This window comes from Nonomuraea rosea (assembly GCF_039539705.1).
GTDB classification, from domain to species: domain Bacteria; phylum Actinomycetota; class Actinomycetes; order Streptosporangiales; family Streptosporangiaceae; genus Nonomuraea; species Nonomuraea rosea.
In genome coordinates, this window is the sequence record NZ_BAABDQ010000002.1 from 284568 (window position 1) to 398614 (window position 114047).

A 114047-nucleotide genomic window follows, 5' to 3' on the forward strand; every position below is an offset into this window, starting at 1 on the left:
GGAGTTCACGTCCAGCGCCTTGTCGTTGATGTTCTTGATCGTGTCGCACACGCTGTGGTAGCAGGGGTCGAGCGGGACGCCGGCCGTGCCGCCGAAGATCGCCGCCTCCTCAGCGGTCTTGAGCTCCTCGGCCCCGGTGAACAGCCCGCCCGCCGGGATCCCGGCCGCGATGAACGCCCCGTAGTCCGAGCGCCCGGTGAACGCCGTCGCCGTGAACGGCAGCCCGCGCCCGGCGAAGAACTTCTCGAAGTCCTCCTCGATCACGTCCGACCCGGGAGGCCCGGCGGTGCCGAACGCGTCGCCGTCGCCGTCATAGATCCCGAACGTGTAGTTGGGCGAGGCGATCATGTCGAAGTTCAGGTAGAGGGTGATCTTGGCGCGCTCCTCCTCCGTCAGCGCGGCGACGTAGTGCTCGGAGCCGAGCAGCCCGAACTCCTCGGCGCCCCAGAACGCGAAGCGCACCTGGTTCTTCGGCCTGGTCTTGGCGAATTGCAGCGCCACTTCCAGAATGCCGGCGCTGCCCGAGCCGTTGTCGTTGATGCCGGGCCCCTCCTGGACGCTGTCCAGGTGCGCGCCCATCATGACGACGTTGGCGGGGTCGCCCTTCCTGCTCTGGGCGATCACGTTGTAGGTGGTCCTGGTCTCGACGATCGGGTCCCAGTTCATGGTGACCGTGGTGCCCGCGGCGGCGGCCAGCTCCTGCCCGACCGCGAAGCGGGCGAAGAACGACGGGATCGTCACGCCGGGGCCGCCGAGCACCGGGTTCAGGTCCACCTCGGTGCGGCCTGCCTGCCCCTCGTTGAACACGATGGCCGCCGACGCGCCCGCCGCCATGGCGTTGTCCACCTTGACGCGGAAGTTGCAGGTGCCGCGCTGCATGAGCGCGACGTTCCCGGCCACGAACCCGGCGAAGTCGCTCGCCTCGCAGCCCGAGTTCGAGGTGTTGGCCGCGGGACCGGGCGGCAGCACGAGGTCCACGGGCTGGATCGTGCCGGTGACCGTACCGGCGGGGGAGTCGCCCATGGCGACGTAGTCGCTGAAGAACCCGTACGTGTACGTCTTCGCCACCGGGCTGTTCTGCTTGAGCACGGGCGGCGTGACGTAGCCGTCGAAGGTGAACTCGAACGGCTGGATGGTCACGTCATAGCCGGCGGAGCGCAGCTTGCGCGCCACGTAGTCGCGGGAGGCGTCGAACCCGGGAGTGCCGGACACGCGGGTCCCGCCGTTCGCCTTGGCGATGGCCTGCAACGCCTGGAGGTGCTTCTTGACGTTCTTGCCCGAGACGTCTTTCACGAGCTTGCGGACGGCGTCGCCGCCGGGGTGATGACCGGAGTGGCCGCCGGGATGGGCCGCCGCGGGGACGGTGAAGGCCAGCGGTGACAGGGTCACGGCCACGGCGGTGATGGTGCCGAGCACGCCTTGACGTAAGCGGGACCGCATAGTGCTCCTCGTAACGTGGAGGGTGAACCGGGTCAAATGCACACGTGACCCGAAACGTATTCACCAGTGGGGTGATAGGGAAGATTGACCACGTATCCGTTGCATTACGGACTTGGAACGTCGCATTCGAGATAAGGAACCGCATGTCCATATCGCTCCCGTCCACCGGCACGCTCGCCATCGGCGGGAAGACCGTGCACCGTCTCGGCTTCGGGGCCATGAGCCTCACGGGGCCGGGCGTCTGGGGGCCGCCCCGTGACCACGACGGGGCACTCCGGGTCCTGCGCAGGGTCGTCGAGCTGGGCGTGAACCTCATCGACACCGCCGACTCCTACGGTCCCTACGTCAGCGAGGAGCTCATCCGCGAGGCCCTGCACCCGTACCCGGAGGGGTTGCTGATCGCGACCAAGGCCGGGTTCGTCCGTACGGGACCGAGCCAGTGGCACGCCGTGGGCCGGCCCGAATACCTGCGGCAGGAGGTCGAGATGAGCCTGCGCCGGCTCGGGCTGGACCGGATCGACCTGCTCCAGCTGCACCGCATCGACCCGCAGGTGCCGCTGGAGGACCAGCTCGGCGAGCTCAAGGCGCTCCAGGACGAAGGCAAGATCGCCGCCGTGGGCCTGTCGGAGGTGAGCGTCGAGGAGCTGGAACGGTCGCGGCGCATCGTCGAGATCGTCAGCGTCCAGAACCGGTACAACCTCAGCAACCGCTTCTCCGAGGACGTGCTGGAGCACTGCACGGAGCAGGGGATCGCGTTCATCCCCTACAGCCCCATCGCCAAGGGCGCGCTGGCCGCGCCCGGCAGCCCCGTGGAGCACGTCGCCAAGGCCGTCGGGGCCACGCCTGCGCAGGTCAGCCTGGCCTGGCTGCTGGCCCGCTCCCCGGTGGTGGCCCCGATCCCGGGCACCTCGTCGATCGCCCACCTGGAGGAGAACCTGGCCGCCTCGACCGTGTCGCTGACGGCCGGGCAACTGGCCGAGCTGGGCTGATCCCGATCTTCGTTGACAACCGATGATCGTGACCGCGATGCTCTGGCCCCATGGGGCATGCGGTGCGGCGGTGGGCCGCGATCCTGGGCACGCAGGCCGTGCTGGCGGCCTGCGTGCCCACCACGCCGGCGAGCGGCGGGCAGACCGGGCTGACGCTGAACGCGGAAGGCCGGTTGACGATGGCGGTGGCCTGGTGCGATCAGGCACCCGACGGGGTGATCGTGTACCGCCGCTCCGGTGGTGAGCTGCTCGACCAGGCCGAGCTCAAGGGTCCCGCCCTTTCTGGCAAGATCGCCTTCGTCGACCTGGAGGAGCTTCCCGAGGGGTGGTCGCTGACAGAGGGCGATCTGAACCTGCGGGCGGAGGAGTCCTACGAGATCGCCGCGTTCAAGAGCGGCCGGCAGTTGGTCTACTTCTCGGTCAATCTCAAGGAGGGCCACAAGAGCCGTCTCGACCGGGACCACATCGTGGTTCAGCGGCACGACACCACGGAGGAAGGTGGCCACGACGTCGAGCTGTCCGAGGCCGCCTTCATGGCGCAGGCCGTGAAGTCCTGCTGAGCGGCCGGACCGCCGCGTGGCGTCAGGGCTCGTCCGGCGCGGGGGTCTTGGCGGCGCGGCCGCGGCGGCTGGGGAAGCGCATGGTGAGCAGCCGCGCGCGCGGCGCCACTCGTTCGGCCAGGCCGAACAGCGCCTGGGTCCGGGTGCGGTCGGCGTCGAGGTGGGTGAAGAGGTTGACCCCGAGGTAGAAGGTGATCGCCGCGTAGGCGAGGTCGCGTGGCGGCAGGAGCCTGGCCAGCGGTGATCCGCCGATGACCCGTTCGAGGGCCTCTTCGACGAAGTCGATCCAGGGCTCGGCCCGCGCCGTGATCTCCTTGCGCAGCTCCGGCCGGGCGATGCTCGCGCCGACCACCTCGGCGAAGAACGTGATGTGCCCGCCTTCGAGGTCGGCGTTGTAGATCTTGTTCGCGGTCTCGACGAGCTCTTCCAAGGTCCGGCATTCGTCCACCGCCTGCCGGTAGGCCGCCATGCGCTGCTGTGAGGACCGGTCCAGCGCGGCGAGGAGCAGCGGGTCGACGCCGCCGAAGTGGTAGAAGACCAGCGCCGAGTTGACCCCCGCGGCCGTGGCGATGGCCCGCGCGCTGGTGCCCGCGTATCCGTGACTGCGCACCGTCTCCGCAGCGGCCTCGATCAGGCGGTCGCGGGTCTCCGCCCCCGGCTGCTGCTTTCCGGCCATGCACACCCCTCTTGACAGATGTCGACGTCTGCATCATACAGTTTAATCACTCGATTAAACCGATCGCTCAAGGAGCGCCATGGAGCCCGAACGGCAACCGCAGCAGCGGGCGAGATGGATACTGGCCGGCGTCCTGGCGGCCTTGTTCGCGGCGATGCTGCTCTACCGGGTCCTGCACGCCGGTCACCTGGAGCAGACGGCGCTGTTCTACGTCGGCATACCGGCCGTGATCGCCGTCACCGTCGCCCTGACCGTGCGGCCCCGCAGCACCGTCGGCATGGTCATGGCCTCCATGACCGTCGCCCTGGCCCTCGCCGGACCGCTGCTCGGTGAGGGGGTCGTCTGCCTGGTGATGGCCGCGCCGCTGTTCTACCTGGTCGGCGGGATCGTCGCGCTGCTCATCGACGAAAGACGCCGCCGCCCGGGCGACGGGCGGCTGAGCCTGCTGGTCGTGCCGCTCATCCTGGCCGCCGCGCTGGAGGGCACCGCGGTCTCGATGCCGCGGGCCGGCGAGGCCGCCGTCACCGTGGCCGCGACCGGCGCGGACGTCGAACGGGCGCTGGCCGCCGAGCCGCGGTTCGGGCCCGTCGAGTCGCCCTTCCTGCGCCTCGGCTTCCCCCGCCCGCTCCGGTCGGAAGGCACCGGTCTGGCCGTCGGCGACACCCGTACGATCACTTTCACCCCCCGCCGCTCACTGGGCATCGGCGCCTCGCCGGAACCCCGGTCCATGACCCTGCGGGTGAGCGAGCGCGCCCCGGGACACGTCGTGTTCGCCGTGGTCGCGGACACCACCGTCGCCCGCTGGATGGACCTGCGGCAGGCGACGTTCGACTGGACTGCGGACCGCCTGACGGTCACCATCGCCTATCGCCGCACCTTCGACCCCGGCTGGTACTTCGGCCCGCTGCAGCGATACGCGGTCTCCGAGGCAGCCGGTTACCTGGCCGGGACCTTCACCTCATGAACGACCCGGCGCTGATCCGGAACGTCGCGCTCTTCGTGCCGATGGCCGCCGTCTGGATCGCGGCCGCGCTACGGCGGCCCGGCCAGCGGGACATCGCCGCGATGATCGTCGCCACGGTGTGGAATCTGCTCGCCCTCGCGGTGGTGAACGTCGTCGCCGTAGGTGCGGGATGGTGGACGTTCGGCGCGAAGGGCGCCCTCGTGGCCGGCGTCCCCGCCGACCTCCTGCTGGGCTGGGCGCTGCTCTGGGGGGCGCTGCCCGCCTGCGCCGCGCGGGCCCAGCCGATCACGCTGGTCGTCGCCGTGCTCGCCGGGCTCGACCTGACGGTGATGCCGCTGGCCGAGCCGGTGGTGGTGCTCGGGAAGGAATGGCTGTACGGCGAGGCCGCCGCGATCGGGCTCGGCCTGCTGCCCGGCCTGCTCCTCGCCCGGTGGACCGCCGCGGACCGCCGTCTGCCGTGGCGGGTGTCGATGCAGGTGGTGCTCGCGGGCGGGCTCATGCTCGGCGTCCCGATCGCGCTCACCGGCGTGTGGCGGCAGCCCGCCTGGGCGCTCGGGCTGCTGGCACAGCTGCTCGCCGTGCCGCTGGTGTCCGGGCTCGCCGCCGTCCGGGAGTTCGCCGTCTCGGGGCGGGGCACACCGGTGCCCTACGATCCGCCGAAACGCCTCGTCACCAGCGGGCCGTACGCCTATGTGCGCAACCCCATGCAGTCCGCCATGGCCGGGGCCTACCTGGTGCTCACGGTGGCCGACCTCCGGTTCGCCGCCGCCGCGCTCGTCTGCGTCGCCTACGGCGCCGGGCTGGCCTCCTGGCACGAGGGGGCCCAGCTGCTCGCCCGGTACGGCGCCGGCTGGACGGCCTACCGCGCGCACGTACGCGCCTGGCTGCCGCATGTCCGCCCGTACGCCGGACTGCCGCACGCCGACGTCTACGTGGCCGCGACCTGTGATCGGTGTGCCGGTGTCGGCCTGTGGATCGGCCGCCGCCGCCCGGTGGCGCTGCGGATCCGGTCCGCCGAGAGCCATCCCGCCGGTCTGCGCCGGATGACCTATGAGCGGGCCGACGGGCTGCGGGCCCAGGGAGTGGCGGCCTTCGCCCATGTGGCCCAGCATCTGCACCTGGGCTGGGCGGTACTCGGCTGGTTCCTCCTGCTGCCGGGAGTGGGCTGGTTCGCCCAGCTGTGCGCCGACGCCTTCGGCGCCGGCCCGGCCCGGCCGGGTGTGGCCGGCGAAAGGGCGTGGTGATCGCCGGCGTACCGGGATCGGCAAAAGGCGTGGTGATCGCCGGCGTACAAGGACCGGCGAGAGGGCGTGGTGATCGCCGGCGCGCAGGGGCCGCCGGGTGATCGCCGACGTACAGGAGCCGGCCCTCCCGCGGGAGGGCCGGCCCTGGAACGTCAGCCCAGGCCGCTCTTCATGGCCGTGAGCAGCTCGGCGTTCGTCGTGTCGCCGCTGAGCTCCCAGAAGAACGCGCCGCCGAGGCCCTGGTTCTTCGAGTAGCTCATCTTGCCGCCGATCGTGGCCGGCGTGTCATAGCTCCACCACTGGCCGCCGCAGAAGCCGTACGCGGTGCCCGCGACCGTCCCGGTGGCCGGGCAGCGCGTCTTGAGTACCTTGTAGTCCTCGATGCCCTGCTCATACGTCCCCGGCGCCGCCCCGGAGGCCGTGCCGCCCGGCGCGGCCTGGGTGACCCCGGTCCAGCCGCGGCCGTAGAAGCCGATGCCGAGCAGCAGCTTGCTCGATGGCACGCCCTTGCTCTTGAGCTTCTGGATCGCGTTGTCGGAGTGGAAGCCCGCGATCGGGATGCCGCTGTAGTCGTTGAGCGGAGAGTGCGGGGCCGTCGGGCCCTGCGCCGCCCAGGCGCCGAAGAAGTCGTAGGTCATGACGTTGTACCAGTCGACGTACTGCGCCGCGCCGCCGTAGTCGGCCGCGTCGATCTTGCCGCCGCTGGTGCCGTCGGCGGTGATGGCCGCGGTGACCAGGTTGCCGGTGCCGAAGCGCGAGCGCAGCGCCGACATGACGTTCTTGAACGCCGCCGCGCCGCTGGCGTCGCAGGTCAGGCCGCAGGCGTTCGGGTACTCCCAGTCGATGTCGATGCCGTCGAACACGTCCGCCCAGCGCGGGTCCTCGACCAGGTTGTAGCAGGAGTTGGCGAAGGCCGTCGGGTTCTGGGCGGCCTGGGTGAAGCCGCCGGACCAGGTCCAGCCGCCGAAGGAGAAGAGCACCTTCAGGTTCGGGTACTTCTTCTTGAGCTTGCGGAGCTGGTTGAAGCTGCCGCGCAGCGCGCCGGCGTCCCAGGTGTCGGCGACGCCGTCCACGCTCTCGCCCGCCTGGTAGAAACGGTCGTAGTCGGCGTAGCTGTCGCCGATCGTGCACTGGCCGTTCTGCACGTTGCCGAAGGCGTAGTTGATGTGCGTCAGCTTGGCCGCGGAGCCGCTGGTGTCGATGTTCTTGACGTGGTATCCGCGCTGGTAGACGCCCCACTGGACGAAGTAGCCGAGGACCTTGTTGCCCCCGCCTCCGCCGCCGCCCGTGGTGGTGGCGGTGACGGTGTTGCTGGTGGCCGAGCGGTTGCCGGCGGCGTCGCGGGCGCGGACGGTGTAGGCGTACGCGGTGCTGGCGCTCAGGCCGGTGTCGGTGTGGGTGGTTCCGGTGACGGTGGTGACAAGGGTGCCGCCGCGGTAGATCTCGTATCCGGTGACGCCGACGTTGTCGGTGGCGGCGTCCCAGGCGAGGGCGACGCTGTTGTTGGTGACGCCGGTCGAGCGCAGGTTGCCCGGCACGGTCGGCGCGGTGGTGTCGGTGCCGCCGCCGCCCGTGGTGGTGGCGGTGACGGTGTTGCTGGTGGCCGAGCGGTTGCCGGCGGCGTCGCGGGCGCGGACGGTGTAGGCGTACGCGGTGCTCGCGGTCAGGCCGGTGTCGGTGTGGGTGGTGCCGGTGACGGTGGTGACAAGGGTGCCGCCGCGGTAGATCTCGTATCCGGTGACGCCGACGTTGTCGGTGGCGGCGTCCCAGGCGAGGGCGACGCTGGTGTTCGTGACGCCCGTCGAGCGCAGGTTACCGGGGACCGACGGCGCGGTGGTGTCGGTGCCGCCGCCGCTCGCGACCTTCCACAGCGCGGGGACGTTCGGCGGCTCCCAGCCGGGCTGCGAGGTGTGGCCCTGGACGCATTCGTACTCGACGCCGTTGTACGTGACGCGAGCTCCCGTCGCGTACGCCGTCCACGCGGCCCAGGCGTCGGCGAGAACCGCGGATGACTGGGTGGCGCCGTACGCGCCGGCCGGGGCGGCGATCACGGCGGTGAGGGGCAGCAGTAAGGCCGCCAGCCCGGCGAGGACCTTGCTCAGGATGGTGTGTCTCATTGATACTCCGACATCCGATTGGGGGGTGTGTGGGGGGTGGGATGCCTAGGAAACTAATAGGAAAGTTTCCTTTTAATTATGAGACGACGGTAACCTCTGCCTGCGGAGGCGTCAATACGTTTCGGTCAGGTCGTGAAATCGCGGTGTCAACCGGGGGCCATGGGGGTCGCGGGCGCGCTCGCCGCGCACGCGGGACGAGCGCGGCCAGCCTGCTGGCCGGGTGCCAAGAACTCGCGGCGCGGCTGATCGGGTAAAGCTCACATTCCAGGCTCGTTCTCCAATGCGCGGCATATCTTCTCAAGGGGCCTAAAAGGGTTATTCATCACATTTGTTTTAGTGGCCTTATATTTAAAGGTGTCATGCCATAATTGTCCTGTGACTTTACGTCGATGGTGTGCTGCGGGCGGTGCGGCGACAGCCATTCTGGGGCTGTTGGGGCTGGTCGTCGGAGGGGGCATGGGGCTGGAGCGCGCGAGCTGGGTCGCGACCATTACCGGTCTTGTAGTCTCCGTGCTCGCTCTCGTCGCGGCCTGGCCGGGGGCACGCAATTTTGGCGGCGGCTCTGGCGGCGGCGAATCGAATTCGTCCGGAAAGTATCGCATTTCCATGACAAATGCGAAAAACGTGCAGATCGGCGATCGCAATGCGATGAATGTCAAGGAGACGCCCGATGGCTGGTGACGACGAGATCGAAGCAGCACTCGACCGGATCGCCGCGGGCATCTACACGGGCCACGACGTGGCACTCGTGCGGTCGGTGACCAGGAGGGGCGCCGACCGCAGGACGATCCAGGTCGGCGGCTACCGCGTCCGCCTCGAGAACGGCAGGAACATCCACATCGGCGACCGTGTTTACGCCGGTCCCGACGCCCGGGCCATCCGCGACGTCCTGGAGGACATCCAAGGCTCCGGCGACGATGTGCCGCAGGGGTCGCTGCGCAGCGTCGGGGGGTTCATCGTCGGCGTGGGCATGCTCACGGCCATCGTCGGCATGGGCATCTTCGCGGCCAACTTCATCCCCGGGTGGGCCGATGCCTGGTCCTCTCACCGTGTCCCGAGCCGGAGCGTTGGGGAGGACATCGGGCTCGGGTTCGGCATCGCGTTCGCCGGAGCTCTGATCAGCGCGTTCGGAAACGTGGTCCGTGGCTTCGAGCAGCGCAGGAGGCGCTGACTCCGCCAGATGGGCTCACTCCGGCGGGATCGGTGGTGTCCCGTGCGAGTGGAAGGACGGGATGGTCTTCAGCCCCCACGCCTGGCCCTTGGCGCGCTCGGCCTCCGTCCACGTGATGGTGCGCCAGTCGGGGGCCAGGATGAGCCTGGTGAGCGGGTTGCACAGCTCGACGCGGTTGCCGCCGGGCTCGTAGACGTACAGGAAGAAGGTCTGCTGGATGGCGTGCTTGTGCGGGCCGGTCTCGATGAAGACGTCGTTGTCCAGGCAGAGGTCGGCGGCCCTGAGGATGTCCTCGCGCGTGTTGGTGGCGAACGCGATGTGGTGCAGCCGGCCCGACGCGCCCGACCAGTCGTCGGTGTAGACGAGGTCGTAGGACTTGTTCGCGAAGTGCAGCCACTGGGCCGAGATCCGGCCGGTGTCCAGCATGATCTGCTCGGTGATGCGGGCCCCAAGCACGTCACGCACGAAGGCGCCGTTGGCGGCGGCCTCGGCGGCCAGGAAGTTGACGTGGTCGAGGCGGCGCACGCCGACCCCGTGGCCGGGGATCGCCTGCGGCTGGTTCTTCAGCGCGGGACGCAGCTCCTGCGGCGCCTCGTACCACTGCGACTCCCAGTAGATCCGCAGCTCGTGGCCGTCGGGGTCGTGGAAGGCGTATGTCGGCCCGCGTCCCGGCTCCCCGTCGCGCCAGCCGAGGCCGAGCCCGGCGTCCTTGACGGCGAGCACCCTGCGCTCCAGCGCCTCCTGGCTGCTCGCCCGCAGCGACGTCGCGCGGATGCCCGAGGTGCGGTGGGCCGTCAGCGTCAGGCTGTGGTGCTCGTAGTCGTCATAGGCGCGCAGGTGCACCGAGTCGCCGTCCGTGCCGCAGGCCGTCAGGCCGAGGATCTCGGTGAAGAACCACAGGCTGCGCTCCGGCTCGGGCGTGAGCAGCTCGACGTGTCCGATGTGGGCGATGTCGTGCAGCAGGGCGGTCACGTGTCCCATCCTCCGTCGGCCCGGGGACGGGGGTAGACCGTCCCGTCGAAGAGCTTGCGCGCGGTGCGCACGTTCGCGGCCCGCACCGCGGTGGGCGGGCTGGTGGACAGGTCCAGCTCGACCTCGACCTCGAGCTGTCCGGTCGGATGCTCGACGGCCACCCGGCTGCCGGTCCTGGGCAGCCGCGCGTACCGTCCTGCGACGCCGTTCTCCAGCAGCGCGGCGGTGACCACGCTGACGGCGCCCAGCACCCCGATCGCGGTGTGCGGGCGTACCGGGATGAACGTCCGCGTGCACAGCGCGCCGCCCTCCCTGGGCGGCGCGACCAGTGTGGTCTTCGGTACGGACTCCGCGGCGACGTCGCCGAGCCCCATCAGCTTGCCCGCCTGCATGCGCAGCGACTGCACGCGCCGGAGCAGCCCGGCGTCCGACGCGAGCGCCTCGTAGGACTCGTAGCCGGTGATGCCCAGGTCCTCGGCCGCGGCCACGACGACCGGCATGCCGTTGTCGACGCAGGTCACCCGGATCCCGTCGATCACGTCCACCTCGTTGCCGGTGGGCAGCAGCCGGCCGGTGCTGGAGCCGGCGGTGTCCTCGAACCCGAGCACGACGGCGGCGGCCGTGCCGGGCACGCCGGAGATGGCCGTGCCGCCCGCGTAGTCGACCTTGCCGCCGGGGGTCGCGAAGCGGGCGGTGGCGATGCCGCCGGTGTTCACCAGGCGGATGCGGACGTCGGTGTGGCCGTCGCCGGCGCGGACGAGTCCGCGTTCGACGGCGAAGGGGCCCACGCCGGCCAGCAGGTTCCCGCAGTTCTGGCGGGCGGAGACCGCGGCCTCGTCCACGTCCACCTGCAGGAAGAGGTATTCGAGGTCGGCGGATCCGCTGCCCGGCGACACCACGGCGACCTTGCTGGTCAGCGAGTGGGCGCCGCCGATGCCGTCGATCTGGCGCGGGTCGGGGCTGCCCATGACGCGAAGGAGCAGGTCGTCGCGCTCCTCCGGGTCGGCAGGCAGGTCGCCGGCCAGGAAGTACGCACCCTTGGAGGTGCCGCCGCGCATCAGCATGCAGCGCACGCCGTCATCGAACCGTGCCATTCCCATCCCTGTCCCCCGGGCTCCCTGTCATCGTCACTGTCACTCGAGCACGCCTGTCACCTGCGGATACAGCCGCATGTACGCCTCGCCCATGGTGTCGTGCGGCAGGCCCAGGTTCGGTCCCGCGTTGCGGCGCAACTGGACACCGCGGCGCTTGGCCAGATCGGTGTAGTAGTCCCACATGTGCTGCTGGGCCGGCAGGCACTCCATCGCCTTGCGCTTCCTGTCGAAGACGGCGGTGATGTCGAGCAGGACGTCCGGCTTGAAGTCGCACTGCTCGGGCTGGTGCGGCTCGAAGAAGAACACCGGCGGCGCGCCGAGCGGCTCGCCGGGGGCGTCGTAGCCGGCCGCCTGCGCGAGCACGCGCGCCTGGAGCGCCATGCGGGCCGCCGCCGGATGGTCGCCGTTGTACGGGTCCGCCAGCGGATGCGTCAGCACCACGTCGGGCGCGGCCTCCCGGTAGACGCCCACCAGGCGGTCCACCAGCTCCGTGGTCTCCACCAGGGGATAGTCGCCGGCGTCGAAGAACTCGATCTCGGCGCCCAGCGTCGCGGCGGCGTTCTCGGCCTCTTCGCGGCGGATCGCCTTGATCTCGTCGAGCGTGCGGCCCGCGCGCCAGGCCCCGGCGGACTCGCCGCGCTCGCCGAAGCTGAGGCAGACCACCTTGGCCCGCTCGCCACGGGCGGCGGCCAGGGCTATCGCGCCGCCCGCGCGCCAGACGAAATCGCCGGCGTGAGCGCTGATCACCAAGAGGGTGCGCGGAGTGGTCTTTGCCGAGGTCACCCGCCGACGCTAAGAGTGGGAGCGCCAGATTGTCAACACTTTCATCAGCAATCCGCGAGAAGTGGCAGTTTTCGGGCTAGCGGATCTTCCAGGCCGACAATATTGTCAACGATACGGATGGACCGGAGGGACCGCATGGACGAACCCCCAGCCGCGCCACGCGGCCACGCCGAAACCGGCCGAGCCGACGCCCACACCCCTGGCCGCACGGCGGCGGGCCGGGCGGAAAGGCAACGGCGTCGGTCGGCGCCGGCGGCGGGTCAGTCGGGGGTGGCCTCCAGGGCCTTGGCGACGCTGCGCAGGTGCTGCTGCATGGCCGTCTGCGCGGCCTCGGGATCCCGGGCGACGATGGCCGCCACGATCAGCTCGTGCTGCGGCAGCGACACAGCCGCCCGCCCCGGCTGCCGGGCGAGCCGGAACTTGTGCCGCACCACCTGCGCCCCGAGCCGTTCGATGATCGACGCCGACGTGCGGTGGTCGGCGATCTCGCGGACCTTGGCGTGCAGGACCGCGTTCAGCTCCGAATACCGGTCGAGGTTGTTGCCCTCCACGGCGGCGCGCATCGCGGCGACGGTCTCCCGCAGCTCCGCGGCCTGCCCGGCGGTGACCCGCTCGGCGGCCTTGGCGGCGGACAGGCCCTCCAGCACCATCCGCACCTCCGTGATCTCGACGGCCTCCGCCTTGGAGATCGCCCGGACCCGGGCCCCCTTGTTGCGCAGGATCTCGACCAGGCCCTCCCCGGCCAGCTCCTTGAACGCCGCGCGCACCGCCGCCCGCGTCGCCCCGAACTGCTCGCACACGTCCGCCTCGACCAGCCGCTGGTTGGGCACGAAGTCCCCGCCGAGTATGACCGTCCTGATCCGGTCGGTCAGCGGCTCCTCCAGCCGGGACTCTGAGGTCACGGAACTCTCCTGCCCTTGCGTTGACGCACCCTGGTTGACAATATTATCGACAATTTCCCCCGAGGGCGTCGCCCGGTGAACGGGCTGCGGTCCGGGACCGGGGTCGTGCTGCGGCAGGACTTCACCGGGGTCCTCATCGCGACCGTCGTGCTCATCCTGGTGGTGGGGGCGCGGGACGGCACGTTCCTGGAGTTCGGGCAGCTCTCCCAGGTGCTCAACCAGGCGGCCGTGGTCGGGATGCTGGCCTGCGCGATGGCCTATCTGCTCGCGATGCGGGAGCTGGACCTCTCCGTCGGGTCGGTGCTCGGACTGTCGGCTCTGTGCGGGGCGCTGCTCATCCGCGCGGGCCTGAACCCCTGGCTCGCCGTGGTGCTGTGCGTGGCCGCGGGCGGGCTGCTCGGGCTGGTGAACGGCATCCTCGTGGACCTGCTCAGACTACCCTCGATCGTCGCCACGCTGGCCACCCTGTCCACCTACCGCGGGCTCACGCACCGGCTGAGCGAGGGCAAGCAGGTGCTGGGGGCGCCGCTGAGCGACCCGTTCTCCAAGTTCTTCGGCTGGAAGCTGCTCGGGCTCGGCGTGAACTTCTGGACCATGGCCATCGTCGCGGCCGTCCTGGTCGTGACCCTGCGCAACACCCCGTTCGGTTACCGGATCCGGTCGATCGGCAGCAATCCGGAGGCCGCCAGGTTCAGCGGGATCCCGATCAGGGCGGTGCGGCTGCAGGTGTTCGTGCTCGCGGGGGTCATGGGCGGGATCGCGGGCGCGCTCACCCTCGGCTACTTCGGGGTCGCCGACCCCAACGCGGGCTCGGGCTACGAGCTGCAGGCGATAGCCGCCGCGGTGATCGGCGGCACCCCGCTGCACGGCGGCCGGGCCAGCGTCACGGGGGCGGCGCTCGGGGCCGTGCTGCTGGAGGTCGTCAGGACCGCACTCGCCTACTTCCGCATCGACATCAACTGGAACGACTTCACCACGGGCGCCGTCATCCTGCTCGCCGTCGGGTTCGCGAGCCTGCTCAGAAGGCGTTCGGACGCGCGTACCCACACCTGATCCCCCCAGCCCCACACGGAGCAATCATGAGCACTCGCCCCCGGCGGACCGCCGCCGCTCTCGCTCTCGTCACGCTCACCGGCCTCGCCGTCGCCTGCAGCACCGGGGAAGGAGCGCCCGCGGCCGGGCCCGCCGCGAGCGGGCGCGCGGCCAAGGACGTCCACGTGGCCTTCGTGGCCGCCGCGGCCAACCTCAACTTCTCGCAGGAGATGATGGAGGGCGCCAAGTACGCCGGGCAGGAGCTGGGCGCCGACGTCCAGGCGGTCGCGCCGCCCGGGCCCGACGGGCAGGCCGAGGTCGGGCTGTTCCAGCAGGTGATCGCCACCGCCAAGGACGGCGTCGGCGTCATGACGCTCAACCCCGAGCTCTTCACCCGGCCCGCCGCCGACGCCATCGCCAAGGGCGTGCCGGTCGTCGCGGCCGACGTGCCGCTGTCCGGCGTCACCACGCTGGTCAGCAACGACAACCCGGCCGCCGGGGCGCTGCTCGCCGACGCCGTGCTCGCGGGGCTCCCCGCGGACGCGAAGGGCACGGTCGTGCTCGGCGTGCCCACGCCCGGCATCCCCGTGCTGGACCTGCGCGCCAAGGGCATGAAAGATCGGCTCACGGCCGCGAACCCGAACCTGACCGTGCTCGGCCCGTTCGACTCCAAGCAGCCGCCGGACGAGAACTACAAGGCGTGGAGCGGCCTGGTCAGGGCGCATTCCGGCGCCCTCGCGTTCATGGACGCCGGCGACCCCGCCGCCTTCAACCTGCCCAAGATCAAGCAGGAGATGGACGCCGACTGGCTCTGCGGCGCCTTCGACCTCAACGACGCCGGGCTCGCCGCGATCAAGAGCGGCCAGTCCGTCGGCGTGGTCGACCCGCAGCACTGGCTCAAGGGCTACGTCACCACCCGCCTGCTGATCGAACGCGCCCTCGGCAAGCGCGAGATCCCCAAGGGCTTCTGGGACAGCGGCGCGGCGATGGTGAACAAGGACAACGTGGACGAGATCATCGCCCGCCAGAAGGGGGCCGAGGCCAAGGCGGCCTGGTACAAGAAGCTGATCGGCGAGCAGTTCGCGGACGTCGCGGGCCGGATGAAGCCCCTGTCCTGATCGGAGCATGCGGACGTGTCAGTGGTGCTCGCCGGCCGTGACCTGGCGAAGTCGTACGGCGGCGTGCGGGCGCTGGCCGGGGTGGACGTCGCCTTCCGCGCGGGCGCCGTGCACGCCCTGCTGGGCGAGAACGGCGCGGGCAAGTCGACGCTGGTGAAGATCCTGGCCGGCGCGGTGCCGCCCGACCGCGGCGAGCTGCTTCTCGGCGGGAGCGCCGTCCGGTTCGGCAGTACGGCGGAGGCGGCCAGGCAGCGGGTCGCGATCGTCTCCCAGGAGCTGAACCTGTTCCCCGACCAGGACGTGCTGGCCAACGTGTTCGCGCACCGGCTGCCCCGCAAGGGGCCGCTGGTCGACCGGGCGGCCATGCGCGCGCTGGCCGCGCCGGTGCTGGCGGAGCTGGGGCTGCGGGCGCCGCCCGACACGCTCCTGGAGTCGCTGTCGCTCGGGGACCGGCAGCTCGTGGAGATCGCGCGGGCGCTGGTGGAGCAGCCGCGCGTGCTCATCCTGGACGAGCCGACCTCGGCGCTGCAGCCGGGAGAGGTGGCGCGGCTGCACGAGATCATCGGCCGGCTGCGGGACCGGGGGACCGCCGTCGTGTACGTCTCGCACGTGCTGGAGGACGTGCTGGCGATCTGCGACGAGGTGACCGTGCTGCGCGACGGCGCGGTGGTGCTGAGCGGGGCCGACGCGGCGGAGCTCGACCTGCCCGCGCTGGTCACGGCCATGCTGGGCGAACGCGCCCCGGCGTCCCTGCGCGCCGCCGGGGCGACTGCGGCCGCCGGTCCCTTCACCGGCGACAGCGCAGGCGGGTTGCGGCTGGTCTCGGTGAGCGTGCCCGGGCGGTTGCGCGACGTCAGCCTGGAGGCCGCGCCCGGCGAGATCCTGGGCGTCGCCGGGCTCGTCGGCTCCGGCCACACCGACGTGCTGCGGGTGATCGCCGGCGCGCTCACCCCCCAGTCGGGGCGGGTCGAGCTGCCCGGCGACGGGAAGCGCGCGGCGAACCGGACGGGGATGCGCGCCGCCGTCCGCGCCGGGGTGGGGCTCATCTCCGGCGACCGGCGCGGCGTCGGCATCACCGCGGACAAGCCGGTCTGGGAGAACATCGTCCAGGTCAGCGCCGTCAGCCTGGGCCGGCTCGGCCGGTGGCTGACGCAGCGGGCGCTGCGGGAGGCGGCGGAGGTGCTGGCCCGGCGGGTCGGCGTACGCACGCACTCGATGGATCAGGCGGTGGACCAGCTCTCCGGCGGCAACCAGCAGAAGGTCGTGTTCGCCAAGTGGCTGGCCGCCCGCCCGTCCGTGCTGCTCATGGACGATCCGACCAGAGGCATCGACATCGGCGCCAAGGCCGAGATCTACGCGCTCATGGGCGAGCTGGCGGCGGCGGGGACCGTACAGCTGCTGGCCTCCAGCGACCCCAAAGAGCTGGCCGGGATCTGCCACCGCGTCATAGTGATCAGGAAGGGCCAGGTCACCGCCGTGCTGGAGGGTGCGGAGCTGTCCGCGCACGCCGTGCTCGAAGCGGTGAACGGCGATCGCGGCGCCCCCGCGCTTTGATCGTTTAGACCCGTTCTGTCGGTGGATTCGGGTAAGTTCCCGGATCATTGATCAGCCGTTCGCGAAAGGCGCGGGCACGTCCGCCTGCGCTCGCGAGCCGCCGGGGCGGGAGGTTCTGAGGTCGTGGACGCGGACAAAACCGCGTGGGAGCAGCGCAGCGTGGTGCGGGTGGTGCCGCCGGTCGAGCCGCGCAAGCTGGCGAAGGTCCCCTTCGTCGAGCTGGCCGACGGGCGGCTGCAGGGGGTCGTGTCGAGCGGATCCGACATCGAACGGGTCTACGTCTCGTCGATCGCCGCCGGCACCCATGCCCTGAGCTGCAGCACCAACAACAACCGGCCGTGCGGCGCGCTGCACGGCTACGCCTGCAAACACATCCACCAGCTCGCCGACGAGGCGGTCGTCCAGTACGGGCTCCAGCGGGTGGCCCGCTACCTGCGGGTCGAGGTGCCGGACGACGGGCGCCTGATGTACTGCCTGAACGGGAAGCCGGAGCGCACCCCCGCGGCCGTGGTGTTCAGCCGCTTCCTGCGCCACCTGGCCTACCTGGAGGTGCCCGACAGCACCGAGCCCCTGACCGAGCTCCACTGGTTCCCCGCGACGAGGACGGTGCGCTGATGCTCGACGTACAGCTCAGTGAATTGCTCGGCGACGCTCCCGAGGGGGCGGGCGAGGCGCTCGACCTGGTCTCGGGGTTCGACGGCGCGCTCACGCACGGGTTCGCCCGGCTCGGCGAGGAGCCGGCCGAGGCGCTGGCGGCCCTCGCGGGAGCCGTCGCGGCCACCCCGATCGGCGAGCGCACGGCCGAGGCCGTCGAGAAGGTGACGGCCGGGTCGATCAGCGACGATCACCTGGCGGCGCTGGCCGGTGCGCGTGCCGCCCTGTTCGGCGCGGTGCACGACGCCCTGCTCGGCCGCCTCGACGCGGCGCTGGGCCGGACGCGGCTGGGCTGGGAGCAGCCCGCCGCCGGGCCCGACGTGGCCGCCAATCTGCTCGCCGGCTGCCGCGGCTGGCTGCGCGAGCTGGCCATCGCCGGCTGGCGCGGCGTCGACGACGACCTCGTCACCTCCTCCGACCAGACGATCGAGGCGCTGCTCGCCGTGCCGGCGCTCCGCGGCCTCGCCGTGCTGCTCGACGGCCTGGCGGCGGAGCTGCGGGCCTCGTCCCCGGTCGGCACGCTGGAGCGGCTGCCCGCCCGCAGGTGGGCCGACCTGTGGACGCGCGCCCTGCTGCTGTCGCAGAAGGGCCCCTGGAACGGCGGCGCCGAGCAGGTGTCCGGCCGCCTGCTGATCCTCGGGGCGGACGTGCACGAGCACGCCACCGTGGTGCGCGTGCAGGTCCACGCCATCCTGGAGCCCGCGGGCGGCGCGCCCGCCCGGCTCGTACGCACCAGCGTGGCCGCGGCGAAGGTCGACACGATCGCGGGCCCGGCCGTCTGGCGGCTCCTGGGCGGCCACCCCGTCCTGCTGAGCGCTTTGGCCGAGCACCGCAGCGTGGACGTCACGGACATGCCCCTGCTGGCGGGGGGCGACCTCGTGTGGCACGACGACCGGGCCCGGGCGGGGGAGGAGGCCGACCCGTTCGCGACCGCGCGGGTGGGGCTCGCCGCCGCGGCCGCGCCGCCGGTGGCCCCGCTCGACCGCCATCCCGTACGCATCGCGGAGCCCGTGCTCGTCGAGGGCTACAAGATCGACGGTGCGACGCTCACCCTGGGCGGCAGCTCGCTCGCTCTCGACCTCGACCGGCTGCCGGCCTGCGGGCCGCTCACGCCCGAGCTGGTCGCGGCCTCCTCGGCCTGCGTCGGGCTGCTGCGCTGGGACGGCGGCCGGTGGCTCCTGCAGCCGCTGGCGGTGCAGGCCACGGTCAAGAAGAAGCCCGTCGCCGCGCACAACGGCGACTGGGCGCTCGGCCCCACCGACCCCAAGGTGGTCAAGGCCGAGGCCAAGGCCGGTGACGTCGTCGCCGTGCTGCGGGAGCGGGCAGGGCGGCTGCTGCGGAAATGAGCGACTCCCAGACCCCTCCCAGCGCCCCTGACACGGACCAGAACCGGCGCGAGGTCCTCTACTGGCGCCTGCTGTCCCGGCTGTTCAGCCCCGACGAGCAGCCCGCGCTGGAGACCGCCAGCGTGGCCATCGTCGACGACCTCGGCCTGCCGCCCGCGCTGCTCGACCCCGGGGTGTCGGTCGACAACCTGGTGCAGCGCTTCCCCGGCCTGAACGCCGAGCTGCGCGACCTGATGGCCGACAAGGAGCACGAGGAAGGCGACGAGGTCCGCCGCGCGGCCCTCGTCTCCAAGCTGCTGCTCAACGTGTTCTCGACCGGCACGGGCAACGTCACCGCCGGGCAGCTCGAAAGCTGGAAGCAGGACGCCGCCTGGTTCGAGCGCGGCATGGGCTGCGAGCCCGGTGAGCTGCGGCACCGCCCCGGCGACGAGGAGGTGGCCGGGGTGCTCGCGGGCATCGAAGGCGACCTCGTCAAGCGCATGCACCTGCGCGAAGTGCTCGCCGACCCCAACCTCGCCAGGCAGCTCACGCCCAGCATGTCGCTCATCGAGCAGCTGCTGCGCGACAAGTCCAACCTGTCGGGCGTCGCCCTGGCCAACGCCAAGGCGCTGATCCGCAGGTTCGTGGACGAGGTCGCCCAGGTGCTGCGTACCCAGGTCGAGAAGACCAGCGTGGGCGTCATCGACCGGTCGGTGCCGCCGAAGCGGGTCTTCCGCAACCTCGACATCGACCGCACCATCTGGAAGAACCTGACGAACTGGAGCCCCGAGGAGCAGCGGCTCTACGTGGACCGGCTCTTCTACAAGCAGACCGCCCGCCGCACCACGCCCGCGCGCCTGATCGTGGTCGTCGACCAGTCGGGCTCGATGGTGGACGCGATGGTCAACTGCACCATCCTGGCCTCGATCTTCGCCGGGCTGCCCAAGGTCGACGTGCACCTGATCGCCTACGACACCCGGGCGCTCGACCTGACCCCGTGGGTGCACGACCCGTTCGAGGTGCTGCTGCGCACCACGCTCGGCGGCGGCACCGACGGCACGGCCGCGATGGCGCTGGCCAGACCCAAGATCTCCGATCCGCGCAACACCGTGATGGTGTGGATCTCCGACTTCTACGACAACCGATCGCTGATCACCGACTTCGAGGCGGTGCACCGTTCCGGGGTGAAGTACATCCCGGTCGGCTCGGTCAACAGCTCCGGCCACCAGAGCGTCGATCCGTGGTACCGCCAGAAGCTCAAGGACCTGGGCACGCCGGTGATCTCAGGCCACATCCGCAAGCTCGTGTTCGAGCTCAAGAACTTCCTCACCTAGGAGACCCGCGAATGAGTGACGATATGCTGCGCGCCCCCGCAGAGGTGAAGTACGCAGAGGAGCTCGACTGGCTGGAGTCGATCGACGACGGCCCCAAGCCGTTCTCGTGGCGGCTCAGCCCGCGCATGATCCGGCTGTTCATCCTCGGTTCTGAGCGCTCCGACGGCCTCGACCGCGAGGTCGCGCAGAAGTGGTTCGGCGACCGCAGTTTCGTCGAGCGCAGCATCGTGACCCTGGCCTCCGACCGGGGCCTGCTGCTGATCGGCGACCCGGGCACCGGCAAGAGCTGGCTGGCCGAGCTGCTGTCCGCGGCCATCTGCCGCAACTCCACCCTCGTGGTCCAGGGCACCGCCGGCACCACGGAAGACCACATCAAATACTCCTGGAACGTCTCCATGGTCATCGCCAAGGGCCAGTCCCGCCAGTCGATGATCCCCTCGCCGATCATGACGGCGATGGAGGGCGGCGTGATCGGCCGCTTCGAGGAGCTGACCCGCTCGACCAGCGACGTCCAGGACGCGCTCATCTCGATCCTGTCCGAGAAGTACGTCTCCATCCCCGAGCTCGACGAGGACAACATCGTCTTCGCCCAGCCCGGCTTCTCCATCATCGCCACCGCCAACAGCCGCGACCGGGGCGTCAACGACCTGTCGTCGGCGCTGAAGCGGCGCTTCAACTTCGTCAAGATCCCCGTCGTGACGAACAAGAAGAGCGAGGCGGAGATCGTCCGCTTCCGTACGGAGGAGCTGCTGCGCAGGCACCAGATCGAGCTGGACCTGCCGCCCACGCTGCTCGACATCCTGCTGCAGAGCTTCGCCGACCTGCGCAACGCCGCCGCCTCGGCCACCAGCGACGACGAGAAGCTGGAGTCGGCGCTGTCCACGGCCGAGCAGATCGGCGTGCTGGAGGACGCGATCCTGCACAGCAACTTCTTCGGCGACCGCACGCTGCGCGCGCAGACGCTGGCCGGCTCGCTGGTCGGCTCGCTGGTCCGGCGCAGCCCCGAGGACCTGGCGATCCTGAACAAGTACTGGCACGGCGTCGTCGAGCCCCGCAGCAAGAAGGACGGCGGGGAGTGGCCGGAGTTCCTCGAGGGCGGCCGCGAGGCCATCGACACCCTCTCATGACGAGCCGCACCCCCGAGACGACCGGGCGGGCTCGTGCGGGCGGGCCGCCGAGCCCGTTCGGCTCGCTTCGCGAGCAGCTGCTCGACGCCGCAGCGGCGTTCGCCGACGCGCCCGCCGACCTGTCCGGCATCCTGGCGGGCCTGGTGGACGACGTCGACCGGGCGCTGCGCGAGGAGCTGGAGATCTTCCCGGTCTGCCACCACTCGCCGGCCTCCGCGCTGGCCATGGTGCGCCGCCTGCGCGAGAAGCAGCCGAAGGTCATCTACCTGGAGCTGTGCGAGGACCTGCGGCCACTGCTGACCGAGCTGCGCAACTGCCGGCTGCCGGTGGCGGTGCAGGCGTTCGCGACCGACATCGAAGGTTTCCCGAAGACGTGGGCGCCGCTCAGCGTGGTGGCGCCCATCACGGAGGCGTCGGCCGAATACCAGGCCATCTCCTACGCGCTCGAAACCCCCGGCGTCGAGCTGATCCTGGTCGACCGCTCCACCGACCACGTCTTCCAGTGGAAGTCCGAGGAGGAACCCCAGGAGGACGACGGCGCCCAGGAGCCCAAGGAGGAGGCGGGCCTGCACGGCGACGCCGTGGGCGTCGAGATCGGCGACCTGCGCCCCCGCTTCGCCGAGCTGGAGGAGCACCTGCTGCACCACGGCAAGGTGCGCCACTGGTCGGAGTGGTGGGACCAGTACGTCGAGCAGCCGCTGTCCGGCGCGGACTACGACACCTACCGCCAGGTCATGGTGCTGATCGGCAGCCTGTTCCGGAGCCTGAGCCGCGACGCGGACCGGCTGGCCATGGACGAGGACCGCGAGCGTTACATGTGGACCAGGATGCGCGAGCACCTGGCCGCATCGGGCGCCGACCCCGCCGACTGCCTGTACGTCTGCGGCGCCTTCCACGCCGCCAGCCGGGTCGAGCAGTTCGGCGTGCGGTCCACGGCCACCTACGAGATCAGCCCGCGCACGGACACGAAATGGCTGTACGGCCTCATCCCGTCCAGCCACTCGGCGATCGAGGTCCAGTTCGGGCTGGCTTCCGGCTCGGTCTCGATCGCGGCGGCGACCTGGGCCAAGTCGCTGACGCGCAGCAAGCTGACCCCGTTCCAGCTCGCGGGGCAGAAGGGCGCGCGCAAGCGCCCGGCCAAGCTGCCCGCGCCCGTGCCGCAGGAGGAGGTGGCCGACCGGCTGACCGGGTTCCTGTCGCGGCCACCCGTGCTCGACGAGCTGGACCAGGCCGAGCTGCTGGGGTGGAGCGTCGACATCGTCCGGCTGGCGCGTCGCAACGGCTACCTGGCCAGCACCGCCGACGCCATCGCGGTGTTCGAGACGTCGATCCTGCTCGCGGGCATGCGCAACAGGGCCAGGCCGACCCCGTACGACTTCCAGGACGCGGCCGTCACCTGCATCGAGAAGGACGTCGTGCCGGGACGGCGCGACGTGCGCCGGCTGTGCGAGATCCTGCTCGGCGGCGACCGCGTCGGCGAGGTCGGCTACGACGCGCTGCCGCCGCTGGCCAGGAACGTCTACGACCGGCTCGCGCCGCTCGGGCTCGACCTGGAGAAACGGACGATCCAGCGGGCGCTGCTCGACCTCAACGCCAGCCCCGAGCTGGTGCCCTGCTCCGACCTGCTGTGGATGCTGCGCTACCTGCTGCCGTCCGAGGCCGTACGCCCCATCATGGGCGAGCGCCGGCTGGGGGAGCGGTCGATCCAGGAGAGCTGGGACCTGTCGTTCGGGAAATACCAGCGCTCGATCATCGAGCTCGGCTACGAGGGCGTCACCATCGAGCAGGTGCTGGAGCAGCGGCTGCGGCGCTCGGTGTGGGACGAGAAGGCCACCGCGGCCGTCGCACTGGCGGCGGTCGAGGACGCGGTGCTGTTCCTGAGCAGCCGGCGCTTCGCCGACGAGCTCGGGGCACGGGCCGTGGAGCTGCTCAAGTCCGAGCGCAGCGTGGACGACGCGCCCGAGGTGCTGCGCAGGATCCGGCGGCTGATGGCCTACTACCGGGCCAACGAACCCGAACTGCCGGCCTGGTGCGAGGAGTTCGCGACCTCCGGCTACGCCCACTACTGCACGCTGCTGCCGACGGCGTTCGTGGCCGACGACACGGGGGTGCGGCAGGTCGCGGCCATGCTCGGGTTCCTGTTCTCGATGGAGAGCCTGGCGCTGGCGCTGGGCTGCGACCGGGCTCAGCTGGAGCTGGCCGTGAAGCAGTCGCATCCGGAGGCGCCGGCCAAGGTGGCGCTGCTGTGGGCGGCCCGGCACCAGCTCGGGCTGCTGCCGGTGGCCGAGCTGCGTTCCCGCGTCGACGAGCTGCTGGCCAACCCGCTGGTCGTCCCGTCGTTCCCGCACTACATCATGGGCTTCGTCCAGGCCATGGAGCCGGCTCCCGCGCTGACCGGGTTCGTGGTGGAGGTGATCACCAAGGCGTTCGGCCGGCTGCCCGACAACGTGCTGCTGCCGTGGCTGCCCAAGCTGATCACGACGCTGCGGGATCAGGCGGCGGAGCTGATGCCGGTGCTCGTCCGCGAGGCCGGGCGCACGTTCCCCGGCTCGCTGGCGGCGGTGGACGCCTGGGTGCCGCCGTGGACCGCGCGACCGGCGCGCGCCTCGCTCGCCGGGCCCGGGCCGGTGGCGTCGGGGCCGGTGACGGCGCTGCTCATCGGCCACCCTGTGGTCACCGACGCGGTGGCGGGGCTGCTCGGGTGCGAGGGGGAGTGGCGGGCGCCCTCGGCCGGCGTGAGCGCCGGATCCCCGGAGGTGAACGCCCTGCTGGCCCAGCACCCGCAGTCGGCTCTGGCGGTGGCGGGTCTCCTGACCTGATCCGGCTCGATGTCCGCGTTTCCGGCGGCCCGCTCTTGCTGAGCGGGCCGCCGCCTTTTTGGCGAATGACGTCGTCACCGCCTCGGCCGACGGCACCGGCCGCGTGTGGGCCCTGCGGACGGGCAAGCCGTCCGGCGCCCCGCTCACCGGCCACCGGGGCACGGTGCGGGCGGTGGCCGTGGGCCAGGTGGGCGGCACGTCCATCGCGGTGGGCCCCGGAAACTGACCCGCCGCACCTGCGCTGGGGTCAGTCTCCCGGGCTCGGGTCGGCTTTGGGCTCGGGTCAGCCGATCACGCGGGCGACCGCTGGGATCCGCCGCAGCACCAGCCAGTCCAGCAACAGCACGGCCACCATCGAGACGCCCGCCAGCGGGAACAGCAGGCCGAGCACCGCCATGATCACCATCACCCCGTACGAGGTCCGCTTGCTGGTGGTGCGGGCGGGCGCGCCGGCCCGTCCCCTGGGGCGGCGCTTCCACCACATCCACACACCGGTGACGACGAGCGTGATCAGGGTCAGGCACGCGCCGAGCATCAGAATCAGGTTCGCGGTGCCGTACCTGCGGCCTTCGTGCAGCGCGATGCCCTGCTCGACGACCTTGGCCATGATCCCGTACTCGGCCCAGCCGTACGAGATCAGCACCCGGCCGCTGTACTGGTCGACGTGCAGCGTCTGCGCGGCCGAGGGGTCGCGGCGCGGGTCGGTCACGATCGTGTACACGCCCTTGGGGCCGTCCGGGAGCAGGACCTTGACGTCGCACTCCGAGGGCGGGCACGCCCTGATCGCGGGCCGGGCGGCGGCCAGGGCGCTCTCGACGGGCAGGGCGCCGGGCTGCAGCACGCCGTGCCCGCCGCCGTGGCCCGCGTGCCCGTCCTGGGAGGCGGGTACGGGCAGCCGCTCCGCCGCCCATGGCACCTTGGAGTCCGGGTTGGCGGACAGGTCCCCGGACAGCGGCGGGGTGGAGGTGCTCGGGAAGTCGTCCGCGCTCGGGGTGGTCGAGCCGGTACGGTCCTGGATCCGCTGCAGCCCGTCACCCCACACGCCCGACCACGGCAGTCCGGACAGCACGAGGAACACGACCACCGCGCCCCCGCCGACCCCGGTCCACACGTGCAGCCGGCGCAGCCGCCCGCGCGGCGACCGGCGAGCCCTCTTGCGGGCACCGCGGCCGGTCCACCACAGGTAGGTGCCGGTGGCGATCAGGATCAGCGCCCAGCAGGCGGCGATCTCCACGACCCGGTCGCCGATCGTGCCGGACATCAGCTCGCCGTGGATGGTACGCACCACGCGCATGAAGGTGGCGCCGTCGTCGATCTGGCCCAGGACGGCGGCGGTGGCGGGGTTGACGTACACGGAGATGCCCTGTGCCCAGGGGCCGGCGTCGGCGCCCTGGAGGATGACGCGGGTGGAGCGGTCGGGGGACGTGGGCGGAATGACCGACATGACGGGCGCGTTGGGGCGTACCCGCTGGGCGGCGGCGATCTGCTCGGACAGGGGCCGCGCGGCCGCCGCCACCGGCTCGGCGAGGGTGCGCACGTCCTGGTAGCGCCACTCCTCGAACGGCTCCTTGAAGAGGTAGATGGCGCCGGTGGTGGCGAGGACCAGCAGGATGGGGGCCACGAACAGACCCGCGTAGAAATGCCAGCGCCAGACGGCGCGGTAGCGCTGGGAGGAGGCGGGGGTGGCGGCGGGGACTACTTCCGGCCGCGTTTCGACTGAGGTCATGAGGTCTCCGTTCCGGAGGGGGTCACACGGGGGGTGTGCGTCTCAAGCAGGGGGCCGCCGCAGACGCCAGGCCGGCCGCCGCCCCGCCCCGCTCGTTACGGCCCGCGCTTGTACGGGTCGCAAGGCATGGGCGAAGCCGGCCGCGCGACCTGCGTTGCACGGGTCGGGCGGCACTGGTCGCACGGCCTGGGTTGCGTGGCACTGGTCGCGCAGTCTGCGTTGCCCAGGCGTCACCAGCTGCACAGCCTGCGTTGCGCCGGAGTAACCGCTGCATGGCCGCATGCGCCGCATCGGCGACGCGGGCGAACCAAGTCGCGCACGCCGTCGCCATGCCCTCCCGGCTCCGGCGCACCGATGCGAGCCGCGTCGCTCCTGCCTGGGCCGCTGGAGCGCGGTCCGTTTGGGGAGCCGCAGTCACCTGCGTGCGGGTGGCACGCGAGGCGACCGCACGGGCGCCATGACGCCAGGGCCGGCAGCGAACCAGCAGCGGGCCATTAGTGCGGCCAGCAGCGGGTCAGCACGCAGGCGGTGATGCCGTGTGCGCACGGCGGTCGTTCAGTACGCGCGGAGCGGTCGTGCGGGCACACGGTCAGGCGTGCGGGCACATCCTCAGGCGTGCGGGCAGTTGGTCAGGCGTCCTGGCACGTGGTCAGGCGTGCAGGCACGTGATCGGGCACGCAGGCACGTGGTCAGGCGTGCGGGCGCGGTGATGCCGGCATCGGTGGTCGCGAAGGTCGCGAAGGTCGCGAAGGTCGCGCGATCGCGCTGCCGGGCTCAGGCCCGAGTGGGCGGCCCTCGGCGGCACAAGACCCAGGCCAGGACCTGTGCGGCAGGGGCTCCAGGCGGGACCGCCGTGACGAGGCGGCGGCGCTCAGGAGCCCAGGGCGGTGCCAGGCGGCCGGTGAGCCGGGTCCACAGGTCGCGTACCGAGCAGGCCAGCAACACCAGCATCGTGACCAGAGCACTTTCACCGCGCTCCAGCCACCACGCCGACAGCGTCGCGACGACCATGTGGGCCAGCAGCATGCCGGCCCCGGTGGAGAGCCGGCCCTCGTGGTGGCCGGCGAAGGCGGTGGTCTCCCAGCCGAAGAGCTGATGCATCCCGTACTGGGCGGCGAAGGAGGCGGCCAGCAGCGTCCCCATGGACCGGCGCCTGCGGGCGAGGACGAATGCCCCGGCCCAGGTCATCACGGTCGCGGCGGCGACGGTCGCCAGGCGGGCGCCGGAGCCCCCGGCCAGCGTGTGCATCCCCAGAGCGGCGTACACGCAGACGACGGCGAACACCGCGGCACGCAGCCCGCGCAGGCCGGTCCGGCCGGCCTGCGCGGCGTCCCTGCTGCCGGTGGCGCCGTTTCCCTTCTGCCGGAAGTTCACGCGCGATCACCGCTCACACGGACAGATACGCGGGCATCTCCGGAAAAGTTCAGACATGCACGATTCGTCGGTCTGACCGGGCACGCTCGGCCCCAGGGGCGCGTGCGTGGCCGGTCCCAGGGCTGTGCGTTCAGAGCGTGCCGGGATGGGCGCCGCTGAAGACGAGTCGCGGCGGATGCCCGCCGAACATCTGGCTGACGGTGACGAACACGTAGCCGCGCGCCGACAGGCTCTTCAGCACCTTCGGGAGGGCCCGCACCGTCGTGGGATGGATGTCGTGGAAGAGGATGATGCTCCCCGCATGCGCGGACTTGATCGCCCTGCGGGCCACCTTGGCGCTGCTGCGATACCGCCAGTCCTCGGTGTCCACGCTCCACAGCACCATCGGCCGCGCCGTCTGCGCGCGTACGGTGGCGTTGAGCGCCCCGTACGGCGGGCGGACGAGCCTGGGCACGATCCCCGTAGCGGCCTTGATCGCCTGGTCCGTACGGGCGAGCTGGAGCCGCACCCCGGCAGCGGACAGTTTCGTCAGGTCCGGGTGCGAGTAGGTGTGGCTGGCGATCTCATGCCCCGCCCCGGCGATCTCGCGCGCGATGCCGGGGTAGGCGGCGACGTTCTGTCCCACGACGAAGAACGTGGCGTGGGCACGGTGAGCCTGAAGATGGCGCAGCAGCGTTCTCGTGTAGCGTCCAGGGCCGTCGTCGAACGTGAGGGCCACGCACTTGACGCGGTGGCAGTCGACCTTCCGCCCGCTCCAGGCAGCGGATAACGGCCGGTCGGCGAACGCTGAGCTGGGCACTGAGCTGGGCACTGAGCTGGGCACTGAGCTGGGCACTGAGCTGGGCACTGAGCTGGACACTGAGCTGGATGCCGCGCTGGATAAAGCCACTGGTGTGCCGCTCGCGGCCCGTGCCGGTCCCGCCGGCCCGAAGCCGCACACCGCCATGGCCAGCACCGCCGTGGCGATCATCCTCGCCGTCCCCCGGTTCGCGGCAGCCCGAACGGGCCGGCGCGATCGCGCACCGATGTTCATCGATCCCCCTTGCGCACCGCCCCCGGTGCGTCTCCCCTGAGTGCCGGTCCGGCAGGACCGTTCCACTGAGTTCGACAACCGACGTACGCACCTGGTTCGCGGGAGACCGCTTTCCGGATGAAAGGATCACCCGAGGAACGGCGCCACCACCTCGCCGGTCTCCTGGCCGGGGACCACCGGAACGATCTCGAAGGTCACGCCGCACCCGCGCCACCCCAGCACCCACCGCTGCAGCAGGCGCAGGTCGTCGCATTCCATGAGCTGGAAGCAGCGGCCGAAGCCGGGCTCGACCCAGCTGCCCGCGTACGTCAGCCCGTCGGGAAGCATGCGGCCGCTGTCGCGCAGGCGTTCGTAGACGGGGATCATGTCGTCGTCGCGGAATCGTTCGATCACCATGAACAGCACGCGCTGAACCTCCTCCGGAGAGACCCTAGGTGTGGCCGACCTCGCGCAGCCCCGCCAGGGCGGCGGCGGCGAACGCGGCGACGACCTCGCCGCCCTGCACCGGCAGCCACACCGCCGAGGTGGACCAGGTCAGCCGGGGCTCGTCGATCGGCCGCCAGACCAGCCCGGCGGGCAGCTCGTCGTACGGCTCCTCGTTCAGGTGCGCGCCCAGCCCCGACATGACCAGGCCGTGCACGAAGTGCGGATTGCGGGCGTGCCTGATCGCGCTCGGCAGGAACCCGTTGTCCCGGCACGCCTCCAGGATGTGATCGTAGAGCTGGGGCGCCATCTCCCGGGGGAAGATCACCAGGGCCGAGCCGTCGAGCGTGCGCAGGCGTACCTCCTCCTGCTGGGCCGCCCGGTGCCCCTCGGGCAGCACCACGCCCAGCCTGCGGTGCACGACCTGGCTGGACTCCAGCCCGACCGTGTCGCACGGATGCCTGACCAGCCCGGCGTCGAGCTCCTCCGCGCGCAGCTTGGCGAGCTGGCTGGCGGTGGTCAGCTCGTGCAGCTCCAGGAGCACGTCGGGGATGCGCGCGGTGAAGCTCGCGACCAGCGTCCTGAGCGCCATCGGCGTCGTGTCCGGCGGCACGCCCGCCCTGAGCACGCCCGACGCGCCGGGACGGATGCGGCGCATCGCCTCGCGGGCCGCGTCCGCCCGGTCCAGCACGCCACGGGCGTGCTCCAGCAGCAGGGCGCCGGCCTCGGTGAGCGAGACGCGGTGCGGGTTGCGGTCGAACAGCCGGACGCCCAGCTCGCGCTCCAGATCGCGGATGCGCTGGGACAGCGGCGGCTGCGCCATGTGCAGCCGCTCGGCGGCCCGGCCGAAGTGCAGCTCCTCGGCGACCATGACGAAATAGCGCAGGTGGCGTAGCTCCATCGGATCGACCATATCGCTCTGATATCGCCGAGAGTCCACATTGATGTTGGCCAGCGGGCCCGAGGAGCTGGTTGTATCCCGGCAAGCCCCGTTGACCTGCGAAGGGACGCTTGTGACTGTGCTGATGGACCGCGAAGGACCCGTCGCGGTGATCACGTTGAACCGGCCGGAGAAGCTCAACGCCTGGACCGCCGGGATGCGCGAAAGGCTCATGGAGCTGCTGCGCGAGGCCGGGTCCGATCCCGAGGTGGGCGCGGTCGTGCTCACAGGAGCCGGGCGCGCCTTCTGCGCGGGCCAGGACCTCGGTGAGACGGCCACGATCGACCCCGACGACCACGCGGCCTCCGACGCCTGGATCGACGGGTTCGACCGGCTCTATCGGGCGGTGCTCGACCTGGACAAGCCCACCGTCGCCGCGGTGAACGGGGTGGCGGCCGGGTCGGGGTTCCAGTTCGCGCTGCTGGCCGACCTGCGCATCGGCCACGCGGGGGCCAGGATGGGCCAGCCCGAGGTGCTGTCCGGCATCCCGAGCATCACCGGCATCTGGGCCATGTGGAACGTGCTCGGCCGCGCCAGGACCACCGAGTTCGCGCTCACCGGCCGGCTGGTCGACGGCGCGGAGGCGGCGGAGCTGGGGCTGCTGACCAGGCTCGTGCCGCAGGACGAGGTGCTGGCGGCGGCGGTCGCGCAGGCCAAGGAGCTGGCCGCGCTGCCCTCCGGCGCGGTGGCGCTGACGAAGGGCCGGCTCAGGGAGCTGGAGCGGGAGGCGCTGACCGACGCCGTGGCCGCCGCCAAGAAGGTGCACGCCACCGCGTACGCCACCGGCGAGCCGCAGCGCGAGATGGCCCGCTTCCTGAAGGAGCGCGCGAAGTGACGAGCGGTGCGGGCGAATGGAACGTCCCCGAGCGCTACAACATGGCCGTGGACGTGGCGGACCGCCACCCGCGCGAGAACCTGGCGCTGATCTTCGAGGACCACACGGGACTGCGCGAGGAGATCCGCTGGGGCGCGATCCAGGACAGATCCCGCCAGATCGCCACCTACCTGCACGGCCTCGGCGTACGCCCGGGTGACCGCGTCGCGGTCATGCTGCCGCAGCGGACCGACACCCCCGCGACCTACCTCGGCGTCCTGCGTACCGGGGCCGTGCTCGTGACCATGTCCCTGCTCTGGGCCGACGACCAGATCGCCTACCGGCTCGCCGACTCCGGCGCGTCCGTGCTGGTCACAGAGGCGGGCGCGGTACAAAGAGCCAGTGGGTACGCCGGGATCGTGGTCGACGTGGACGACCCGGCGATCGGCCTGCTGAGGCCGGAGTTCGAGGACGCCGGCACGGCCGCCGATGACCCGGCGCTGATCTTCTACACCTCCGGCACGACCGGCCCGGCCAAGGGGATCGTGCACGCGCACCGGACGCTGCTCGGCCACAACGAGTTCGAGCACTGCCACGACCTGCGCCCGGGCGACGTCTTCTACGGCGCGGGGGAGTGGGCCTGGTCGATGGCCAAGCTCATGGGGCCGCTGCGGGCGGGGGCCACGCACCTGGTGTACCGGCCGGCCGCCGGGTTCGACCCCGCGGGGCTGCTGGCCAGCATGGCGCGCAACGGGGTGACGACCGGGCTGGTGAACCCCACGTTCCTGCGCAAGATGCGCGAGCAGGTGCCGGACGCGGGACAGCGTTTCCCGCAGCGCCTGCGCACGGTGTGCTGCGCCAACGAGCCGCTCACCGCCGACCTGATCCGCTGGTTCCGTGACCAGTTCGGGGTCACGCTGCTCGACTACTACGGCTCGACGGAGTCGTACCCGCTGATCGGGAACTTCCCCGGCGTACCGGTCAAGGAAGGCTCCATGGGGCGCCCGCTGCCCGGCTGGGACGTGGCGCTCCTGGACGAGTCCGAGCAGCCCGTACCGGCGGGCGAGGTCGGCGAGATCTGCCTGCGGGCGCGCAGCAACCCGCAGTTCCCGCTCGGCTACTGGAACCGCCCCGAGGCCTCCGCGGAGGTGTTCGGCGGCGAGTGGTTCCACACCAAGGACCACGCGCGGGTGGACGAGGACGGCTACTACTGGTTCCTCGGCCGCGTCGACGACGTGATCAAGACCTCCGGCTACCGCGTCGGCCCCGACGAGATCGAGGACGCGCTGCGCGCGCACCCCGCCGTCGCCGACGTGGGCGTGGCCGGGGTGCCCGACCCCGTGCGCGGCCAGGCGGTCAAGGCCTGGGTACGCCTCGCGCCCGGCTACCGGCCGGACGACGGCCTGGCCCGCGAGATCCGCGAGTTCGCGAAGACCACGCATTCGCGCTTCGCCTACCCGCGCGAGATCGCGTTCGTGGACGACCTGCCGCGATCGGCGACCGGGAAGATCCAGCGCGCGCAGCTCCGCCTGCGCGACTCCAAGTAAAGGGAGCGAGCATGACCCCCCACGACCAGGCGGCCGTCCGCCGCAAAGTGACCCTGGCCTCGGCCATCGGCAACTTCGTCGAATGGTTCGACTCGGCCGCCTACGCGGTGATGTCCGCGACGATCGCCGGCCTGTTCTTCCCTGACTACGACAAGTCGGCCGCCCTGCTCGCCACCTGGGCGATCTTCGCCGGCGGGTTCATCGCCCGCCCGCTCGGCGCCGCCTTCTTCGGCAGGTACGGCGACCGTCTCGGCCGCAACCGGATGCTGGCCCTGACGATCCTCACCATGAGCGGGGCCACGTTCCTCATCGGCATCCTGCCCACCTACGCGTCGTGGGGCATGCTCGCGCCGATCCTGCTGTTCCTGCTGCGCTGCGCCCAGGGCTTCTCGACCGGCGGCGAGTACACGGGCGCGTCGGCGTTCATCGTCGAGTACGCGCCGGAGGGCCGCCGGGCCCGCTTCGCCGCCGCCGTGCCCGTGACCGTGGGCCTGGCCAGCGTGGCGGGTTCGGGCGTCGGCTTCCTGATCACCTCGACCGTCACGACGGAGGCGCTGCAGAGCTGGGGCTGGCGCATCCCGTTCCTGCTCGCGGCCCCGCTCGGGCTGATCGGGCTCTACCTGCGCTCCAAGGTCGAGGACACGCCGGTGTTCCGGTCGCTGGAGCAGCACGACTCGGTGGCGCAGGAGCCGCTGCGCGAGGCCGTGCGCCGCTGCGGACGCCAGATCGCCACGCTGTTCGGCTACAGCATCACCAACGCCGTCGGGTACTACCTGATGAGCAGCTACATGATCGCGTACATGTCGGAAGAGCTCGGCTACTCCAAGAGCCAGGCCCAGATCACGAACGTCGTGTCGATGCTCGCCTACAGCGTCGCCTGCCTGTTCGCCGCCTCGGCCAGCGACCGGTTCGGCCGGCGGCCGATGCTGATAATCGCGTGCGCGGGCTTCGTGATCTGCCCGCTGCCGGCGTTCTGGCTGATGGGGTCGAGCCTGGCGGGGGCGATGGTGGGCACGTCGCTGCTGGCCATGCTGGTCGCCGTGATCGGCACCTCGAACGTGCCGGCGCTGGTGGAGATGTTCCCCGCCAAGGTGCGGGCGAGCGGCTCGGCCATCGGCTACACGGCCGCGTACGTGCTGTTCGGCGGCACGGCGCCGTTCGTGGCCACGGGACTGGTGTCGATCTCGGGCAGCGCGATCGCGCCCGCCCTGTACATGGTGGCCGTCGCGGCGGTGTCGGTGGTCGTGGTCCTGCGCTCGTTCAAGGAGACGCGCGGCCTGGCGCTCGACCGCGGCGTGGAAACGGTCACCGAACACGCCTGACGCCCCGGGCTCACGGGGGATCAGCGCACACCTACCGGATATCGGGACAAGAGGATCCGGGCTGCTCAGCGGACGTTCGCCGCACCGGCGGATGAGCTTGCACCGGCCGTCCGCCGCCGAGGATCATGGCCCGCATGGACTACTACCTGATCTCCGCCGCGGCGGGGGACCGTACCCCGGTGGGGATTCTGGTGGAGGAGTTCGTCCTCTACGAGGACTACACCGCCGCGGGCATCGACAGCGTCGAGTGGAGCCCGCGGACGGGCGGCTGGTCGGGATCGCCCGGCCGCAGCCGCGCCCTGCGGTCCAATCCCGCGCTGCGGGCCCTGGCCACCGCCGTGAGCAGGGAGACGGCGGCGCGGGAGCTGGCCCGGCTCGGCGGGGGCGCGCTGCCGGAGGAGTTCGAGCTGCACACGATGTTCGAGCACCGCCAGGCTCTGCCCACCGCCGGTCCGCTCAACCTGGGCACGGCGCGGAGCGCGCGCCGCTACCGCATCCTGTTCGCGGGCGAGCTCGGCTCTGAAGGGCTGGCGAAGGCGAGCACGGCCCTGCGGCTGGAGCCGACCGACGACCCGCGGGTGGTCGGCACGGCGCAGGCGAGCGCGGGGGGCCACGGCTTCACCTGGGAGCTGCGCCGCATCGGGGCGGGCATCGCCTGGTGCGTGGACGTGACCGTGCGCCTGGGCACCGGCCCGGCGATCGCGCTCGGGGCGCTGCTGCACCACCATCGGCAGGCGATCCGCGAGCAGGGCCTGATCCCCGTGACGATCGAGCGCTTCGCCTGACCCACCCGGCGAGGCACAAATTCATGGCCCGGTGAGTGTCACACCCGGCCCGCCCAGCACGTCTTGGTTGTAACCAATCAACCGAGTCTGAGGCGGGGTGGCGATGAAGGGCAGCTCACTGGCCAGGGCGCTCGACGATCGCGTCGGTGGGGCCACGTTCATGAAGAAGGCGATGCGGAAGGTGTTCCCTGATCATTGGACCTTCCTGCTGGGCGAGATCGCCCTGTACGCCTTCGTGGTGGTCCTGCTCACGGGTGTTTTCCTGACGTTCTTCTTCAAACCGACGATGCAGGAGGTGATCTACGACGGCACCTACGCGCCGCTGCGCGGCGTCGAGATGAGCCAGGCGTACGCCTCCACGCTGGAGATCTCCTTCGAGGTGCGCGGCGGCCTGCTGATGCGGCAGATGCACCACTGGGCGACGCTGATCTTCCTGGCGGCCATCGTGGCGCACCTGCTGCGCAACTTCTTCACCGGCGCCTTCCGCCGGCCGCGCGACCTGAACTGGCTGATCGGCGTGGCCCTGTTCGGGCTGGTGCTGCTCAACGGGCTGTTCGGCTACTCGCTGCCCGATGACCTGCTGTCGGGCGCCGGGCTGCGCATCTTGCATGGCGTGACGCTGTCGGTGCCGCTGGTGGGCACGTACGTGGCGGCGTTCCTGTTCGGCGGCGAGTTCCCGGGCGAGGACATCATCTCCCGGCTCTTCAGCATCCACGTGCTGCTGATCCCCGCCCTGCTGCTCCTGCTCATCCCGCTGCACGCGGTGGTGCTGACCTGGCGGCAGACGCACACGCAGTTCAGGGCCAAGGGGCTGAGTGACGGGGTGGTGCGCGGGGCGCCGTTCTTCCCCTCGTTCCTGGCCAAGACGACGGTGTTCTTCCTGTGGGTGACCGGGGTGATCACGTTGCTCGCCACGCTCTTCCAGGTCAACCCGATCTGGCTGTACGGGCCGTACCTCCCCAGCACGGTCAGCGCCGGCTCCCAGCCCGACTGGTACATGGGCTTCCTCGAAGGCGCACTGCGGATCATGCCGCCGTGGGAGCTCACCGTCTTCGGATTCACGGTGACCATGAGCGTGCTGATCCCCGCGCTGGGCGCGCCCGGGCTGCTGTTCACCGGGCTGGCGCTCTACCCGTTCCTGGAACGCTGGATCACCCGCGACACCGCCGTGCACCACCTCCTGGACCGGCCCAGGGACGTGCCGGCCCGCGCCGGGCTCGGGTTCGCGGGGATCGTGTACTACGGCGTGCTCTGGCTGGCCGGCGGCAACGACCTGATCGCCTCGAACTTCAACATCTCGCTGAACGCGACGACCTGGATCTTCCGCGTCGCGATCATCGCCGGACCGGTGCTCGGCTACGTGGTCGCCCGGCGGATCGCCCAGGGCCTGCTGGCCCGCGACCGGCACACCGTCGCGCACGGCGTGGAGACCGGAGTGATCGTCCGAGACCCCGGCGGCGGCTTCGCCGAGGTCGAGCGGCCGGTCACGGACGAGGAGAGCGCGGTGCTGGTGCCGCCCGCCCCAGCGCGGGCCCTGCCGCCCGTGGCCGACGGCGACGTCCCGCCGCCGGTCAAGCACCGGGTCCGCGACGCGGCAGCGCGCTCGTGGAGCCGATGAGGTCAGGGGACGGGCACGGCCGGCACCTCGACCGGGCCGGGCAGCGGGTTCAGCACGTCGGCCTGGGACTGCCCGGCCGGTACGAGCACGTCCAGCGCCTTCGGCACCGTGCCGGGATCCACCGAGCACAGCGGCTGCGCGCCGCCGGGCTCGCACACGCCGAACTGGTACGGCTGCGGCGTCGCCGCGAACCCTCTGGCCTGGTCGGCGCTGAAGCCGTCCTGACCGGCGAGCACGACGGCGAACCGCCACCCGGGCCCCGGCGTGCCGAACGTGGCCTTCGGCAGCGCGATCGTGATCGTGCGCGTGCTCCCGGACGCGCGCACGGCGGCCCCGGCCTGCGCCGCGCCCGCAGCTGTCACCCACACCGGGGCCGCGAACCCCTGCGCCTCCACCCGCTGCGACCACGCGTCCTGCGCGGCGATGCGGTAGTTGCGCTGCGGGAAGGCCGCCTCGGCGGAACGCGTGGCCACGGCCGGGTCCTGGACGTAGACGTCGAGTAGCTGGGCGCCGATCTGGTTGCCGAACGTGGGGGTGAGATCGCGGAGCTCGGTCCGCAGGTAGACGGTGGTCGCATCCGTGATCACCTGGAACCTGCGCAGGTCGAACGCCCCGGCGTGGAAGTCGGCGGCCGTCGGGTAGGCGTAGGTGCCCGGCCCGTCGTCGTCGCCCTCGGGGTCGGCGACGTCGAGCACGGTCGTCGCGCCGACGATGTCCCCGATCACCGTCCGCCTGGCGTACGCGGTGCGGCCGCCGGGAGCCGTGGCCGTCACCGTGAGCACGACCTCGCCGAACGACACCGGAGCCGCGGCCGTGAAACGCCCGTCCGCACCGGCACGTACCGAGACGACCTGCGCGGGCGCGCCGGTGTCGATGGGCGCGGCCGCCACGTCCACCCGCGCGCCCGGCGCGGTGACGCCCTCGACGGCGACCGACGTGCCGCTGACCGCGGTGCCGTCCGCGGGCGCGGTCACCGTGAGCGGCGCGGCCTGCGGCAGGCCGCGGTCGGCGTAGCGGCGGCGGACGATGTCCGGCTGCTCGGCGGGCCGGGACGAGCCGAGCGACAGCGCCAGCCGCACCACCTGCGCCTGGGCCCAGGTCAGCGGCGACGCCGAGCCGGCGGCACCGCCGTCGCGCAGGCCGATCGAGGCGGTGGCCGGGTCGGTCCCGTACGGCGAGGCGGCCAGGTCCGGGTTCTCCCACGCCTGCTCGGGGATGAGCCCGGTGCCCGACGCCTGGGCGCGCATGGCGGCCAGCAGCGCGGCCGCCGTGCCGGGAGCCCCGGTCTGCAGCGCCTGCTCGGCCCGCTCGCCCGCCAGGACCGGCCAGATGTGTCCTGAGCCGGTGTTGCCAGTGGGCCACGGCTTGCCCGACGGCGTGCAGGAGGTCGGGTCGGGCTCGTAGCAGTCGCCGTAGCCGTCCTCGGTGCCCGCGGTGTCGGTGCCGTAGCGGTACCAGCCGGGGCCCTTCGCCGTGTCGCGCCTGATCACCCGATCGACGACGGGCAGGCTGGCCAGCACGTCGGGGTCGTCCGCGGGCAGGATGCCGAGGCGGGCCAGCTCCAGGAACCCGGCGTCCACCACCCGCCGCTGGTCCTCGGTCGGGCCGCCGTTGCCCAGGTTGTACGCCTCCGCCGCGTTCGGATCGCCGTTCTTGGACAGGCGCAGGAAGTAGCGGGCGGCGTACGGGCCCGTGGTGGTGACCGTCCATGACTTGATCGAGCGGGCGAAATGGTCGGCCGTGGCCCGATACAGCCTGGCCCGGCCCTGGTCGCCCTGCCCGGCGGCGATCTCACCGGCCGCGACGAGCCCGGCGATCTCGGCCGCGATCGTGGACGGCGAGTAGCCCGACTGCTCCTCCCACCGCTCGACCCCGAACGCCGGTCCGTGCGCCACCAGGAAGTCGGCCGCGGCCCGGACCTTCGGCCACACCCCGGTCAGCCCGGACTGGTAGGCCATGAGCAGCGGATAGGCGGTCTCGTCGAGCTGGTCGCCGCCCGAGTCGGGGGCCAGCTCGCCGTTCAGCAGGGAGTTGCGCGGCAGCCGGCCGTCGGGGAGCTGCTGGCGTTCTAGCAGGAAGCGGGCCGTGGCCCGGGCCGTCGCCACGTCGCCCGCGGTGAGGAACCCGGTGAACGCCTCGTACAGGTCGCGGGCGAACACCTCGCGGTAGGAGCCGAAGTAGAGGGCCTTGCCGCCTGCCAGCTCGCCCGCGCCCACGGCCTGCCCCCATGGGCTGGCCAGCGACGCGACGACCGCTCCTGGGAAGGTCTTGTCCTCGCTGGCCTTGAGCACGTTCGCGGACAGCCGGTAGAAGTCCGCCAGCGCGCCGGGCGGCCTGCGCAGCCCGGCGTCATAGGCCGCCCAGCCCGCCTCGTACCTGGCCCGGGTGCCGTCGAACGAGCGGCCGGCGGCCTCGCCCGCGGTCCGCAGCGCGGCGCTCCTGCTCCGCCCGAACCCGAGCGCGAACGTCACCTCGCCCCGCGCGTCGATCGGCAGCCGGGCGGTGGCGACCACGTTGCCCGCGGGGGCCTCGGTGTAGGGGGTCAGCGCGCGGTCCGCGTCGAGCTGCGCGGCGCCGTCGCTGGGCGTGCCCGCGTAGCCGACGCTCGCCTGCGTCAGCCGCCGCTCCGCGCGCAGCGCCAGGTGGGTGGGCACGGCGTAGTCGCGGGCCGGGGCGGAGGTCTCGGTGTTCTCGTCGGAGATCACCGGCGCGCCGGTCGCGGCGTCCACCACGCCGTCGTCGGCGCCGCCGTTCGGCTGCCCGCCGCCGCCGTTGCCGTTCACGCTCGCGTCCAGCCGCACGTACAGCCGCAGCCCGGCCGGCTGGAGCCGGGTGCGCACCACCACGGCGTCCCGGTCGGGGTCGGTGACGTAGGTGGTGGTCAGCCGGTAGCGGCCGCTCCTGCTGGCGGAGGTGACGGTGCAGGTCAGCCCGGAGCGATCCGTGCTCACCTGGTACGTGGTGTCGCGGGCCTGCAACTCGGTGAACGTCCTGCCGTCGGTCACCACGAACTGCATCGTCTCGACGTTCGTGTTGTCGATCGTGGGCTCGTAGACGTCGGAGAGCAGGCCGCCCGCGACGGTGTACCAGACCTTGGAGGTCCTGCCGGTGGCCGTGCCCACACAGTCCTTGCGCGCCAGCCCGAAGTGGGACGGCGCGCCGGGCTCGCCAGGCGCGGGGGACCTGGCCAGCACCGGATCGATGGGCACGGCGACCAGCGCGGCGGAGACGATCAAGGCAAGGGCGGATCGCCGAATCATGTGCATGCCATGCTCCCCTCCGACCCCCGTTGGCTTGAGAGAAGACCAGCCCCGGCCCGCTGTCAAGCCCGACGCTCCGGGTGCATGCCCGCGCCGGTTCTGGGCAGAAGCCCACCGGATCAATGACACGCGGACTACTGTGAAATTTGCCTATCTTGTCAGGCACGGGAGGCATCAGGGATGCGGAACGGCCGGACCATACTCGTCGGTGCCCTCGGCACGGCGCTGATTCTGACCGCCGGATGCAGCTCGGGAGGCGGCTCCGGCGGCCCGGGTCAGCCGGCACAACAACAGGAGAAGGGGCCGGTCGCCAAGCTGGCGATCACCCCGGCGGACGGCACGAAGAAGGTGGCCCCGGACACGGGCGTGAGCGTCAAGGTCACCGAAGGCAAGGTCACCAAGATGACCGTCGCGGACGCCAAGGGCCGCGAGGTGGCCGGTGGCGTGGCCGCCGACGGCACGTGGCGGCCCAAGTGGCCGTTACGGCCCTCGACCGCGTACACGGTCAGCGCGCAGGCGACGGGCACGGACGGCAAGCAGGTCACGGGCCAGGCCACGTTCACCACGTTGAAGCCGAAACGCGCGCTGGAGAGCGGCATGTCCCCGCTGGACGGCGAGACGGTCGGCGTCGGGATGCCGATCCAGCTGCTGCTGTCGCAGCCGGTCGCCGACAAGGCCGGCCGGGCCGCGATCGAGCGGTCGCTGGTGGTGCGGATGTCCCAGCCGGTCGAGGGCGCGTGGAGCTGGGTGAGCGACCGTGAGGTGCAGTTCAGGCCGCGCGAGCACTGGCCGTCAGGGGAGAAGGTCACGGTCTCGGCCCATCTGGCAGGCGTACGGGCCGGAGCCGGCATGTGGGGCACCAAGGACCGCAGCCTGAGCTTCACCGTCGGCGACGAGCACGTCACCAAGGTGAGCAACGAGACGCACCGGGCGGTCGTGCGGAAGAACGGCGAGGTCGTCAAGACCATCCCGGTCAGCCTGGGCAAGCCGGGCGACGACAGCTACTCCGGCGTCATGATCGCCCAGGAGAAGGCCGCCGACATGGTCATGGACTCGGCCACCATCGGCAAGCCGGGCGAATACCGCATCCGCACCAAGTGGAACGTCCGGATGACCTACAGCGGCACCTTCTTCCACGCCGCCCCCTGGTCGACCGGCGCGCAGGGCAGCCGCAACGTCAGCCACGGCTGCGTGAACGCCAGCCCGGACAACGCCCGCTGGTTCTACGAGTTCACCCAGCGCGGGGACATCATCGAGGTGTCCGGCACCTCCAGGAAGCTGCAGTTCGGCAACGGCCCCACGCCGTGGGCCAAGTCATGGGAGTCGTGGCTGGCGGGCAGCGCGCTCGGCAAGCCGATCAACGGCTGAGCAGCCCCTGGGCTGCTCCGCCATGGCACCATCCGCGCGGGGGAGCGGTCTGCGGACAACGGCGCGCTCCACCGGCAACCCGCGTCATCGCGCGCGAGGTGCGCGGCAACGGGTGCGGCGACGCAGACTGGGAGGACGTCATCGCCGTCCGAGGAAGGCGTTGTGGTAACGGGTGCCTACTGACGGATCCGGCCGGTGGTCGAGCCGGCTTCCCGCGGTCGCGCTGTGGTTGCTGGTGTGGCTGCTGAACGTCTACGAGTTCCTGGTGGCCTTCTAACCGCTCGCCCCCGGCACCACCAGGCCGGACTCGTAGGCGAGGACCACGAGCTGGGCCCGGTCCCGTACGCCCAGCTTGGTCATCGACCTGCTCACGTGGGTCTTGGCGGTGGCGCCGCTGATCACCAGGTGCGCGGCGATCTCGTCGTTGGACATGCCCCTGGCGACGAGAGCCACGATCTCGCGCTCGCGGTCGGTCAGTCGTTCGAGCCCGTGGGCGGCGACGGGGCGGGGCGGGGTGCTGACGTACTCCTCGATCAGGCGGCGGGTCACCGACGGCGACAGGAGCGCGTCGCCGCGGGCGGCCACCCGCACCGACTGCAGCAGGTCGCCCGGCTCGATGTCCTTGAGCAGGAAGCCGCTGGCCCCGGCCCTGAGTGCGGCGAAGACGTACTCGTCGAGCGCGTAGTTGGTGAGGATGACCACGCGGACGCCGTCCAGCTCGCGGGCCGCCCCGATCCTGCGGGTGGCCTGGATGCCGTCGAGCAGCGGCATCCGCACGTCGAGCAGCGCCACGTCCGGCAGCAGCCGCCTGGCCAGCTCCACCGCCTCCACGCCGTTGCCGGCCTCGCCGACCACGGTGATGTCGTCGGTGAGCTCCAGCAGGGCCTTGAAGCCGGCGCGGATCAGCGGCTGGTCGTCGGCCAGCACGACCCTGATCACGCGGCGCTCCCCGCCGGGGACGCTGGAGGTCAGGCCGGTCTCCTCGCCGGGGACGCTTGAGGTCGCGCCGGTCTCCTCGCCGGGGGCGTCCGGGATCATGCCGGGACCTGGACGGGCAGCTCGGCGCGGACCGCGAAGCCGCCGCTGTCGTGCGGGCCCGCGGTGAGCGAGCCGCCGATGGCGACCGCGCGTTCGCGCATGCCGATCAACCCCATTCCCGGCCCGGCCGTCCCGGCCTCGCCGTCGTTCTCCACCAGCAACACGACCTTCGCCGGATCGTACGCGACCGTCACCGTGACCGCCGCGGCGCCCGCGTGCCGCAGCACGTTGGTGAGGGCCTCCTGCGCGATGCGGTACGCGGCCCGGTCCACCTCCGGCGGCAGCGCGTACGGCGTACCGGAGACCTGGTGCGCCACCCGCAGCCCAGCACCCTCGGCCCTGGACACCAGGCTCGGCAGCCTGGACAGCCCGGCCCCCTCCTGATCGCTCTGGCGCAGCACGCCGAGCGTGGCCCGCAGCTCGTTCATCGCCTCGTGCCCCGACTCCTTGATCGCGGACAGCGCCGCCCTGGCCCGCGCGGGATCGCGCTCGAACAGCTCCATGGCCACCGCGACCTGGACGTTGACCACCGAGATGCTATGGGTGAGCGAGTCGTGCAGCTCCTGCGCGATCCACAGCCGCTCCTCGCCCGCGCGCCGCAGCGCCGCCTCCTCGCGGGTGCGCTCGGCCTCCTCCGCCCGCTGCTCCATGGCCCTCAGGTACGCCCGCCCGTTCCTGGTCACCTCGCCGATCACCACCATGGCCACCAGCCACCCGCTCAGCAACGCCATCCAGCTACCGGCGACGGGGTCGCTGGCCGACAGCGCCATGATCCCGTACACCGTCACGGCCAGCATCACCGACAGCCCGATCGCGGCCTTGCGGCGGCCGAGCACGGCGAGCGTGTAGACCGAGGCCAGGGCGGGCGCGGTGGCGAACACCCCCGGATAGCCGATCGCGTAGTAGACGATCCCGCAGGCCGCCGCCACCAGGCCCGCCGGCAGCGGCGCCGAGCGGCGGAAGACGAGCGACAGCGAGGAGATCGTGATCAGGGTCAGCCCCACCGGATCGAGCGGCCGCTCCAGGGGGCCGGTCCACGACAGGTTCGCGTACGTGCCCGCCGTGATCGCCATCAGGGCGGCCACCGCGATCAGCGCGTCCATTCTCCGGCTGTGCATGTCTCACAAGGTAGGCGACCCGTCCTCACCGGGCGTCATCCCCCTGGCGTACGTTCGCCGCCCCCGGCGGGCCGGCGTACGACCCCGGGAGTACGCCCGGTTGTCCTCCCTGGCGGGACGCCCGGCCGGGGCGGCGCGCTGAAACATGGCACGCATGATCTCATCGACTTCCGCGCCGCCCGGCTGGATCGTCTGGTCCCTGCGGGTGCTGGCGACCGCGCACCTGGCCGGGGTGCTCGGGCAGGCCGCGCTGGCCGGGCTTTTCGTCACCGGTGACGTGGACCTGCTGGAGTGGCACAGGAACAACGCCGGGTTCACGCATGTCCTGCTCTACCTGCAGCTCGTGGCCGCGATCCTGCTGTGGCGGCCGGTCAGGGGGCCGGGCTGGCCGGCGCTGGCCGGTCTCGGGCTCGTGGCGGCGGAGACGGCGCAGGTGGGGCTGGGACAGGCCAGGATGATCGCGCTGCACTTCCCGCTCGGCATGACGATCTTCGGCCTGTCCGCCGTCTTCACCGTCTGGACCTGGCGCTCGCTGCGGACGGCCGCGGCATGAGCGCGTTCTCCCGGCGGGGGTTCCTGGGCGTGCTGGGCGGGGCGGCGCTGGCGGCGGCCGGGTGCCGGGCGTTCGCCGAGACCTCGGGCCAACTGCTCACCAGCAGGGCGCCGCTGCCCCGGCCGTTCACCGTGCCGCTGCCGATTCCCCGGGTCGCCCGCCGGACGGCTCCAGGGCGCTACGAGGTGACGCAGCGGCCGGCGAAGATCGCGATCATCCCCGGCCTGGCCACCGAGGTGTGGGGATATGACGGAACCTTCCCCGGGCCCACGTTCGACCTGCGGCGCGGCGAGGCCACCACGATCAGCGTGCGCAACGAGCTGTCCGTGCCCACCTCCACCCACCTGCACGGCGGCGTCAACCCGCCGGACTCCGACGGCTACCCGACCGACCTCGTGGTCCCCGCCGGGCACGCACACGAGCACGGCGGTCATGCGGCCGTGCTCCACCAGGGGGCCAAGGACTACCACTATCCGCTGGAGCAGCGGGCGGCCACGCTCTGGTACCACGACCACCGGATGGACTTCACCGCGCCGCAGGTGTGGCGGGGGCTGGCCGGGTTCGCGCTGGTGCGGGACGCGGAGGAGGACGCGCTGCCGCTGCCCGGCGGCGAGCGGGAGCTGCCCTTGATGATCTGCGACCGGGCGTTCGAGGAGGATGGCTCCTTCCGCTACCCGGCTCACCATGACTCCGACTACATGGAGGGCGTCGAAGGTGACGTGATCCTGGTCAACGGCGCCCCCTGGCCGGTGGCCGAGGTCAGCGCCACCCGTCACCGGCTGCGCCTGCTGAACGCCTCGAACGCCCGCAGGTATCGCCTCCGGCTCACGCCCGGCGGCCACTTCGTCCAGGTCGGCAGCGACGCGGGGCTGCTGGCCGCGCCCATCGCGCACGACGAGATCACGATCGCGCCGGGGGAGCGGTTCGACGTGGTGGTCGACTTCTCCGCCTACCGGGTGGGCAGCACCGTCACGCTGGTCAACACCCTGGCCGGCGGCCCGGCGGGGAGCGTCATGCGGTTCGTGGTCGCCCGCAGGGCCAGGGACGACAGCGCGGTCCCGCGTGTCCTGTCCCGGCCGCCGGAGCGTACGCGGGCGGTGGCCACCCGCACGTTCGACTTCCGCAGGTCGGAGAGTGCCTGGACGATCAACGGGCAGCCGTACCGGCCCGGGGTCCCGCTGGCCCGCCCGCGGCTGGGCACGTCCGAGATCTGGCGGCTGACCAGCGACTTCCACCACCCCGTGCACCTCCATCTGGCCCACTTCCAGGTGCTCGCGCGCAACGGCAGGGCGCCGGCCGCCACCGACGGAGGCTGGAAGGACACCGTGGACGTGCGCCCGTACGAGGTCGTGGACGTGCTCGCGCGCTTCGACGGCTACCGGGGGCGGTACATGATGCACTGCCACAACCTGGAGCACGAGGACATGGCGATGATGGCCGACTTCGACGTGGTCTAACCGGTCGGGCCGGCGCAGGGCACCAGGCCGGGGACGGGATGCGCGGCCTGGACGTGCCGCTCCGAGACGTAGCCCCAGCCGCCGCCGACCTTCTCCTCGTCGGCGGCCGTGCGGTACCAGTGCTCGCCGTCCCGCTCGGTCACGCAGAAGAGGATGTTGACCGCTTGGCGGAGCAGCCCGGTCCTGATGCTCGTCGCACTCGGCTCGGCGTAGACAGGCGCTCGTACGTTCTGGCACGCGAAGCCGGTCTCCCACGTCACGCCGAGTCCTCGATCCACGGCCGGCCCCTTGATGAACTCGGCGGCAGCGGCCGGCCTGCAGGCGGCCTGCGGCCGATCCTGAAGCACGAGCAGCAGGCCGGCGGTCACGGCCACGGCGACCACGGACGCGACGCCCGCGGGGAGTGCCGCGCGGCCCCATCGCGACGAGCCCACCAGCAGCACGGACGCGTGGATGGCGAGCAGCAGCGCGAGCGCGCCCCAGGCCCACGGGTCGTCCGTGTCGCTGGAGGCGAGGTTGATGACCACGCCGGTCACGGCGGGCAGGAGCACGCTCGCCGCGAGCGTCGCCGCCCGGCCCTGCGGCGGCTTCGGCTCCCGCGTCCCCGCGCCGAGCACCCGGTCCCACGCCGCCCGCCACTCCGCCTGCTCCTGCGCGATCTTCTCCTCGGAGCAGCCGCGCAGGAGCAGGCAGGCCCGCACGATCAGCTCGGCGGCGCGGCGGTCCGGCACGGCGTGGCGGCGCTCGCCCAGCACCTCGTGGATCGCCTGGGCGGTGAGATCCGGCACCGCCGCCGCCAGCTCGGCGTCGTCCCGCGCTCCCGCCCAGATCCGCAGCGTGCGCAGGCTCGCGACATATCCGTCCCAGGTCAGGGTGTCGTCCGGCCGGGGCGGGAAGAGGAGCGCGCCGTCCTGTGTCACTGGTCACCGCCGCCGTGTCATCGTCGCTCAGTGTGATGCTTCGATTACATCAAGCCGCAGCCCTCCGCCGCCACCGGAATATCCAGCTCGATCATCGGAGGTGTAGTGGCGTCGAGCAGGCAGAGAACGCTGTCTCACTCCCTGGCAGGTCCATCATGAGAGACTTTCATCGGATGACATACGCCCCTCATCTGATGGAGCTAGGAGCAGGCATGCAGATCGTACGGTTCACGAGCCCCCTGACCGATGCGGACGCGGTCGGGATCGACGACGGCGAGCAGGTGGTGGAGCTGTCCGGGATCACCACCGTGGGCGAGCTGCTGCGGCTGTCGTCGGACGAGCTGCGCGAGCGGTGCGCGGCGGCGGACGGACCGGCGCACCCCTCCGCGTCGGTGCGGCGGCTGGCGCCGGTGGACGGGCTGATGGAGGTGTGGGCGGCGGGCGTGACCTACCGGCGCTCGCGCGAGGCGCGCGTGCTGGAGAGCGAGCGGGCCGCCGACGTGTACGAGCTGGTCTACGACGCCGAACGGCCCGAGCTGTTCTTCAAGTCGGTGGCGTGGAAGGTCTCGGGCGACGGCGGGCGCATCTCCGTGCGCGCGGACTCGGGGATCGACGTGCCGGAGCCGGAGCTCGGCCTGGTGCTGAACTCCGCCGGGGAGATCGTCGGCTACACCGTGGTGGACGACGTGAGCTCGCGCACCATCGAAGGGGTCAACCCGCTGTACCTGCCGCAGGCCAAGATCTATCTGGGCGCGTGCGCGGTGGGCCCGGCGATCAGGCCCGCGTGGGAGGTCGCCGACCCCTACGCCCTCGACATCACCCTGACCATCGCCAGGGCGGGGGAGACGGTCTGGGACGGCAAGGCGTCCACCTCGCAGCTCAACCGGCGCCTGGACGACCTGGCGGGCTACCTCTACCGCGCCGACTCCTTCCCGGACGGCGCGGTGCTGTCCACGGGCACGTGCCTGGTCCCCGATCTGCCGTTCACCCTTCAGGACGGCGACACGGTCGCGATCGGCATCGCGGAGCTCGGCACGCTGACGACGACCGTGGTCAAGGGCCTGGACGCGATGCGCTGACCCGGGATCGTGCGGAAAGGCCGGTCGCCCCGGACCCTGGGGCGACCGGCCAGGTCACGGCCTCACGAGACCGAGGCGAGCCGCGCCGGGCGTCACCACGGCGCGGGCGCAGGGGGCGCGACGACCGGCGGGCGGTCGTCACAGGTGATGGTGTTGGGCAGCTCCCACGGCGCGAGCCAGGGCCCGGTGGTGCCGCCCCCGTCGTTGCCGCCGAGGTCCGTGAGCGAGAACTCGGACCCGGTGGACGGGAACCCGAACGCCCCGCAGTTGTTGACGCCGACCGCGCCGACGTTGCGCGCGTCCACGTTCTCGAACGTCGCCGACCCCTTCACCCGGGCGCTGACCACCGAGGTGCCGGTGCCGTCCACCCTGGTGTCCTTGAAGTGCACGTTCGTGATCGAGTACAGGTCCTTCACCGACCACTCGCTCACCAGCATGATCGCGTTGTAGGTGTTGTCGAGGAAGTGGTTGCCGGTCGCCTGGACGTCGGCGTCGATGCTCTTCTCCAGCGCGTAGAACCAGATGGCGCCGAGCCCGATGTTCCAGTTCAGCTCGTACGTGCCGGACCGCGCCGTGGTGTTGCCCTCGATCCGCAGCCGCCCGGCGAAGGCCTCCGCGCCGAAGCGGGAGCCGACCTGGATGGCGCTGCCCTCCCTGACGGGGTCGGCGACGAGGTTGTTCGAGATCGTGTTGTCGGTGCCGCCGTAGACGGCGATGCCGTTGGCCAGCACGGGTGACTGCACGGTGTTGTGGTCGAACGTGTTCCCGGTGTTGGCCGTCTTCTCCGACCACATGGCGAGGGCGTCGTCGCCGGAGTTGCGGATGAAGTTGTTCGCGGCGACCGAGCCGGTCACGCCGGTGTGGAAGTTGATCGCGTCGGCGATCTGGTCGACGATGACGTTGTTCGTGAGCTTGAGGTTCGTCATCGGGCCGTCGAACCACATGCCCGCCTTGGTGTGGCGGAGGTGCAGGCCGTCGATGGTCGAGTCGCTCATCGCGCCGCCGATGCCGTTCACCTGGTCGGTGTCGATCCGCTCGCGTACGTCGCCCTCGATCGCGAACCCGGACAGGTGCACGTTCCTGCTGCCGCCGTCGGCCGCGTCCTTGCCGTAGAAGCCGACGCCGGTGTGCACGGAGCCGTCGGGCGCCGGCGGGTCGAGCGCGACCTCGCGGCCCTTGATGATCGTGTACCAGCTCCCCGCGCCGGTGATCGTCACGTCGTCCACGACGATGTGCCGGTTCACCTGGTACGTCCCCGGCGGCACGTACACCTTGAGCCTCTTGCGCTGGGCGAAGGCGATCGCCTTGTCGAACGCCCCGGCCGAGTCGCGCCGCCCGAACGGGTCCGCGCCGAACGCCAGCACATTGGCCGCCACGAGCTCGACCCGCGGCGGGCCGGCGAGCTGCGTGTCGAGCAGGTCGACGACCGTCCACGCGGCGCCGCCGCGCGCCGGGGCCGTCAGGCGTACCTTGTCGCCCGCCCGGTACGTGCGGCCGAGCAGCAGGCGCTGCTCGTCGTAGAAGTGGCTCGGCCGGAACGGCTTGGCGATCTCCGGCGCGGGCGTCGTGGCGCTGGGCACGCACGAGCACTCGGTGATCCACCAGTCGGGGTGCAGCAGGTCGGCGGCCGGGTCGTTGGAGAACGGGTACTGGTTGTACAGCCACGAGTACTGCGACGTCAGCGTCATGGTCGTCCGGCTCCGGCCGTTGACCGTGACGTCGAGCGGCGCGGTGATCCCGCCGCCGCCGGGCGCGTCGGGGATGCTGTAGCGCACGGTGATCGCGTTGGCCGCGCTCGGCAGCGCGAACTCCACGTGCTGCCCGGGGGCCAGCTTGACCGCCCTGCGCCCCGACGCCTCCGCGGGCAGCGTGTACGCGGTACGGCCGGGGCCGATGACCGTGCCGTTCGTGACGGCGTTCTCCGCCTCCTGCTCCGCGAAGTCCACGGCGGCCCCGCGGCCCGCGACGAGCGCCGGACCGAGGGCGGCCCGTGTCACGACGGGCCCCGCACCGGTGGCGGCCGCCGCGCCCGTGCCGGTGAGCGCGATGCTGAGGGTCAATGCGGCCGTCGTCAGAGCCGCCAGGGCTCGGGCAGGGGTGGGTGGCATCCGGTGCTCGTTTCTCCTTGGGGGGTGAGGCGACATTAGGTCCCCCGCACACCGTTCCACAAGGACCTGTGAAGGACTTTCGCTCTCTTGCTCACAACCTGCGGATCCCACTCAAATTCTTGCGCTCAACTACGCAAACGGCTTGCGGATCCTTGCGTGGTCAGCTCGCGGCGACCAGGGACAGGGGCAGGTCGCCGCAGGGGTGCACGGTGAAGCCCGCCTCGCCCCTGAACACCGAGCCGCCGATCCACTTGGCCGTGTTCGAGGCCACGACCCGGCCGGCCGCGCTGATCACGAACGCGGGCACGGGGATGCCGCGCAGCACCGGCCCGGACGCCTGCTCGAAGCGCCGCACGAAGACGTCGGCCGCCGCCACCCCGATGAACGCGCCGCCCGCCGTGACCGGGACCGACAGGGTCAGGCTGTACTCGTCGGTGCACAGGTAGTCCACGTACGGCCCGCAGATCGTCCGCTCGGCGCCTTGCCGCGGCCCGGCGTACCAGTCCCAGTGCGTGTAGTCGTAGAACGCGCTGCTGGCCGGGTCGAGATCGCGCAGGAGCTGCACCGGCGCGCCCGCCGGGTCGTCCTGCCACCACTCCAGATACCAGGGCGCGTCAATCAGCAGCCCCGGTGCGGCGATGAACCCGACGCCCGCGACGAGCCCGCCGAGGTGGCCGAACAGCGCGGGCCGCAGCGCCGTCAGGTCCGCCTTGGTGAGGGACGTCCCGGCCAGGGCGGCGGTGCGGTCGCGGACGTCGTCGAGCACGGCGAACACGCCCTCCACGGTCTCGCGAAGACGCGCGACCGCCCCCATGACGGGAGCGGTGCCGGGCGCTGTGACGGCAGTGCCGGGCGTCGCGGGCTGGGGCATCGTCCACCTCCGTGCCTGTGGTCGTGCTCGCCACGACCGGCGCGCCCCGGGCCCCGGCCAGGTCAGGCGTCCGCCAGCCCCAGCCGCAGCTCGATCAGCCGTTCGATCGCATCGAGCACATGCCGTTCGGCCAGGTCACGAGCCTGGCCGGGGTCACCGCGGCGGATGGCCTCGGCGATGGCGCGATGCTGAGCCGTGGCCTCATCGTGCCTGCCCGGCTCACCGTAAGGAAGCCACAGCAACGGCCCGATGTCAGCCTGTAACCGGATCTCCTCCTGAGTGAGTCGCGCCGACTGCGACGCGGCGGCGATCTCGACGTGGAAGCGGCCGTCCAGCCGGCGCATCGCGGCCGTGGAGTCGGCGCGCGCCATGTCGTCCAGCGAGCGCCACAGCGGCGCGACGTCCCCCGGCAGCGCGCGCTGCGCCGCCAGCCGCGCGGCGGCGCCCGCGATGGCCGCGTAGTGGTCGCCCAGGTCGCGCAGCTCGTCCACGGCGAACGCGCGCAGCCGCGCGCCGATCTCGGGCGGCTCGCGCGGCGTGCGGACGAAGCTGCCGCCGCCGCGTCCGCGCCGCGTCTCGACCAGCCCCTGCTGGCGCAGCGCCATGAGCGCCTCCCGCAGCGTGACCGTGGAGACGCCCAGCAGCGCGGCCAGCTCGGCCTCGCTGGGCAGCTGCTCGCCGTCGGCCAGCAGCCCCAGGGCGATGGCGTCGGCGAGCCGGCGGACGACGGCGTCCACCCGTCCCGCGCCCCCGACGGGTGCGAACACGGCCAGGTGGGAGCCACGCGCCGCCATCGTCCCCACCTCTCCCGCCGTTAACGACATTGCTACAGGACCCACTCTTGTGGTGAAACATTTGAAATCATATGTTTTCGGTTATGTCGGAGCAGCAGATGGCTGTCGGGTTACGCGGGCTGCGTAAGGACTTCGGGCCTGTCACGGCCGTCGACGGCATCGACCTGGAGGTCCGCGACGGCGAGTTCTTCGCCATGCTGGGCCCCTCCGGCTCGGGCAAGACCACGGTGCTGCGCATGATCGCCGGGTTCGAGACCCCCACGGCGGGCACCGTCGAGCTGGGCGGCAGGGACGTGACCCGGCTGGCCCCCTTCGAGCGCGACGTCAACACCGTCTTCCAGGACTACGCGCTGTTCCCGCACATGAACGTGCTCGCCAACGTCGAATACGGCCTGCGCGTGAAGCGGGTCCCCAGGGCAGGACGGCGGGAGCGGGCCCTGGCCGCGCTGCGCTCGGTGCGGCTGGAGGGCTTCGAGAGCAGGCGCCCCGGCGCGCTCTCCGGCGGCCAGCGGCAGCGCGTCGCGCTCGCCCGCGCCCTGGTCAACCGCCCGCGCGTGCTGCTGCTCGACGAGCCGCTCGGCGCGCTCGACCTCAAGCTGCGCGAGGAGATGCAGGTCGAGCTGAAGGAGCTGCAGCGCGAGGTCGGCATCACGTTCCTGTTCGTCACGCACGACCAGGAGGAGGCGCTGACGATGAGCGACCGCGTGGCGGTGTTCGACCGGGGCAGGATCGAGCAGGTCGGCACGCCCGCCGAGGTCTACGAGCGGCCCGCGACCGCGTTCGTGGCCGGCTTCGTGGGCACCTCGAACCTCATCTCCGGCGCCGCCGCGGAGAAGGTGCTCGGCAGGACGGGCACGTTCAGCGTCCGGCCGGAGAAGCTGCGCGTCGTGCTCGGCGAGTCCGCGCCCGCCGGGCCGGACGAGCACGCCGCCGCCGGCACGGTCGCGGAGGTCGTGTACGCGGGCGCCGCCACCAGGTTCGTCGTCGATCTCGACGCCGGCGGGCGGCTGATCGCGCTCCAGCAGAACCTCCAGGTCTCGTCCATGGACGTGATGGGCCTGCGCGGCGCCAAGGTCCGGCTCGTGTGGCAGCGGCGGCACGAGTTCGCGATCACCTAGCCGGCTCGGACGGCACGACTTTGCGATCAGGAGATCAGGAGGAGGAAGGACATGCGACCGACCGGATCAGCGATCACTCTGGCGGCCCTCTTACTCGTCACCGCCTGCGGCGGCGGCCCCGCCCCCGGCGGCGCGTCCCCCGCGCCGGGCCAGACCGGCTTCGTCCCGCCCAAGATCGACGCACTCCAGAGCGTCGGCACGGGGGAGGGCGAGGTCAACCTCGTGGCCTGGGCCGGCTACGTGGAGGACGGCAGCACGGACCCGAAGGTCGACTGGGTCACCCCGTTCGAGCAGGCCACCGGCTGCCAGGTGAACACCAAGATCGCGGGAACCTCCGACGAGATGGTCACCCTCATGCGGACCGGCGAGTACGACGCGGTCTCCGCCTCGGGCGACGCCTCGCTGCGCCTGATCGCGGCGGGCACGGTCGCGCCGGTCAACACCAGCCTGATCCCCAACTACACCGACGTGTTCGACGGCCTGAAGACCAAGCCGTGGAACTCCGTGAACGGCGTCGCGTACGGCGTCCCCCACGGCCGCGGCGCCAACCTGCTGATGTGGCGCACCGACACCGTCAAGCCCGCCCCCGACTCGTGGAGCGTGGTGTTCGACCCGGCCTCGCCGTACAAGGGCAAGGTGACGGCCTACGACTCGCCGATCTACATCGCCGACGCCGCCGTCTACCTGATGGCGACCAAGCCGGACCTCGGCATCAAGAACCCGTACGCGCTGGACGACAAGCAGTTCCAGGCCGCCGTGGACCTGCTCAAGCAGCAGAAGCAGGTCATCGGCGAGTACTGGTCCGACTACACCAAGGAGATCCAGGCGTTCAAGAGCGGCGACTCCGTCGTCGGCACCACCTGGCAGGTCATCGTCAACGTGGCCAAGAGCGAGAAGGCCCCGGTGGAGGCCGTGCTGCCGAAGGAGGGCGCGACCGGCTGGTCGGACACCTGGATGGTGGCCGCCAAGGCCGCGCACCCGAACTGCGCCTACAAGTGGCTCGACCACATCATCTCCCCGAAGGCCAACGCCCAGGTGGCGGAGTACTTCGGCGAGGCGCCCGCGAACGCCAAGTCGTGCGAGGAGACCGCCGACGCCAGGCACTGCGACACGTTCCACGCCACCGACGAGGCGTACTTCTCCAAGGTCCACTACTGGACCACGCCGATCGCCCAGTGTCTCGACGGCCGTGCCGGCGTGACGTGCAAGGACTACTCCGAGTGGACGCGGGCCTGGACGGAGATCAAGGGGTGAGAAGGGCGCTGGCCGCCTTCCTGGACCGCAGGTCCGGGGTCCGGCTGTCGCTGCTGCTGTCGGCGCCGCTGGCCTGGCTGGGGGTCGCGTACCTCGGGGCGCTGGCGGCGCTGTTCCTGACCGCGTTCTACGGCGTCGACACCTTCACCGGCGAGCTGGTCAGGACGTTCACCTGGGCCAACTTCCAGGACCTCGTCACCACCGAGGTCTACAGGACGATCGCGCTGCGCTCGCTCGGCGTGGCGCTCGCGGTGACGGTGATCGACCTGGCGCTGGCCTTCCCGATGGCGTTCGCGATGGCCAAGCTGGCCTCGCCGCGCGCCCAGCGCTGGCTGGTGATCGCGGTGCTGACGCCGTTGTGGGCGTCGTACCTGGTCAAGGCGTACGCGTGGCGGGTCATGCTGTCGTCGGGCGGGCTGCTCGGGTGGGGGTTCGGGGTGACGGCGACGATCCTGACGCTGGCCTACCTGTGGCTGCCCTACATGATCCTGCCGATCTACGCCGGGCTCGAACGGCTGCCGGACTCCCTGCTGGAGGCGGCGGGCGATCTCGGGGCGCGGGCCTGGCGGGTGTTCAGGACGGTCGTGTGGCCGCTGACGTTCCCCGCGGTGGTGGCGGGGTCGATCTTCACGTTCTCGCTGTCGCTGGGCGACTACATCGCCGTCAAGATCGTCGGCGGGCGCAGCCAGCTCATCGGGAACGTCGTCTACGACAACATCGGGGCGGCCAACAACCTGCCCTTCGCGGCGGCCGTGGCCACCGTGCCCGTCCTGATCATGCTGGTCTACCTGGCGGCGGTGCGCCGTACCGGGGCTTTGGAGAGCCTGTGAACCTCTCGCGGACCGCCCGGCTGCTCTTCCGCCTCGCCCTGGTGGCGGGGCTGGGCGTGATCTACGTGCCGCTGCTCGTCGTGCTGCTCAACTCCTTCAACGCCGACCGCACCTTCGCCTGGCCGCCGTCGGGCCTGACGCTGCGCTGGTGGGCGGTGGCGTGGAACTCGACCGGGGTGCGCGACGCGCTGTGGACCTCGGTGCAGGCCGGGCTCGGGGCGACGGCGATCGCGCTGGTGCTGGGCACGATGGCGGCCTTCGCCGTGCAGCGCTACCGCTTCTTCGGGCGCGACACGGTGTCCCTGGTGATCATCCTGCCCATCGCGCTGCCCGGCATCGTGACCGGGATCGCGCTGAACAACGCCTTCCGCACCGTGCTGGAGCCGTTCGGGGTGGGGCTCGGGCTGTTCACCGTGGTGGTCGGGCACGCCACGTTCTGCGTGGTGACCGTCTACAACAACGTGCTGGCGCGGCTGCGGCGCATGGGCGGCGCGCTGGAGGAGGCGTCGGCGGACCTCGGGGCGGACCCGTTCACGACGTTCCGGCTGGTGACGTTCCCGGTGATGCGCTCGGCGCTGCTGGCGGGCGGGCTGCTGGCGTTCGCGCTGTCGTTCGACGAGATCATCGTGACGACCTTCACGGCAGGGGCCGGCGTGCGGACCCTGCCGATCTGGATCTTCGAGAACCTCTTCAGGCCCAACCAGGCGCCGGTGGTCAACGTGGTGGCCGCCGCGCTGATCGTGGCCTCCGTGGTGCCCATCTACCTGGCCCAGCGCCTGTCATCCGACGTGGGGACCCACTGAGCTCAGTCCTTGTACGTCCGTACGTAGTCGAACTCGGCGACCGCGCCCGCCCGGTTCATCGAGAACAGCCCGATCTTGAGCTTGTCCTTCGCGGGCAGCGTCCACACGCCGTTCCGGACCCAGTGGGACCCGTCCCTGCTGGTCGCCGCCCGCACCTCGGTCTCGTCGTTCGCGGCGTCATGGTGGTAGGACAGCCGCAGCCACATCGTCTCCGCCGCCGGTCCGCCGAACATCGGCGCGTTGAACACCGCCGTCGGCGGCGTGGTCGTCGGCCGCTCGCCCTCCTTGCCGAACTCGCTCATCTGCAGCACGGCCCCGTTGCCCCTGGACAGCGGGAGCGCCGAGTGCGCCATCTTGAAGTAGCGGTCGTCGTTCTCGTACAGCAGGATGCCGGCCTGCTGGCTGGCCTGCGTCGGCGCGAACTTCAGCTTGGCCTCCACCGTGTAGTCGCCGTCCGGCGCGTCCCGGAGCAGCACCGAGGCGGTGTTGGTGGTCTGGAAGAGCTCGGCGTTCTGGGTCGGCCAGGACAGGGCGCCGCCGGACACGGAGACTCCGGCCGCCGGACCGCGCACCCACTGCCAGGGCGAGCCGACCGAGGTGCCGTCGAACTCGTCGCCGTAGGCGGGCAGCAGCTCGCCCGGCGCCGGCTCGGGGACCCGCTCGGCGACCGGCGTGTAGAGCCTGGCCGCGCCCACGTTGTCGGCGTCGGCCGTGCCGCGCGCGATCGCCCCGGCCGAGCCCGGCCTGGCCGCCGCCCGGGGAAGGGCGCGGCTCTGCTCGGCGATCGGGTCGCCGAGCTGGTCACTGCTCACCTGGACGGTCAGCTCGGTGCCGCGCAGCTCGGCCACCACGGTGTGCCAGGCGCCGAAGTCGAACCCGGACGGCAGCGCCGTCACCTTCTCGCCACGGCTCCTGCCGCCGATCAGCACGTCGGTGACCAGGGCGCCGCGGCTCTCGTCCAGCCGGGCCACCACGTTGTTGTTCCGGTTGACGTGGGCCAGGGTCAGTCCGGCCGTGCCGTCGGTCACCCGCAGGTCCGCCTGCGCCCGCACGTTCGCCCCCGGGGTCTTCTTCGCCGAGACCAGGTAGGCGGTGGTGTTCCCGGTGTGGCTCGCGTACCCGCGGGCGTCCTGGTCGTTCTTGAGCGACCAGCCGCGCTCGGGCCGCCAGCCGGTGAGCGAGCCCCCGTTGAACGTGCCACCGGCGTCGAAGGCCGCGACCGGGGCGGGCTGCGCGCCTTCCGACGGGCCGGCTCCGGCGCGGACCACCGGCCAGCCGTCGATCCAGTCCAGCCGGTCGATCAGCAGCGGGCGCTTGCTCAGGCCCGCCAGCCGCCCGCCGCCGATCGGCGGGAAGTCCGGGTCGGCGGTGGAGATGGCGTGGTAGACGAGCCAGTCCTGGCCGGACAGGTCGGTCTGGAAGGCGCTGTGTCCCGGACCGGCCCAGCGGTTGCCGTTCGCGCCGGCGACGATGGCCCCCTTGCTGGTCAGGTCCATCAGGTCCACGCCCTCGTCGTCCGTGAACGGGCCGAACGGGCTGGTGGCGCGGCCGGCCTTGACCTGGTAGCCGCTGTAGGAGCCCTGGCAGCAACCCGCGTCGGAGTAGAACAGGTAGTAGAAGCCGTCGTGGCGGACGACGTACGCGCCCTCCATCCTGCGGCCCCTGGCGACCTGCGTGGCCGTGCCCTCCATGCGGGTGGCGTCGGCGTTCATCCGCGCCACGCAGATGACGTCGTAGCTGCCCCAGTACATGTAGTGGGCGCCGCCGACGTCGGTGAACTGGGCCTGGTCGATGTGCCCCGTGGGGCAGCCGGCCTGGGTCGCGGCCGGGAGCACGTCGCCCGCGTCCGTCCACGGCCCGGTCGGGGTCGGCGCGGTCGCCAGGCCGAGGTCGCCGCCGTTGGGGGAGACCGAGTAGTAGAGGTGGTACCTGCCGTTGACGTACCTGATGTCCGGCGCCCACAGCCGGGCCGCGTTGTGCCAGGCGGGCTGGGTCTGCGGGGCGAAGACCTCGCCCGCGTACTCCCAGTGCGTCAGGTCCGCCGAGCGCAGGATGGGCAGGATGCGCTCGCCGTCCTCGCCCGTGCTGTTGAAGACCGGGTTCTGGGTGCCGTAGGCGTACCAGAGCCCGTCCTTGCCGCGGATCATCGTGGGGTCGGGGAAGGTGTCCACCACGCCCGCCGACACCGGGTTCGCGTACGTCGGCGCGGTGGCAGCCGCGGTGGCCTGCGCGGGGCCGGTGAGCAGGCCGGACAGTAAGGCCGTGAGCCCGAGGAGGATCTTCATCCGGGCGTGCCCTCCTTCTCGAAAGCGCTCAGGGTGGGGTCGTAGTCGGAGGCGCCGATGTCGTACATCGGGGTCATCCAGTGGTAGAAGTTGTCGCCGCGCTCGCGCAGCAGGTCGTACAGCCTGCGCATCAGGCGGCGGCGCACGGGGGCCAGCTCCGGATGGGGGTAGCGGTTGCTCAGCTCGTGCGGGTCGGCGTGCAGGTCGTACAGCTCGTTGACGGACTCCGGGTTGACGACCAGCTTGTAGCGGTCGTCGCGGATCATCCGCTGCGGGTAGGGGAAGTGGTGGCCGTGGAACTCGGCCAGCAGCTCGCCTGGCCACTCCGGGTGCTCGCCGCGGACGAGGGGCACGAGGCTGCGGCTGTCCACCGCGGGCTTGGTGTCGCAGCCGGCCAGCTCCAGGATCGTCGCCGTGCAGTCCGTGAGCGTCACGAACTCGTTCCTGACCTGCGGCTGCGCGCCAGGAATGCGGACGATGCCGGGGATGCGGTAGATGTCCTCGTACATCGCGGGGCCCTTGTCGTGCAGCCGGTGCGCCCCGGTGAACTCGCCGTGGTCGGCGGTGAAGAACACCGAGGTCTCATCGGTCAGGCCCAGCTCGTCCAGCCGGTCGAGGATCCGCCCGATCTGCTGGTCGATCAGCGTGACGTAGCCCCAGTAGACCGCGATCAGCTTGCGGGTGACCTCGATCGGGATCGTGTCGAACGTCCAGTGGTCGCTGTAGTTGCGCTGCACCGGCGGCTTGCCCTCGAACGTCTCCGCGATCGACGGCGGCAGCTCGACCAGGTCCGGGTCGTACATGTCGAAGTACTCGTCGGGCAGCAGGTACGGCAGGTGCGGCCCGAAGAAGTGCGTGGCCAGGAAGAACGGCCGGCCGTCGGCCGCGTACCGCTCCAGGTGCTCGATCGCCCTGGTCGCCAGGTAGTGCTCGAACGTGGCCTCGACCGGCTGGTGCAGCCGCGCGGCGAGCAGGTTGCCCGGGTTGCCGTTCGGCGTGGTGCCGCGTACCAGGTCGGAGATCCGGTACGGCGGCAGCCCGCGCTCCGCCAGGTAGGCCAGGTAGTCGGGATGATCGACCGGGTTGTGCCAGCCGGGCAGGTCGGGGCCGTCGAAGCCGTAGGAGGCGGCGTTGCGGCTGGTCCCGCCGTGCCACTTGCCGATCAGCCCGAGCTGGTAGTCGCGCTCCCGCAGCGCGCTGGGAAAGGTGAACGCGTCCTCTCGCAGGTCCTCCAGGTAGCCGACGTTGCGCTCATAGTTCGCCAGCAGCCGATGCCTGAACGGAGCCTGCCCGGTGAGCAGGCTGGCCCGCGCGGGCGTGCAGATGGCCGTCGGCGTGTAGAACCGATCGAACCGCGTGCCCGTGGCGGCCAGCCTGTCCAGGTTGGGCGTGGCCACGTGCGGGTTGCCGTAGCAGCCCAGGGTGTCGACGCGGTGCTGGTCGGTCATGAGGAAGAGCAGGTTCACTTGGCCGCGGCCTTCGTGTAGAGGTCGCCGGTGTAGTACGTGGCCGGATCGGGCCGCGACTTGAGCTGGCCGGTGCCGACGAAGAAGTCACCGAGGCTGTTCAGCCACTTGGCGACCGTCCCGTCCTTCGTCTTGGCGACCAGGTCGGCGGTGGTCATCGTCTGGACGTTCGCCGCGTCGGCCTTGACCTTGGCCGCGTCCAGCTTGAGCAGCGCGGCCGCCTCGGTGATCGCCTCATCGGGGTGCGCGGCCCGCCAGTCGTTCGCCTCCTGCAGCACCTTGATCACCTTCTCGGTGAGCGCCTGGTCCGTCTGCGGGCCCGACACGAAGGCGGTCGGGAACGAGTTGTCCGGGAACTCCTTGGTGCTGGCCACCTCGACCGTGCCGGGCACCTTCTGCTTGATGGTGTCGATCAGCGGATACCAGATGCCGGCGCCGTCGATCTGTCCCGCCGCGAACGCCGACACGACGGTGGCCGGGTCCATCGGCACCTTCTGGATGTCCTTGGCCGTCATGCCGGCCTTCTTGAGTGCCAGGTTGAGCACCATGTCGCCGGACGTGCCCTCGGGGACGCCGACCTTCTTGCCCTTGAGGTCCTGCATCGTGTTGACGCCCGGCCTGCCGATGACGCGGTCGGCGTACGCGAGCGTGTTGATCGCGACGACCTTGGCCTTGCCGGTGGCGGGCAGCCACATGGCGCCGGGGCCGATGTAGCCGAAGTCGAGGTCGCCCGCGCCGAGCGCCTGGATCTGCAGCGGGCCGTTGGTGAAGACCTTGATGTCCGGCGTGAGGCCCTGCTTGTCCCACAGGCCCTGCTTGCCGGCGATCGCGAGCAGGCTCGCGCCGTTGAAGTCGCTGATGTAGCCGAACCTGACCGTGTTGCCGTCGTCGGAGCAGGCCGTCACGGAGAGTGCTATCAGGCTCACCGCCGAGGCGGCCGTCAGGGCGCGACGAAGAGAAAGCATGGCGGATCAGTCCTTTCTGGGAGGTGCGGCTACCAGGCCGCGGATACGGCCGGAGCCTGGTGGTAGACCGAGTGCCAGACCTCGTTGCGGATCCGCCCGAACTCGGGCGACAGCCGCATCTCCTCGGTCCTCGGGTAGGGCAGGTCCACGTCGATGATCTGCTGGACGCGGCCGGGCCTGGCGGCCATCACGACCACCCGCCTGGCCAGGTAGACGGCCTCGTCCACGTCGTGGGTGATGAACATGACCGTGCGCTGCTCCTGGCTCCAGGTGTCGAGCAGCTGGTCCTGCAACTGCACCCTGGTCAGTGCGTCCAGCGCGCCGAAGGGCTCGTCCATGAGCAGGACCTGCGGGTTCACCGCGTACGCGCGGGCGATGGCGCAGCGCTGCTTCATGCCGCCGGACAGCGTCTTGGGCAGCGCGTCGGCGAAGTCGGACAGGCCCACCAGCTCGATCGCCCGCTCGGCCCGCCGCCTGCGCTCGTCCGCCGGCAGGTCGGTCAGCTTCAGCCCGAACTCGACGTTCTTGCGCACGGTCAGCCAGGGGAACAGCGCGTACTGCTGGAAGATCACCCCGCGGTCCGGCCCCGGCCCGGCGACCGGCACGCCGTCCACCAGCACCTCGCCGGAGTCCGCCGTGACCAGCCCGGCGGCCATGCTCAGCAGCGTGCTCTTGCCGCACCCCGACGGGCCCACGACCGTGACGAACTCGCGGTCGGCGATGTCCAGCGACACGTGGTCGAGGGCGGTGAAGACGACGCCGTCCTTCATCGGGTACGTCTTGACCACGTCCCTGAACGAGATCTTGTTGTTCATCGGCGCTCCTGCCAGTCGGTGAGACGTCGCTCGGCCAGCAGCAGCAGCCGGTCCATCAGCAGGCCGAGCACGCCGATGGCGATCAGGCCCACGAAGATCGTGGACAGGTCGTAGTAGAGCTGGGCCTGCTGCATCCGGAAGCCCAGACCCTCCTGGGCGGCGATCAGCTCGGCCGCGACCAGCGTGCCCCAGGCCGAGCCGAGCCCGACCCGCATCCCGACCAGGATGAACGGTGTGGACGCCGGCACCACGACCTTGAGGAAGATGGTCCGGTCGGACGCGCCGAGCACGCGGGCGGCGTTGATCAGCGTCTTGTCCACGTCCACCACGCCCTGGAACGTCGCCACCACGCTGGACAGGAACGAGGCCAGGAAGATGACGAAGACCTTCGGCACCTCGCCGATGCCCATGAGCACGATCGCCAGCGGGATGATCGCCAGCGGGGGGATGGTCCTGAAGAACTGGACGTACGGCTCCAGCAGGCCGCGGGCGGTGGTGTACCAGCCCATCAGGAAGCCGATCGGGATCGCCAGCAGGGTGCCGAGCAGGAAGCCGGACAGCACCCTGCGCAGGCTGGCCAGCGCGTCCCCGAGCAGCGTGCCGTCGGCGATCAGCTCGCCCGCCTTGACCGCGACCTGCAGCGGGTTGGGCAGGCCCTGCACGCCGACCGTGGCCAGCAGCGTCCACACGGCGAGGCCGATGGCGACCGCGGCCAGGTTGAGCGCGATCGCGCGTGGCGAGCGCCTCGGACCGCGCCGCGCGGCCGGGGCCGCCGGCGACTTGCTCAGCGCGGCGAGCTCCGTCATGAGCCCTCCTTCGCCGTGCGTCCATCGGTGGCCGCACCGCGTGCGGTCACGTGCCTCGATTGGTTCATGGGGTCCTCTTGCCTCAGAAGGCCGGGGGCCAGATCGGGCCCGGCCGGGTAGCGCGAAAGCAGCGGGGATTCGTGCAGCACCAGGGCGATGCCGCCGAGGGCGCCCGCGACCTCGCCGAGTGTGGCGCGGCGCAGGCTCACGCGATGTCTGGAGACCGGCATGACCTGGGCGCCGAGTGCCCGCTCTATGGGCTCGATCAGCGCGGCGCCGGTCTCCGCCAGCTCGCCGCCGATCACTATCACGCTGGGGCCGATCGCGTTGCACACGGCGGCGAGCACGTGGCCGATCGCCGCGCCGACCTCCGCCAGCACGGCCAGCGCCGGGGCGTCGCCCGCCCTCGTGGCCTTGACCAGCTCGGGAACGTCCTCGGCCCGGCCGCCCGCGGCGCGGTAGGACTCCAGCACGGCCCTGATCGAGGCCACGGTCTCCAAGCAGCCGGTGCCGCCGCAGTCGCAGGGCGCGCCGTCCTGGTCGACCGTGATGTGGCCGAACTCGCCCGACAGCCCGTACGCGCCGCGGTGCAGCGACCCGCCGACCACCAGCCCGCCGCCGACGCCGTGGGACAGGCGCAGGTACAGCACGTCCTGGCCGCCGGCGGCGGCGCCCCAGATGGACTCGCCCAGCGCGGCGAGCCTGGTGTTGTTGTCCAGCAGGACCGGGACACCGAACCGCTCCCGCAGCAGCAACTGCACGGGATGCGGCACCTCATCCTCGGGACCGCTCGCGGGATCGTTCTCGGCATGGGCTTCGGCTTCGGCTTCGGGGTCCAGTGGCGGGCCCACCGGGCCGACCACGCCGACGCCGATCGCGCTCAGCGCGCCGAGCTCCAGCCCGCCCCCGGTGAGCGTGCGGACGAGCCGCCAGGCCAGCTCCGCCCGCTGCTCCCACGGCAGGCCGGCGGCGTGCGGCTCGCTCGCCGTGCCGACGATCTCGTGCGCCAGGTTCACGGCCGCGACGTGCAGGCCGCGCCGGGCGAAGTCGATGCCGATGGCCTGCCCGGCGTCCGGGTTGAGGGTCAGGGTCTCGGCCGGCCTGCCGCGCCCGCGCGGCCCGTCCTGCTGGGAGGCCGCGACGACCGCGCCGCTGGAGACGAGCTCGGCGAGGATGTCGTACAGGGTCGTGCGGGACAGCCCGCAGTGCTTGCCCAGCTCGCCCCGGCTCAGCGGGCCGTGCTTGCGCAGCAGTTCCAGCACGAGCTCTTCGTGCCCGCGCCGGAGCTGTGACAGAGGGCCACGAGGGTGGGACATAGGGCAGAGTCTGCCGACGACCCGGCTTTTTCGTCAATAACCCGGAAAAAAACATTCCAGCTCCCCAATTATGGCCCTGAGCAGCATAAATGGGGATTTGGGGCGGCCCGCGAACCTTCGTAACGTTCACGTAACAGGGCTGGCGTGCCGCGCCGGGCTGGGATGGGCGCGGGCGGATTGGGCGTTGACTTTTGTTTGGATGGACGCCAAATTAAAGGCTGCGGATCAACCCTCGCTGCCCCTGGAAGGCGACCATGAGGCGCTTGCTTTCGGTGTTCCTGGTCATGCTGCTCGGCTCGGCTCTGACGGTCGTGCCGGCGACGGCCCGCACCGGGGCCGCGCATCAGGTCACCTACGACAAGTACTCGCTGCAGGTCGACGGCCGTCGCATCGTCCTGCAGGCGGCCGAGTTCCACTACTTCCGCCTGCCCAGCCAGCGGCTGTGGCGTGACGTCTTCGAGAAGTTCAAGGCGGCCGGGTTCAACGCCGTCTCCCTCTACTTCTCCTGGGCCTACCACTCGCCCGCACCCGGCGCGTACGACTTCACCGGCGTGCGCGACGTGGACCGCCTCCTGCGCACCGCCCAGCAGGCCGGCCTGTACGTGATCGCCAGGCCCGGACCGTACATCAACGCCGAGACCACCGGCGGCGGCTTCCCCGCCTGGCTGAAGAACGTGCCGGGCCGGGCGCGCAGCAGCGAGGCCGGATTCCAGGACGCCTACCGCGAGTGGCTGCACCGGATCAACCCGATCCTCGCCAGGCACCAGGTCACCCAGGGCGGCCCGGTCATCCTCTACAACGCCGAGAACGAGTACCAGGTCAACACCGACGCCGCCTACATGCAGGACATCCAGGACCAGGCCAGGGCCGACGGCATCGACGTGCCGATCACCACCAACGACTGCTGCGACGCCGGGAGCTGGAGCTCGACCTGGGCCACGGGTCCGGGCGCGGTGCAGATCCCGGGCGTGGACGACTACCCGCAGTCGTTCGAGTGCGCGAACCCGGACGCCTGGGGCCCCTGGGGCGAGGGGCTGACCGAGAAGCTGCGCGACGACATCCCCGTGTTCGCCGCCGAGTACCAGGCCGGGGCGATCGACCTGGGCAACGCCGGGTACGACAAATGCCGTGAGCTGACCGGACCGGCGTACATGAAGTACTTCTACAAGAACAACCTGGTCACGACCGGGGCGACGATGTTCTCGTACTACATGGGCTACGGCGGCACCAACTGGGGCTGGCTCGCCCAGCCCAACGACGTCTACACCTCCTACGACTACGGCGCCGCGATCACCGAGGCGCGGCTGCTCACCCCCAAGTACGACGAGTTCAAGCGTCAGGGCTACTTCCTGGAGGCGGTCGCGCCGCTGGCCAAGACCGACGCGGCGGCCACGTCCCCGGCCGCGCCGAGCAACCCCGCGCTCACCACGACAACCCGCGCGAACCCGGACACCGGGACCCAGTTCGTCCTGCTCAAGCATGCCGACAGGGCCGCGACGAGCACGGACGACGCCACCCTCGACTGGGCCGCCCCCGACGGCCGCCACCAGGTGCCCGTGCGGGTGCGGGGCCGCGACGCGCACGTCCTCGTCGCCGGGTACGACCTGGGCGGCCAGCGTCTCGTCCTGTCCAGCTCCGAGATCATGACGCACGCTCTCATCGGCGGCCGTGACGTGGCGCTCCTGTACGGCACCGCGGGCTCGCCGGGCACGACGATCCTGCGCTACGGCTCGCGGCCGGAGGTCAAGGTGCTCGAAGGGGCCGTGCGGGCCGCGTACAGCGGGAACGACCTGCGCCTCGACTACGACCACGACGGGCTGGCGCGGGTGCTGGTCACGGGTGGCGGGCGGCGCCCGCTGCTGCTCCTGCTCGGGACGGACGAGACGGCGGCGACGTTCTGGCGGGCGGAGACGGGCTTCGGGCCGGTGCTGGTTCGCGGCACCGAGCTCGTGCGCTCGGCCACCGCCCAGGGCGACACCCTCCGCCTGTCCGCCGACACGGCGGCGGCGGGGTCCGTGGAGGTGTTCGCGGCGCCCGCGGCCAGGCGCCTGCGGATCGGCGCGGACGACGTACGTGTCACCAGGACGTCCAGCGGCTCGCTGCTGGGCGCCACCCGCGCCGCCGAGCAGCCCGGACTGCCCGCGCTGACGGGCTGGCGATCCCGTGCGGAGGCTCCCGAGGCCGCGCCCGGGTTCGACGACTCCCGCTGGACGGCCGCCGACCACACCACGACCAACAGCCCGCACCCGCCCAAGACCCTGCCCGTCCTGTACGCCGACGACTACGGCTACCACTACGGCAACGTCTGGTACCGGGGCCACTTCACCGCCACCGGCGCGGAGACCAGGATCGACCTCAACGCCGTCACCGGCCTGCGCGGCAACTACCTGGTCTGGCTGAACGGCCGCTACCTCGGCACGGCGGCGGGCGGCGTGGAGGCCGACGCGGGCGACCAGGCGAACCCGCCGAACCCCGACCCTGGCCCCGGCCACTTCGACATCCCGGCCGGCACGCTCAAGACCGGAACGGACAATGTGCTCGCCGTCCTCGTGGCGAACATGGGTCACAACGACGACTGGATCGCCGACGACCTGCGCTTCAAGCAGCCCCGCGGCCTGGTCGCGGCCACGGTGGCAGGCACGGTCGGCGCGACCCCCGTCACGTGGCGGATCCAGGGCGCGGCCGGCGCCGACAAGGTACGCGGCCCGCTCAACAACGGCGGCCTGTACGGCGAGCGCACCGGCTGGCACCTGCCGTCATATCCCGATAAATCCTGGAAAACCGCCGCCCCGGCCACCCCAGGCGTCACCTGGTACCGGACCTCGTTCCGCCTCGACCTCCCGAAGGGCCACGACATCCCCGTCGGGCTCCGCTTCGGCGGCGACCCGTCACCCGCGTACCGCGTGCAGATCTTCCTCAACGGCTGGAACGTCGGCCAGTACGGCGGCGACATCGGCCCGCAGCGCGACTTCTCGCTCCCGGCGGGGTTGCTGGACGAGCACGGGACCAACACCCTGGCACTGGCGGTCACCGCCGAACAGCCGGTGGCGGGCCCCGGCCCGCTCAGCCTGTTCGCCTACGGCAGCGTCCGGGGCGGCCCCTGACGGAGGCGTCAGTCCCGCTCGGGGACGGCCATCTCCCCGAGCAGGGACCAGTCGTCCTGCGGGACGGACGCGTTCACGATCCGCGGCGTCTCCAGCAGGTAGGGCGGCAACGTCTGCTGCGCCTGCTTGAAGTGGCCGGACTGGACGTGCGCCGCCCCGGCCGCGTCGTCGCGGAACGCCTCGACCAGGACGTATTCCGCGGGGTCGGCGATGCTGCGCGACCAGTCGAACCACAGGCAGCCCTCTTCGGCGCGGGTCGCCTCGGTGAATTCGGCGGAGATCTCTGGCCACCGGTCGGCGTGTTCGGGCACAATACGGAACTTGGCGGTAATGAAGATCATCGACGTGACTCCATGGACTCGGCGGCGCTACGCGTCGAGACTAGCGGGATAGCGGCCGTCATCGAGTTATCCCAAATCCCTACCAAATGTGTGGGACAATCACAGAGTGAGTCTGGACAGGATCCGTCCGTCGAGTGCCCGTGCCGATTCTCCGCTGACCGCAGCCATCCTGGCGGGCCGGTGGATCAGATCCGCTGCGGCCGATGACGAGCACGGCAGGCGCTGGGTGGCCAATCCCGATCCGCGTGGCGGTTCGGCGGTCACCCCTGAGCCCTGGTCCCTCTACTCGGGGGCTGCGGGCATCGTGCTGTTCTTCCTGGAGCTGGCGGCCGCGACCGGCCATGAGGCGTACCTGGAGGACGCGCGCGCGGGAGCCCGCAGGCTCGCCGACACCTGGCGGGAACAGGACGACCTCTCGCTCTACCACGGGCTGACCGGCACGATGATCGCGCTCATGGAGGCCGGTTGGGTGCTCGGCGAGGACCGCTTCGAGGCCGAGGCCAGGGCCATCGCCGATCTGATCGTGCGACGGGGCCGCGCCTCCGCCGAGGGCGTCAGCTGGTCGCGCGACCCGGCGCAGCGCGGCGAGGGCGGCATCATGCTCGGGCTGCTGCGCGCCGCCACCCATCTGGGCGTGCCCGCGTACGAGGAGGCGGCGGTCGAGGCGGGCCTGCGCATCGCCAGGCTGCCCGTGCCGGGCCACCGCTTCGGCGACTGCGCCGACCTGCCGGTCGACGCCGTCACGCCCGGCTTCCTGGCCGGCACGGCGGGCACGGCGTTCCTGCTCGCCCGCCTGTACGGGGTGACGGGCGACGAGCGCTTCATGTTCGCGGCCCGCAGCGGCGCCGACTTCGTCCGCCAGATCAGCGTCGTGACCGGCGCCTGCGCGGTCGTCCCGCACCACGTGCCGCAGGCGCGCGGGCTGCACTACCTGGGCTTCTGTTCCGGCTCCGCGGGCGTGGCCCGGATGTTCTACGAGCTGTACCGGGTGGGGGGCGACGCGGGCGACCTGGACTGGGTGCAGCGGCTGGCCCACGGCATCGTCAAGAGCGGGGTCCCGCATCGCCGTACCGAGGGCTACTGGAACGTGGCCTGTCAGTGTTGCGGCACGGCCGGGCTGATCGAGCTCTTCGTCGGCCTGTGGGCGGCGACCGGGCAGGTGTCCCACCTGGAGTACGCCCGCACGCTCGCGTCCGACCTGATCGGCCGGGCGAGCGACCACGACGGGCGTGGCTACCGCTGGTACCAGGCCTACCGGCGGCTGCGGCCCGGCGAGGTGACCGCCGACACCGGCTACATGGTGGGCGCGGCCGGCATCGGCGCGGCGCTGCTCCACCTGGACGCCGCCGGGCAGGCCGAGCAGGCCCGCCGGGTGATCCTGCTGCCCGACAACCCGTTCCCCGCCATCCCCGTCCCGCCGTCGGCCCTGCGCGGCTGACGCGACGCCGGAGAGGGACCTTCGTCTCCCTAATTCATGTATCCCAAGTAGGAAATGTTGACTTTATCGATCGTGCCTCGTAGTTTCGTAGGCATGAGCCAGGGCCTTTATCTGACCCGGCGCCCGCACGTGGACTTCGGCCACGTCGCCAGCGCGCAGTGTCGCTGATCACGAGTTTCGAGCCGACCTCGTTCCCCCCTGCGCCGGCATCGGCGCGTTCCCGCAGAGGAACCATCGTGATCAAGATCAGACCAGCCCTCCTCGCCCTGCTGCTGCCTGCCCTGCTGGCCGGCTGCGGCGCGGCCGAGGGAGCGGCGAGACCCGGACAGACCGAGGTGAAGGTGCTGCGCTACCAGGGCAACGCCGGCACCGTCACCTACCCCGAGCTGGCCGACGAGCTCGGCTATCTCGGCGACCTCCAGCTCAAGTGGGTGGGCAACACCACCTCGGGCCCGCAGGACATCCAGTCGGCGGCGACCGGCCAGACCGACTTCGGCGGCGCCTTCGACGGCGCGATCGTCAAGCTCAAGGCGGCCAAGGCGCCGATCAAGGCGGTGATCGGCTACTACGGCTCCGACAAGGAGAGCTTCAACGGCTACTACGTGACGGAGAACAGCCCGATCAAGACCGCCCGCGACCTGATCGGCAAGAAGATCGGCGTCAACACCCTCGGCGCCCACCACGAGGCCGTCATCAAGGAATACCTCAAGCGCCAGGGGCTGACGCCGGAGGAGATCAAGCAGGTGCAGCTCGTCGTCGTCCCGCCGGTCAACACCGAGCAGACCCTGCGCCAGGGCCAGCTCGACGCCGGCACCCTCGGCGGAGTGCTCAAGGACAAGGCGCTCGAACGCGGCGGGCTCCGCCCCCTGTTCACCGACGTCGAGCTGTTCGGCCCGTTCACCGCCGGATCCGTCGTCCTGCGCGAGGACTTCATCGCCGCGAACCCGGCCACCACCAAGACGTTCGTGACCGGCTTCGCCAAGGCCGTCGAATGGGCGCAGACCCACCCACGCGAGGAGGTCGTCGCCAAGTTCGTGCAGATCATCGAGAAGCGCGGCCGCAACGAGACCACGGACGTCGTCCGGTTCTGGAAGAGCACCGGCATCGCCGGCCAGGGCGGGGTCATCGCCGCCAAGGAGTTCGAGACGTGGATCGGCTGGCTGGAGCGCGAAGGCGAGATCAAGCCGGGCCAGGTCAAGGCCGCCGACCTCTACACCAACGCGTACAACCCCTACGCCGGCGGGAGCGCCTCATGACCAAGATCAGCATCAGGAACGCCACCAAGACGTTCCAGGTCCGCGACGCCCCCGAGCCGTTCACCGCGCTGTCCGGCATCGACCTCAACGTGCGCGAGGGCGAGTTCCTCACGCTCGTGGGCCCCAGCGGCTGCGGCAAGTCCACCCTCCTCGACCTGGTCGCCGGGCTCACCGAGCCGACCGCCGGCGAGATCCTCATCGACGGCACGCCGGTCGCCGGCCCGGGGCTCGACCGCGGCATCGTCTTCCAGCAGTACGCCCTCTTCCCGTGGCGCACCGCGCAGGCCAACGTCGAGTTCGGGCTGGAGGCCAAGTCCGTCCCCAGGAAGGAACGCGCCCGGCGGGCCAGGGAACACCTCGCGCTCGTGGGCCTGACCGGGTTCGAGGACCGCTACCCGCACGAGCTGTCCGGCGGCATGCGGCAGCGCGTGGCCATCGCCCGCAGCCTAGCCTTCGACCCGGACGTGCTGCTGATGGACGAGCCGTTCGCCGCGCTGGACGCCCAGACGCGCGAGTCGCTGCAGGAGGAGCTCGTCCACGTCTGGGAGCAGACCGGCAAGACCGCCATCTTCATCACCCACGGCATCGACGAGGCCGTCTACCTGGGCCAGCGGGTCGCCGTGATGACGTCGCGGCCCGGCCGGATCAAGGAGATCATCGAGGTGCGCTTCGACTCCCGCGAGGGCGACCTGCGCGCGGACCCGGTCTTCGGCGAGTACCGCCATCACGTGTGGAGCCTGCTGCGCGACGAGGTCGCGGCGGCCCAGGCGCAGGAGCGAAGGGTGGTCACCTCCCATGGCTGACACGACACCCGCGGTGAGCGAGCGGCTCCCCGGCGACGTCCACTGGTACGACCTCCCTGACGACGAGGCCGAGCCCGGCTCCGAGGGTGACTTCGACTCCGACGAGCCCGGTCCCGAGCGCGACTTCGACCCCGGCGAGCCCGGCCGGGCCGCTGCCGCGCTTCCTCCGGCGCCGCGCAGGAAGCGGGCCTTCGGCAGGACGGCCAGGCGGGCGGCCACGAACTCCACGGCCATCCTGCTCCTCCTCGCCGCCTGGGAGGTCCTGCCCAGGCTCGGCGTGGTCGACCCGGTCTTCGTGCCCCCGCTCTCGGAGAACCTCGTCGCCTGGTACGACCTGCTGATCGGCGGGCAGCTCTCCGAGCACCTCCAGGCGTCGCTGGCCCGCTCGCTGGCCGGCTTCGGCCTGGCCATCCTGTTCGCCATCCCGCTCGGCCTGCTGATCGGCTGGTACCGCCCGGTCGCGAACTTCCTCACCCCGCTGCTGGAGCTGTTCCGCAACACCTCGGCGGTGGCGCTGCTGCCGGTGTTCACGCTGATCCTCGGCATCGGGGAGACGACGAAGGTCACGTTCGTGCTGTACGCGTGCGCCTGGCCGATCCTGCTGAACACCATCAGCGGGGTGAAGACCGTCGAACCGCTGCTCATCAAGTCGGCCAGGTCCATGGGCCTGGGGCCGGTGCGCCTGTTCCAGAAGGTCATCCTGCCCGCCGCCGTGCCGACCATCTTCACCGGCGTGCGGCTGGCGGGCGCGTACTCGATCCTCGTCCTGCTGTTCGCCGAGATGGTCGGCGCCAAGGCCGGGCTCGGCTACCTGATCCTCGACACCCAGTCCAGCTTCCGCATCCCCGACATGTACGCCGGGATCATCACCATCTCCGTGCTCGGCCTGCTGTTCAACCTGCTGCTGGTCGGCGTCGAGCGCCGCTTCTCCACCTGGAGGACCACGTGACGAGAAAGCTCCACCTGAACGCCTTCCTCATGGGCGTCGGCCACCACGAGGCGGCCTGGCGGCACCCGCGCACCGAGCCGGCCCGCCTCACCGACGTCCGCCACTACCAGGAGCTGGCCAGGATCGCCGAGCGCGGCAAGCTCGACTCCGTCTTCCTGGCCGACGGCGTGGCCCTGCACGGCAACGTGCGGCACAACGCCCTGGGCGGCCTCGAACCCCTCACGCTCCTGTCCGCCCTGGCCGCCGTCACCGACCACATCGGCCTCATCGCCACCGTGTCGACGACGTACAACGAGCCCTTCCACGTGGCGCGCAAGTTCGCCTCGCTCGACCACATCAGCGGCGGCCGGGCCGGCTGGAACATCGTCACCTCCGCCGGCGAGGCCGAGGCCCGCAACTTCGGCCTCGAACGCCCCGCGCACGCCGACCGCTACGCCAGGGCCACCGAGTTCCTGGAGGTCACCCGCAAGTTGTGGGACAGCTGGGAGGACGACGCCATCGTGGGCGACCGGGTCGGCGGCCACTATGCCGACACCGGCAAGATCCACGCGATCGAGCACGCGGGCGAGCACTTCGCGGTCCGCGGCCCGCTGAACACCGCACGCTCGCCCCAGGGCCATCCGCTCCTCGTGCAGGCCGGGTCGTCGGAGGCGGGCAAGGAGTTCGCCGCCCGCCACGCCGAGGCCGTCTTCACCGCTCAGCAGACGCTCGCGGAGGGCCAGGAGTTCTACGCCGATCTGAAGCGCCGGCTGGCGGCGCACGGGAGGCGGGCCGACGAGCTGCTCGTCCTGCCGGGCATCTCGCCGATCATCGGCTCGACCGAGCGCGAGGCGCTGCGGCTGGAGAAGGAGCTGGAGGACCTCATCATCCCCGCGTACGGCCTGGCGCAGCTCTCCACCATGACCGGCATCGAGCTGACCGAGGACGCGCTCGACCGGCCGCTGCCCGACGTCTCCGTCGAGACCGAGGGCGCGCAGAGCCGCCGCAAGCTCGTGGTCGACCTGGCCAGGCGCGAAGGCCTCACGGTCAGGCAACTGCTCGGCCGCCTGGCGGGCGGTCGCGGCCACCGGGTCGTGGCCGGGACACCCGAGCAGATCGCCGACCAGCTCCAGGAGTGGTTCCTCAACGAGGCGGCCGACGGGTTCAACATCATGCCGCCGATCCTGCCCGGCGGCCTGTCCGACTTTGTGGACTACGTCGTGCCTGAGCTGCAGGTCAGGGGCCTGTTCCGGTACGAGTACGAGGCCCGCACACTGCGCGGCAACTACGGCCTGGAAAGACCCGCCTCCCGGTACGCCGCGCCGCGCGAAGTGGCGGTGGCGCGATGAGCATCGTCACGCTGGTCGGCAACCCCCGTCCCGGCTCCAGGACCCTGACCGTGGCCGCCGCGGCCGCCCAGGCGATCGGCCGCCGGATCGGGGCGGCTGAGCCGTACGAGGTGGTGGATTTGTCCGTGTTCGGGCCGCAGCTGCTCTCGGCCGACCCGTCCGCCGAGGTGGCGGCGGCGCTGAGCCTGGTGCGCGAGGCGAGCGTGCTGGTGGTGGCCAGCCCGACCTACAAGGGGACCTACACCGGGCTGCTCAAGGCGTTCGCGGACCGGCTGCCGCTGGACGCGCTGGCCGGGAAGGCGGCGCTGCCGCTGCTGGTCATGGGGGATCCGAAGCACTCGCTGGCGGTGGAGGTGCATCTGCGCCCGCTGCTCGTGGAGCTGGGCGCCGTCGTGCCGACGCCGGGGCTGGCGGTGCTGGAGTCGCAGATCCCGCAGGTGGAGGAGGTGCTGGCGACCTGGGCCGACCGGGTCGCGGCGCAGGTGGCCGCGGTGGTCGGGGAAGGAGCGTTCCGATGACGGAGACCAGGCCGGAGCTCCGGCCGGTCAAGGACCTCCGGCTGCCGCCGTCGAGAGAAGCGCGCCCCGCCCGGGGCCGCGCGTCGAGGGAGCCCGGCCCGTCGCGCGGCGAGCCCGGTCCGTCGCGCGGCGAGCCCGGTCCGTCGCGCGGCGAGGCCGGTCCGTCGCGCGGCGAGCCCGGCCTTTCGCGACGGGAACCGGGCTCGGGGTGGGAGCCCGGCTCGCCGGGGGAGCCCCGCCGTGCGCCGTCGCCTGCGGACCGGCGGCGGCCGGGACGGGGAGTGGACGCCGACGGTTACCGGCGCGCCCTGGCCGTGCACGCGGCCGGCGTCGTGGTCATCACCGCGCAGAGCGACGGCATCCCGGTCGGGCTGACGGCGACGTCGTTCTCGTCCGTGAGCCTGGATCCGCCGCTGGTGTCGTTCTACGTGGACCGCTCCTCGACCACCTGGCCCTCGTTGCGCGCGGCCGATCACTTCGCGGTGAACGTGCTGGCCGGCGACCAGGCGGAGCTGGCGTCGAGGTTCGCGCGCAAGGACGTGGACCGCTTCGCCGAGCCCACCAGGTGGCGGCCGGGCCCGCTGGGCACGCCGCTGCTCCAGGACGTCTCCGCGCACCTGATCTGCCTGCCGCACGAGACCGTGGACGTGGGCGACCACATCCTGGTCGTCGGGCTGGTCGCCGAGGCCAGGGTGCACGGGCAGGGCCGGCCCCTGCTCTACCACCAGGGCCGCTTCGGCCGCTTCCTGCCCCACCCGTAAGCGGACGTTCTGTGAGCTTTCGGCCTGCCGCATGCGCTGCGACGTGACGCAGCGAGCGGCAGGCCACTTGGATCATTGACCGGCCGTTGAAACGCTCGCCCGACTGCGGGTAGTTCAGGATCGCGTCCGCAGCGTAGATCGCGTGCTCGGCGCCGACGTCCCCGCGTTCGGAGGCCTCCCAGGGCTCCTGGAGCTCGCCTGCTCAAGGGCCGTACGAGCGCACTCGTGTGGCCCCGGCCACGTCATTGGGGCCGGGGCCACACAGGGGGGAGCTCAGGCGGCGATCGGCGAATAGGCCGCCGCGTCGCCGGTCAGCACCGTGCTGGGGCGGCCGTCCACCCCGACCGGCACCTCGCCCGCGATCGTGACCCGGTGCAGCCGCCGCGGCCGGTCACCGAAGTCGTGGACCACCCGGTGCTGCGTCGCCCGGTTGTCCCAGATGGCCACGTCGCCGGGCGACCAGCGCCAGCGCACGGTGTTCTCCACCTCGGTGACGTGCTCCTGGATCAGCCGGATCAGCGCGGCGGAGTCGTGCGCGGTGAACCCCGCCAGGCGCTTGGCGAAGTCGCCCAGCAGGATCGAACGCTCGCCGGTCTCCGGGTGCACGCGCACGACCGGGTGCTCGGTCTCGAACACCGTCGAGGCGAACACCTCGGCGTACTTGCGAGCCCGGTCCGGGTCGTCCGCGGTGGCGACGCGGCCGTAGTCGTACTGGTTGGTGTGCACGGCCCGCAGCTGATCGAGCAGGGCGCGCAGCGCGGCGGGCAGGTGCTCGTACGCCGTCACGGTGTTGGCCCACAGCGTGTCGCCGCCGGCGGCGGGGACGGTGATCGCGCGCAGCACCGAGGCCAGCGGCGGCCGGTCCACGAACGTCACGTCGGTGTGCCAGCGGTCCACCTTGTGGCCGTTGCGGTAGTCGAGGTCGAGGATGTGGCCGTTGCCGTCGAGCGAGGGCACGGTGGGATGGGCGGCGGTCGGCTCGCCGAGCAGCCGGGCGAAGGCCACCTGGCTCTGCTCGTCGAGGTGGTCCTGGCCGCGGAAGAAGACCACCTTGTGGCCGAGCAGGGCCAGGCGGATCTCCGCCAACACGCCCGGGGGCAGGTCGCCGCCGAGCCGCACGCCGGAGATCTCGGCGCCTATGCGGCCCGCGACGGGGACGATGGACAGGGATGACATGGGTTGTTTCCTTCCGTAAGAGGGATGTGCTGGGGACGGAAGGAGGGACAGAGCGCGCTGGCCACGCGGCAGAAGTCCACGTGGCCCCGGATCGTCAGAGCCGTGGTCGTCACGTTCCCCAACGTAGATCGCCCGCCCTGTGATGTCAATCTAACTGGTAGGGAATTAGGGTTTTACCGATGGTTGACGCATGGGGCGCGGGGCGGCTACAACTGTTCTAGAACACTAGAACTCCGGAGGGACGACCATGGCTGACAAGCAGGTGCTCGCCGATCGGGCGGGACCGTACTTCGGCGGGTTCGGGGGCAGGTTCGCTCCCGAGGCCCTGGTGGCGGCCCTGGACGAGCTGGATCTCGGCTACCGGGAGGCGCTGGCCGACCCGGAGTTCACCGCGCGGCTGGAGGGGCTGCATCGCACGTACTCGGGGCGGCCGAGCCTGATCACCGAGGCGCCGGCCTTCGCCGCGCACGCCGGGAACGCGCGCGTCCTGCTCAAGCGCGAAGACCTCAACCACACCGGGTCGCACAAGATCAACAATGTGCTCGGTCAGGCATTGCTCACCGCGCGCATGGGCAAGCGCAGGATCATCGCCGAGACCGGCGCCGGCCAGCACGGCGTGGCCGCCGCCACGGCCGCCGCCCTGCTCGGGCTGGAGGCCGTCGTCTACATGGGCGAGGTGGACATGCGGCGCCAGGCCCTGAACGTCGTCCGCATGCGCCTGCTCGGCGCCGAGGTCGTCCCCGTGACGTCGGGCTCGCGCACCCTCAAGGACGCCATGAACGAGGCCATGCGCGACTGGGTGGCCAACGTCGAGCACACCCACTACCTGATCGGCTCCGTGGCGGGACCGCATCCGTTCCCGACGATGGTACGCACGTTCCAGGAGGTCATCGGCGTGGAAGCGCGCCAGCAGGTCCTCGGGCTGACGGGCCGCCTGCCGGACGTCGTGTGCGCCTGCGTGGGCGGCGGCTCGAACGCGATCGGCATCTTCCACGCCTTCCTGGACGACCCGGGGGTCGAGCTGGTGGGACTGGAGGCCGGGGGAGACGGGGTGGGGACGGGCAGGCACGCCTCGGCCGTCTCGGGCGGCTCGCCCGGCATCCTGCACGGGAGCCGGACGTTCGTCCTGCAAGATGAGCACGGCCAGACGCTGGAGAGCCACTCGATCTCCGCGGGGCTGGACTATCCCGGGGTGGGGCCGCAGCATGCCTGGCTGCACGACCTCGGCAGGGCCCGCTACGAATCGGTCGGGGACGCGGAGGCGATGGAGGCGTTCCGGCTGCTGTGCCGTACCGAGGGGATCATCCCGGCCATCGAGAGCGCGCACGCGCTGGCCGGGGCCATCAGGGAGGGCCGGCGGCTGGGGCCGGACGGCCTCGTGCTGGTCAGCCTGTCCGGGCGCGGCGACAAGGACATGGACACGGCCGCCCGCTACTTCGGCCTGCTGGACGACGGCGACGCCGGGCCGTTGGACGGCCGCGATCGTGGGCTGTTGGACGACCGCGATCGTGGGTCACTGGACGACCGCGACCGCGACCGCGACCGTGGGTCGCTGGACGCTCGTGATTCCGGGGTGCTGGTGGACGAGGGGAGTGGCGCGTGAGCGTGCGGGCGATCGTCGAGCGGGCCGGGAGTGAGGGGCGCGCGGCGCTCTTCGGATACCTCCCGGTCGGCTTCCCCGACGTGGGCACGTCGGTGGCGGCGATGAAGGCGATGGTCGCGGGCGGGGTGGACGTGGTGGAGGTGGGGCTGCCGTACTCGGATCCGCTCATGGACGGGCCCCTCATCCAGCGCGCCACCGAGGCGGCGCTCGCGGGCGGGGTCACTCCGGCCGACGCGCTCACCGCCGTCCGCGAGCTGGCGGCGGACGGGATTCCCGCGCTCGTCATGACGTACTGGACGGTGATCGACCGCTACGGGGTGGACGCGTTCGCGGCCGACCTGGCGGCGGCGGGCGGGGCCGGGATGATCACGCCCGACCTCATCCCCGACGAGGCCGCCGGCTGGCATGCGGCGGCCGAGAGGCACGGGCTCGACCGCGTCCACCTGGTCGCGCCGACCTCGACCCCCGAGCGCCTGGCCCGCGCGGCGCGGTCGTCGCGCGGCTTCCTGTACGCGGCTTCGCTGATGGGGGTGACGGGGGAGCGGGCGCTGGTGGGTGCGGGCGCGAAGGACCTGGTCGCGCGTACGAAGGAGGTCACCGACCTGCCGGTGTGCGTGGGGCTGGGGGTCGGGAACGGGGATCAGGCGGCGGAGGTCGCCGCGTTCGCCGACGGAGTGATCGTGGGCTCGGCCTTCGTCCGCGCGCTGATGAACGCACCGGACGCGGCATCGGGCGTGGCGGCGGTGGCGGCGGTGGCCCGCGACCTCGCGGCGGGCGTACGACGACGCCCGGTCCCCGGCCGCCCCTTGAGCGCCCGCACATAGCCGAGCGGCCACCTGTGGCCGCGTCCGGGCGTCCGGCTCTGGGCGTCGAGGCGGCGTCCACGCGTCCGGGCGTCCAGGCGTCCGGGCGTCCAGGCGTCCGGGCGTCCAGGACGGGGCTCAGGCGTCCAGGCGGAGGGAGACGGCCGGTTGCGGCACCTGGCGTCTGGTGGTGAAGACGATGTGGGACGCGCACATCAGCGCCCGGTCCACCAGCACCGGCCGGTCGTCCGCGTCGAAGGTCACCCGCGTGCTCAGCAACGCGGCGCTCCCGGCCGGCTGGCTCAGCAGAGCGGCCTGCTCCTCCGACAGCACCACGGGCTTGACGGCCTCCGTCGCCCACGCCGGCGAGACGCCGCACCGCTCCTCGATGAGCGTGTAGAGGGGCGTGCGTTCGAGCTCCCCTTCCGCCAAGGACTCCAGGAACGGCGTGGGCCGCCCACCCCCCGAGGACGTCACGGTCAGGGAGAGCGGGACGTACGAGAGCTGGTGGATCACGGGGGAGCCGCTCACGACGCGCAGCCGTTCGACGACCGTGACCTCGGCGTGCGCGGCGAGCCGCAGCTCCGCCCGCACCGGCCCAGGCGGCTGCGCACGGCGTACCCCCAGCACCACCGTCTCCAGCTCGATCCCCTGCCGCGCGAGATCGTCGGCGAGGCTGCCCAGGCTGTTCATCTGGTAGGGGATCACGGTCCCCGCGACGAACGTGCCGAGACCGTGGCGCTGCTCGATCCGCCCTTCCGCGCTGAGCCGCTGCAGCGCCTGGCGCACCGTCATGAGGCTCACGCCGTAGTGGGCGCCGAGCTCCCGCTGCGAGGGCAGCGGCTGGCCGGGCTCGAACTCGCCGCCGTCGATCTGCTCAAGCAGATCACGGTAGATCGCCTGATATTTCGGCTCGCCCCCCTGCGACCCCGCGAGGTGCGGCCGCGGTTTCCCCTGGGGGAACGTCGGCATGTGCGTCTCCCTGCTGACAAGCTCCAACGCCACAGCCTATTGTCGCCGCCCGCCCGATCGCGCCCGGCTCGGCTCGGTCCGCGCTCTTCAGAACATCCCGTTGGAATTCTGGCTCTGCTCGGGGATGTCCTGCATGACGTCCCAGTGCTCGACCAGCTTGCCGTCCTCCAGCCGGAACACGTCCATGATGGCCACGCCGCGCTGGCCGGGCACGCGGACCGCGTGAACGTGCGCGGTCACGTACGCGCCTTCCGCGACCATCCGCTTGACCTGCACGCGCAGCTCGGGAAACGCGGTCTTGAGCTGGCGCAGCCGGGCCTGGAGTCCCGCCACCCCGTCGCCGATCTGCGGGTTGTGCTGGATGTAGGGCTCTCCGACGAACGCGCTCGCGGCGTCGGCGTCCTTCCGGTTGAACGCGGTCTCGTAGAACTCGAGCACGGTTCTCTTGTTCGCCTCAAGCTGCGGCTGCGCTGACTGCAGGGCGGCGCTCATAGGTCACTCCTTAAGTGAACGGCTGTAGCGCTACGACTGTAGTCTTACATGCGTCTTCGTACAATGCCTTTCATGAACGACGCAGCCGAGACCAGGACCCGCGGCCGTAACCCGCGCGGACAGGGCGAGCGGTTGCGCGAGGAGATCGTCGCGGCCACCCTGGAGCTGCTCGACGGCCTCGGCGACGACCAGGCCCTGTCGATGCGCGCGGTCGCGCGCGCGGTCGGCACCGCCGCCACGTCCGTCTACCTGCACTTCTCCGACCGGGACGCCCTCGTCCTGACCGCTCTGGAGCGCGGTCACCAGGAGCTGACGCGCGCGATCGACGCCGCGGAGTCGGATGCGGGCGATCCGGTGGCCAAGCTCCGCGCGCGCATCCTCGTGCTGGCGGGTTGGGCGTACGCGCACCCGGGGCTGTACAAGGTGCTGCACGAGAGCACGCTCAACCAGCGGGCCGACATGGCCTTCAAGCGGGAGCTCGGGGACCGGACCGCCGAAGCCGTGCGGAGCTGCATGGGCGCCGGGCTCGTTCCGGTGGACGACGCCGCGCTGATCGCGCTCGACCTGCGGGCGGCCGTGCACGGAGCCGTGTCGATGCGCCTCAACCAGCCGGACCACCCGTGGCCGCCGCTGGCGGAGCAGGTCGAGCGGTTCCTCGTCAAGCTGGTGGGGGTTCCCGGAGCGGAATCACGATGATCGCCGTCGTCGGCTGAGTGCCCAGGCCGGAGCCGCCGCGGTCCGGGCTCCCTGACCGCGGCGACCCCTGGCTTCCGACCTCAGAACGCGGCGATCCGGATGGCCAGGCGCGGCGCCGGCAGGTCGGCCGACTGGCGCCAGGAGAACGCCGTCAGCTCGCTGAACTGGAGCGTGACCGCCGTGTCCCTGACCCGGACGGCGAACCGGAAGTCCGCATGCCAGTGCTCGGGCTCGCCGCTCGCCGGGTCCGCGGGGACCTGATGGAGCTCGATGTCCACGGGCGCGATGCCGGGCGCGGGCAGGGAGACGGCGTGCCGCCAGGCGATGCCCGTCTCCTCCTCCAGCGCGCGCAGGGCCGTGGCGTAGAGGCTGTCGTCCCCGGGCTCGATGTGGCCACCGGGCAGCAGCCAGCGGTTAAGCGCCCGATGATGGGTCATCAGGATCCGGCCGGCGTCGTCCACGGCGGCGGCGCTGCAGGTGACGTGGAGCGGGAAGGTCTTGCGTGAGGCGATGTCGAGGCCGGGGCCGAGAGAATGGGTCAGCCTGGCGACACCCGGTGCCCGGTCGGGGTGGGCGTCGAGATAGTCCGCCAGGACGGCGCGAATTTGCTCGTGGGTGACGGTCATGACATCCCATGGAAGTAGGTCTGACGGGGTCCCCGCAATCGACTGCCGGACTTCGGGGGAAAGCTCCTACATGCCAGAATCGTGCGCTCTGCTGGGCGTTTGAGCGCTACGGGAGTCATGTGGAGTGTAGCCCTATGAATGGCTTTTGACGGGGAAGAGGCGTCCCGGTCCGAGGGTGTCGAGAGGCCCTTTCAGGCGGCCCGGCTCGATTCGCGTACGACCAGCTCGGTCGCGAGCTCGATGTGGCGGGACTCGACCTCCTCGCCGGCGGCCCGGCGCAGCGCGGTGCGCAGGGCGATCACCCCCATCTTGAGCAACGGCTGGCGTACGGTGGTCAGCCGCGGCGACGCCATGACGGCGAGCTCGGTGTCGTCGAAGCCGACGATGCTCAGGTCGTCGGGCACCCGCAGCCCGCGGGACGCGGCCGCGTGCACGGCGCCCAGGGCGATCTCCTCGGAGGCCGCGAAGATGGCCGTCGGCTCGGGCCGCAGGCCGAGCAGGACCGCGGCCTCCCTCAGCCCGTCGTCATAGCAATATCCGCCCATGCGTACGTGATCGGGCAGCACGGGCGCGCCCGCGGCTTCCATGGCGGCCCGGAATCCGTGCATGCGCGCCTGGCTGAAGCTCGCCGACGCGGGGCCGCCCAGATAGGCGATGCGGCGATGCCCCAGAGCCAGCAGATGCTGCGTGGCGGCCAGGCCGCCGGCGAAGTTGGTCGGGCCGACGCTGGTCACGAGACCCTGCGGCTGGTCCACCGGGTCGACGACCACCACCGGCAGGCGGGCCCGCGACAGCGTGGCGAGCTGCGCCGGGCTCGGCTCGCCGCACACGGTGATGAGCGCGCGCCGCTCGGCGGCGACCAGGGCGCGGGCCCAGGCGGTGCCACCGTCGGTCATGCCGTCGCCGTCGGTGACGATGACCGCCACGCCCGCTTCGTTCCCGGCTTTGATCACGCCCTTGAGAATCTCGGTGACGTAGGCGCACAGCCCACCGTTCACCTGCACCTCGACCGTGGGTGGCCGCTCGGCCCTGCGACGTGCGGAGGCGGCGACATAGCCGTGCTTCACGAGGAGGGACTGCACCAGCGCCCGGGTGTCCGGGGCGACGTCCCTGCGGTCGTTGAGTACCTTCGACACGGTGGCCACGGACACGCCGGCCGAGGCGGCGATCGTGGCCAGGGTGACGCGCCCAGAGCGGCTAGACATCGGTTCCTCCCCCTGCTCGTCCCCACTCTAGAGCGCCTGCCGATCCGCCACTCGCCCATTTTCGCGGGCTGCGGCCCGCGCTCATCCACGGCGGTCGCCGGAATGTGCCCTCCCCGTACGGGGCTTGGCCGGGGCGGCGGGGCAGGAAGGCCGACAGGGTGGCCCGCCGGGAGTGACCCGCGACGGCCGCCGTTCCTTTGTCGCGATTTCCCCCCTTCCGGCGGTCGTAGATCATCTATGTTGGTGCCTGACTGTTGGGCCAGGTGTGCTGATGAGGGGGATCCGATGGGTGAGGGACCTGTGGAGAACGACAGGGCAGCGATCACGGCGCGGATCGACACCTCTGTCCCACACCCGGCCCGCGTGTGGGACTACTGGCTCGGTGGCAAGGACAACTACGCGCCTGACCGCGAGGTGGGCGAAGAGATCGTGAAGGTCATGCCGGACCTGCCGGTCAACGCCCGCGCCGAGCGGGAGTTCATCGGCCGCGCCGTCGGCTACCTGGCCGGCGAATGCGGCGTCGACCAGTTCCTGGACGTGGGCACGGGCATCCCGGCGGCGGACAACACCCATGAGGTGGCGCAGCGGGTCAACCCCAAGGCGCGGATCGTCTACGTCGACAACGATCCGATCGTGCTGGTCCACGCCCGGGCGCTGCTCGTCGGCAGCCAGGAGGGGGCCACCGACTACCTCGACGCCGACCTGCGCGAGCCCGAGCCCATCGTCCGCGAAGCGGCCAGGACGCTGGACTTCTCCCGCCCGATCGCGTTGATGCTGATGGGCGTGCTGGAGTTCGTCCCGGACGCCGGCCAGGCGCATGCCTCGGTGCGCACGCTGCTGGACGCCCTGCCGTCGGGCAGCTACCTGGCGATCGCGCACAGCGTCCGCAGCCCTTCGATGGACGACGCCGCCGCCCAGTGGAACGCCAGCGGCGCCACGACGCTCACCTTGCGCACCCCGGAGCAGCTGCAGGCCTTCTTCGAAGGGCTGGACCTGGTGGAGCCGGGCCTGGTGTCGCTCCCGCAGTGGCGGCCGGACTCCGGCACCAGCTACGGCGACCGCCAGGTGTTCCAGTACGGCTGCCTGGGCCGCAAGCCTTAGCACGTGGCCCGATCCACTCTCACACGGGGCGCTTGCCGCCGGAATCGCCGTCGGCCAGGACCATGGCTGCCTGCGGTGTCCTGATCACGTTCGCATCCGTGCACGGCGACGACGGGTCGGCCGCCTGCGCCGGAACGGCTCCCATCGCCAGGACGACGGTCAGGCCCGCGAGCGGGGCGGCGGCGCGGCGGGTCCAGGTGGGGACTTTCATACAGCTCTCCCAGCGGGTCGGTGATCGCGACAGGTGCTGCCAACAGCATCGGTGCTGGAGCTCCAGCCGTCCAGCCCCCGGGGCGGCCGGTGTCCGCAAACGGTCACCTGGCGGACAGGGCGCGGCGCGCTCGCCTACGCCCCCCGGGTATTAGCCTGATAACCGCGTCCCCGCGTTTGTCTCGGGCTGGGAGGTCAAATGGCGGCCGACCCTGTCGTCCTGTTCATGGCGATGCTCAGTCTCCTGCTCGGTCTGGGCTCGTTCGCCTGGCAGATGTGGCGCTCTCAAGACGGGGGCAACGAACGGCTGCACACCATCTCCTGGTTACTGCTCGCCCTGTTCCCGGTCATACTCCTGTTCTCTTTCTTTCCGCAGAGCGAGTTCTCCGCGGGCTTCATGGGCGCGACCATGACGGGGGCGGCCGGCCTGTTCGTCTTCATCTGGTGGTACGGCCCGCGAGCCATGCGCACCGCGGGCCGGCTGGACGAGGAGAAGAAGGCGAACGCGGCCCTGCGCAAGCGGCTCGACACGGAGGAGAAGATACGCCGGCCGCGGCAGATCGCGGAGACGCGGACCTATGACTACACCGTGGCCGGGCATCCGGAACGGAAGATCGTCCTGATCACCGGCGACCTGCGCAACGTCAAGGACGTCGACGTGTGGGTGAACTCCGAGAACACCGACATGCAGATGTCCAGGTTCCATGAGCGCTCGATCTCCGCCGTCATCCGCTACGAGGGCGCCCGCCGTGACCCGCTGACCGAGCGGGTGACCGAGGACTGCGTCGCCGACGAGCTCGGCGCGCAGGTGCGCGCCAACGTGCCCGTCGAGCCCGGCACCGCCATCGTGACCGCCCCGCACCAGCTCGCCGGGCGCAACGGCGTCATGGGCATCGTGCACGCCGCCGTCGTCCACGGCACCGCGGGAGCCGGATACCGGCAGGTGGACAATCTGGGCGCGTGCGTACGCAATGTGTTCCTGCGCGCGGAGCAGATCGAGGACGGCGAACGGCGGGCGGCCTCGATCGTGTTCCCCATTTTCGGCACCGGCGAGGCGGGCGCGGAGATCGAGCCGACGGTACGGAGCATGCTGGCCGCCATTCTCGCCCACTTGGGCGACAACAGCCCGCAACGCATCGAAACGGTCTATTTGCTCGCCTATACCGACGCCGAATTGGCCGTCTGCGAAAAAGCGTTTGACGAGTGCGAGCGAATCCGGCTGCGTACGAAAAATAAAGCAGTTTCATCCGGCGGGCGGGATTCCTAGACTTTTATCCCGTGGACACCCCTACTCTTCTCTCGCATTTCCGGACACACGACACCCCGCTGGTTCTCTCCCGGAGTGGCGATCTGGCGTGGGACGACGTGGAGCTCCACCGGACCGCGCGGCTGAGCGACCCCGAGGGATACGCGCTGCTCGCGCTGGTGCCCGGTGTGCTCCCCTGGCAGCGCGCCCGCGTGCTGCTGCGTACGCTGGCGGACGCGCAGGACGGCCTCGACGACCGGACCAGGGACATCCTGGCCAAGGTCACGCGGGCGCTCATGTTCGGCCTGCCGCCCGCGCACGTCGTCACCGCGCTGCTCGCGCTGCGGCGAATGCGCGCCAACCACAAGCACGCCACCCGGGCCGTCCTCGCCTTCGTCCTGGAGCACCCGGACGCGGGCGAGCTCATCGAGGCGCGCCGGGCCGCCCTGGCCGACTGCTTCGAGCACGCGCTCGGCAAGGCGACCGCACGGGCGTGCGCGCGCCTGATCACCGCCGGCGACACCGGCGGCGGCTACCTGAACAGGCACCTGCTGCGGTTCACGGCCCGCCCGGACGTGGCGGTCGAGCGGGTGCGCGCGCTCTACGCGCCCGGCACGTACGGAGCGGTCGCCCCGCAGGAGCCGCCCGCGCCGCTGGACCCGGTCAGGGAGCACGTGCCGATCGTCACGCCGACCAACCGGGGCGACATCGCCGCGACGCTGGTGCACCTCTACCGGGGCGGACCGGCGGCCGAGCTGCGTCCCGCCCTGGCGGGATACGTGGCCGAGGCGACGCGCGGGCTGCCGCGCCTGCCGGGCAGCGTGGCCATGGTGCTCGACACGTCCGGCTCCATGCGCGGCTACGGCGAGCGCGAGTGGGCGGTCATGTCGCAGGCCGGCGCGCTGCGGCTGGTGCTCGCCGAGGTGTGCGAACGGCTCACGGTCATCGAGACCGGCGGCCCCGAGCACGACCCGGCGCACGCCACCGACCTGGCGACCGGGCTGCTTGACGCGCTCGACACCGCGCCCGACCTGGTGGTGATCGTCACCGACGGCTACGAGAACCACCTGCCGGGCGACCTGGCCAGAGTGGTCGCCACCCTGCCGTACACGGGGGACGCCACGCCCGTGGTGCTCTGCCAGGCGACGTTCACCCGTGGCGACGACCTGACCCTGCGCGACCCGGCGCCGGACCTGCCGCGGCAGGCGTTCTGGCACCAGGACGACTTCGCCGGGCTGCTGCCGTGGCTGTTCGGCCACTGCGCACCGGGCGAGCGCTGGATCCGCACCGCGATGCTCGACCAACTGGAAGGAGGAAGGACATGACACCGCTCAGCACGCTGCTGCCCGCGCCGCTCGACCTCGGCGGCTACCGCGCGGGAGCGCCCCAGCGGGCCGGGGCGCTGACCATGGTGCCGGTCTGGGGCCCCGAGCGGCCCGGGATCGTGCCGCCCCGCTCCGGGCTGAAGCTCAAGCGGGTCGTCGGCTACGGCCAGGTGGAGCTGCACAACGGCGCCCGCGAAGGCGTGGCGATCGTGCCGCTGCACCTCGGCTACATCCAGGACGCCGCCCAGAACCACGCCCTGTGCTCCTCGGCGCTGCTCGGCGCGGGGCAGACCAGGCGCTTCGACGACGCCTGCTGCGTCCAGTCCGGGCAGGGTGGCTATCTGGAGGGCCGCGACCAGTGGTTCTTCGTGCTGCCCGCCGAGCTGCGCGCCCAGGCGATGCGGCTGCGCGGCCGCAAGGACTACGCCAAGCTGTGGCCGGACATCACGGCGCTCAACCGGTCGTACGGGCTGCCGTCCCGAGGGCACCTGGAGCAGATCCTGTCGCGCAAGCGGGCGACGCTGACCCAGTTCCAGAGCCGGCTGGAACTGCTGCCCGGTCAGCTCGGGGCGCTGTTCTTCCTCCGTGACCGGTTCGCCGGGCTGGAGCTGGCGCCCGACCCGGTCTACTTCGCCGAGATGTGGATGGCCCTGGTCTGCTTCGCGTACGGAGTCGGCGCCTGGCAGGCGGAGCCCGGACGCGGGGAGGCGGAGCCGTACGACGCCACGAGCCTGGCCGGGCTGCGCGCGGAGCTGGCGCGCGACCGGGCCGGGCGGCTGGCCGAGGTGGCCTCCTGGCTACCGGAAACCGGCGGTGACCTGCGGATGGTCGAGGAAGAGCGCTATCTGGACCTGCGGCTGTCCACCGTCACCGGCGGCGGGCTGGCCGGCCAGGTGGTCACCGAGCACGGCCGGCCGGTCTACGCCTCCGTCTTCGCGGACGGGTGACCGGCGCACGATAATTCGGTTGCGGCACCCGCGGAGGCGGGAGTTGAATGATCAGTGCGGGAACTGAGCCGGGCGCGGCGGACCAAACCCTCATTCCATGTAAGGGATGGTCGTAACTACATACGATCCTCATGGGTCCGCCGAGGCGCCGGCCGCCTGTCCCGCACTTCACCCCCGCCAATGGCCTTATACGCCGATATCTCGGGTCTTACTAGATCTTGTCAGACCGGTGAAGCGGTGTTACCTCTTGCGAAGATGCGCGCAATATGCGCATCCCTGGCACGCAGGAGGGAATCGTGTCGACCAAGCCTTGGTTACGCAGCACGCTCATCGTCGTCGCGGTCATCGCGTCGGCTCTACCCCTAGCAGGGGCCGCCCAAGGTCAGCCCGGCGGACAAGCTCCAGAGATCCACGACTTCCAGGCCGAGAACCACGGCAAACCCGATCTTGACAACCGTCAGGGCCGGGTGCCGCCGCCCACGGGGGCGAACGCGCGCAGCGCCGGCTCCACGGCCGAGATCCGCTGGAACACACTCGGCACCCCGGCCGCCGTCATCAGCGCCCAGCCGCTGGCCGACGGCCTCGGATCCGATCCGGAACAGGCCGCCCGCAGCTATCTCAAGAGCAACCAGGCCGTCTTCGGCCTGACGGACGAATCGGTGGACGCGCTGGAGAAGGTCGCCGTCAACCCCATCGGCTCAGGTCACGCCGTGCTGCTGCGCCAGCGCTTCGGCGACCTGCCGGCCGGCGTGGACGGCCTCGTCGCGGTCGGCGTGGCCGGCGGCCAGGTCAGGCACGTGACGTCCTCGCTGTCACGCACGACGCAGGCACCCCCGGCGGCCACGCTCAGCGCCCAGCAGGCCATGGAGATCGCGGCCAGGGACGGCGGCATCGACCTGGCCACGGCGGCCACCAAGCAGGCCACCCCGGTGGCGGTGCCGGCGCCCGACGGGGTGCACAGCGCGTACCAGGTGGTCCTGATCGGTGGCGGGCAGCAGGGCGAGACGGCGGCGTACACGACGCACGTGGACGCGGTCAGCGGCGCCATCCTCGTACGCGAGAACCTGGTCGACCACTTCGACCCGGACAACCCGCACTGGTCGGTCTTCCCGTCGAACCCGCGTGACGACTACTCCTCCGCCGACACCCGCAAGACCTGGTGCTTCGCGGCCGGGCCCGGCTGTGACTACGTGACAGGCGGCGACCCGGGCACGGGCAAGGCATGGGACGTCGACCACGCCACGAACACCCCCACCAACTCCAGCCTCGGCAACGCGGCCAGGACCTACGAGAACCGGGCGAACGGCGACCCGTTCAGCGTCGGCACCCGCTCCAACGTGCTCACGCCCAGCAGGAACTACACCTACCCGTGGCAAAACGCCTGGCATGAGGCCAAGTGCGACCCGGCGGCGCTCGACCAGCCCGGCGAGAACGACCTCGAAGCCGCCATCGCCAACCTGAACGCCATGCACAACCGCATGCACGACTGGTCCTACCGGCTCGGCTTCACCGAGAGCGCCTGGAACATGCAGGCCGACAACGGCGACCGCGGCGGGCTCGGCAACGACCCCGAGCAGGGCAACGCCCAGGCCGGCGCGCGAGTGCTGTCCGTACGGGACAACGCCAACCAGATCACCGGCCCCGACGGGGTCGCACCGATCACGAACATGTACCTGTGGCAGCCGATCGCGGGCTCGTTCTACTCCCCGTGCGTGGACGGCGACTACGACATGTCGGTCGTCGGGCACGAGTACACGCACGCCATCTCCGGCCGCATGATCGGCGGCCCGAACGCCGGCTGGAGCGGCGCCCAGGCCGGGGCCATGAACGAGAGCACCTCCGACCTGGTCGCGATGGAGCAGCTCTTCGAGTACGGCTTCCGGCCCTCCGGCCTGACCCCGTACGTCACGGGCGGCTACGTGACGGGCGACAAGGCGCGCGGCATCAGGAACTACGACATGTCGAAGTCCCCGCTCAACTACAGCGACATGAACTACGACATCGTCGGCCAGCAGGTGCACGCCGACGGCGAGATCTGGTCGGCCACGCAGTTCGACGTGCGCGCGGCCTTCGTCAAGCGGTACGGCGACGGCACGGCCAAGCAGCAGCGGGCGTGCGCGGACGGGCAGACGCCGGTGGACAGGTGCCCGGGCAACCGGCGCTGGGCGCAGCTCTCGTTCGACGCCCTGCTCCTGATGGCCTCGGGCGCGGTGAGCTACGTCGATCACCGTGACGCGCTGCTCGCGGCCGACGCGATCCGCTTCGGCGGCGCGAACCAGGACATCATGTGGCGCGCGTTCGCCGAGCACGGCCTGGGCCAGGGCGCGGCCAGCCTCGGCCCGAACGACCCCGACCCGACGCCGAGCTTCGTCAACCCGGCGGGCAAGAACGGCTCGCTGCGGCTCAAGCCGCTCGGCGAGGCGAAGGGTGCGGCGCTGCGGCTGTACGCGGGCGACTACGAGGGCCGCGTGGTCCCGATCGCCGACACCGACCCCGCGACGCCGCTCGGCGACGTCGTGGAGATGACGCCCGGCGCCTACGACTTCGTGGTCGCGGGCAACGGGTTCGGCCACACGCGGTTCAAGTACGTGGTGCTCCCCGGGATCCAGCTGCCGCTTCCGCTGCCGCTGACCCGCAACCTCGCCTCGGCGGCCGGTGGCGCGGCGGCGGCGGGCGACGGCGTCAACCAGGCCAAGCTGATCGACGAGACCGAGGCCACGAACTGGGCCTCGCTCACCGGCGCGCCTGCCGGCAAGTCGGTCGTCGTGGACCTGGCGGGCGACAGCCCGGTGAAGATCCGCAGAGTGCAGGTGAGCGCGATGCTCAGGCCCAACGTCGGCGACCCGGCCGATCCCGGCGCCCAGAACCGCTTCTCCAGCCTGCGCGCGTTCGAGGTGCTGGCGTGCAGCACGGACTGCGCGCAGCCGGCGAACTTCACGAAGATCTACACCAGCCCGTCGAACGCTTTCGACGCCGGGCTGCCGCGTCCCCGGGGCGCGGACCTGATCTTCAAGTCGTTCGGGGTGCGGGCCACCAGCGCCACGCATCTGATGTTCCGCGTGGTCAGCACCCAGTGCACCGGCAACCCCCGGTACGCCGGTGAGCAGGACAGCGATCCGAACTCCGCGACGGACTGCGCGACCGCCAGCCCGCAGCGGGAGCAGGTGAGAGCGGCCGAGTTCCAGGCGTTCGCGCACTGATCGCCGTCGCCGGCCCGCGTTCCCGCCTTCGGGGGCGCGGGCCGGTGGCTTGCCGCTAGTAGTTTGATGTCGTACTATCAGGCGGGTAATCATCTTTGGGAAGGGGATCGTTCCGTCCTGAAGTAGTTAGACGTCAAACTATATGGAGAGTCTCATGCGTACTCTGATCCGCGATGTCCGGGTGTTCGACGGTGAGCGGACCGTGACGGGCGCCGACGTCGTGATCGACGGCGGCCGCATCGGCGAGCCGGGCGGGCCGGTGGACGCCGAGGTGGACGTCGAGGTGGACGGTGCGGGGAAGACCCTGCTGCCGGGCCTGATCGACGCCCACGCGCACGCGTTCGACGGCGATCTGGCGGAGGCGCTGACGTTCGGCGTCACCACCGAGCTCGACATGAACAACCTGCCGCCCATCCTCGCCGCCCAGCGCAGGCAGGCCGCCGAGCGCGACGACGTGGCCGACCTGCGCAGCTCCGGCATGATCGCCACCGCGCCCGGCGGGCACCCGACCCAGATCATGACCACGGACCTGCTCAAGGCCCTGGGCTCCGACGTCGGGCTCGACACGGTCGCCGACGCGGGCCAGGCCAGGGCGTTCGTGGAGGCGCGGCTGGCGGAGGGCGTGGACTACCTGAAGATCGCGGTCGACGACGGCGGGGCGTCGGGGATGTCGCTCCCGGTGCTCAGCCCCAAGGTCGCCGCCGTCCTGGTCGAGGCCGGGCACGCGGCGGGTCTGCGGGTCATCGCGCACACGGTGACCGCGCGGGAGGCGCTCATCGCGCTCGACGCGGGCGCCGACGGGCTCGCGCACCTGTACTCCGACGCGGGGGAGGAGCAGGCCGAGGAGCTGGCCGCCCGGATCTCGTCGTACGACGCGTTCGTGGTCAGCACGATCACCTACATCGAGGCCGTCACCGGGGACCCCGGCGGCCGGGAGCTGCTGCGGGACGAGCGGATCGCGGGACGGATGTCGGAGCGGTCGAAGGCCACCTTCGGCAGGGAGATCACCGACGTGCCCATGCACTCGCAGGGCGTGCGCAACGCGTCGCGGTCCGCTGCGGCGCTGCTGCGGGCGGGGGTGCCGGTGCTGGCGGGCACGGACTGCACGCCGTTCGGGCCGGCGCACGGGGCGGGGCTGCACCACGAGCTGCTGCTGCTGACCCGGGCGGGGCTGACGGCGGAGCAGGCGCTCACCGCCGCCACCAGCCTGCCCGCCCGCTGCTTCGGGCTCGCCGACCGGGGCCGGATCGCGCCGGGGCTCCGGGCCGACCTGCTGCTGGTGGACGGGGACCCGACCACGGACATCACCGCGACCCGCGCCATCGCCGACGTCTGGCGGGCCGGGGTACGTCAGGCGCGCCCGACCGCGTAGGCCGGGCGGCGGACCGCCGGCTGCGCGTCACGCCCGGCCGTCCGGCTCGGCCACGGACTGCCGGCTGCTCCTCGCGCTCGTTCAGCCGGTTCGGCCACGGACTGCCGGGCCGCTTGCCACGCCCAGCCGGTCCGGGTCAGGCCAGCTCTTCCTTGAAGCCCTGGCGCCAGGTGGGATAGCGCAGCTGCCAGCCGAGCTCGCGCTTGGCCTTGGCGTTGGAGAAGCCGCGCCCCTCGGTCATCATCGCCACCGCCGTCCTCCCGGCCAGCGGCCGGGCCAGCCAGACGGGGATCCGCATCGGCGGCTTCGCGCCCGCGCACGCGGCCAGGTAGGGCAGCCACTCGCTGGCCGGGGCAGGCTCGTCGTCGACGATGTTGAACACGCCCCTCACCTGCCGCTCCACGGCCAGGACGGTGGCGCTCGCCGCATCGTCGAGATGCACCCACGAGCTGTGGCCCGCGCCGTTCCCGACGACCGGGTACTGCCGCTTGCGCACCAGCTCCACCTGGTCGTCGGTGGCGCCCGGCCCGTAGAACGCGCCGTAGCGCAGGGCCGCGCCACCGGCCCTGACGACCACGTCCTCAAGGTGGCGGATCGCCGCCGCACCCTTGCCCGTGCTCGTCGGGTCCAGCGGGTCGTCCTCGGTCTTCACCCATCCGCCCTCGCGGATGCCGTTCCACGAGGCGTAGCTCTGCGCGAGGAAGGTGGTCACGCCGGTCGCCTGGGCGGCGGCCAGCAGGTGATCCGTCCCCTCGGTGCGCAGCCGGTTGGTGGTGGCGAACCAGCGGTCGAAGTGCTTGATATCCGGCTTGCCGGAAATGGCGGTCATCTGATGCACGATCGCGTCCGGCTGGGCCAGGGCCACCGCCTCGCCGACCGACGTCGCGTTCAGCCCGTCCATCACGACGGCCTCCGCGCCCAGCCGCTCCAGCAGGCCCAGCTTGGCCGCGCTCGTCGTCGTGGCCGTCACCTGGTGCCCCCGGGCCACCAACTGCGGCACCAGCCGCCGCCCGATCACTCCGTTACCCCCTGCCACGAACACCCGCATGGCCCTCACCCTCCCGACGTCAGTGTGTGTCTCTCCGTTACCCAAGACGAGACAGCCCGGCCGTTCTGTGACATCGGCGGATCATGGTGGTCGCGGCCTGGAACAGGCCTGAGGCCCGGCGGGTGTCGGCCGGGCCTCGATCATGGGACGTGCCGAACGTCAGAGGTCTAGTAGATGCGGTACTTCTTGCCGCAGTTGTCGAACTTGCCGGCCCAGCAGGTGAACGTGTAGACCTTCTTGATCCCCCGCCCGCTCCAGCTGCCGGTGACCTTGCCGTCCCAGGAGCGGTTGAATTTGTGCCAGCCGCCGTTCTTGTAGTACTCGAACCAGACCCAGCCCTTCTTGCCGCCGGCCTTGTCCACGCCGTACCACTTCGTGAAGACGGTGCCGCCGCTCTTCCACGTCTTGCCGAACGTGTAGGCCTTGCGGTCGCTGGAGAAGAACTTGCCCCAGCTCTTGAACGCGGTGGACTGGGTGGCGGTCACGGTGGACGCGGTGGACGCTGCGGTGGCCTGGGTGGTGGCCTGGGCGGCGGGCGTGAGGGCCAGTCCGGTGACGGCCATCGAGCCGGCGAGCGTCGCCATCGCTAGGGTCTTGCGCATTGTGTTCCTCCCCGTTGTCATGCTCCGGGTGATCCCGGCGAGAGGGACATTACGGAGTGGCCGGCCGATCATCTGTGGAGAAATCCGCATACCAGAGGTGATCGAGGACACACCTGCCGGCGGCATGATCGGTTACAGGTAGATCGGCTGACCTCTCATGCTTTGCCGTACAGACCGCCACCTGCGTCAGCGCTTGACCAGCATTCTGTCCGCGGCGAACGGGACGAACGGCGGCTGCGCCGACTTGGCGGTGGCGCCGGCGCTCTGCCCGCACACCGCCAGGAAGAGATGCTCCAAGATCGCCTGGTCGATATCGTTCGGCACCGGCTGGCCGCTCTCGTCGAGGCGCTGGTACTTCATCAGGTTCATCCCGAACGACAACAGGCGGCTGCCGTCCGCGCTCGCCAGAGACTGGGTGCCCATGCCGAAGACGCCGCCGTCATGACCCCAGAACCGGCCGCACGGAAGGTCGGCCGAGTAGATGCCGAGCCCGTAGTTCGCCTGCCCGCCGCCCAGCCAGACGAGCACCGTCTTCTGCATCTCCGCGAGCTGCGCGGCGCCGATCAGCTCACCGCGCAGCAGCGCCCGGTAGAACTGGTTGAGGTCGCTCATCGTGGACACCATGGCCCCGGCGGTGCTCGCCCACGACATGTTGTAGACGCTGTAGTCGCGGGGCGGGTCGATGAAGCCGTACCACGACTCGTACGCCTTGGAGTGCGGCCCGGGGATCCGCGCCGTCCGGGGGAAGGACGTGTGCCGCAGTCCGGCCTTGCGGATCACGTTGCGGGTGATGTACTCCTCGGCGTCGACGCCCGTCACCTTCTCCAGCAGGAGGCCCGCGACCACGTAGTTCGTGTTGGAGTACATCCCGGGTGTCGCTCCCGGCTGCCCGGTCGGCGTGGCGGCCAGGCCCAGCCGTACCAGCTCCTCGGGGGCGATCGTGCGGAAGCGGTGCTCGTCCAGGCTGGAGGTCGTGCCCTCAAGGAGGGAGGGGAACGCCGGGCCCACGTAGTCGGCGATGTGGCTGGTGTGGTTGAGCAGCATCCGCACGGTGATCTGCTGACCGCGCTCGTCGGGGACCAGTTCGGGGAGGTAACGGGCGATCGGGGCGTCCAGGTCGACGGTGCCACGAGCCACCTGCTGGAGCACGGCCACCGCGGTGAAGGTCTTGGTGATGCTGCCGATCCGGTGCACCATGTCCGGCCGCACCGGCCTGCGCGTGTCCACGTCCGCCACGCCGGACGCGCCCTGCCAGGTCTGGCGGCCGTCGCGGACCTCGGAGTAGATGCCGTACATCCCGGCCTCGTGCGCGGCGTCCAGGCTTCGGCGCAGCGCCTGCCGGTCGAGCCCGGAGCCGGGCGTCGCCGAGCTCGACGGCTCGGGGGTGCCGGTCCGCTGGTGCGCCGCGGCCTGGCCGGGCGCGGCCAGGGCCACCGCGAGCAGCGTGCCGGTGGCGATCGCCCCGGCCTTTGCGGCAGTCTGTCGCCATTGGTGAGAAGCCATGCTGGCCAGCATGGTTCGCCCGGCTCCTGCGGGTAAGTCCGCGCTGTCACCGGCTTCCCATGACAGGGGTCATGCGGGACGCGTGACATCGGCGGCCGCCTGCGCCCGGTAGTCGCCGGGAAGGGCAGTACTCTTCATTTCCGGCCCCGAGGAGAGGACACCGCGGATGCCCCATGCGGCGCGGCCCACGGTCACGCTGCACGACGTGGCCGCGGCGGCCGGAGTCTCCGTCTCCACCGCCTCCAGGGTCCTGAGCGGCAGCGCCAGGAAGGTCGCGCCCGAGTACGAGGCCCGCGTGCTGGCCGCGGCGGCGGCCCTGCGCTACACGGCGGACGCCTCGGCCAGGGCGATGCGCCGGGCGAGCGACTCGATCGCGCTGGTCGCCGACGACCTCTCGACGCCGTCCATGGGCATGATCGTGGCCGCGATGGAGCGCGAAGCGCGGACGGCCGGGGCCTTCGTCACGGTCTCGTCCACCATGGGAGCCCCGGAACGCCGGCTGGAGACCGTCCGGCTGCTGCGCGCCCTGCGCCCCCGCGCTCTCGTGCTCACCTCCAGCCGTGTCCTGACGAACGCGCTCGAAGGCCGGCTGCTCAAGGAGCTCGACTCGTACGAACGGGAGGGCGGCCGGGTCGTCATCGTCGGGGAGACCGACCTGAGTTTCGATTCGATCGACTTCGGCAATCGCGCCGCGGGCCGGGCGGCGGGCGCTCTCGTGGCGGAGACCGGGCACCGGCGGGTGGCGATATTCGGAGGCGAAAGGGAATTGGCGAATCTGGCCGATCGCCGCGCCGGATTCGCCGAAGGATTGCGCGCGGGAGGGGTGCGGGAGCGCGACATCCGGGTCGTCTACTGCGAGGTCAGCAGGCAGGGCGGGTTCGACGCGGCGCAGCGGCTGGCGGCGAACGGAATGGACGGGCGGGAAGCGGTTCTCGCGGTCAACGACACCATTGCCATCGGAGCCTTGTCGGGCTTTCGCGCGGCCGGTCTGGCGGTGCCCGCGGACGTTTCCATGACGGGCGTGGACGACATTCCGCTCGCGGGCGATGTGACGCCGCGGCTGACGACCGTCGCGCTGCCGCTCGCGCGGGCCGGCGTGGAGGCGATCCGGTTCGCGCTGGCGAAGGCGGACACGGTCAGGCGGCTGACCCTCGAAGGCCGGTTGATCGTCCGCGGCAGCACCCGTGCCGTCGGCTCTTCGTGACGGACGGGTCCCAGGGCACGACTCTTGACGCTCGCGTAACAGCCATGCAAACTGCGGAATACGTTTTCCCACGGTGCCGGAGGCGCCTGAGAAACCCACGTACAGGAGCATGATTTTGTCTGAACGGAACTATCGGGCCGCGATCGTCGGGACCGGTGGGATCGCCCATGCCCACGCCGAGGCCCTGCTCGGGTCCGGCGGCCGGGCGAGCCTGGTGGCGGTGGCCGACACCGACGCGGGCCGGGCGGGCGACTTCGCCGCCAAGTTCGGCGTGGCGCGCAGCTACGGCGGCGCGGAGCAGCTGCTGCGGGAAGAGGAGCTGGACGTCGTCCACCTCTGCACCCCGCCGCAGTCGCACGCGCCGCTGGCCATCGCCTGCCTGGAGGCCGGGGTCACGGCGCTGGTGGAGAAGCCGCCGACGCTCTCGCTCGCCGAGTTCGACGCGCTGATCGAGGCGGAGCGCCGCTCGACGGCGCACGTCGCGACCGTCCTGCAGCACCGCTTCGGCGCCGGCGCGGTACGCCTGCGGCGGCTGGCCGCCGCCGGCGAGCTGGGCCGCCCGCTGCTGGCCACCTGCGCCACCCAGTGGTACCGGGACGAGGACTACTACGCGGTGCCGTGGCGCGGCACCTGGGAGTCCGAGGGCGGAGGGCCGACGATGGGGCACGGCATCCACCAGTTCGACCTGCTGCTCTCGGTGCTCGGCCCCTGGAGTGAGGTCACGGCCGTGGCCGCCCGCCGGGCCCGCTCCGTGGACACCGAGGACGTGTCGATGGCGCTGGTGACGTTCGAGAGCGGCGCGGCCGCCACGGTCGTGAACTCCGTGGTGTCGCCGCGGCAGACCTCCGAGCTGCGCTTCGACTACGAACGCGGCACGGTCGAGGTCGCGCACCTGTACGGCTACACCGACGACGACTGGACCGTGACCCCCGCGCCGGGCCACGACGACCTGAGCGCCCTGTGGGCCGCCGGGCGCGCCGGCGGGTCCAGCGGCCACAGCGGCTGGCTCGCCGCCGTGCTCGACGCGCTCGACCAGGGCGAGGCGCCCCCGGTGACCGCCGGGGACGCCCGGCGGACGATGGAGTTCATCGCCGCCCTGTACGCCTCCGCCTTCACCGGCGAGCGCGTGCGAAGTGGACAGATCACTGCTGACAGCCCGTTCGCCACGAGGATGGATGGCACGGGCACCCCGTGGGAAAAGGTGAGGAACCCGTGACCCTGCAGGCCAACCACGCGCTCGGCCGGTCGGTCTCCGTCTCGGCGGGCGGCGTCGAGCTGTTCACCTACACCTACCGGCCCGACACGCCGGTGCTGGAGTCGCCGAAGCCGTACCTGCACCCGATCCGCACGCTCGGCGGCGCACTGGTGTCGCTGTTCAGGCCGCACGACCATGTCTGGCACAAGGGCATCGCCTGGTCGCTGCCGCACGTCGGGGAGCACAATTTCTGGGGCGGGCCGACGTACGTGCACGGGCGGTCGTACGTGCAGCTCGACAACAACGGCAGCGCGACGCACCGCGAGCCGATCACGCTGGCGGCGGACGGCGGCCGGGTCGAGATCGGGCACGAGCTCGACTGGACCGCGCAGGCCGGCGACCCGGTCATCGAGGAGCGGCGCTCCCTCGCCGCGACCGTCGTGGACGACGAGACCTGGGCGCTGATCTTCGACACGGCCATGACGAACGTGTCCGGCGGCGCCCTCATGTTCGGCTCCCCGACCACGAAGGGCCGCGAGAACGCCGGCTACGGCGGCCTGTTCTGGCGCGGGCCGAGGTCGTTCACCGGCGGCGTCATCCAGTCGCCCGGCGGAGCGGGTGGCGACGAGCTGCGCGGCACCCGGGCGGAGTGGTTCGGCTTCCGCGGCAGGCACGACGAGACCGGCGAGCACTCGACGATCGTCATGGTCGACGACAGCGCGAACCCGCAGCACCCGCCGCAGTGGTTCGCGCGCAGCGAGGACTTCGCCTGCCTGTGCCCCGCGCCGTTCTTCAGCGAGGAGGTGGAGCTGCCGCCCGGCCAGTCGCTCCGCTTCAGGTACGCGGTCGTGATCGCCGACGGTGACCGCGGCGAGGACGGCACGGCGCTGCTGGCCAAGCGCGGAAGGGAGGCGCTCGCATGACGTTCCCCGGCGGCACGTCCGTCAGCCGGCTGGCGGTCTACTCGGGCGCCGCGTGCGCCGACGGCCTGGAAGGGGGCACGCCGCACCTGCACACGGCCTCCACCGAGGCGTACGTGGTCGTGGGCGGGCGCGGCGCGCTGCAGACGCTCGACGTGAACGGCCTGCGCGAGACGGAGCTGAGCGCCGGATCGACGGTGTGGTTCACGCCGGGCACCATCCACCGCGCCGTCAACCACGGCGATCTCCAGGTGGTCGTCGTCATGTCGAACGCCGGGCTGCCCGAGGCGGGCGACGCGGTCATGACGTTCCCGCCCGAGATCGTCGCCGACGCGGAGCGTTACCGGGCGGCCGCGGCGCTCCCGGACGGTGACTCCGCCGAGATCGAGGCGGCCGTGGCGCGGCGGCGTGACCTGGCCGTCGAGGGCTTCCTGCGGCTCGCCGACGCCGCGCGGGCCGGCGACCCGGCGCCGCTCCAGCGCCTGTACGACAGCGCCCTCGCTCTGGTACGCCCCAAGGCGGCGGCCTGGCGCGGCATCTGGGAGCGTACGGTCGCTCAGGAGACCGCCCGCACGGCGGGCATCCTCGACGCCCTGGACCGCGGCGACGGCGCCCATCTCCTGGAGTCGGCGCTGATGGAGAGCCCGGCGGAGGAGCGCTGGGGCATGTGCGGCCACCTGCGCGCGCACGACGTGGCCCACCCGGTCGTCCACGCCCCTTCCTCGGCTCCTTCTTCGGCTCCTTCTTCGGCTCCTTCTTCGGCTCCTTCTTCGGCCCCTTCTTCGGCACAGTCCGGCTGAGTCGGCCATCCCGCTGGTGCGCCGGCTCACCCTCGGCGACGCCGCGTTCAGAACCGCCGCGGACAGCGTCGCGCAGGTCGAGTACTACGCCAACAGCACCGACTACGGCAGCGTCCACATCGACGACCTCCGGGTCCTCCAGGGAGCCGCCGTCGAGAGCCCGGCGAGCCCGTGACTCCGGTGCCACAATGATCGGCATGGATGACGGGTCCACGGCGCCTGCCTCCCCGCCGACCCTCTACGACGTCGCCAGGGAGGCCGGAGTCTCCATCGCCACGGCGTCGCGCGCGCTCAACGGCAGCGCGCGCAACGTCAGGTCGGAGAACGCCTCCCGGGTCCGGGCGGCGGCGGTCAAGCTGGGCTACGAGCCGCACCTGTCGGCGCAGGCCATCGCCAAGGGCTCGACCAGGACCGTCGCGCTGGTGGTGCGCGACGTGGCCGACCCCTACTTCTCCTCCATCGCGGCGGGGGTGACCGAGGAGGCGCAGGCGGCGGAGCTCATCGTCACCATGGCGGTGGCCGACGGCTCTCCCGAGCGCGAGCTGGAGATCGTCAGAACGCTTCGCGGGCAGCGTCCGCGCGCCATCATCGTCGCGGGCAGCCGCGTCGACGGCGCGGGGACGCGGGACGCGCTCATCGAGGAGCTGGCCGAATACCGTACGGCCGGGGGGCGGGTGGTCCTGATCAGCCAGCGGGACCTGCCGTTCAGCACCGTCATGATCGACAACCACGACGGGGCGGCCCGGCTCGCCGTGGCGCTGCTCGGGGCCGGGTACCGGCGCTTCGCGGTGTTCCACGCGCCCGGCGAGATCCGCACCTCGCGCGACCGGCACACGGGTTTCCTGGCCGGGCTGCGCGGGTCCGGCGTCCCCGAGCCGCTCGCGATCGAGACCGGCTTCACCCGCGCGGGCGGCTATGACGCGGCCCGGCGGCTGGTGGAGCGGGGGTTCGAGGACGTGGAGGCGGTGTTCGCGGTCAACGATGTGATGGCGATCGGGGCCATGACGGCCTTCCGCGACGCGGGCGTCATCCCGGGGGCGGACGTCGGGGTGGCGGGGTTCGACGACATCAGCTCGGCGGTGGACGTGGTGCCCGCCCTCACCTCGGTCGCGGTGCCGCTGCGCGAGGCGGGGCTGAGCGCGTTGCGCCTGGCGCTCTCGGACGTGTCACACGATGTCCTGATGCCGGCCGACATCGTCCTACGCGCCAGCACCCCACCCCGCTGACCCCGGACCGGCAGCGAGCCCGCAACGGGCCCGCACCGAGCACCGGCCGGCTCGCACCGAGCACCGGCCGCTTCAGGCCGAGCACTGGCCGCTTCGGGCCGAGCACCGGCTGTTCCCGGGCTCGCGCCGGCGGAAAACGGAAGGCGGGCTGGTGCGCCGGCCCGGCATGATCACGTCCTATGGGCTACGCGGAGCTGATTCACGAGGGCATGACCACCCCGTTCGAAGGCTGGGACTTCACCGCCTTCACCGGTCGCATGACCGACGGCGGCACCCTGCCGTGGGACTACGAGGCGCTGGTGCGCGATCGGCTCCCCGGCGCGTCCTCCCTGCTCGACCTCGGCACGGGCGGCGGTGAACGGCTGGCCGCCCTGGAGCCGCTGCCACCCAGGACCGCGGCCACCGAAGGCCACCCGCCGAACGTGCCGATCGCCCGCGCCCGCCTGGAGCCCCTGGGCATCGAGGTGGCCGCGGCCGGGAACGAGCTGCCGTTCCCGGACGGATCGTTCGAGCTGATCGTCGACCGGCACGAGTCGTACGACCCGCACGAGGTCCGCCGCGTCCTGGCCCCCGGGGGCACGTTCCTCACCCAGCAGGTGGCGGGCTGCGACCTCGAAGAGCTCAACCAGGCCCTGGGCGCGCCACCGCACGAGGACCGCGACTGGGACCTCGCCACCGCATCGGCCGCCCTCACCTCGGCCGGCCTCACGGTCACCTGGTCGCAGGCGGCCTGCCATCCCATCACCTTCCACGACATCGGCGCCCTCGTCCTCTTCCTCCGGGTGGTGCCGTGGCAGGTTCCGGACTTCGACCCGGAAGCGTACGGCGACCGGCTGCGCGCCCTGCACGAGGCCATGGAACGCGGCCACCCCTTGACGGCGACCGCCTGCCGCTTCGCCCTCCTGGCCCGCTGATCCGGCGACCCCCTGCCGGCCAGCGAGACGTAAGGACGAATCGCTTCAAGCTTTTCCGAAGTGGCGGGGTGGCCCCGTAATCTGCCGCGCAGAGAGCCCAGGAGGTACGTTGAACGACTTCGATCCCGGAGACCTGGAACGGATCACCGCGCAGGCGGAGCAGATGCTGGCCCGCGCGGAAGAGCTCAAGAGCGAGATCGACGTGGCCGTCGGCCGCGGTGAGGCGGCGGACGGGCAGGTACGCGTGGCGGCCGGGGCCTCAGGACGGCTGACCGAAGTCGTCCTCGCGCCGCGCGCCATGCGGCTGGACAGCCAGAAGCTGGCCGAAGCCGTGCTGGAGGCGGCTCAGCGGGCACAGGACGACGTCGCCATGCAGGTCGACGAGATCATGACCGGGACGCTCGGCGCGGGCATGACCGGTGCGGACCTGCTGAATGATAGCGACGGCTTCGGCAATGCGCTGGAGTCCTTCGGGCAGTCCGTCGAGGAGCGGCTCCAGGCGATGGAGGAACGACGCCGCGACCCCCGCTGAACGGACACTTCCACGTTATTTGAAGGAACCTCGTCAATCGCGGGCGTCACCCTAGTGTGTCCGCGGATACGCATGCACGAAATTCGTCGGGATGTGAACGGTGGCCATTCGGTGGCGTAGCACGACCGGTCGGCGGGCGGCGGGGATCGTCGCCGCGGCCTTGGTCGCCGTGCTGGTGGGGGTCGCCCTGTTCCTGGGCACGGGCGTCTCCAGCGCCCGCCCCAAGCTGGCTGACGTGGGGGCCTGGCTGGCCAGCGCGCTCAACGGCGAGGTGGTGCACGCCAACGGCCTGTCCGGGCAGGTGGACGGCCGGGTGGACCTGGCCTCGGCGGAGCGGCCCGCGGAGCAGGCGGCCGGGGACACGCCGCTGAAGGTGGTGCAGGACGGCGACAACGTGCTCGTCGTGGACGAGGCCACGGGCACGGTCAGCCGCATCGACCCCACCCAGCTCGAAGTCGCCCAGACGAACACGCTGGGCGCGGGCGGCATGCAGATCGTGATGGGGGCGGGCAAGGCTTACGGGATCGACCCGCGGGCCGGCACCGTGCAGCAGCTCAACCCGCTGACGGTGGACGCGGTCGGCGCCCCGATCACCCTCAAGGCCCCGCTCGGCCAGGCGAACATCGACAAGAACGGCACCCTCTGGGTGCCCGTCCCGGAAGAGGGCACGCTCGTCCAGGTCAACGGCGGGCAGCAGGGCAAGGCCGTGACGGTCGGCGAGCCGGGCGACCCGCTCACCCTGACCATCGCGAACGGCGTCCCGCTGGTCACGAACGCCACCGCCGCCTCCGCCATGGTGATCGGCTCGACCGGCACCAGGCTCCAGGTGTCGCTGCCCAGCACGATCACGGACGCCGGCGGCGCGGGGCTCCTGGTCCCGCCGGTCGCCGAGAGCCAGGTCGTGCCGATCCTGGCGCCGAAGAAGGGCGCGCTGGTCCTGGTCGACACCGCGAGCGGCGCGCTGACGACCGTCGCCGTGAAGGGCGGCAAGCTCGGCGCGCCGCAGGCGCTCGGGCGGCGCGTCTACATCGCCGACGAGAACACGGGACGGCTCATCGTGTACGACACGGTGGCCAAGAGGTTCGAACCCGAGAAGGTCGTCACCGGTAAGCCGGGGCCGCTGGAGGTGTTCGTCAAGGACGGGCTGCTCTGGGTGAACGACCAGTTCAGCGAGACCGCTCTGGTCATCGAGAAGGACGGCAGGGGACACCGGGTCGGCAAGTACGACGAGGCGCTCGACCAGAAGGACACGCCGACGCCGCTGCCGATCCCGACGTACACGCCGACGGTGGTGCAGCCGACGATCGTACCGACCAAGTCGACGAAGCGGCCCACGGGCAAGCCGACGGGGGCGCCGACGAAGACCGCCACCGCCGCGCCGACCGTGACCGTGACGGCCACCCCGACGCCCACCCCGACGCCCACGGAGACCACGACCCCGACCCCGACGCCCACCCCCACGCCCACGCGGACCCCCGGCCCGCCCGGCACGGTCACGGCCAACTCGGGACCCGGGTGGATGGAGATCGTCTTCACGCCGTCGGGGCAGGGCACGGTCACGGGGTACTCGCTGAAGGGCGCCCCCGGCGGCGCCGACGTCACGCCCTCGCGCGTCCAGCCCGACGGGCCGTTCCAGTTCAGGGTGACCGGCGGGAAGTGCGACCAGGAGTACACCTTCAAGGTCGCCGCCGAGTACGACGGCGGCGAGGCCGTCTCCGCCCCCACCATCCCCGTACGCCCCTGCGTCGCCCCCGGCAGGCCCTCGGGCTTCACCGCCAAGGGCAAGAACCACGGCGCCGACCTCACCTGGTCCGCCCCGGAGAACGCCAAGGACGGCGGCGTCACCTACACCCTGGAAGGCCCGGGGACCCACCCGGCCGCGCCCGACGGCACCAGCGCCGAGGTGACCGGGCTCAAGAACAGCCAGTCCTACACCTGGACGCTCCGGGCCAAGAACGCGGCGGGCGAGAGCCAGGAGCGCGCGGAGGCGACGGCGAACCTGCAGCCGCCCAGCGCCCAGTTCCAGAACGCCAACAACGCCAACATGGACACCCTCATCCGGCCGGGGCCCAGCCGCAGCGGCGAGGCCGGGCGGATCAAGAAGGACGTGTACATCACGCTGACCGTGATCTGCCAGCAGAAGGGTGAGACGTACACCGACGAGAACACCGGCCAGAGCAGCGACGTCTGGAACAAGGTCGAGTCGGGCAGCGGCAACGGCTGGCTCAACGACGTGCTGATGGCCACGCCGAAGGGGGGCTTCCCGGCGGCCCCGCTCTGGGAGTGTGAATGATCACCAGGGCGGGGTGGGGGCTGGTGGCCGCCTCGGCGCTGGTGTACGCCGTGGGCGCGCCGCTCGGGTACGCCCAGTCGGCGGTCCTGGCGGTGGCCGGGCTCGTGGCCGTCGGAGCCGGCGCGCTGTGGACGCTCAGCGGCGCGCGGCTCGACGTGCGCCGCGAGGTGACGCCGGTCAAGGTGGCCCGCGGCGATCCGGCGGTCGCGCTCCTGCACGTGCGCAACGCCGGCCGCCGGCGCCGCTCCGGGCTGGTGGCCAGGGACACCTGCCGCGGCGTCTCCGTCACCGTCGAGGTGCCGCCGCTGGCCCGCGACACGGCGCGGACGGTGTCGTACCGGCTGCCCACCCGCAGGCGCGGCGAGACGCGCGTCGGGCCGCTGGTGCTCGACCGCACGGACCCGTTCGGGCTGGTGCGGCGCTCGATCGCGTACGGGCGGCCCGACCTGCTGCTGGTCCGGCCGCGTACGGTGCCGCTCACGCCCCCGCACGCCGGGCGGCAGCGGCACCTGGACGGCCTGGTCTCCAGGTCCGCCCCGAACGGCGCGACCAGCTTCAACGGGCTGCGCGACTACGTGATCGGCGACGACCTGCGCCACGTCCACTGGCGCTCCACGGCCCGGACCGGCGTCCTCATGGTCAAGGAGCTGACCGACGTCAACCTGCCGAGCACCGTCACCCTCCTCGACACCCGGCCGGGCGCTTACGAGGGGGACGACGAGTTCGAGCTGGCGGTGGACGTGGCGGCGTCGGTGGCCTGCTCGGTGACGCGCGACCGCTTCCCGGTGCGGCTGCTCACGGGGATGGGGGAGCTCCTGCACGCCAAGGGCGGGCCGGGGGAGTCGGAGGTGGTGCTCGACCGGCTGGCGGTGGTGGAGCGCTCGGCCGCGGCCGAGCCGCCAGGCTCCGCGCTGCGCCGCGCCGGGTCGGGTGGGGCGCTGGTGCTGGTCAGCGGGACGTACGAGGCGCTTCCCGCCGCGGCGGCGGTGCGGCGGCGCTTCGATCAGGTGGTGTTCGTGCGGGTGGGGGATCCGACGGAGGGCGGGCCGCCGGCCGCCGCGGGGGTGACCGTCATCGAGGCCGGTGACCTGGCGGACCTGGCGGCGGCATGGCCACGCTGAACACCACCCCACCCGCCGCCGCGCCGATCGGGGATGCCGGGCGGTCCGGTGGCGCTGGGGCGGTCGGGACGGTGCGGGCCGCTGGGAGTGCGGATGGGGGGCCGGGGCGGGCGGGGGAGAGCGTGGCGGGGGTGGTCGTGCCGGTGGGGGAGCGGGTGCGGGCGGGGGTGTCCGCGGTCGTCGTGGCGCTGCTCGCCGGGGTGGCCGGGCTGGCGTTCGACGGGGTGTTCCCGCCGGCGGCGCTGGTCCCCGTGGTGGCGCTGGCCGCCGGCGTGCCGTGCGTGCTGTCGCTGCTGCTCTCCGGCCGGTTGCCGCTCTGGGGGTCGATCCCCGTCAGCGCGCTGGCCTGGCTGGTGGCGGTGTCGGCGACGTTGTTCAGGCCGGAGGCGTGGCTCGGGTTCGTGCCCGCTCCGGCCGCCGTGCGCGCCGCGCTGCTCGGCGTGCGCGACGCGGGCGGCTGGCTGCTGACCACCATTCTCCCCGCCGCGCCGGGCAGCAAGGCGATCGTGCTGGTCAGCTTCCTGGTCTGGGTCGCCGCGACCGCGGGCGGCGAGCTCGCGCTGAGGTCCAGGTCCGTCCTGCTGCCCGCTGTGGCCGCACTGCCCGTGCTGGCCGTCGCCGTCGTGCTGGGCGTCGGGGGCGCGGCGTCCATGGTTCCGTACGCGGCCGTGTTCGCGGGGGTGGCGCTGCTCCTCGCGCTGGTCCGATCCGCCAGGTCCCTCGGTACGGTCCTCGCCGGCGTGCCGCTGCTGGCCGGCCTCGTGCTGGCGGCCGTCGTCGTGGCGCCCGTCCTGCCGATGGCGGAGCGTCCGTACGACGTCCGGCAGCTCGTCGAACAGCCGCCGCCGAAGCCGATCGACGGCGTGAGCGCGCTCGACCAGGTGTCCGCGTGGCTGCAGAACCCGCAGCGCGAGCTGTTCACCGTCGGCACGACCTCCGAGGCGAACCTCCGGCTGGCGGTCCTGGACACGTTCGACGGCGTGACCTGGACCTCGACCGCCGGGTTCGTCCCCACGGGCGGGCGCGTGCCGGGGGCGGAGGGCACGAGGGAGGGCGTCGTGCAGCGGTTCACGTTGCAGAAGCTGACCGGGCCGTGGCTGCCCGCCGCGGACCGACCGGTCCGGGCGACGGGTCCCGGCATGGTGGTGGATCCCGCGACCGGCATGCTGGCCAGCGCACAGGCGGCCGAGGGCCTGACGTACGAGGTGACCTCGGGGATCCGCCGTTACTCGGCGGCGGAGCTGCGCGAGGCCGTACCCGCCGCCGACCCGGCCGCGCTGCGGCTGCCCGACGGGCCCGACGGGCGTACGCCGCCGCAGCGCGCCCGCCTCGGCGAGATCGCGAGGAAGGCCACGGCCGGGGCCAGGAGCCCGACGCAGCAGGCCGCGCGGCTGGCGGCGTACCTGCGCAAACACGCCGTGAACGACGTCAACTCCGCGCCGGGGCACGGCTACCGCAGCATCGAGTTCTTCCTGACGGAGTCGCGCAGGGGGACGACGGAGCAGTTCGCGGCGTCGTTCGCGCTGCTGGCGCGGGCGATCGGGCTGCCCAGCAGGATCGTGGTGGGCTTCCGTCCCGGTGCGGACCCGGAGAGCGCCGGCGGCGCGCGGCAGGTGCGGGCGGGGGACGTGCTGGCCTGGGCCGAGGTCGAGTTCGAGGGGATCGGGTGGGTGCCGTTCTACCCGACGCCCTCCCGTACGCGCTCCGGCGGGGGCGGCGACGTGGCGGAGGGCGAGCCGAAGCAGGCGCGGGAGATCGAGCAGGCGATCAACAGCGACACCGCCCAGCCCAAGCCGACGCCGACGTCCTCCCGCCCGGCCACGCCGCGCCCCGAGCCGCGTACCGGCTCCTCGGCCGGCCCGCTCACCTGGGCGCCGGCCGCCGCGGGCGTGCTGGTGGCCTACCTGCTCGCGGTGCTGATCGTGCCGCCGCTGCGGCGGACGCGCCGCCGCCGGGCCGGTACGCCCGCCGCGCGGGTCGGCGGCGCGTGGCGGCAGACCGTGGGGCGGTTGCGCGGGGCCGGGATCGCGGTCTCGTCGGGGGCGCTGACGGCTCGCGAGGTGGCGTACGTGGCGGAGTCCGTGCTGGGGGACGCGGCGCGCGAGCCGTTGACGGTGCTCGCGGACCTGGCGAACCTGGCGACGTTCGGCGGGGCGCCACCCGTGGACGAGGCCGACGCCGAGCTGGCGTGGCGCAGCTTCGCCGCGGTGGACGTGCTGGTGCGCCGGAAGGTCGGGGCGGGGGCCAGGCTCGTCCGCCGTCTGTCCCCTGCCGTTCTGTTCAGGTAGCGCCCCGCCCGCTCAGGAGGGTGCCGGGGTCGCCAGGGGCAGCACGATCGGGGGGAGCACCTCGTCGTCCTGCTGTCCGGGGCTCGTCTCGGCGGAGCCTCTGATGCAGAGTGCGGACGACCAGGCCATGGACGAGGGCTGGCCCAGGGTGACCACGGTGCCGACCTTGAAGCAGTAGCCCGTGACGGGGTCCAGGCCGCCGATGGTGTAGGTGTTGCTGCCGTCGGCCGCCGCCATCAGCCGGTCGCCGGGGGACTGCTGGATCACCACGGGGTAGCCGCTCTTGGGCACCGCCTTCCAGGAGATCGTCACCGTGGCGCCGTTGTCGGTCACCAGCTTGAGGCTCTTCGGCCGGTACGCGGCCAGCGTCGCGGGATCGGTGGTCTGCCGGCGCAGGGAGGGCGAGGCGGAGGGCTGGGCCGGTGTCTCGCTCTGCCCGGTGGACGGGGTCTGCTGCCCGGATGACGGCTTCGCCTGCGGGTCGTCGGTCTGGGCCTGTTTGTCGGGCTGGAGTGGGGTGTCCTGTCCGCCTTTCTCAGCAGGATCCTGGGCGGGGGCTGTCGCGGCGACGGGCTCCTGGGTGCCGGGGCCGCCGCTCATCGCCAGGGCCACGCTGCCCGCGCCGACCAGGACGGCCAGCGCCGAGGCGCCGATGATCAGCAGGGGCGCCTTCCTGCCGCGCTTCGGGTCCTGGCCGGTCGGCGTACCGGGCTGAGCGGCGGCGCCGGGCGTGGGCGGCGCGAACGGCTGCGGGCCGGCCGGGGGCCTGACCTGCGACCGGTTGGGATCCACCGTCCAGACCAGCTCACGCGGCTCCGACCGCTCCACCGACACGTCGGGCGCAGGCGGCCGAGCCGTCAACGGCTGCCCCGCTACGGATCCCAGGCGCGGGGCGGCCCCGGAGTGGCCGGTGTCGGCAGCGGCCAGCCGAGCCGTCAGCGGCTGCCCGGCGACTCCCACAGGCAGATCGGGGGTGCGCGGCTGGCTGGGCGTGCGCGGCTGGCTCACGCCGGGAGCAGGCAGGCGGGCGGTGGTGGGCTGGCTTGTGTCAGGGGCGGGGAGGCGGGCCGTGGCGGACTGGCCGGCGTCCGGAGTGGGCTGGCTGGTTTCTGGGGTGGGGAGGCGGAGGGGGCGGGGTGGGCGGGACGAGGCGGCGGTGGCCAGGTCGGTGGCTGCCGGGCGGGCGGCGGGGTCCTTGGACATGGCCCTGGTCAGGACGTCCCTGAGCTCCGGGGAGACGCTTCCCGGCAGCGGCGCCGGGCTCTCCGTCAGCACCCCGAGCGTGAACTTGGCCGTGCTCCCCGGCCCGTCCAGCGCGAACGCGGGCCGCCCCGCCAGCAGCTCGTACGTCATCGACGCCAGCGCGTACACGTCCGAGGCGGGCACCGGCGGCCGGCCTTCGAGCTCCTCAGGGGCGGCGTGCAGCGAGGGGATCGTCCCGTCGGGCAGCTCCACGATCGACATCAGCGCCGACATGGCGAACCCCGTGAGCACCACCCCGCGCGGCGTCATGATCACGTTCTCGGGCTTGACGCGCCCGTGCACGCCGCCCTCCGCGTGCGTGGCCGCGACGGCCCTGGCCACCGCCCGCAGCAGCCCCGCCGCCTGGTCGAGGGGCATCGGCAGGCTCCGCCCCGGCCGCTCGGCGAGCGTGAGCCCGTCGTGCAACGGCGTCACCAGGTACGGCCGCCCGTCCCCGGTGGCCCCCACCTCCAGCACCGGGATCACACCGTCGTGGGCGGCCAGCGCCTCGGGGAAGCCGAAACCGCGCACGATCCGCTTGAGCGCCCGCCGGTCCACCCGGTGGCACGCCAGCGTCTTGACCAGCACCTCCGCACCGGTGGCCGCGGACTGCGCGAGGTGCATGGTCCACGGCCCGTCCTGGCCGGCCCGCTCCAGCAGCCGGTAGCCGCGGACCCGCTCGGTCGTCACGGTCATGCGATCACGGACGGGCCGCCCATGTCGTCGCTCTCGAAGGACTCGTCCTCCACCAGCGGGAACCGGGTGCGCTCACGATCCTTGTCCTGCCCGGCCTGCCCGCCGCCCATCATGGGCGGCATCATGCCCATCGACGTCCCGGCCGCCATGGCCCGCCCACCGCCCGGGAACGACGTCGAGCTGCCGAGCTGGGTGACCGGGGCGCTGCCTGAGGTCAGCCCGGGGCCGGTGGGCGTCCCCGGAGGCAGACCGGTGGGCGGGACGGCCGGCAGGATCGGCACGTTCGCCGGTTGCAGCGCGGACAGGTCGGTCCTGGTCGAGGGGACCTGGGACAGGTTGGGCGTGTTGAGCGCCGGGTTCGGCGTCTGCGGTGCGCTCAGGTTCGGGGTCTGGGCGGACGTGGTCTGCGTGGACGGGTCCTTGACCGACGGGTCCTGCGGCGAGGGGTCCTGGAGTGACGGGTCCTTCAGGCCGGGGACGTCCGTGCCGGGGCTCTGGGTGCTCGGGTTCTCGAAGGCCGGGTTGGTGGAGGCGGGCCCGGATGCCGGGTCGCCGAAGCCGGGGGTGCCGTAGGAGGAAGGGGGGAGGCCCGATCCCGCGTACGGGTCGCCGGCCCCCGGCACCCCGGTGGGTATGCCGGTCGGGAGCGAGAACGGCGGGTCCGCCATCCCGGTCTGCGGCGCCGTGGTGCGCTGCACCATCTCGTTGGGGATGGCGTTGTACGCGTCGCCCATGAACCGGTTGAGCTGCTTGAGATGGTGCCGCGCCAGCGCGTGCCCGTTGGTGTCGCTGCCGAAGGTGTCGCCGATCGAGTCGTCCAGGCCGACCGAGCCCGTTCCCGGAGTGTTGCGCTTGAACCACGGCAGCACCTGCTCGCCGTACCAGATCAGGGGCCGGGCGACCGACTCCGCGGCGAAGTTGATGCGCGCGAGGTCGCGCTGCAGCTCGCCGATGGTCCCCAGGATGCCCTTCACCGACTCACCGCCGAGCGTGTCCGCGACGCGCTGGGCCTGCCGGTACAGCACCTCCACCGACGCGTTGCACTTCTCGGCGACCGTCCGGTAGTTGTGCCCGGCCGCGGCGACCCGCTCGGGATCGGTGGCGTCGATGAGCGCCCGTACGCCGTCGCTGCTGTCCGAGTCGCCGCCCGCGGTGGGCGCGATGTCGTCGATCTGCGGCTCGCGTGAGTCCTTGAGTACTTTGTTCCACGGCTCGGTCATGACGCCCCCGTCACGTCCGCGTCCGCAGGCCGTCGGTGATCGCCTGGTCGGCGTTCTTCGCCGTCTTGACGGTGTCGTTCAAGGCCGTCACCACCGAGGAGTAGGTCGTGAGCACTCTCTGCACGGCCTCGCTCAGCGTGCCCTGGGCCTTGTCCGTGGTGGCGCGCATGTCATTGGCCGCCGTCCAGTTGCCGAGGTCACGCTCGTCCAGCTTGCAGAAGGAGAGCAGGACCTCGAGCCCGTGGCCGTTCGCGCCCTGAAGCTCTTCGAGGTCCCGGCGGAGCTCCTCCACCGGGGAGGTCGGCAGCGGGTTCCCGGTGGCCGGGTCCTCATAGTCCTTGATCTTCACGGACAGCGTCTTGCTCGCCGTCCCGGGGTCCACCCGGTGAGCGGCGACGAAGGCGTCGCGGTCGCCCGCGGCCGGCGCCGGGGGCGCGACGTCCGGGTAGTCGCCGACCCGGTGGTAGACGATGTGGTCGGCGTAGGACTCCTCGATGTTGTCCGGGTCGAAGTCGTACTCCTCGCCGCTGCCGCCACCCTCGTAGGTACGGGTGGTCTGCGGCCGCGCGTAGACCGACAGGCCGAGGCCCGCTCTGGGCCCGCCTTGGGCGTCGCCGCCCTCCTCCACGGGCATCGGCTGCGTCATGACCCCTGCTCCCCGCGTTACACCTCGACCGACATGCCAGCACCCTGCCTATCTCGTGGTTCGCGGTGCGGGGCTTCATTTCAAGATATTTCTAAGAGAGCCGCTCAAATCGGAAATGTCGGCAGACTCCGTACCGTGCCTCTCCCTTGGTACGGCGCCGCGGCCATCGGCCTGGCGCTCACACTCACCCCGACGCCCGCCCCTACTCCGGACCCCACTCCGGCCGCCACGCCCACGCGGGCGGTCGTCTGCGATCCCGAGCCCGGCGTCCAGGACGTCACGGGGAAGCCGTGGCCGCAGGAGCGGCTGCGGTTCCAGCGGGTGTGGCGGCTCACGCGCGGTGAGGGAGTGACGGTCGCCGTCGTGGACAGCGGGGTGGACGCCGCGCATCCCCAGCTCGCCGGCGTCGTCTCGCGTCAGGTGGACCTCACGGGCACCGGTGCGCGCGACTGCGTGGGGCACGGCACGGCGGTCGCCGGGATCATCGCGGGCCGCGACCTCACCTCGCGCGGCGTGCCCGTGATGGGGGTCGCCCCCGCGGCCAGGATCCTGTCGATCAAGCAGACCGAGGGGCAGACCGGAGACGTGGCCCGGCTCGCCGAGGGGATCAGGCAGGCGGCGGATCTCGGCGCGGACGTGATCAACGTGTCCGTGCAGGCCCACGACCATCCCGCGCTGAAGGCGGCGGTGGCCTACGCGCAGGCCAAGGACGCGGTGATCGTGGCGGCGGCGGGCAACGTGAAGCAGGAGGACGGCGCGGTCACGCCCGCCTATCCGGCCGAGTACCCCGGCGTGGTCGCCGTCGGCTCGGCCTCGCCCGGCGGCGGGAAGTCGGAGTTCTCCAACGGCGCGACCCGCATCTCGGTCACCGCGCCCGGCGCCGGGGTCACCAGCGCGTGGACGGGCGGCGGCTACCGTACGGGGCTGGACGGCACCAGCTTCGCCGCCCCCTTCGTGTCGGGGGTCGCGGCGCTGATCAGGGCCCGGCATCCGGACCTCGACCACTGGGGCGTCAAGCGCATGCTGGAGCAGACCGCCGAGGGCGGAGGCGCGGCCGGAACCGGCGCGGGGCTGGTGAACCCGCTGCTCGCGGTCACCTCGGTGCTCCCGCCCGCCGCGCAGAAGAGCGGCGACGCCGCGGCCCCCGTCGTGCTGGCCAGGGCTCCGGTGCCCGACGAGCGGGCGCGTGGCATCGCCGTCGCGATCGCGGGGGGCGCGATCGGGGTGACGGTGCTGGTGGTGTTCCTGGCGTTGACGCTGCCCAGGGCCCGCCGCCGGAGCCGGCGGACCGGACATTTACAGGAAAGTTGAAATCGTAGCCCGGCTCGTACGAGCCCATTTACGTTGAGCCACAGTACGAAACCCGGACGAATCCGGGGTTCCTGAGACCGGAGGGGTGCACGTGGTAGACGGGCCTACACGTTTTGAAGAGGGCAGCCAACATAGCGCCGCCGAACGCGCGCTGATCGCCCACGGGAACATCACGCAGATCCACAACCGGCTCACCCAGATCCCCGAGACGCTCGGCGGCGCCTGGCAGGGCCCGTCCGCGTCCGTCTACACGCAGGTGCTCAACGAGTGGAACCCGCAGTTCAAGCGGGTCATCGACGCGCTGCACACGATCGCGGAGAACCTGAAGGCCTCGGGCATCCAGTACACCGAGGCGACCAGCAACGCCAGTGACGTCGCCCAGCAGCTCAAGGCCGCGCTCAGCGGCGGCGAGATCAAGCTCTGAGTAAGGAGACCATGATGAGCGGTGGCTCAGAGATCATCCTCGCCAATTTCGACGAGATGGAGGAGATCGCGGCGGAGCTCGGCAGAGCCTACGCGAACCTCGTCGGCGAGCTGACCGACCTGGAGGACGACCTCAAGATCCTCGAAACATGGGGCGGCGCGGCGTCGAGCGTCTACCTGGCGGCCAAGGCCGAATGGAACAACGCGGTCGTGGCCATGGGCGACACCATGCAGCGCTTCGGTCCCGCGCTGCACGACGCGACCGAGATCATGCGGGACGCGGAGAACGCGAACGTCCGCCGCTGGGGCACGTGAACGAGCCGCTCATCGACCCTGCCACGGCGTTGTGCGACCCGGAGGTGCTGCTCGGCGAGGCCGGCAAGCTCACGAGCGGGCTGCTGCCCGAGCTTGAGGCGGCCAAGGCCGCGCTGCTCGACCTGTCGGCGGCCGCTCCCGGGAGCTGGGACATCGCGAGGGGGTACGGCGACACCGTGCACCGTGCCCGGGTGGCCACGGGGGAGTCGCTCCAGTTCGTCCTGGAGCAGGTTCAGCGGGTCATCGACGACCTGGCCGCCACGGCCCACGCCGTGCGGGACGCCGACCAGCGGGCGGCCGACGCGGCGCCCCGTACCGACAGCGCCGGATAGAGGGACGCGTGCTGGAACCACAACCGATCAAGAACGGCTGCCTCCAGGGTGGCAACCCCAGCGCGTACGGCGGGCGCGAGGCGATCCGCGGGCTGGTCATGGGGACGGTGCCGGAGGAGTTCGGGCAGGTCGCGGGCACCTACCAGGCGACCTCGGAGGCGCTCGGCAGCACCATCACGGGGCTGCGGGAGAGCGCCGGCCGCCTGGTGGCCGACGGGAACTGGGGCGGGGAGTCGGCGCGGGCCATGCTCACCCGGCTGGACCGGATCCAGGCGTACCTGCAGACGCTGCGGGACGGCGTGGACAAGGTCCCGCCCTCGCTGGCGACGGTGAGCCGCGAGCTGGGCCTGGCGAAAACGCAGTTCGACGAGGCCACCGCGCAGCGCACACGTACGGTCTACGCCATGGGGTCCGGGGGCGAGGTGCCGCTCAACAACCCGGACGAGGACGCCCGGCAGTTCATGGTGCGGCTCAACGGCGTCTTCCATCAGGCGCACGGGGAGCTGCCGGATCGGCTGCCGTGGGACGCGGAGCTGGCCTCGGCCCCGCCGTACCAGCCGCCCGGCAGAACTTCGGCGTCGAGTGGTGATTCGCAGTTCGAGGACACGGTACCGGCGCGCTCCACCACCGCGCTGGCGGATACCTCGGGTTCCCAGCCCACCACCGCGGGTCTGTCGCCTGCGGCCCCAATAACGAGCCCAGTAACGGGCCCTGTAACGAGCCCAGTAACAAGTCCGGCAACAGGACCGGGCACCGTGCCAGGCACTCTGGCGCCGATCGCCGCCGCGCCGGCCGGTTCGCTCGCCAGCGTCCCTGGTACCGGACAGCCCAGCACGGACGGCTCCGTGCCCGGCACGAACAGCACCGCTCGACCCGGCACAACCGGCACCCCGCCGCAGACGCCGGTGGCGACCGTTCCCACGACCGTTCCCACGGGCACCCCTCCGAAGCCGGCGGGCAACCCGCTCACACACTCTGCGCAGGACCCGTACTCAGGCAGGGCGCTGGTGGCCGAGACCGGGCCGTCGGTGCGGCCGGGCAGCGTGCCGGTGGTGGACGGCTCCTGGCCCGCGGCCGGCCCCGCGGCGGCGGCCGGCGAACGGGGCGCGCAGGCGTCCGGCGGCGTCCCGTTCATGCCCATGGCCGGTGGCGCCCCGCAGGACGGGCAGAGCGCCCGCCGATCGGTCACCTCGAAGGGCGGCGACGACGACTTCTTCCGGCCGGTGATCGACTGCGGCGCGCCTGTGGTGGGGTGAGCGCATGTCAGGGGAGAAAGTGGACGTGGTGGTCGAGTCGATGCGCCACATGGCCCGCGCCATCGCGGACGCCCCCATGCGGAATCTGGAAGACATGAACAGGGACGTCGCGCGGATCGAGCTCACCCCCGGGGCGTTCGGCGCGTTCGGTTCGATGGGCGGGGCGCTGGGCGACGCGTTCGACGAGGTCAAGCTGGCCGCGCAGACCTACCTGGCGGCCAAGCGGGCCCAGATCGCCGGGATCCACGACAAGGCCCATGGACGGTCTGGAGGAGCTCTACCAGGAGGTGCTGGCCGTCAAGGGCGCCGCCCTCGACCCGGACAAGCTGGTCCGGGTCGAGTGCTCGGCTCAGGGCGTCACCGGCCTCGACATCGACCCCCGGGCGTTGCGGTGGGGCTCGCAGCGGCTGTCGGAGACCATCCTGGTGCTGATCGCCGAGGCGCTGGCCGACATGCAGGCCAGGTCCGCCGAGCTGCTCAAGGAGACGCTGGGGGAGGGCCCGCTGGACCTGGCCGCCGCGGGCAACCCGGCCGACCTGCGGCTGCGCGGGGCGCGGGAGGCCTACGAGGCGGCCATGGACCAGGCGGTCGCCGAGCTGGGCCGCATCGAGCGCGACCTAGGCCGCTGAGCCGCGCCGCACCAGCGTGAGCCGCGCCGCACCAGCGTGAGCCGCGCCGCATCAGCGTGAGCTGAGTCGCATCAGCGTGAGCTGAGTCGCGTCGAGCGTGACCCGGGCCGCTGCGCTGACCCCGGCCGCAGCACAGACCGGCGGGCCTCACGCCAGGTACGCGGTCTGGATGAGCTTCTCGCCCGACCTGCGGTCCACGTAGAGGCCGCGCCCCGGCGGCAGAGTCCTCGGGCGTACGTTGCCGAAGAGCTGGCCCTCATCGCGCGGCCCCGACAGCAGCACCGCGGGCGAGTTCAGCTCCTTCAGCCGCCGCACCACCGGGTCCAGCATGCTGCGTCCCGCCCCGCCCATGGCCCGCGCCAGCACCACGTGCAGGCCGATGTCCCTGGCCTGCGGCAGCAGGTCGCCGAGCAGGCTGAGCGGGTTCGAGGAGGTGGCCACGAGGTCGTAGTCGTCCACGATCACGTACAGGTCCTGCCCGGTCCACCAGCTCCGCGTGCGCAGCTGCTCGGAGGTGAGGTCGGGCGGCGGCAGGCGCGTCTGCATGACCTCCTGGATCCCCTTGAGCAGCGTGGCCGCGGCCGTGCTGGAGGCGGCGTACCCGATCCGGTGCTCGGTGTCGGTGGCGTCCAGGAGCGAGCGCCGGTAGTCGATGACGACGTACCGCGCCCGCATCGGGGTCTGCCTGGCCGCGATGCCGTGCGCGATCAGCCGCAGCAGGTTGCTCTTGCCGCTCTCCGTGTCGCCGAACACCACGAAGTGCGGATCGGCGTCGAAGTCCAGCGACACCGGCGCCAGCGCGGCCTCGTCGATCCCGATCGGCACGCGCGTGTCGTCCGCCACGACCCCCGGCAGCGTGTGCGCGGGAAGCAGCGCGGGCAGCAGCCGCACGGGCGGCGCCGGATGGCCGCGCCAGGCGGCCGCGGCGGCCCCGACCAGGGCGGCGACCCCTTCGGACAGGTCGGTCACGGTGGAGCGGCCGTCGATCCGCGGCAGCGCGGCCAGGAAGTGCAGCCCCTCCTTGGTGAGCCCGCGCCCCGGCGTCCCCTCGGGCACGTTGGCCGCCGCCTTGCGGTCGATCTCGGAGTCGAAGGCGTCGCCCAGCCTGAGCTCAAGCCGGGTGGCGAGCAGGTCCCGCACGCTCGCGCGGAACTCCAGCCATCGGTTCGCGGTGCCGA

Annotated in this window: 103 protein-coding genes (2 of these 103 cut by a window edge); 63 read left to right on the plus strand and 40 right to left on the minus strand. The window is 71.9% G+C overall.

The genetic code is table 11. The annotated features are described in order from the left end of the window. Nucleotides 1–1440, minus strand: the 5' portion of a protein-coding gene (locus ABEA43_RS05280; protein WP_345559242.1) for a M28 family metallopeptidase. Its footprint begins 129 nt before the window's first position; only the first 1440 of its 1569 coding nucleotides appear in the window; its start codon is at nt 1438–1440; its stop codon lies beyond the left edge, outside the window. Nucleotides 1441–1583: 143 nt separating this feature from the next. Here ABEA43_RS05280 and ABEA43_RS05285 point away from each other — a divergent pair, with 143 nt between their 5' ends. After that, nucleotides 1584–2429, plus strand: coding sequence for an aldo/keto reductase (locus ABEA43_RS05285; RefSeq protein WP_345559244.1), 846 nt, complete (start codon nt 1584–1586; stop codon nt 2427–2429). A gap of 50 nt (nt 2430–2479) precedes the next feature. Further along, nucleotides 2480–2989 carry a hypothetical protein gene (locus ABEA43_RS05290; protein WP_345559246.1) on the plus strand — a complete coding sequence of 170 codons (510 nt, stop codon included), beginning with the start codon at nt 2480–2482 and terminating at the stop codon, nt 2987–2989. A 22-nt stretch (nt 2990–3011) separates the two neighbouring features. Here the strand turns inward: ABEA43_RS05290 and ABEA43_RS05295 are convergent, their stop codons facing one another. Then, on the minus strand, nt 3012–3665 hold the full coding sequence (locus ABEA43_RS05295) for a TetR/AcrR family transcriptional regulator (protein WP_345559248.1): 654 nt from the start codon (nt 3663–3665) through the stop codon (nt 3012–3014). A 79-nt stretch (nt 3666–3744) separates the two neighbouring features. On the opposite strand from ABEA43_RS05295, the gene ABEA43_RS05300 reads away from it, so the two are divergent. Then, complete coding sequence (locus ABEA43_RS05300) at nt 3745–4629, plus strand: hypothetical protein (RefSeq protein WP_345559250.1); 885 nt, start codon at nt 3745–3747, stop codon at nt 4627–4629. Beyond that, complete coding sequence (locus ABEA43_RS05305; protein WP_345559252.1) at nt 4626–5873, plus strand: methyltransferase family protein; 1248 nt, start codon at nt 4626–4628, stop codon at nt 5871–5873. Before ABEA43_RS05300 ends, ABEA43_RS05305 begins: the two co-directional genes overlap by 4 nt. Before the next feature lie 152 nt (nt 5874–6025). On the opposite strand, the gene ABEA43_RS05310 is transcribed toward ABEA43_RS05305, so the two are convergent. After that, the gene (locus tag ABEA43_RS05310) at nt 6026–7990 is read right to left on the minus strand and encodes a glycosyl hydrolase family 18 protein (protein WP_345559254.1); all 1965 of its coding nucleotides are present in this window, start codon (nt 7988–7990) and stop codon (nt 6026–6028) included. Nucleotides 7991–8446: 456 nt separating this feature from the next. Here ABEA43_RS05310 and ABEA43_RS05315 point away from each other — a divergent pair, with 456 nt between their 5' ends. Both ABEA43_RS05315 and ABEA43_RS05320 read left to right on the plus strand, forming a co-directional pair. Then, nucleotides 8447–8671 carry a hypothetical protein gene (locus tag ABEA43_RS05315; protein WP_345559256.1) on the plus strand — a complete coding sequence of 75 codons (225 nt, stop codon included), beginning with the start codon at nt 8447–8449 and terminating at the stop codon, nt 8669–8671. Further along, nucleotides 8661–9161 (plus strand): hypothetical protein, encoded by a 501-nt coding sequence (locus tag ABEA43_RS05320; protein ID WP_345559258.1) that lies wholly within the window; start codon nt 8661–8663, stop codon nt 9159–9161. The genes ABEA43_RS05315 and ABEA43_RS05320 overlap by 11 nt, the downstream gene beginning before the upstream one ends. 15 nt (nt 9162–9176) lie before the next feature. Here ABEA43_RS05320 and ABEA43_RS05325 read toward each other — a convergent pair whose 3' ends face one another. The 4 genes from ABEA43_RS05325 to ABEA43_RS05340 all read right to left on the minus strand — a co-directional run bounded on the left by ABEA43_RS05325 (nt 9177) and on the right by ABEA43_RS05340 (nt 12912). Continuing rightward, entirely contained in the window at nt 9177–10133 is a 957-nt protein-coding gene (locus ABEA43_RS05325) for a VOC family protein (protein WP_345559259.1), read from the minus strand. Beyond that, nucleotides 10130–11227, minus strand: coding sequence for a 4-oxalomesaconate tautomerase (locus ABEA43_RS05330; RefSeq protein WP_345559261.1), 1098 nt, complete (start codon nt 11225–11227; stop codon nt 10130–10132). Before ABEA43_RS05330 ends, ABEA43_RS05325 begins: the two co-directional genes overlap by 4 nt. A 39-nt stretch (nt 11228–11266) precedes the next feature. Further along, the gene (locus ABEA43_RS05335; protein ID WP_345559263.1) at nt 11267–12010 is read right to left on the minus strand and encodes a PIG-L deacetylase family protein; all 744 of its coding nucleotides are present in this window, start codon (nt 12008–12010) and stop codon (nt 11267–11269) included. A 260-nt stretch (nt 12011–12270) separates the two neighbouring features. Next, nucleotides 12271–12912: a GntR family transcriptional regulator gene (locus ABEA43_RS05340; RefSeq protein ID WP_345559264.1), complete on the minus strand. Its 642-nt coding sequence runs from the start codon at nt 12910–12912 to the stop codon at nt 12271–12273. Between the two features lie 75 nt (nt 12913–12987). On the opposite strand from ABEA43_RS05340, the gene ABEA43_RS05345 reads away from it, so the two are divergent. From ABEA43_RS05345 to ABEA43_RS05385, 9 genes are all read left to right on the plus strand, one after another. Continuing rightward, on the plus strand, nt 12988–13965 hold the full coding sequence (locus ABEA43_RS05345; RefSeq protein ID WP_345559266.1) for an ABC transporter permease: 978 nt from the start codon (nt 12988–12990) through the stop codon (nt 13963–13965). A 26-nt stretch (nt 13966–13991) separates the two neighbouring features. After that, complete coding sequence (locus ABEA43_RS05350; RefSeq protein WP_345559268.1) at nt 13992–15062, plus strand: sugar ABC transporter substrate-binding protein; 1071 nt, start codon at nt 13992–13994, stop codon at nt 15060–15062. Between the two features lie 15 nt (nt 15063–15077). Beyond that, nucleotides 15078–16616, plus strand: a complete 1539-nt coding sequence (locus ABEA43_RS05355; RefSeq protein ID WP_345559271.1) for a sugar ABC transporter ATP-binding protein — start codon at nt 15078–15080, stop codon at nt 16614–16616. Nucleotides 16617–16739: 123 nt separating this feature from the next. Beyond that, entirely contained in the window at nt 16740–17231 is a 492-nt protein-coding gene (locus ABEA43_RS05360) for a hypothetical protein (protein WP_345559273.1), read from the plus strand. Continuing rightward, complete coding sequence (locus ABEA43_RS05365) at nt 17231–18616, plus strand: hypothetical protein (protein ID WP_345559275.1); 1386 nt, start codon at nt 17231–17233, stop codon at nt 18614–18616. The genes ABEA43_RS05360 and ABEA43_RS05365 overlap by 1 nt, the downstream gene beginning before the upstream one ends. Continuing rightward, the gene (locus ABEA43_RS05370; RefSeq protein ID WP_345559277.1) at nt 18613–19929 is read left to right on the plus strand and encodes a VWA domain-containing protein; all 1317 of its coding nucleotides are present in this window, start codon (nt 18613–18615) and stop codon (nt 19927–19929) included. Before ABEA43_RS05365 ends, ABEA43_RS05370 begins: the two co-directional genes overlap by 4 nt. Before the next feature lie 11 nt (nt 19930–19940). Beyond that, complete coding sequence (locus ABEA43_RS05375) at nt 19941–21056, plus strand: ATP-binding protein (RefSeq protein ID WP_345559279.1); 1116 nt, start codon at nt 19941–19943, stop codon at nt 21054–21056. Next, nucleotides 21053–23875 (plus strand): DUF5682 family protein, encoded by a 2823-nt coding sequence (locus ABEA43_RS05380; RefSeq protein ID WP_345559281.1) that lies wholly within the window; start codon nt 21053–21055, stop codon nt 23873–23875. The genes ABEA43_RS05375 and ABEA43_RS05380 overlap by 4 nt, the downstream gene beginning before the upstream one ends. A gap of 58 nt (nt 23876–23933) precedes the next feature. Next, on the plus strand, nt 23934–24101 hold the full coding sequence (locus ABEA43_RS05385; RefSeq protein ID WP_345559283.1) for a hypothetical protein: 168 nt from the start codon (nt 23934–23936) through the stop codon (nt 24099–24101). A 57-nt stretch (nt 24102–24158) separates the two neighbouring features. On the opposite strand, the gene ABEA43_RS05390 is transcribed toward ABEA43_RS05385, so the two are convergent. From ABEA43_RS05390 to ABEA43_RS05400, 3 genes are all read right to left on the minus strand, one after another. Next, complete coding sequence (locus ABEA43_RS05390; RefSeq protein ID WP_345559285.1) at nt 24159–25601, minus strand: PepSY-associated TM helix domain-containing protein; 1443 nt, start codon at nt 25599–25601, stop codon at nt 24159–24161. A gap of 774 nt (nt 25602–26375) precedes the next feature. Beyond that, complete coding sequence (locus ABEA43_RS05395) at nt 26376–26975, minus strand: hypothetical protein (protein ID WP_345559287.1); 600 nt, start codon at nt 26973–26975, stop codon at nt 26376–26378. Nucleotides 26976–27105: 130 nt separating this feature from the next. Continuing rightward, nucleotides 27106–27693, minus strand: coding sequence for a polysaccharide deacetylase family protein (locus ABEA43_RS05400; RefSeq protein WP_345559289.1), 588 nt, complete (start codon nt 27691–27693; stop codon nt 27106–27108). A gap of 4 nt (nt 27694–27697) precedes the next feature. On the opposite strand from ABEA43_RS05400, the gene ABEA43_RS05405 reads away from it, so the two are divergent. Beyond that, nucleotides 27698–28048, plus strand: coding sequence for a hypothetical protein (locus ABEA43_RS05405; protein WP_345559291.1), 351 nt, complete (start codon nt 27698–27700; stop codon nt 28046–28048). A gap of 86 nt (nt 28049–28134) precedes the next feature. On the opposite strand, the gene ABEA43_RS05410 is transcribed toward ABEA43_RS05405, so the two are convergent. Beyond that, entirely contained in the window at nt 28135–28404 is a 270-nt protein-coding gene (locus tag ABEA43_RS05410) for a DUF3303 domain-containing protein (RefSeq protein WP_345559846.1), read from the minus strand. A gap of 34 nt (nt 28405–28438) precedes the next feature. Next, nucleotides 28439–29332, minus strand: a complete 894-nt coding sequence (locus ABEA43_RS05415; protein WP_345559293.1) for a LysR substrate-binding domain-containing protein — start codon at nt 29330–29332, stop codon at nt 28439–28441. Nucleotides 29333–29444: 112 nt separating this feature from the next. Between ABEA43_RS05415 and ABEA43_RS05420 the strand changes: the two genes are divergently transcribed. From ABEA43_RS05420 to qcrB, 5 genes are all read left to right on the plus strand, one after another. After that, on the plus strand, nt 29445–30206 hold the full coding sequence (locus ABEA43_RS05420) for an enoyl-CoA hydratase/isomerase family protein (RefSeq protein WP_345559295.1): 762 nt from the start codon (nt 29445–29447) through the stop codon (nt 30204–30206). Further along, nucleotides 30203–31732, plus strand: coding sequence for an acetate--CoA ligase (locus tag ABEA43_RS05425; protein ID WP_345559297.1), 1530 nt, complete (start codon nt 30203–30205; stop codon nt 31730–31732). Before ABEA43_RS05420 ends, ABEA43_RS05425 begins: the two co-directional genes overlap by 4 nt. A gap of 11 nt (nt 31733–31743) precedes the next feature. Next, nucleotides 31744–33054 carry an MFS transporter gene (locus ABEA43_RS05430; protein WP_345559299.1) on the plus strand — a complete coding sequence of 437 codons (1311 nt, stop codon included), beginning with the start codon at nt 31744–31746 and terminating at the stop codon, nt 33052–33054. A 134-nt stretch (nt 33055–33188) separates the two neighbouring features. After that, nucleotides 33189–33839: a hypothetical protein gene (locus ABEA43_RS05435; protein ID WP_345559301.1), complete on the plus strand. Its 651-nt coding sequence runs from the start codon at nt 33189–33191 to the stop codon at nt 33837–33839. A 103-nt stretch (nt 33840–33942) separates the two neighbouring features. Continuing rightward, nucleotides 33943–35457 carry a cytochrome bc1 complex cytochrome b subunit gene (gene qcrB, locus ABEA43_RS05440; RefSeq protein WP_345559303.1) on the plus strand — a complete coding sequence of 505 codons (1515 nt, stop codon included), beginning with the start codon at nt 33943–33945 and terminating at the stop codon, nt 35455–35457. 2 nt (nt 35458–35459) lie between these two features. Here the strand turns inward: qcrB and ABEA43_RS05445 are convergent, their stop codons facing one another. Further along, on the minus strand, nt 35460–38723 hold the full coding sequence (locus tag ABEA43_RS05445) for a glucodextranase DOMON-like domain-containing protein (RefSeq protein WP_345559304.1): 3264 nt from the start codon (nt 38721–38723) through the stop codon (nt 35460–35462). Between the two features lie 174 nt (nt 38724–38897). On the opposite strand from ABEA43_RS05445, the gene ABEA43_RS05450 reads away from it, so the two are divergent. Then, nucleotides 38898–40085 carry a L,D-transpeptidase gene (locus tag ABEA43_RS05450; RefSeq protein WP_345559307.1) on the plus strand — a complete coding sequence of 396 codons (1188 nt, stop codon included), beginning with the start codon at nt 38898–38900 and terminating at the stop codon, nt 40083–40085. A 273-nt stretch (nt 40086–40358) separates the two neighbouring features. On the opposite strand, the gene ABEA43_RS05455 is transcribed toward ABEA43_RS05450, so the two are convergent. Together ABEA43_RS05455 and ABEA43_RS05460 are read right to left on the minus strand one after the other, a co-directional pair. Continuing rightward, a complete protein-coding gene (locus ABEA43_RS05455) occupies nt 40359–41024 on the minus strand; it encodes a response regulator (protein ID WP_345559847.1) in 666 nt (221 codons plus the stop codon). Nucleotides 41025–41119: 95 nt separating this feature from the next. Then, nucleotides 41120–42241: a sensor histidine kinase gene (locus ABEA43_RS05460; RefSeq protein ID WP_345559309.1), complete on the minus strand. Its 1122-nt coding sequence runs from the start codon at nt 42239–42241 to the stop codon at nt 41120–41122. A gap of 154 nt (nt 42242–42395) precedes the next feature. On the opposite strand from ABEA43_RS05460, the gene ABEA43_RS05465 reads away from it, so the two are divergent. Both ABEA43_RS05465 and ABEA43_RS05470 read left to right on the plus strand, forming a co-directional pair. Next, nucleotides 42396–42794 (plus strand): hypothetical protein, encoded by a 399-nt coding sequence (locus tag ABEA43_RS05465; RefSeq protein WP_345559311.1) that lies wholly within the window; start codon nt 42396–42398, stop codon nt 42792–42794. Further along, entirely contained in the window at nt 42791–44251 is a 1461-nt protein-coding gene (locus ABEA43_RS05470; protein ID WP_345559313.1) for a multicopper oxidase family protein, read from the plus strand. The genes ABEA43_RS05465 and ABEA43_RS05470 overlap by 4 nt, the downstream gene beginning before the upstream one ends. On the opposite strand, the gene ABEA43_RS05475 is transcribed toward ABEA43_RS05470, so the two are convergent. Next, complete coding sequence (locus ABEA43_RS05475; protein ID WP_345559315.1) at nt 44248–45171, minus strand: hypothetical protein; 924 nt, start codon at nt 45169–45171, stop codon at nt 44248–44250. The genes ABEA43_RS05470 and ABEA43_RS05475 overlap by 4 nt on opposite strands. A 212-nt stretch (nt 45172–45383) precedes the next feature. Between ABEA43_RS05475 and ABEA43_RS05480 the strand changes: the two genes are divergently transcribed. Next, a complete protein-coding gene (locus ABEA43_RS05480) occupies nt 45384–46250 on the plus strand; it encodes a fumarylacetoacetate hydrolase family protein (RefSeq protein WP_345559316.1) in 867 nt (288 codons plus the stop codon). 92 nt (nt 46251–46342) lie between these two features. Here ABEA43_RS05480 and ABEA43_RS05485 read toward each other — a convergent pair whose 3' ends face one another. From ABEA43_RS05485 to ABEA43_RS05495, 3 genes are all read right to left on the minus strand, one after another. After that, complete coding sequence (locus tag ABEA43_RS05485) at nt 46343–48358, minus strand: glycosyl hydrolase family 28-related protein (protein WP_345559318.1); 2016 nt, start codon at nt 48356–48358, stop codon at nt 46343–46345. A 160-nt stretch (nt 48359–48518) separates the two neighbouring features. After that, nucleotides 48519–49229, minus strand: a complete 711-nt coding sequence (locus ABEA43_RS05490) for a cache domain-containing protein (protein ID WP_345559320.1) — start codon at nt 49227–49229, stop codon at nt 48519–48521. A 62-nt stretch (nt 49230–49291) separates the two neighbouring features. After that, nucleotides 49292–50023, minus strand: a complete 732-nt coding sequence (locus ABEA43_RS05495; RefSeq protein WP_345559322.1) for a FadR/GntR family transcriptional regulator — start codon at nt 50021–50023, stop codon at nt 49292–49294. Between the two features lie 83 nt (nt 50024–50106). Between ABEA43_RS05495 and ABEA43_RS05500 the strand changes: the two genes are divergently transcribed. Genes ABEA43_RS05500 through ABEA43_RS05515 form a run of 4 tightly spaced genes read left to right on the plus strand, consistent with a single transcriptional unit; the run spans nt 50107 to nt 54028 of the window. Beyond that, nucleotides 50107–51141 carry an ABC transporter ATP-binding protein gene (locus ABEA43_RS05500; protein ID WP_345559323.1) on the plus strand — a complete coding sequence of 345 codons (1035 nt, stop codon included), beginning with the start codon at nt 50107–50109 and terminating at the stop codon, nt 51139–51141. Nucleotides 51142–51192: 51 nt separating this feature from the next. Then, nucleotides 51193–52395: an ABC transporter substrate-binding protein gene (locus tag ABEA43_RS05505; RefSeq protein ID WP_345559325.1), complete on the plus strand. Its 1203-nt coding sequence runs from the start codon at nt 51193–51195 to the stop codon at nt 52393–52395. Next, entirely contained in the window at nt 52392–53225 is an 834-nt protein-coding gene (locus ABEA43_RS05510; RefSeq protein WP_345559326.1) for an ABC transporter permease, read from the plus strand. Before ABEA43_RS05505 ends, ABEA43_RS05510 begins: the two co-directional genes overlap by 4 nt. After that, on the plus strand, nt 53222–54028 hold the full coding sequence (locus ABEA43_RS05515) for an ABC transporter permease (RefSeq protein WP_345559328.1): 807 nt from the start codon (nt 53222–53224) through the stop codon (nt 54026–54028). The genes ABEA43_RS05510 and ABEA43_RS05515 overlap by 4 nt, the downstream gene beginning before the upstream one ends. Before the next feature lie 2 nt (nt 54029–54030). On the opposite strand, the gene ABEA43_RS05520 is transcribed toward ABEA43_RS05515, so the two are convergent. From ABEA43_RS05520 to ABEA43_RS05545, 6 genes are read right to left on the minus strand one after another with little or no spacing between them, the layout of a single operon-like run. Next, nucleotides 54031–56313, minus strand: coding sequence for a glycoside hydrolase family 43 protein (locus ABEA43_RS05520; RefSeq protein ID WP_345559329.1), 2283 nt, complete (start codon nt 56311–56313; stop codon nt 54031–54033). Next, on the minus strand, nt 56310–57779 hold the full coding sequence (locus ABEA43_RS05525; protein WP_345559331.1) for a sulfatase family protein: 1470 nt from the start codon (nt 57777–57779) through the stop codon (nt 56310–56312). The genes ABEA43_RS05520 and ABEA43_RS05525 overlap by 4 nt, the downstream gene beginning before the upstream one ends. Continuing rightward, nucleotides 57776–58744 (minus strand): aliphatic sulfonate ABC transporter substrate-binding protein, encoded by a 969-nt coding sequence (locus ABEA43_RS05530; RefSeq protein ID WP_345559333.1) that lies wholly within the window; start codon nt 58742–58744, stop codon nt 57776–57778. The genes ABEA43_RS05525 and ABEA43_RS05530 overlap by 4 nt, the downstream gene beginning before the upstream one ends. A gap of 29 nt (nt 58745–58773) precedes the next feature. Further along, complete coding sequence (locus tag ABEA43_RS05535; RefSeq protein WP_345559335.1) at nt 58774–59559, minus strand: ABC transporter ATP-binding protein; 786 nt, start codon at nt 59557–59559, stop codon at nt 58774–58776. Beyond that, nucleotides 59556–60365 (minus strand): ABC transporter permease, encoded by an 810-nt coding sequence (locus tag ABEA43_RS05540; RefSeq protein ID WP_345559337.1) that lies wholly within the window; start codon nt 60363–60365, stop codon nt 59556–59558. The genes ABEA43_RS05535 and ABEA43_RS05540 overlap by 4 nt, the downstream gene beginning before the upstream one ends. Further along, a complete protein-coding gene (locus ABEA43_RS05545; protein ID WP_345559339.1) occupies nt 60362–61681 on the minus strand; it encodes an ROK family transcriptional regulator in 1320 nt (439 codons plus the stop codon). Before ABEA43_RS05545 ends, ABEA43_RS05540 begins: the two co-directional genes overlap by 4 nt. A 254-nt stretch (nt 61682–61935) precedes the next feature. Here ABEA43_RS05545 and ABEA43_RS05550 point away from each other — a divergent pair, with 254 nt between their 5' ends. Continuing rightward, nucleotides 61936–64785 carry a beta-galactosidase gene (locus ABEA43_RS05550; protein ID WP_345559341.1) on the plus strand — a complete coding sequence of 950 codons (2850 nt, stop codon included), beginning with the start codon at nt 61936–61938 and terminating at the stop codon, nt 64783–64785. Between the two features lie 8 nt (nt 64786–64793). Here the strand turns inward: ABEA43_RS05550 and ABEA43_RS05555 are convergent, their stop codons facing one another. After that, nucleotides 64794–65126, minus strand: a complete 333-nt coding sequence (locus ABEA43_RS05555) for a putative quinol monooxygenase (protein WP_345559343.1) — start codon at nt 65124–65126, stop codon at nt 64794–64796. Nucleotides 65127–65232: 106 nt separating this feature from the next. Here ABEA43_RS05555 and ABEA43_RS05560 point away from each other — a divergent pair, with 106 nt between their 5' ends. The 7 genes from ABEA43_RS05560 to ABEA43_RS05590 all read left to right on the plus strand — a co-directional run bounded on the left by ABEA43_RS05560 (nt 65233) and on the right by ABEA43_RS05590 (nt 72179). After that, nucleotides 65233–66564, plus strand: coding sequence for a lanthionine synthetase LanC family protein (locus ABEA43_RS05560; RefSeq protein ID WP_345559345.1), 1332 nt, complete (start codon nt 65233–65235; stop codon nt 66562–66564). Between the two features lie 236 nt (nt 66565–66800). Then, nucleotides 66801–67820 carry an ABC transporter substrate-binding protein gene (locus ABEA43_RS05565; RefSeq protein ID WP_345559347.1) on the plus strand — a complete coding sequence of 340 codons (1020 nt, stop codon included), beginning with the start codon at nt 66801–66803 and terminating at the stop codon, nt 67818–67820. After that, on the plus strand, nt 67817–68623 hold the full coding sequence (locus ABEA43_RS05570) for an ABC transporter ATP-binding protein (protein WP_345559349.1): 807 nt from the start codon (nt 67817–67819) through the stop codon (nt 68621–68623). Before ABEA43_RS05565 ends, ABEA43_RS05570 begins: the two co-directional genes overlap by 4 nt. Further along, entirely contained in the window at nt 68616–69572 is a 957-nt protein-coding gene (locus ABEA43_RS05575; RefSeq protein ID WP_345559351.1) for an ABC transporter permease, read from the plus strand. The genes ABEA43_RS05570 and ABEA43_RS05575 overlap by 8 nt, the downstream gene beginning before the upstream one ends. After that, nucleotides 69569–70900 carry an LLM class flavin-dependent oxidoreductase gene (locus ABEA43_RS05580; RefSeq protein ID WP_345559353.1) on the plus strand — a complete coding sequence of 444 codons (1332 nt, stop codon included), beginning with the start codon at nt 69569–69571 and terminating at the stop codon, nt 70898–70900. Before ABEA43_RS05575 ends, ABEA43_RS05580 begins: the two co-directional genes overlap by 4 nt. Next, a complete protein-coding gene (locus tag ABEA43_RS05585) occupies nt 70897–71418 on the plus strand; it encodes an NADPH-dependent FMN reductase (RefSeq protein ID WP_345559355.1) in 522 nt (173 codons plus the stop codon). Before ABEA43_RS05580 ends, ABEA43_RS05585 begins: the two co-directional genes overlap by 4 nt. A gap of 281 nt (nt 71419–71699) precedes the next feature. After that, nucleotides 71700–72179 carry a flavin reductase family protein gene (locus ABEA43_RS05590; protein ID WP_345559848.1) on the plus strand — a complete coding sequence of 160 codons (480 nt, stop codon included), beginning with the start codon at nt 71700–71702 and terminating at the stop codon, nt 72177–72179. 273 nt (nt 72180–72452) lie between these two features. Here the strand turns inward: ABEA43_RS05590 and ABEA43_RS05595 are convergent, their stop codons facing one another. Then, on the minus strand, nt 72453–73355 hold the full coding sequence (locus ABEA43_RS05595; protein ID WP_345559357.1) for a TauD/TfdA dioxygenase family protein: 903 nt from the start codon (nt 73353–73355) through the stop codon (nt 72453–72455). Nucleotides 73356–73602: 247 nt separating this feature from the next. On the opposite strand from ABEA43_RS05595, the gene trpB reads away from it, so the two are divergent. Together trpB and trpA are read left to right on the plus strand one after the other, a co-directional pair. Then, nucleotides 73603–74958: a tryptophan synthase subunit beta gene (gene trpB / locus ABEA43_RS05600; protein ID WP_345559359.1), complete on the plus strand. Its 1356-nt coding sequence runs from the start codon at nt 73603–73605 to the stop codon at nt 74956–74958. Continuing rightward, the gene (trpA, locus tag ABEA43_RS05605; protein ID WP_345559361.1) at nt 74955–75782 is read left to right on the plus strand and encodes a tryptophan synthase subunit alpha; all 828 of its coding nucleotides are present in this window, start codon (nt 74955–74957) and stop codon (nt 75780–75782) included. Before trpB ends, trpA begins: the two co-directional genes overlap by 4 nt. 117 nt (nt 75783–75899) lie before the next feature. Here the strand turns inward: trpA and ABEA43_RS05610 are convergent, their stop codons facing one another. Next, nucleotides 75900–76733, minus strand: coding sequence for a GntR family transcriptional regulator (locus ABEA43_RS05610; protein ID WP_345559363.1), 834 nt, complete (start codon nt 76731–76733; stop codon nt 75900–75902). An 87-nt stretch (nt 76734–76820) separates the two neighbouring features. Further along, a complete protein-coding gene (locus ABEA43_RS05615; RefSeq protein ID WP_345559365.1) occupies nt 76821–77225 on the minus strand; it encodes a nuclear transport factor 2 family protein in 405 nt (134 codons plus the stop codon). Between the two features lie 72 nt (nt 77226–77297). Here ABEA43_RS05615 and ABEA43_RS05620 point away from each other — a divergent pair, with 72 nt between their 5' ends. Then, a complete protein-coding gene (locus tag ABEA43_RS05620) occupies nt 77298–77921 on the plus strand; it encodes a TetR/AcrR family transcriptional regulator (protein ID WP_345559366.1) in 624 nt (207 codons plus the stop codon). Between the two features lie 80 nt (nt 77922–78001). Here the strand turns inward: ABEA43_RS05620 and ABEA43_RS05625 are convergent, their stop codons facing one another. Continuing rightward, the gene (locus ABEA43_RS05625) at nt 78002–78547 is read right to left on the minus strand and encodes an NUDIX hydrolase (protein WP_345559368.1); all 546 of its coding nucleotides are present in this window, start codon (nt 78545–78547) and stop codon (nt 78002–78004) included. Nucleotides 78548–78738: 191 nt separating this feature from the next. Next, nucleotides 78739–79752, minus strand: coding sequence for a LacI family DNA-binding transcriptional regulator (locus ABEA43_RS05630; RefSeq protein ID WP_345559370.1), 1014 nt, complete (start codon nt 79750–79752; stop codon nt 78739–78741). Between the two features lie 285 nt (nt 79753–80037). Here ABEA43_RS05630 and ABEA43_RS05635 point away from each other — a divergent pair, with 285 nt between their 5' ends. Next, the gene (locus ABEA43_RS05635; protein WP_345559372.1) at nt 80038–80853 is read left to right on the plus strand and encodes an SAM-dependent methyltransferase; all 816 of its coding nucleotides are present in this window, start codon (nt 80038–80040) and stop codon (nt 80851–80853) included. A 19-nt stretch (nt 80854–80872) separates the two neighbouring features. On the opposite strand, the gene ABEA43_RS05640 is transcribed toward ABEA43_RS05635, so the two are convergent. Then, on the minus strand, nt 80873–81064 hold the full coding sequence (locus ABEA43_RS05640; protein WP_345559374.1) for a hypothetical protein: 192 nt from the start codon (nt 81062–81064) through the stop codon (nt 80873–80875). 198 nt (nt 81065–81262) lie between these two features. Here ABEA43_RS05640 and ABEA43_RS05645 point away from each other — a divergent pair, with 198 nt between their 5' ends. The 5 genes from ABEA43_RS05645 to ABEA43_RS05665 all read left to right on the plus strand — a co-directional run bounded on the left by ABEA43_RS05645 (nt 81263) and on the right by ABEA43_RS05665 (nt 89153). Beyond that, nucleotides 81263–82330 (plus strand): macro domain-containing protein, encoded by a 1068-nt coding sequence (locus ABEA43_RS05645; protein WP_345559376.1) that lies wholly within the window; start codon nt 81263–81265, stop codon nt 82328–82330. Between the two features lie 11 nt (nt 82331–82341). Continuing rightward, complete coding sequence (locus ABEA43_RS05650; protein ID WP_345559378.1) at nt 82342–83634, plus strand: hypothetical protein; 1293 nt, start codon at nt 82342–82344, stop codon at nt 83632–83634. Beyond that, nucleotides 83631–84581 (plus strand): ARPP-1 family domain-containing protein, encoded by a 951-nt coding sequence (locus ABEA43_RS05655; protein ID WP_345559380.1) that lies wholly within the window; start codon nt 83631–83633, stop codon nt 84579–84581. The genes ABEA43_RS05650 and ABEA43_RS05655 overlap by 4 nt, the downstream gene beginning before the upstream one ends. Nucleotides 84582–84877: 296 nt before the next feature. Next, nucleotides 84878–87781: a M36 family metallopeptidase gene (locus ABEA43_RS05660; RefSeq protein WP_345559382.1), complete on the plus strand. Its 2904-nt coding sequence runs from the start codon at nt 84878–84880 to the stop codon at nt 87779–87781. A 154-nt stretch (nt 87782–87935) separates the two neighbouring features. Continuing rightward, nucleotides 87936–89153, plus strand: a complete 1218-nt coding sequence (locus ABEA43_RS05665; RefSeq protein WP_345559384.1) for an amidohydrolase family protein — start codon at nt 87936–87938, stop codon at nt 89151–89153. Between the two features lie 136 nt (nt 89154–89289). On the opposite strand, the gene ABEA43_RS05670 is transcribed toward ABEA43_RS05665, so the two are convergent. From ABEA43_RS05670 to ABEA43_RS05680, 3 genes are all read right to left on the minus strand, one after another. Continuing rightward, nucleotides 89290–90201 carry an NAD-dependent epimerase/dehydratase family protein gene (locus tag ABEA43_RS05670; RefSeq protein WP_345559386.1) on the minus strand — a complete coding sequence of 304 codons (912 nt, stop codon included), beginning with the start codon at nt 90199–90201 and terminating at the stop codon, nt 89290–89292. Nucleotides 90202–90368: 167 nt separating this feature from the next. Then, complete coding sequence (locus ABEA43_RS05675; RefSeq protein WP_345559388.1) at nt 90369–90803, minus strand: hypothetical protein; 435 nt, start codon at nt 90801–90803, stop codon at nt 90369–90371. Nucleotides 90804–90989: 186 nt separating this feature from the next. After that, on the minus strand, nt 90990–92306 hold the full coding sequence (locus ABEA43_RS05680) for a serine hydrolase domain-containing protein (RefSeq protein ID WP_345559390.1): 1317 nt from the start codon (nt 92304–92306) through the stop codon (nt 90990–90992). A gap of 166 nt (nt 92307–92472) precedes the next feature. On the opposite strand from ABEA43_RS05680, the gene ABEA43_RS05685 reads away from it, so the two are divergent. From ABEA43_RS05685 to ABEA43_RS05735, 11 genes are all read left to right on the plus strand, one after another. Continuing rightward, nucleotides 92473–93510, plus strand: a complete 1038-nt coding sequence (locus tag ABEA43_RS05685; protein WP_345559392.1) for a LacI family DNA-binding transcriptional regulator — start codon at nt 92473–92475, stop codon at nt 93508–93510. Between the two features lie 115 nt (nt 93511–93625). Next, nucleotides 93626–94726: a Gfo/Idh/MocA family protein gene (locus ABEA43_RS05690; RefSeq protein WP_345559394.1), complete on the plus strand. Its 1101-nt coding sequence runs from the start codon at nt 93626–93628 to the stop codon at nt 94724–94726. Further along, complete coding sequence (locus ABEA43_RS05695; RefSeq protein ID WP_345559396.1) at nt 94723–95628, plus strand: DUF6807 domain-containing protein; 906 nt, start codon at nt 94723–94725, stop codon at nt 95626–95628. The genes ABEA43_RS05690 and ABEA43_RS05695 overlap by 4 nt, the downstream gene beginning before the upstream one ends. Continuing rightward, on the plus strand, nt 95625–96425 hold the full coding sequence (locus tag ABEA43_RS05700; protein WP_345559398.1) for a cupin domain-containing protein: 801 nt from the start codon (nt 95625–95627) through the stop codon (nt 96423–96425). Before ABEA43_RS05695 ends, ABEA43_RS05700 begins: the two co-directional genes overlap by 4 nt. Before the next feature lie 16 nt (nt 96426–96441). After that, nucleotides 96442–96600, plus strand: a complete 159-nt coding sequence (locus ABEA43_RS05705) for a hypothetical protein (RefSeq protein WP_345559399.1) — start codon at nt 96442–96444, stop codon at nt 96598–96600. Between the two features lie 22 nt (nt 96601–96622). Beyond that, nucleotides 96623–97651, plus strand: coding sequence for a LacI family DNA-binding transcriptional regulator (locus ABEA43_RS05710; RefSeq protein ID WP_345559401.1), 1029 nt, complete (start codon nt 96623–96625; stop codon nt 97649–97651). Nucleotides 97652–97830: 179 nt separating this feature from the next. Further along, nucleotides 97831–98565 (plus strand): class I SAM-dependent methyltransferase, encoded by a 735-nt coding sequence (locus tag ABEA43_RS05715; protein ID WP_345559403.1) that lies wholly within the window; start codon nt 97831–97833, stop codon nt 98563–98565. Nucleotides 98566–98674: 109 nt separating this feature from the next. Continuing rightward, nucleotides 98675–99097 carry a YbaB/EbfC family nucleoid-associated protein gene (locus ABEA43_RS05720; protein WP_345559405.1) on the plus strand — a complete coding sequence of 141 codons (423 nt, stop codon included), beginning with the start codon at nt 98675–98677 and terminating at the stop codon, nt 99095–99097. A gap of 100 nt (nt 99098–99197) precedes the next feature. Further along, nucleotides 99198–101390 (plus strand): hypothetical protein, encoded by a 2193-nt coding sequence (locus ABEA43_RS05725; protein WP_345559407.1) that lies wholly within the window; start codon nt 99198–99200, stop codon nt 101388–101390. Next, a complete protein-coding gene (locus tag ABEA43_RS05730) occupies nt 101387–102511 on the plus strand; it encodes a DUF58 domain-containing protein (protein WP_345559408.1) in 1125 nt (374 codons plus the stop codon). Before ABEA43_RS05725 ends, ABEA43_RS05730 begins: the two co-directional genes overlap by 4 nt. Further along, on the plus strand, nt 102499–104799 hold the full coding sequence (locus ABEA43_RS05735) for a transglutaminaseTgpA domain-containing protein (RefSeq protein WP_345559411.1): 2301 nt from the start codon (nt 102499–102501) through the stop codon (nt 104797–104799). Before ABEA43_RS05730 ends, ABEA43_RS05735 begins: the two co-directional genes overlap by 13 nt. A 12-nt stretch (nt 104800–104811) precedes the next feature. On the opposite strand, the gene ABEA43_RS05740 is transcribed toward ABEA43_RS05735, so the two are convergent. The 3 genes from ABEA43_RS05740 to ABEA43_RS05750 are packed head-to-tail and all read right to left on the minus strand — an operon-like array spanning nt 104812 to nt 108603. Then, complete coding sequence (locus ABEA43_RS05740) at nt 104812–106737, minus strand: serine/threonine protein kinase (protein ID WP_345559413.1); 1926 nt, start codon at nt 106735–106737, stop codon at nt 104812–104814. After that, the gene (locus tag ABEA43_RS05745) at nt 106734–107957 is read right to left on the minus strand and encodes a hypothetical protein (protein WP_345559415.1); all 1224 of its coding nucleotides are present in this window, start codon (nt 107955–107957) and stop codon (nt 106734–106736) included. Before ABEA43_RS05745 ends, ABEA43_RS05740 begins: the two co-directional genes overlap by 4 nt. A gap of 10 nt (nt 107958–107967) precedes the next feature. Next, on the minus strand, nt 107968–108603 hold the full coding sequence (locus ABEA43_RS05750) for a hypothetical protein (RefSeq protein WP_345559417.1): 636 nt from the start codon (nt 108601–108603) through the stop codon (nt 107968–107970). Between the two features lie 135 nt (nt 108604–108738). Between ABEA43_RS05750 and mycP the strand changes: the two genes are divergently transcribed. From mycP to ABEA43_RS05775, 5 genes are all read left to right on the plus strand, one after another. Continuing rightward, complete coding sequence (gene mycP, locus ABEA43_RS05755) at nt 108739–109914, plus strand: type VII secretion-associated serine protease mycosin (protein WP_345559419.1); 1176 nt, start codon at nt 108739–108741, stop codon at nt 109912–109914. A gap of 91 nt (nt 109915–110005) precedes the next feature. Next, nucleotides 110006–110338 carry a WXG100 family type VII secretion target gene (locus tag ABEA43_RS05760; RefSeq protein ID WP_345559421.1) on the plus strand — a complete coding sequence of 111 codons (333 nt, stop codon included), beginning with the start codon at nt 110006–110008 and terminating at the stop codon, nt 110336–110338. A 14-nt stretch (nt 110339–110352) separates the two neighbouring features. Then, nucleotides 110353–110652: a WXG100 family type VII secretion target gene (locus tag ABEA43_RS05765; protein WP_345559423.1), complete on the plus strand. Its 300-nt coding sequence runs from the start codon at nt 110353–110355 to the stop codon at nt 110650–110652. After that, nucleotides 110649–110984: a hypothetical protein gene (locus tag ABEA43_RS05770; protein WP_345559425.1), complete on the plus strand. Its 336-nt coding sequence runs from the start codon at nt 110649–110651 to the stop codon at nt 110982–110984. The genes ABEA43_RS05765 and ABEA43_RS05770 overlap by 4 nt, the downstream gene beginning before the upstream one ends. Nucleotides 110985–110992: 8 nt before the next feature. Continuing rightward, the gene (locus ABEA43_RS05775; protein ID WP_345559427.1) at nt 110993–112240 is read left to right on the plus strand and encodes a hypothetical protein; all 1248 of its coding nucleotides are present in this window, start codon (nt 110993–110995) and stop codon (nt 112238–112240) included. 7 nt (nt 112241–112247) lie between these two features. On the opposite strand, the gene ABEA43_RS05780 is transcribed toward ABEA43_RS05775, so the two are convergent. After that, entirely contained in the window at nt 112248–112487 is a 240-nt protein-coding gene (locus ABEA43_RS05780; protein ID WP_345559429.1) for a hypothetical protein, read from the minus strand. A gap of 10 nt (nt 112488–112497) precedes the next feature. On the opposite strand from ABEA43_RS05780, the gene ABEA43_RS05785 reads away from it, so the two are divergent. Then, nucleotides 112498–112869, plus strand: a complete 372-nt coding sequence (locus ABEA43_RS05785; protein ID WP_345559431.1) for a hypothetical protein — start codon at nt 112498–112500, stop codon at nt 112867–112869. 147 nt (nt 112870–113016) lie between these two features. On the opposite strand, the gene eccCa is transcribed toward ABEA43_RS05785, so the two are convergent. After that, nucleotides 113017–114047 carry the 3' portion of a type VII secretion protein EccCa gene (eccCa, locus tag ABEA43_RS05790; protein ID WP_345559433.1) on the minus strand. Its footprint extends 2944 nt past the window's final position, so the window shows 1031 of its 3975 coding nt (coding positions 2945–3975); its start codon lies beyond the right edge, outside the window; it ends in the stop codon at nt 113017–113019.

What these genes read in the sequence shown, in the direction of transcription:
- ABEA43_RS05285 (WP_345559244.1), top strand. Translation starts at nt 1,584, where the DNA reads ATGTCCATATCGCTCCCGTCCACCGGCACGCTCGCCATCGGCGGGAAG.
- ABEA43_RS05290 (WP_345559246.1), top strand. Translation starts at nt 2,480, where the DNA reads ATGGGGCATGCGGTGCGGCGGTGGGCCGCGATCCTGGGCACGCAGGCC.
- ABEA43_RS05295 (WP_345559248.1), bottom strand. Translation starts at nt 3,665, where the DNA reads ATGGCCGGAAAGCAGCAGCCGGGGGCGGAGACCCGCGACCGCCTGATC.
- ABEA43_RS05300 (WP_345559250.1), top strand. Translation starts at nt 3,745, where the DNA reads ATGGAGCCCGAACGGCAACCGCAGCAGCGGGCGAGATGGATACTGGCC.
- ABEA43_RS05305 (WP_345559252.1), top strand. Translation starts at nt 4,626, where the DNA reads ATGAACGACCCGGCGCTGATCCGGAACGTCGCGCTCTTCGTGCCGATG.
- ABEA43_RS05310 (WP_345559254.1), bottom strand. Translation starts at nt 7,990, where the DNA reads ATGAGACACACCATCCTGAGCAAGGTCCTCGCCGGGCTGGCGGCCTTA.
- ABEA43_RS05315 (WP_345559256.1), top strand. Translation starts at nt 8,447, where the DNA reads ATGGGGCTGGAGCGCGCGAGCTGGGTCGCGACCATTACCGGTCTTGTA.
- ABEA43_RS05320 (WP_345559258.1), top strand. Translation starts at nt 8,661, where the DNA reads ATGGCTGGTGACGACGAGATCGAAGCAGCACTCGACCGGATCGCCGCG.
- ABEA43_RS05330 (WP_345559261.1), bottom strand. Translation starts at nt 11,227, where the DNA reads ATGGCACGGTTCGATGACGGCGTGCGCTGCATGCTGATGCGCGGCGGC.
- ABEA43_RS05350 (WP_345559268.1), top strand. Translation starts at nt 13,992, where the DNA reads ATGAGCACTCGCCCCCGGCGGACCGCCGCCGCTCTCGCTCTCGTCACG.
- ABEA43_RS05365 (WP_345559275.1), top strand. Translation starts at nt 17,231, where the DNA reads ATGCTCGACGTACAGCTCAGTGAATTGCTCGGCGACGCTCCCGAGGGG.
- ABEA43_RS05370 (WP_345559277.1), top strand. Translation starts at nt 18,613, where the DNA reads ATGAGCGACTCCCAGACCCCTCCCAGCGCCCCTGACACGGACCAGAAC.
- ABEA43_RS05375 (WP_345559279.1), top strand. Translation starts at nt 19,941, where the DNA reads ATGAGTGACGATATGCTGCGCGCCCCCGCAGAGGTGAAGTACGCAGAG.
- ABEA43_RS05380 (WP_345559281.1), top strand. Translation starts at nt 21,053, where the DNA reads ATGACGAGCCGCACCCCCGAGACGACCGGGCGGGCTCGTGCGGGCGGG.
- ABEA43_RS05390 (WP_345559285.1), bottom strand. Translation starts at nt 25,601, where the DNA reads ATGACCTCAGTCGAAACGCGGCCGGAAGTAGTCCCCGCCGCCACCCCC.
- ABEA43_RS05410 (WP_345559846.1), bottom strand. Translation starts at nt 28,404, where the DNA reads ATGGTGATCGAACGATTCCGCGACGACGACATGATCCCCGTCTACGAA.
- ABEA43_RS05415 (WP_345559293.1), bottom strand. Translation starts at nt 29,332, where the DNA reads ATGGAGCTACGCCACCTGCGCTATTTCGTCATGGTCGCCGAGGAGCTG.
- ABEA43_RS05430 (WP_345559299.1), top strand. Translation starts at nt 31,744, where the DNA reads ATGACCCCCCACGACCAGGCGGCCGTCCGCCGCAAAGTGACCCTGGCC.
- ABEA43_RS05435 (WP_345559301.1), top strand. Translation starts at nt 33,189, where the DNA reads ATGGACTACTACCTGATCTCCGCCGCGGCGGGGGACCGTACCCCGGTG.
- qcrB (WP_345559303.1), top strand. Translation starts at nt 33,943, where the DNA reads ATGAAGGGCAGCTCACTGGCCAGGGCGCTCGACGATCGCGTCGGTGGG.
- ABEA43_RS05445 (WP_345559304.1), bottom strand. Translation starts at nt 38,723, where the DNA reads ATGCACATGATTCGGCGATCCGCCCTTGCCTTGATCGTCTCCGCCGCG.
- ABEA43_RS05450 (WP_345559307.1), top strand. Translation starts at nt 38,898, where the DNA reads ATGCGGAACGGCCGGACCATACTCGTCGGTGCCCTCGGCACGGCGCTG.
- ABEA43_RS05460 (WP_345559309.1), bottom strand. Translation starts at nt 42,241, where the DNA reads ATGCACAGCCGGAGAATGGACGCGCTGATCGCGGTGGCCGCCCTGATG.
- ABEA43_RS05465 (WP_345559311.1), top strand. Translation starts at nt 42,396, where the DNA reads ATGATCTCATCGACTTCCGCGCCGCCCGGCTGGATCGTCTGGTCCCTG.
- ABEA43_RS05470 (WP_345559313.1), top strand. Translation starts at nt 42,791, where the DNA reads ATGAGCGCGTTCTCCCGGCGGGGGTTCCTGGGCGTGCTGGGCGGGGCG.
- ABEA43_RS05480 (WP_345559316.1), top strand. Translation starts at nt 45,384, where the DNA reads ATGCAGATCGTACGGTTCACGAGCCCCCTGACCGATGCGGACGCGGTC.
- ABEA43_RS05485 (WP_345559318.1), bottom strand. Translation starts at nt 48,358, where the DNA reads ATGCCACCCACCCCTGCCCGAGCCCTGGCGGCTCTGACGACGGCCGCA.
- ABEA43_RS05490 (WP_345559320.1), bottom strand. Translation starts at nt 49,229, where the DNA reads ATGCCCCAGCCCGCGACGCCCGGCACTGCCGTCACAGCGCCCGGCACC.
- ABEA43_RS05495 (WP_345559322.1), bottom strand. Translation starts at nt 50,023, where the DNA reads ATGGCGGCGCGTGGCTCCCACCTGGCCGTGTTCGCACCCGTCGGGGGC.
- ABEA43_RS05500 (WP_345559323.1), top strand. Translation starts at nt 50,107, where the DNA reads ATGTCGGAGCAGCAGATGGCTGTCGGGTTACGCGGGCTGCGTAAGGAC.
- ABEA43_RS05505 (WP_345559325.1), top strand. Translation starts at nt 51,193, where the DNA reads ATGCGACCGACCGGATCAGCGATCACTCTGGCGGCCCTCTTACTCGTC.
- ABEA43_RS05520 (WP_345559329.1), bottom strand. Translation starts at nt 56,313, where the DNA reads ATGAAGATCCTCCTCGGGCTCACGGCCTTACTGTCCGGCCTGCTCACC.
- ABEA43_RS05530 (WP_345559333.1), bottom strand. Translation starts at nt 58,744, where the DNA reads ATGCTTTCTCTTCGTCGCGCCCTGACGGCCGCCTCGGCGGTGAGCCTG.
- ABEA43_RS05535 (WP_345559335.1), bottom strand. Translation starts at nt 59,559, where the DNA reads ATGAACAACAAGATCTCGTTCAGGGACGTGGTCAAGACGTACCCGATG.
- ABEA43_RS05540 (WP_345559337.1), bottom strand. Translation starts at nt 60,365, where the DNA reads ATGACGGAGCTCGCCGCGCTGAGCAAGTCGCCGGCGGCCCCGGCCGCG.
- ABEA43_RS05545 (WP_345559339.1), bottom strand. Translation starts at nt 61,681, where the DNA reads ATGTCCCACCCTCGTGGCCCTCTGTCACAGCTCCGGCGCGGGCACGAA.
- ABEA43_RS05550 (WP_345559341.1), top strand. Translation starts at nt 61,936, where the DNA reads ATGAGGCGCTTGCTTTCGGTGTTCCTGGTCATGCTGCTCGGCTCGGCT.
- ABEA43_RS05555 (WP_345559343.1), bottom strand. Translation starts at nt 65,126, where the DNA reads ATGATCTTCATTACCGCCAAGTTCCGTATTGTGCCCGAACACGCCGAC.
- ABEA43_RS05570 (WP_345559349.1), top strand. Translation starts at nt 67,817, where the DNA reads ATGACCAAGATCAGCATCAGGAACGCCACCAAGACGTTCCAGGTCCGC.
- ABEA43_RS05575 (WP_345559351.1), top strand. Translation starts at nt 68,616, where the DNA reads ATGGCTGACACGACACCCGCGGTGAGCGAGCGGCTCCCCGGCGACGTC.
- ABEA43_RS05585 (WP_345559355.1), top strand. Translation starts at nt 70,897, where the DNA reads ATGAGCATCGTCACGCTGGTCGGCAACCCCCGTCCCGGCTCCAGGACC.
- ABEA43_RS05595 (WP_345559357.1), bottom strand. Translation starts at nt 73,355, where the DNA reads ATGTCATCCCTGTCCATCGTCCCCGTCGCGGGCCGCATAGGCGCCGAG.
- trpB (WP_345559359.1), top strand. Translation starts at nt 73,603, where the DNA reads ATGGCTGACAAGCAGGTGCTCGCCGATCGGGCGGGACCGTACTTCGGC.
- ABEA43_RS05610 (WP_345559363.1), bottom strand. Translation starts at nt 76,733, where the DNA reads ATGCCGACGTTCCCCCAGGGGAAACCGCGGCCGCACCTCGCGGGGTCG.
- ABEA43_RS05615 (WP_345559365.1), bottom strand. Translation starts at nt 77,225, where the DNA reads ATGAGCGCCGCCCTGCAGTCAGCGCAGCCGCAGCTTGAGGCGAACAAG.
- ABEA43_RS05620 (WP_345559366.1), top strand. Translation starts at nt 77,298, where the DNA reads ATGAACGACGCAGCCGAGACCAGGACCCGCGGCCGTAACCCGCGCGGA.
- ABEA43_RS05625 (WP_345559368.1), bottom strand. Translation starts at nt 78,547, where the DNA reads ATGACCGTCACCCACGAGCAAATTCGCGCCGTCCTGGCGGACTATCTC.
- ABEA43_RS05630 (WP_345559370.1), bottom strand. Translation starts at nt 79,752, where the DNA reads ATGTCTAGCCGCTCTGGGCGCGTCACCCTGGCCACGATCGCCGCCTCG.
- ABEA43_RS05635 (WP_345559372.1), top strand. Translation starts at nt 80,038, where the DNA reads ATGGGTGAGGGACCTGTGGAGAACGACAGGGCAGCGATCACGGCGCGG.
- ABEA43_RS05640 (WP_345559374.1), bottom strand. Translation starts at nt 81,064, where the DNA reads ATGAAAGTCCCCACCTGGACCCGCCGCGCCGCCGCCCCGCTCGCGGGC.
- ABEA43_RS05645 (WP_345559376.1), top strand. Translation starts at nt 81,263, where the DNA reads ATGGCGGCCGACCCTGTCGTCCTGTTCATGGCGATGCTCAGTCTCCTG.
- ABEA43_RS05655 (WP_345559380.1), top strand. Translation starts at nt 83,631, where the DNA reads ATGACACCGCTCAGCACGCTGCTGCCCGCGCCGCTCGACCTCGGCGGC.
- ABEA43_RS05665 (WP_345559384.1), top strand. Translation starts at nt 87,936, where the DNA reads ATGCGTACTCTGATCCGCGATGTCCGGGTGTTCGACGGTGAGCGGACC.
- ABEA43_RS05670 (WP_345559386.1), bottom strand. Translation starts at nt 90,201, where the DNA reads ATGCGGGTGTTCGTGGCAGGGGGTAACGGAGTGATCGGGCGGCGGCTG.
- ABEA43_RS05675 (WP_345559388.1), bottom strand. Translation starts at nt 90,803, where the DNA reads ATGCGCAAGACCCTAGCGATGGCGACGCTCGCCGGCTCGATGGCCGTC.
- ABEA43_RS05680 (WP_345559390.1), bottom strand. Translation starts at nt 92,306, where the DNA reads ATGGCTTCTCACCAATGGCGACAGACTGCCGCAAAGGCCGGGGCGATC.
- ABEA43_RS05685 (WP_345559392.1), top strand. Translation starts at nt 92,473, where the DNA reads ATGCCCCATGCGGCGCGGCCCACGGTCACGCTGCACGACGTGGCCGCG.
- ABEA43_RS05700 (WP_345559398.1), top strand. Translation starts at nt 95,625, where the DNA reads ATGACGTTCCCCGGCGGCACGTCCGTCAGCCGGCTGGCGGTCTACTCG.
- ABEA43_RS05710 (WP_345559401.1), top strand. Translation starts at nt 96,623, where the DNA reads ATGGATGACGGGTCCACGGCGCCTGCCTCCCCGCCGACCCTCTACGAC.
- ABEA43_RS05715 (WP_345559403.1), top strand. Translation starts at nt 97,831, where the DNA reads ATGGGCTACGCGGAGCTGATTCACGAGGGCATGACCACCCCGTTCGAA.
- ABEA43_RS05730 (WP_345559408.1), top strand. Translation starts at nt 101,387, where the DNA reads ATGATCACCAGGGCGGGGTGGGGGCTGGTGGCCGCCTCGGCGCTGGTG.
- ABEA43_RS05735 (WP_345559411.1), top strand. Translation starts at nt 102,499, where the DNA reads ATGGCCACGCTGAACACCACCCCACCCGCCGCCGCGCCGATCGGGGAT.
- ABEA43_RS05740 (WP_345559413.1), bottom strand. Translation starts at nt 106,737, where the DNA reads ATGACCGTGACGACCGAGCGGGTCCGCGGCTACCGGCTGCTGGAGCGG.
- ABEA43_RS05745 (WP_345559415.1), bottom strand. Translation starts at nt 107,957, where the DNA reads ATGACCGAGCCGTGGAACAAAGTACTCAAGGACTCACGCGAGCCGCAG.
- ABEA43_RS05750 (WP_345559417.1), bottom strand. Translation starts at nt 108,603, where the DNA reads ATGACGCAGCCGATGCCCGTGGAGGAGGGCGGCGACGCCCAAGGCGGG.
- ABEA43_RS05765 (WP_345559423.1), top strand. Translation starts at nt 110,353, where the DNA reads ATGAGCGGTGGCTCAGAGATCATCCTCGCCAATTTCGACGAGATGGAG.
- ABEA43_RS05785 (WP_345559431.1), top strand. Translation starts at nt 112,498, where the DNA reads ATGGACGGTCTGGAGGAGCTCTACCAGGAGGTGCTGGCCGTCAAGGGC.